94 protein-coding genes, 1 tRNA gene and 1 pseudogene (2 of these 96 cut by a window edge) are annotated in these 115343 nt (G+C 63.3%); 30 read left to right on the forward strand and 66 right to left on the reverse strand.

Annotated features, from left to right (window positions below):
- The 10 genes from MUN81_RS16320 to rhaT form a co-directional block, all read right to left on the reverse strand.
- A protein-coding gene (locus MUN81_RS16320) for a glycoside hydrolase family 2 TIM barrel-domain containing protein (RefSeq protein WP_245112275.1) crosses the window boundary here: on the reverse strand, positions 1-2713 show its 5' portion. The gene continues 155 nt to the left of window position 1, outside the view; 2713 of the gene's 2868 nt are visible here — the first part of the coding sequence; the start codon lies at positions 2711-2713; its stop codon lies off the left edge, out of view.
- 121 nt (positions 2714-2834) lie between these two features.
- Positions 2835-3068, reverse strand: coding sequence for a hypothetical protein (locus tag MUN81_RS16325; protein ID WP_245112276.1), 234 nt, complete (start codon positions 3066-3068; stop codon positions 2835-2837).
- Entirely contained in the window at positions 3041-4579 is a 1539-nt protein-coding gene (locus MUN81_RS16330; RefSeq protein ID WP_245112277.1) for a hypothetical protein, read from the reverse strand. The genes MUN81_RS16325 and MUN81_RS16330 overlap by 28 nt, the downstream gene beginning before the upstream one ends.
- Before the next feature lie 206 nt (positions 4580-4785).
- A complete protein-coding gene (locus MUN81_RS16335; RefSeq protein WP_245112278.1) occupies positions 4786-6072 on the reverse strand; it encodes a glycoside hydrolase family 28 protein in 1287 nt (428 codons plus the stop codon).
- 91 nt (positions 6073-6163) lie between these two features.
- Positions 6164-6982 carry a rhamnogalacturonan acetylesterase gene (locus MUN81_RS16340; protein ID WP_245112279.1) on the reverse strand — a complete coding sequence of 273 codons (819 nt, stop codon included), beginning with the start codon at positions 6980-6982 and terminating at the stop codon, positions 6164-6166.
- A gap of 46 nt (positions 6983-7028) precedes the next feature.
- The gene (locus tag MUN81_RS16345; RefSeq protein ID WP_245112280.1) at positions 7029-7832 is read right to left on the reverse strand and encodes a rhamnogalacturonan acetylesterase; all 804 of its coding nucleotides are present in this window, start codon (positions 7830-7832) and stop codon (positions 7029-7031) included.
- A 170-nt stretch (positions 7833-8002) separates the two neighbouring features.
- Complete coding sequence (locus tag MUN81_RS16350) at positions 8003-9949, reverse strand: rhamnogalacturonan lyase (RefSeq protein ID WP_245112281.1); 1947 nt, start codon at positions 9947-9949, stop codon at positions 8003-8005.
- 168 nt (positions 9950-10117) lie between these two features.
- A complete protein-coding gene (locus tag MUN81_RS16355) occupies positions 10118-11635 on the reverse strand; it encodes a RagB/SusD family nutrient uptake outer membrane protein (protein ID WP_245112282.1) in 1518 nt (505 codons plus the stop codon).
- 33 nt (positions 11636-11668) lie between these two features.
- A complete protein-coding gene (locus MUN81_RS16360; protein WP_245112283.1) occupies positions 11669-14800 on the reverse strand; it encodes a TonB-dependent receptor in 3132 nt (1043 codons plus the stop codon).
- A 420-nt stretch (positions 14801-15220) separates the two neighbouring features.
- Positions 15221-16306, reverse strand: coding sequence for an L-rhamnose/proton symporter RhaT (gene rhaT / locus MUN81_RS16365; protein ID WP_245112284.1), 1086 nt, complete (start codon positions 16304-16306; stop codon positions 15221-15223).
- Between the two features lie 243 nt (positions 16307-16549).
- Between rhaT and MUN81_RS16370 the strand changes: the two genes are divergently transcribed.
- The 7 genes from MUN81_RS16370 (at position 16550) to MUN81_RS16400 (ending at position 25877) form a co-directional block, all read left to right on the forward strand.
- Complete coding sequence (locus MUN81_RS16370; protein ID WP_245112285.1) at positions 16550-18658, forward strand: bifunctional aldolase/short-chain dehydrogenase; 2109 nt, start codon at positions 16550-16552, stop codon at positions 18656-18658.
- 301 nt (positions 18659-18959) lie between these two features.
- Positions 18960-19970, forward strand: a complete 1011-nt coding sequence (locus tag MUN81_RS16375; RefSeq protein ID WP_245112290.1) for a GntR family transcriptional regulator — start codon at positions 18960-18962, stop codon at positions 19968-19970.
- Positions 19971-20210: 240 nt separating this feature from the next.
- On the forward strand, positions 20211-21491 hold the full coding sequence (locus MUN81_RS16380; protein ID WP_245112291.1) for a TIM barrel protein: 1281 nt from the start codon (positions 20211-20213) through the stop codon (positions 21489-21491).
- Positions 21488-22870 (forward strand): FGGY family carbohydrate kinase, encoded by a 1383-nt coding sequence (locus tag MUN81_RS16385; RefSeq protein ID WP_245112293.1) that lies wholly within the window; start codon positions 21488-21490, stop codon positions 22868-22870. The genes MUN81_RS16380 and MUN81_RS16385 overlap by 4 nt, the downstream gene beginning before the upstream one ends.
- 163 nt (positions 22871-23033) lie before the next feature.
- A complete protein-coding gene (locus tag MUN81_RS16390) occupies positions 23034-23780 on the forward strand; it encodes a (Fe-S)-binding protein (protein WP_245112295.1) in 747 nt (248 codons plus the stop codon).
- A 136-nt stretch (positions 23781-23916) separates the two neighbouring features.
- Positions 23917-25314: a lactate utilization protein B gene (locus MUN81_RS16395; RefSeq protein ID WP_245112297.1), complete on the forward strand. Its 1398-nt coding sequence runs from the start codon at positions 23917-23919 to the stop codon at positions 25312-25314.
- Positions 25311-25877, forward strand: a complete 567-nt coding sequence (locus MUN81_RS16400) for an LUD domain-containing protein (RefSeq protein WP_245112299.1) — start codon at positions 25311-25313, stop codon at positions 25875-25877. The genes MUN81_RS16395 and MUN81_RS16400 overlap by 4 nt, the downstream gene beginning before the upstream one ends.
- 450 nt (positions 25878-26327) lie before the next feature.
- On the opposite strand, the gene rhaM is transcribed toward MUN81_RS16400, so the two are convergent.
- From rhaM to MUN81_RS16425, 5 genes are all read right to left on the reverse strand, one after another.
- Positions 26328-26642 (reverse strand): L-rhamnose mutarotase, encoded by a 315-nt coding sequence (rhaM, locus tag MUN81_RS16405; RefSeq protein WP_245112301.1) that lies wholly within the window; start codon positions 26640-26642, stop codon positions 26328-26330.
- Positions 26643-26650: 8 nt separating this feature from the next.
- Complete coding sequence (locus MUN81_RS16410; RefSeq protein WP_245112303.1) at positions 26651-29491, reverse strand: glycosyl hydrolase; 2841 nt, start codon at positions 29489-29491, stop codon at positions 26651-26653.
- A gap of 30 nt (positions 29492-29521) precedes the next feature.
- Positions 29522-30655 (reverse strand): glycoside hydrolase family 88 protein, encoded by a 1134-nt coding sequence (locus MUN81_RS16415; RefSeq protein ID WP_245112304.1) that lies wholly within the window; start codon positions 30653-30655, stop codon positions 29522-29524.
- A gap of 131 nt (positions 30656-30786) precedes the next feature.
- Positions 30787-32010: an oligogalacturonate lyase family protein gene (locus tag MUN81_RS16420; RefSeq protein ID WP_245112306.1), complete on the reverse strand. Its 1224-nt coding sequence runs from the start codon at positions 32008-32010 to the stop codon at positions 30787-30789.
- 30 nt (positions 32011-32040) lie between these two features.
- Positions 32041-32847, reverse strand: a complete 807-nt coding sequence (locus tag MUN81_RS16425; protein ID WP_245112314.1) for a polysaccharide deacetylase family protein — start codon at positions 32845-32847, stop codon at positions 32041-32043.
- A 271-nt stretch (positions 32848-33118) separates the two neighbouring features.
- Here MUN81_RS16425 and MUN81_RS16430 point away from each other — a divergent pair, with 271 nt between their 5' ends.
- Entirely contained in the window at positions 33119-33826 is a 708-nt protein-coding gene (locus tag MUN81_RS16430; protein WP_245112315.1) for a porin family protein, read from the forward strand.
- Between the two features lie 59 nt (positions 33827-33885).
- Here the strand turns inward: MUN81_RS16430 and MUN81_RS16435 are convergent, their stop codons facing one another.
- A complete protein-coding gene (locus tag MUN81_RS16435; RefSeq protein ID WP_245112324.1) occupies positions 33886-34743 on the reverse strand; it encodes a hypothetical protein in 858 nt (285 codons plus the stop codon).
- Positions 34744-34838: 95 nt separating this feature from the next.
- Between MUN81_RS16435 and MUN81_RS16440 the strand changes: the two genes are divergently transcribed.
- The gene (locus MUN81_RS16440; protein ID WP_245112330.1) at positions 34839-35285 is read left to right on the forward strand and encodes a DUF4174 domain-containing protein; all 447 of its coding nucleotides are present in this window, start codon (positions 34839-34841) and stop codon (positions 35283-35285) included.
- A 42-nt stretch (positions 35286-35327) separates the two neighbouring features.
- Here the strand turns inward: MUN81_RS16440 and MUN81_RS16445 are convergent, their stop codons facing one another.
- The 5 genes from MUN81_RS16445 to galK form a co-directional block, all read right to left on the reverse strand.
- Entirely contained in the window at positions 35328-37241 is a 1914-nt protein-coding gene (locus MUN81_RS16445; protein ID WP_245112332.1) for a DUF294 nucleotidyltransferase-like domain-containing protein, read from the reverse strand.
- 21 nt (positions 37242-37262) lie between these two features.
- Complete coding sequence (locus tag MUN81_RS16450) at positions 37263-37988, reverse strand: 3'-5' exonuclease (RefSeq protein WP_245112333.1); 726 nt, start codon at positions 37986-37988, stop codon at positions 37263-37265.
- A gap of 74 nt (positions 37989-38062) precedes the next feature.
- Entirely contained in the window at positions 38063-39097 is a 1035-nt protein-coding gene (locus tag MUN81_RS16455; RefSeq protein ID WP_245112335.1) for a LacI family DNA-binding transcriptional regulator, read from the reverse strand.
- 91 nt (positions 39098-39188) lie between these two features.
- Entirely contained in the window at positions 39189-40241 is a 1053-nt protein-coding gene (locus MUN81_RS16460) for a UDP-glucose--hexose-1-phosphate uridylyltransferase (RefSeq protein WP_245112337.1), read from the reverse strand.
- A gap of 170 nt (positions 40242-40411) precedes the next feature.
- Positions 40412-41578 carry a galactokinase gene (gene galK, locus MUN81_RS16465; RefSeq protein WP_245112339.1) on the reverse strand — a complete coding sequence of 389 codons (1167 nt, stop codon included), beginning with the start codon at positions 41576-41578 and terminating at the stop codon, positions 40412-40414.
- A gap of 198 nt (positions 41579-41776) precedes the next feature.
- Between galK and MUN81_RS16470 the strand changes: the two genes are divergently transcribed.
- The 3 genes from MUN81_RS16470 to MUN81_RS16480 all read left to right on the forward strand — a co-directional run bounded on the left by MUN81_RS16470 (position 41777) and on the right by MUN81_RS16480 (position 47416).
- The gene (locus MUN81_RS16470; protein WP_245112340.1) at positions 41777-44359 is read left to right on the forward strand and encodes a cellulase family glycosylhydrolase; all 2583 of its coding nucleotides are present in this window, start codon (positions 41777-41779) and stop codon (positions 44357-44359) included.
- Positions 44360-44485: 126 nt separating this feature from the next.
- Positions 44486-46231: a glycosyl hydrolase 53 family protein gene (locus MUN81_RS16475; protein ID WP_245112341.1), complete on the forward strand. Its 1746-nt coding sequence runs from the start codon at positions 44486-44488 to the stop codon at positions 46229-46231.
- Positions 46232-46303: 72 nt separating this feature from the next.
- The gene (locus MUN81_RS16480) at positions 46304-47416 is read left to right on the forward strand and encodes a T9SS type A sorting domain-containing protein (protein WP_245112355.1); all 1113 of its coding nucleotides are present in this window, start codon (positions 46304-46306) and stop codon (positions 47414-47416) included.
- Positions 47417-47487: 71 nt separating this feature from the next.
- On the opposite strand, the gene MUN81_RS16485 is transcribed toward MUN81_RS16480, so the two are convergent.
- The 6 genes from MUN81_RS16485 to MUN81_RS16510 form a co-directional block, all read right to left on the reverse strand.
- The gene (locus MUN81_RS16485) at positions 47488-47703 is read right to left on the reverse strand and encodes a heavy-metal-associated domain-containing protein (RefSeq protein ID WP_245112357.1); all 216 of its coding nucleotides are present in this window, start codon (positions 47701-47703) and stop codon (positions 47488-47490) included.
- A 148-nt stretch (positions 47704-47851) separates the two neighbouring features.
- Positions 47852-48076: a heavy metal-binding domain-containing protein gene (locus MUN81_RS16490; protein WP_245112359.1), complete on the reverse strand. Its 225-nt coding sequence runs from the start codon at positions 48074-48076 to the stop codon at positions 47852-47854.
- Positions 48077-48171: 95 nt separating this feature from the next.
- Complete coding sequence (locus MUN81_RS16495) at positions 48172-49287, reverse strand: cytochrome c peroxidase (protein WP_245112361.1); 1116 nt, start codon at positions 49285-49287, stop codon at positions 48172-48174.
- Positions 49288-49443: 156 nt separating this feature from the next.
- Entirely contained in the window at positions 49444-51813 is a 2370-nt protein-coding gene (locus tag MUN81_RS16500) for a PAS domain S-box protein (protein WP_245112362.1), read from the reverse strand.
- A gap of 207 nt (positions 51814-52020) precedes the next feature.
- Positions 52021-52422 (reverse strand): hypothetical protein, encoded by a 402-nt coding sequence (locus tag MUN81_RS16505; protein WP_245112363.1) that lies wholly within the window; start codon positions 52420-52422, stop codon positions 52021-52023.
- A 78-nt stretch (positions 52423-52500) separates the two neighbouring features.
- On the reverse strand, positions 52501-52920 hold the full coding sequence (locus tag MUN81_RS16510; protein ID WP_245112364.1) for a hypothetical protein: 420 nt from the start codon (positions 52918-52920) through the stop codon (positions 52501-52503).
- 223 nt (positions 52921-53143) lie between these two features.
- Between MUN81_RS16510 and MUN81_RS16515 the strand changes: the two genes are divergently transcribed.
- Positions 53144-53341, forward strand: a complete 198-nt coding sequence (locus MUN81_RS16515; protein WP_245112366.1) for a hypothetical protein — start codon at positions 53144-53146, stop codon at positions 53339-53341.
- 77 nt (positions 53342-53418) lie between these two features.
- Positions 53419-53625 carry a hypothetical protein gene (locus MUN81_RS16520; protein WP_190923288.1) on the forward strand — a complete coding sequence of 69 codons (207 nt, stop codon included), beginning with the start codon at positions 53419-53421 and terminating at the stop codon, positions 53623-53625.
- A gap of 7 nt (positions 53626-53632) precedes the next feature.
- Here the strand turns inward: MUN81_RS16520 and MUN81_RS16525 are convergent, their stop codons facing one another.
- Positions 53633-56671, reverse strand: a complete 3039-nt coding sequence (locus MUN81_RS16525) for a CheR family methyltransferase (RefSeq protein ID WP_245112367.1) — start codon at positions 56669-56671, stop codon at positions 53633-53635.
- A gap of 165 nt (positions 56672-56836) precedes the next feature.
- Here MUN81_RS16525 and MUN81_RS16530 point away from each other — a divergent pair, with 165 nt between their 5' ends.
- On the forward strand, positions 56837-57856 hold the full coding sequence (locus MUN81_RS16530) for a chemotaxis protein CheB (RefSeq protein ID WP_245112369.1): 1020 nt from the start codon (positions 56837-56839) through the stop codon (positions 57854-57856).
- A 42-nt stretch (positions 57857-57898) separates the two neighbouring features.
- Here MUN81_RS16530 and MUN81_RS16535 read toward each other — a convergent pair whose 3' ends face one another.
- Positions 57899-58165, reverse strand: coding sequence for an antitoxin VbhA family protein (locus MUN81_RS16535; protein WP_245112371.1), 267 nt, complete (start codon positions 58163-58165; stop codon positions 57899-57901).
- A gap of 42 nt (positions 58166-58207) precedes the next feature.
- Positions 58208-58570: a hypothetical protein gene (locus MUN81_RS16540; RefSeq protein WP_245112373.1), complete on the reverse strand. Its 363-nt coding sequence runs from the start codon at positions 58568-58570 to the stop codon at positions 58208-58210.
- Between the two features lie 351 nt (positions 58571-58921).
- Here MUN81_RS16540 and MUN81_RS16545 point away from each other — a divergent pair, with 351 nt between their 5' ends.
- Positions 58922-59293, forward strand: a complete 372-nt coding sequence (locus tag MUN81_RS16545; protein WP_245112375.1) for a DoxX family protein — start codon at positions 58922-58924, stop codon at positions 59291-59293.
- Positions 59294-59377: 84 nt separating this feature from the next.
- The gene (locus tag MUN81_RS16550; protein ID WP_245112377.1) at positions 59378-61168 is read left to right on the forward strand and encodes an ABC transporter ATP-binding protein; all 1791 of its coding nucleotides are present in this window, start codon (positions 59378-59380) and stop codon (positions 61166-61168) included.
- A 100-nt stretch (positions 61169-61268) separates the two neighbouring features.
- On the opposite strand, the gene MUN81_RS16555 is transcribed toward MUN81_RS16550, so the two are convergent.
- Together MUN81_RS16555 and MUN81_RS16560 are read right to left on the reverse strand one after the other, a co-directional pair.
- Complete coding sequence (locus MUN81_RS16555; RefSeq protein WP_245112379.1) at positions 61269-62099, reverse strand: polyphosphate kinase 2 family protein; 831 nt, start codon at positions 62097-62099, stop codon at positions 61269-61271.
- A gap of 115 nt (positions 62100-62214) precedes the next feature.
- Positions 62215-62946: a VIT1/CCC1 transporter family protein gene (locus MUN81_RS16560; protein ID WP_245112381.1), complete on the reverse strand. Its 732-nt coding sequence runs from the start codon at positions 62944-62946 to the stop codon at positions 62215-62217.
- Positions 62947-63063: 117 nt separating this feature from the next.
- Here MUN81_RS16560 and MUN81_RS16565 point away from each other — a divergent pair, with 117 nt between their 5' ends.
- Positions 63064-63732 carry a DNA starvation/stationary phase protection protein gene (locus tag MUN81_RS16565; protein ID WP_245112382.1) on the forward strand — a complete coding sequence of 223 codons (669 nt, stop codon included), beginning with the start codon at positions 63064-63066 and terminating at the stop codon, positions 63730-63732.
- 149 nt (positions 63733-63881) lie between these two features.
- Here MUN81_RS16565 and MUN81_RS16570 read toward each other — a convergent pair whose 3' ends face one another.
- Positions 63882-64301: a low affinity iron permease family protein gene (locus tag MUN81_RS16570; protein WP_245112384.1), complete on the reverse strand. Its 420-nt coding sequence runs from the start codon at positions 64299-64301 to the stop codon at positions 63882-63884.
- Positions 64302-64543: 242 nt separating this feature from the next.
- On the opposite strand from MUN81_RS16570, the gene MUN81_RS16575 reads away from it, so the two are divergent.
- Positions 64544-64625, forward strand: a tRNA-Leu gene (locus MUN81_RS16575).
- 115 nt (positions 64626-64740) lie between these two features.
- On the opposite strand, the gene MUN81_RS16580 is transcribed toward MUN81_RS16575, so the two are convergent.
- From MUN81_RS16580 to MUN81_RS16595, 4 genes are all read right to left on the reverse strand, one after another.
- Positions 64741-66354: an NFACT RNA binding domain-containing protein gene (locus MUN81_RS16580; protein WP_245112385.1), complete on the reverse strand. Its 1614-nt coding sequence runs from the start codon at positions 66352-66354 to the stop codon at positions 64741-64743.
- A gap of 78 nt (positions 66355-66432) precedes the next feature.
- Positions 66433-67200 carry an MBL fold metallo-hydrolase gene (locus MUN81_RS16585; protein ID WP_245112387.1) on the reverse strand — a complete coding sequence of 256 codons (768 nt, stop codon included), beginning with the start codon at positions 67198-67200 and terminating at the stop codon, positions 66433-66435.
- An 87-nt stretch (positions 67201-67287) separates the two neighbouring features.
- Positions 67288-67674, reverse strand: coding sequence for a response regulator (locus MUN81_RS16590; protein ID WP_245112388.1), 387 nt, complete (start codon positions 67672-67674; stop codon positions 67288-67290).
- A 55-nt stretch (positions 67675-67729) separates the two neighbouring features.
- Positions 67730-71419, reverse strand: coding sequence for a PAS domain S-box protein (locus tag MUN81_RS16595; RefSeq protein ID WP_245112389.1), 3690 nt, complete (start codon positions 71417-71419; stop codon positions 67730-67732).
- Between the two features lie 126 nt (positions 71420-71545).
- Between MUN81_RS16595 and MUN81_RS16600 the strand changes: the two genes are divergently transcribed.
- Complete coding sequence (locus MUN81_RS16600; RefSeq protein ID WP_245112391.1) at positions 71546-72685, forward strand: glycosyltransferase; 1140 nt, start codon at positions 71546-71548, stop codon at positions 72683-72685.
- A gap of 68 nt (positions 72686-72753) precedes the next feature.
- Here MUN81_RS16600 and MUN81_RS16605 read toward each other — a convergent pair whose 3' ends face one another.
- Positions 72754-73101: a hypothetical protein gene (locus tag MUN81_RS16605; RefSeq protein WP_245112393.1), complete on the reverse strand. Its 348-nt coding sequence runs from the start codon at positions 73099-73101 to the stop codon at positions 72754-72756.
- A 258-nt stretch (positions 73102-73359) separates the two neighbouring features.
- Here MUN81_RS16605 and MUN81_RS16610 point away from each other — a divergent pair, with 258 nt between their 5' ends.
- Both MUN81_RS16610 and miaA read left to right on the forward strand, forming a co-directional pair.
- Positions 73360-75042, forward strand: a complete 1683-nt coding sequence (locus tag MUN81_RS16610) for an amidase (protein ID WP_245112395.1) — start codon at positions 73360-73362, stop codon at positions 75040-75042.
- Complete coding sequence (gene miaA, locus MUN81_RS16615; protein WP_245112401.1) at positions 75043-75966, forward strand: tRNA (adenosine(37)-N6)-dimethylallyltransferase MiaA; 924 nt, start codon at positions 75043-75045, stop codon at positions 75964-75966.
- 88 nt (positions 75967-76054) lie between these two features.
- Here miaA and pfkA read toward each other — a convergent pair whose 3' ends face one another.
- Complete coding sequence (gene pfkA / locus MUN81_RS16620; protein WP_245112403.1) at positions 76055-77026, reverse strand: 6-phosphofructokinase; 972 nt, start codon at positions 77024-77026, stop codon at positions 76055-76057.
- 232 nt (positions 77027-77258) lie between these two features.
- Here pfkA and MUN81_RS16625 point away from each other — a divergent pair, with 232 nt between their 5' ends.
- A complete protein-coding gene (locus MUN81_RS16625; RefSeq protein ID WP_245112405.1) occupies positions 77259-77717 on the forward strand; it encodes a TerB family tellurite resistance protein in 459 nt (152 codons plus the stop codon).
- Between the two features lie 93 nt (positions 77718-77810).
- On the opposite strand, the gene MUN81_RS16630 is transcribed toward MUN81_RS16625, so the two are convergent.
- The 4 genes from MUN81_RS16630 to MUN81_RS16645 form a co-directional block, all read right to left on the reverse strand.
- Positions 77811-79007, reverse strand: a complete 1197-nt coding sequence (locus MUN81_RS16630; protein ID WP_245117407.1) for an aspartate aminotransferase family protein — start codon at positions 79005-79007, stop codon at positions 77811-77813.
- 245 nt (positions 79008-79252) lie between these two features.
- Positions 79253-79747 (reverse strand): hypothetical protein, encoded by a 495-nt coding sequence (locus tag MUN81_RS16635; RefSeq protein ID WP_245112407.1) that lies wholly within the window; start codon positions 79745-79747, stop codon positions 79253-79255.
- 14 nt (positions 79748-79761) lie between these two features.
- Positions 79762-80214 (reverse strand): hypothetical protein, encoded by a 453-nt coding sequence (locus MUN81_RS16640; protein WP_245112409.1) that lies wholly within the window; start codon positions 80212-80214, stop codon positions 79762-79764.
- A 66-nt stretch (positions 80215-80280) separates the two neighbouring features.
- Positions 80281-80829 carry a sigma-70 family RNA polymerase sigma factor gene (locus tag MUN81_RS16645; RefSeq protein ID WP_245112417.1) on the reverse strand — a complete coding sequence of 183 codons (549 nt, stop codon included), beginning with the start codon at positions 80827-80829 and terminating at the stop codon, positions 80281-80283.
- Between the two features lie 157 nt (positions 80830-80986).
- Here MUN81_RS16645 and MUN81_RS16650 point away from each other — a divergent pair, with 157 nt between their 5' ends.
- Positions 80987-81802 (forward strand): methyltransferase domain-containing protein, encoded by an 816-nt coding sequence (locus tag MUN81_RS16650; protein WP_245112418.1) that lies wholly within the window; start codon positions 80987-80989, stop codon positions 81800-81802.
- A 74-nt stretch (positions 81803-81876) separates the two neighbouring features.
- Here MUN81_RS16650 and MUN81_RS16655 read toward each other — a convergent pair whose 3' ends face one another.
- From MUN81_RS16655 to MUN81_RS16690, 8 genes and pseudogenes are all read right to left on the reverse strand, one after another.
- Positions 81877-82257: a hypothetical protein gene (locus tag MUN81_RS16655; protein WP_245112420.1), complete on the reverse strand. Its 381-nt coding sequence runs from the start codon at positions 82255-82257 to the stop codon at positions 81877-81879.
- A gap of 169 nt (positions 82258-82426) precedes the next feature.
- Positions 82427-83383, reverse strand: coding sequence for a transketolase C-terminal domain-containing protein (locus MUN81_RS16660; RefSeq protein WP_245112422.1), 957 nt, complete (start codon positions 83381-83383; stop codon positions 82427-82429).
- Positions 83384-83496: 113 nt separating this feature from the next.
- The gene (locus tag MUN81_RS16665; protein WP_245112424.1) at positions 83497-83859 is read right to left on the reverse strand and encodes an endonuclease domain-containing protein; all 363 of its coding nucleotides are present in this window, start codon (positions 83857-83859) and stop codon (positions 83497-83499) included.
- A 116-nt stretch (positions 83860-83975) separates the two neighbouring features.
- A complete protein-coding gene (locus tag MUN81_RS16670; protein WP_245112430.1) occupies positions 83976-85334 on the reverse strand; it encodes a VWA domain-containing protein in 1359 nt (452 codons plus the stop codon).
- Between the two features lie 151 nt (positions 85335-85485).
- Positions 85486-86372 (reverse strand): annotated as a pseudogene (locus tag MUN81_RS16675) (transketolase).
- A 158-nt stretch (positions 86373-86530) separates the two neighbouring features.
- Positions 86531-86977, reverse strand: a complete 447-nt coding sequence (gene bcp, locus MUN81_RS16680) for a thioredoxin-dependent thiol peroxidase (RefSeq protein ID WP_245112432.1) — start codon at positions 86975-86977, stop codon at positions 86531-86533.
- Positions 86978-87152: 175 nt separating this feature from the next.
- Positions 87153-89156: a peptidoglycan DD-metalloendopeptidase family protein gene (locus tag MUN81_RS16685; RefSeq protein ID WP_245112434.1), complete on the reverse strand. Its 2004-nt coding sequence runs from the start codon at positions 89154-89156 to the stop codon at positions 87153-87155.
- A gap of 143 nt (positions 89157-89299) precedes the next feature.
- Positions 89300-89914 carry a fumarylacetoacetate hydrolase family protein gene (locus MUN81_RS16690; RefSeq protein ID WP_245112436.1) on the reverse strand — a complete coding sequence of 205 codons (615 nt, stop codon included), beginning with the start codon at positions 89912-89914 and terminating at the stop codon, positions 89300-89302.
- Between the two features lie 221 nt (positions 89915-90135).
- On the opposite strand from MUN81_RS16690, the gene MUN81_RS16695 reads away from it, so the two are divergent.
- Positions 90136-90930: a M48 family metallopeptidase gene (locus tag MUN81_RS16695; protein ID WP_245112438.1), complete on the forward strand. Its 795-nt coding sequence runs from the start codon at positions 90136-90138 to the stop codon at positions 90928-90930.
- A gap of 66 nt (positions 90931-90996) precedes the next feature.
- Positions 90997-91557 (forward strand): hypothetical protein, encoded by a 561-nt coding sequence (locus MUN81_RS16700; protein WP_245112440.1) that lies wholly within the window; start codon positions 90997-90999, stop codon positions 91555-91557.
- Between the two features lie 138 nt (positions 91558-91695).
- Here MUN81_RS16700 and MUN81_RS16705 read toward each other — a convergent pair.
- The 3 genes from MUN81_RS16705 to MUN81_RS16715 all read right to left on the reverse strand — a co-directional run bounded on the left by MUN81_RS16705 (position 91696) and on the right by MUN81_RS16715 (position 94586).
- Positions 91696-92450 (reverse strand): IS5 family transposase gene (locus MUN81_RS16705; RefSeq protein ID WP_245110381.1). Its coding sequence is split into 2 segments (ribosomal slippage): positions 91696-92120 and positions 92120-92450, totalling 756 coding nucleotides; the frame shifts between segments, so codons are not numbered across the junction.
- Positions 92451-92481: 31 nt separating this feature from the next.
- The gene (locus tag MUN81_RS16710) at positions 92482-93189 is read right to left on the reverse strand and encodes an alpha/beta fold hydrolase (protein WP_245112442.1); all 708 of its coding nucleotides are present in this window, start codon (positions 93187-93189) and stop codon (positions 92482-92484) included.
- Complete coding sequence (locus MUN81_RS16715; RefSeq protein WP_280638207.1) at positions 93189-94586, reverse strand: Mur ligase family protein; 1398 nt, start codon at positions 94584-94586, stop codon at positions 93189-93191. The genes MUN81_RS16710 and MUN81_RS16715 overlap by 1 nt, the downstream gene beginning before the upstream one ends.
- 303 nt (positions 94587-94889) lie before the next feature.
- Here MUN81_RS16715 and dnaB point away from each other — a divergent pair, with 303 nt between their 5' ends.
- Positions 94890-97529, forward strand: coding sequence for a replicative DNA helicase (gene dnaB / locus MUN81_RS16720; protein ID WP_245112443.1), 2640 nt, complete (start codon positions 94890-94892; stop codon positions 97527-97529).
- Between the two features lie 169 nt (positions 97530-97698).
- Here dnaB and MUN81_RS16725 read toward each other — a convergent pair whose 3' ends face one another.
- The 5 genes from MUN81_RS16725 to MUN81_RS16745 form a co-directional block, all read right to left on the reverse strand.
- Positions 97699-98949, reverse strand: coding sequence for a 5-(carboxyamino)imidazole ribonucleotide synthase (locus MUN81_RS16725; RefSeq protein ID WP_245112457.1), 1251 nt, complete (start codon positions 98947-98949; stop codon positions 97699-97701).
- Positions 98946-99458 (reverse strand): 5-(carboxyamino)imidazole ribonucleotide mutase, encoded by a 513-nt coding sequence (gene purE, locus MUN81_RS16730; protein WP_245112459.1) that lies wholly within the window; start codon positions 99456-99458, stop codon positions 98946-98948. Before purE ends, MUN81_RS16725 begins: the two co-directional genes overlap by 4 nt.
- 152 nt (positions 99459-99610) lie before the next feature.
- Positions 99611-100888 carry a dihydroorotase gene (locus MUN81_RS16735; RefSeq protein WP_245112461.1) on the reverse strand — a complete coding sequence of 426 codons (1278 nt, stop codon included), beginning with the start codon at positions 100886-100888 and terminating at the stop codon, positions 99611-99613.
- 96 nt (positions 100889-100984) lie between these two features.
- A complete protein-coding gene (locus MUN81_RS16740; RefSeq protein ID WP_245112466.1) occupies positions 100985-101965 on the reverse strand; it encodes an aspartate carbamoyltransferase catalytic subunit in 981 nt (326 codons plus the stop codon).
- A 566-nt stretch (positions 101966-102531) separates the two neighbouring features.
- Entirely contained in the window at positions 102532-103569 is a 1038-nt protein-coding gene (locus tag MUN81_RS16745) for a quinone-dependent dihydroorotate dehydrogenase (protein ID WP_245112468.1), read from the reverse strand.
- 334 nt (positions 103570-103903) lie between these two features.
- Between MUN81_RS16745 and MUN81_RS16750 the strand changes: the two genes are divergently transcribed.
- Positions 103904-104674: a TSUP family transporter gene (locus MUN81_RS16750; protein ID WP_245112470.1), complete on the forward strand. Its 771-nt coding sequence runs from the start codon at positions 103904-103906 to the stop codon at positions 104672-104674.
- A gap of 77 nt (positions 104675-104751) precedes the next feature.
- Here the strand turns inward: MUN81_RS16750 and MUN81_RS16755 are convergent, their stop codons facing one another.
- The 3 genes from MUN81_RS16755 to MUN81_RS16765 form a co-directional block, all read right to left on the reverse strand.
- Positions 104752-106017, reverse strand: coding sequence for a PepSY-associated TM helix domain-containing protein (locus MUN81_RS16755; RefSeq protein WP_245112472.1), 1266 nt, complete (start codon positions 106015-106017; stop codon positions 104752-104754).
- A 20-nt stretch (positions 106018-106037) separates the two neighbouring features.
- Positions 106038-108539, reverse strand: coding sequence for a TonB-dependent receptor (locus MUN81_RS16760; protein ID WP_245112474.1), 2502 nt, complete (start codon positions 108537-108539; stop codon positions 106038-106040).
- A gap of 228 nt (positions 108540-108767) precedes the next feature.
- Positions 108768-109817 (reverse strand): LLM class flavin-dependent oxidoreductase, encoded by a 1050-nt coding sequence (locus tag MUN81_RS16765; RefSeq protein ID WP_245112475.1) that lies wholly within the window; start codon positions 109815-109817, stop codon positions 108768-108770.
- 132 nt (positions 109818-109949) lie between these two features.
- Between MUN81_RS16765 and MUN81_RS16770 the strand changes: the two genes are divergently transcribed.
- Positions 109950-110663 (forward strand): dienelactone hydrolase family protein, encoded by a 714-nt coding sequence (locus MUN81_RS16770; protein WP_245112477.1) that lies wholly within the window; start codon positions 109950-109952, stop codon positions 110661-110663.
- A gap of 234 nt (positions 110664-110897) precedes the next feature.
- On the opposite strand, the gene MUN81_RS16775 is transcribed toward MUN81_RS16770, so the two are convergent.
- Entirely contained in the window at positions 110898-111932 is a 1035-nt protein-coding gene (locus tag MUN81_RS16775; protein ID WP_245112479.1) for a bile acid:sodium symporter family protein, read from the reverse strand.
- Positions 111933-112072: 140 nt separating this feature from the next.
- Positions 112073-112594 carry a hypothetical protein gene (locus MUN81_RS16780; protein ID WP_245112481.1) on the reverse strand — a complete coding sequence of 174 codons (522 nt, stop codon included), beginning with the start codon at positions 112592-112594 and terminating at the stop codon, positions 112073-112075.
- Positions 112595-112782: 188 nt separating this feature from the next.
- Between MUN81_RS16780 and MUN81_RS16785 the strand changes: the two genes are divergently transcribed.
- A complete protein-coding gene (locus MUN81_RS16785) occupies positions 112783-113826 on the forward strand; it encodes an SDR family oxidoreductase (protein WP_245112482.1) in 1044 nt (347 codons plus the stop codon).
- An 81-nt stretch (positions 113827-113907) separates the two neighbouring features.
- Here MUN81_RS16785 and MUN81_RS16790 read toward each other — a convergent pair whose 3' ends face one another.
- Positions 113908-114147 carry a hypothetical protein gene (locus MUN81_RS16790; protein WP_245112484.1) on the reverse strand — a complete coding sequence of 80 codons (240 nt, stop codon included), beginning with the start codon at positions 114145-114147 and terminating at the stop codon, positions 113908-113910.
- A gap of 318 nt (positions 114148-114465) precedes the next feature.
- A protein-coding gene (locus MUN81_RS16795) for a radical SAM protein (protein ID WP_245112486.1) crosses the window boundary here: on the reverse strand, positions 114466-115343 show its 3' portion. 367 nt of this gene lie beyond the right edge of the window; only the last 878 of its 1245 coding nucleotides appear in the window; its start codon lies beyond the right edge, outside the window; the stop codon is at positions 114466-114468.

Here is a 115343-nt window from a genome sequence, read left to right on the forward strand (position 1 = left end):
TGTTGAGGCCGAGCTTGGTGCCGATGGGCGGAATGGCGTCGAGGAACGACAAGTCGCCGATGGGCAGGCCCGGCTGGGGCTTCACGCCCGAGAGGCCGTAGAAATTGAAGCGACGCACGAACAGGTCCTTGTCCGGACTGGCGATGAGAAATTTGCCTTCCACGGTGTTCATTTCCATCCAGGCAATGTCGGCAAAGTAGCCCTTGAACTCGGGGTAAATCCAGGGCGCGGCACCGGTTTGGGTGTTGTTGTTGGCGTTTTCCCACACGTTGAGCGTGGTGCCGGCCAGGCGGTTTTTCCAGGAGCGGTACGGGCCCTGGCCCAGCCACTTGGCCCCAATGACGAAGTTTTCGGGGTAGGTGAAGCTGATGCCGGCAAAGGGGTGGTCGCCGGTGAGGGCGTACTCGTACTCCATGCGCAGCCAGCCGTTGGCGTGCATTTTCCAGCGCACGGTTTTCAGGTCGCCGGTGTAGCGGGCTTCCACCACTTCGCCGTCGGGCTCGGTGCGGTGCGTGAGGCCGGCGAAGGCCGCCGTGCCGGCCACCAGCACGGGCCCGTTGGTGAAGGAAAGTTTGTCGCCATTGTTGCCCTTCACGCCGGTGAGGCGGCCGTTGGTTTTATTGAAGGTGACAGTGATGTTGCTAGCTTTCAGGGTGAGCGTGCTGTCGACGTCGGTGACTTCCACGGCGGCCTTCTCCTTGCTTTGAAGGCTGAGCACGCCGTCAAGCAGGCGGGCGTTGCCGCCGGTTTTCCAGGTCCATTTGTACACGAGGTTCTTCTGCGGGTCGAAGGCCGAGAGCACCAGCGCGTCGTAGCTCTGCCAGTCTTTGGGCAGTTCCAGTTTCAGCTTGCCGGTGGCCAGCGGGGCCACGGCGGGGCTTTTGAGGCGGCTTTTCTTCCCGCCGATGCTGCCCGCAAACGGGTCGTTGGGCTTGCGGTAGTTCACCAGCTCCCACTGAAAGAAGCACTGGCTGAGGTTGGTGAAATGGTAGCGGTTTTCGACATCCAGCGAGCCGTTGAACTTGGCGGGCAGCTCCTTCAGGCCGATTTTGATGGGCGAGAAAATCTCCCGGATGGCGTAAAAGCTGCCCTCCTTCTCGCGGTGCGGTCCCATGAGGCCGTCGGGCGCGTTCACGCCGTTCACGTCGATGATGTTGTGCTGGTCGGTGCGAGCTATGCCCTCGTCCACCATGGCCCAGAGGAAGCCGCCGCCCGAGCGCTGGGCTTTCCAGTGCAGCTCCCACATGTCGGCCAGGCCGGCGCCGCCGCCGCCGTCGTCCTGGCTGTGCAGGAATTCGGTGGGCATGTAAATGAGCGAATCGGCCAGGATGTCGCGGGTGCTGTAGTAGTTCTCGTAGTGGTTGCAGTCGATGCCGCTGGCCGCGTTGCCGGGGCGGTGGTGCGGGTGAATGACGGGCCGCTTGGTGAGGTCGTACTGGTAGAAAACGGCGTCCAGCTCCTTGTTGGTGCCGCCCTCGTTGCCGTTGTCCCAGAAGATGATGCTGGGGTGGTTCTGGTCTTTCTGCACCATGCTGCGCACCAGCGGCGTGCCGGCCCTGGTGCTGTAGAATTTCTGCCAGCCGGCCAGCTCGTCGAGCACGTACACGCCCAGCGAGTCGCAGAGGTGTAGAAACTCGGCGTCGGGCGGGTAGTGCGACATGCGCACGGCGTTCATGTTCATCTCCTTCAGCAGCTTCACGTCCATCAGGTGGATGCTGTCGTTGAGGGTGCGGCCGGTTTCGGGCCACCAGCTGTGGCGGTTGGTGCCCTTCATTTTCACCTGTGTGCCGTTCACGTAAATGCCCTTGCCGCGCCGCACCTCAATGGTGCGGAAGCCGAAGGATTCAGTGGTCTGGTACTGGGTTTCGGGGCCGCTGCGCAACGTGAGGCGGGCGCGGTAGAGGCTGGGCGTCTCGCTGGTCCACTGGCGCGGGGTTTTCACGGTGATGCTGAGGCGAGCTAGGGTGTCGCCGGCCGCCACGCTGGCGCTGGCGGTGCCCACGGTCTGGCCTTTCTGGTCGAGGATGTCGGCCTGCAGCTGGGCGGCCTGCTTCACGTTGCGCACATTGGCGCGGAGCGTGAAGGAGCCGTTGGCGCGGGCGTCGATGGCCACGTTTTCGGCGTACTGCTGCGGGTAGGACTGCAGGTACACCGGCCGGAAAATGCCGCCAAACACCCAGTAGTCGGCCAGCCGCTCGGCGTTGTTCACGCTGGGCTCGGCCGACATCTTGCTCACCTTCACTTCCAGCAAATTCGCTTCGCCAAACTTGAGCTTGTCGGTGAGGTCATACTTGAAACGGTAGAACGCGCCCTGGTGAATGGGCCCGGCCACCTGCCCGTTCACCTTCACTTCGGTGTCCGTCATCGAGCCTTCAAACACGATTTCGACGCGCCGCCCACGCCAGGCGGTGGGCACGTTGAAGCTGTGTTTATACAGCCCCTGCTCGTCGGCAAAGCGGAAGTTTTTGCCGTAGGTTTTGTAGTCGCGGCCGTAGTTGTAGAGGCCGAAGCCTTCCTGCTCCCAGCACGAAGGCACCGCAATGCGTGTCCAGTAGCCGCTTTTGCGCCCGCCGGTGCAGTAGAAATCCCACTGCACGGCGCGGCGGTTGTCGCGGCCCGAGAGGTACTGGATTTGGCGCTGGGTAGCGGGCGTTTGGGCGCGGTTGGGCTGAGCCAGCAGCAGGGTTAGGAGCAGGAGGCAGATGTATTTCATAGGCGGTATTTAGAACGTCATGCAGAGCGCAGCGAAGCATCTTGCCCGCCATCAGTAATTAGTTGAAGCACGCGAGATGCTTCGGCTGCGCTCAGCATGACGTTCTTTTTTTGGACATTCGTTAGTAATGCGTGTGGTTGACCACGGAATTCCGCAAGTACTCCAGGTCCTTCTTCGAGTCCTTGCCGCTGTGCGCGGCGCGGCGGCTGCCGAAGACACTCAGGCGGCCCTGATTTAGGGTGATGACTTCCTCGGCGCCCTGGCCGGTGAAATCGAACATGTGGAAGACGGTATCGGGGAAATACAGCTCGCCGGTGCCGGCGTCGTTTAGGCGGAATTTGTGCCAGAAGAGCAAGGTAGCGCCGTCGCCGCGCCAGTTGCCGCGCACGAAGTCGGGGTTGCCGTTGAGGGGTTACCGGGCCATTTCTTCACCAGGTTGCCGCCGTTATCGAACCAATAAAGCTGGCTGGACAGGCCGGGCTCGTCGGTGCCGCGGGTGCCGTAGGTGCGGCCGCCGATGACGACCTGCGGGCCGGCCACGCCTTTCAGGAAATTGCCCACGGCCAGCTGCTGGCTGTGCTCGGCCGTGTTTTGCCAGATGATGTTGCCCGTCATGCCGTCGTAGACGAACACGCCGGTTTCGCTGTTGGCGGTGGCGATGTCGAGCCGGCCGTCGCCGTTCAGGTCGCTGAATTTGTAGCTGTCGGCGTGGTCGTGGTTGTCGGGCAGCAGGTCGAAGCGGTTCCAGATTTGCTGGCCTTTGGTGTCGAGCAGCAGCGAGCCCACCAACACCTCATCCAAGCCGTCGGCGTTGAGGTCGACGGGGTACACGTAGTGGCCGAGGTTGTCTTTTTTGCGGTGCTCGGTGTGCTGCCAGAGCTGCTTGAGGTCGGCCGAGTAGGCCGTCACGTTTTGGGTGCCGCCCATGTCGGTGTAGGCCACCAAGTCGTTGGCCGGGCCGGCGTGCAGGTGCGCGATGGCCAGCCGGAAGTTGTTGTACACGTGCGGAAGCGGCTGGGTGGGCCAGGCCGTTTTGCGCAGGATTTTGCCGCTGCGGCCATCGGCCACCACCAGCCATTCCTGGCCCTCGATGAAGCGCCAGTGCACCACCTCGGCGCGGCCGTTGTGGTCGAAATCCCAGAGCACACCCGGCGCCTCAAATTCCGACCGTTCCTTCACGTACTCAGTCGGCGCTTTGTAGGCCCACAGCTCTTTGCCCGCGTTGTTGAACACGTGGGCTGAAAAGTCCGGCTCCAGCGCCATGAAATCGGTTCTGCCGTCGCCATCCACGTCGCCAAACTTCACGGCGTTTGACCGCGGAATGGTGTACTGTTTCAGGAGCTGCACGTCCTCCGGCAGCTGGTAGGGCCGCACATCCTCTTCCTTCAGGCTGGCGTTTTTGCTCAGCACCAGCACGTCCACGGCCGCGCTCATGTCGATGCGCGTCAGCTTCACGTACGCCGGGCCGGCAGGCAGCTCAAACGTACCGCCGACCTGCCAGCTCAGCGGGCCGCGGCCAAACGTTTCGGCCGTTACCTTGTCGTTGATGGCCACTTTGAAGCCGGTATTCTTCTCGCCCTGGCTGCGCACATACAGCGTGTAGCGGCCCGCTTCCGGCACCTGCACCCGCACCTGCATATTGGTCTTCGACTTCAGCACCAACGCCGTGTTGTTGAAAATCCACGGCGCTTTTAGGCCGCCGGCATCGGCAATAATGTTGCCCTTGGGGATTTCCTGAATGAAATCCGAAGCCGGCACAATGACCGTGGCCGGCAATGGCGCGGGCCTTGCGCCGGGCGTTTGGGCGCCAGCTGGTGGGCCCACAAAGCAGCGCAGCGCGACGGCCAGAACGGCAAGTTTTTTCATAGCAAGCGGCGCGGGGCCGAGCGGCGTGGGCAGGAATTGGCGCGGCTGGGCAGCCTGGCGCCGGGGCATCGAAGGAACTGCCTGCCCCGGCCGGAAGCCTCCTGTACCTTCCTGTGAAGCGGGGTCCCCCCAAGCTGTGCTTGGGCTCATTGCAGCGAAGGCCAAACGATTTCCGCCGGGCCGCAGCACAGCTGCGGGGTACGGGTCTACCGCACATCGTCCTTTTGCACCAGCGCCGGGCCGTCTTTCACCGTCATGTGCAGGCCCGACAAATCCACCTTGCGGGTGTGCTCCAGCGTGAGGCCGCGCTGGGCCCGCACTTCGCAGCGCCGGAATTTCACGTCGGTGATGGGGCTGCCTTCAAGGCCGTGGAAGTCGCCCACCACGGTAGTGGTGCCCGACACGTTGATGAGGCGCACGCGGCGCACCACGGGCAGCACGGCGGCGGGCGGCGCCAGCGGTGGCACCATGCGCCAAGCCAGGTTAAACTCGATGGCTTTGCCCGTGCCCACCAGCCTGATGTTGCGGTAGGTGATGCGCTCCACCACCCCGCCCCGACTGGGCTGCGACTTGAAGCGGATGGGCGCCCAGTTGCCCGCGTCCATCAGGCAGTTGCGCACCGTGACGCGGCGGATGCCACCCGACGTTTCGCTGCCCATGGCCACGCCGCCGTGTCCGTAGCCGAAGTGGCATTTCTCGATGAGGATGCGCTGGCTGGGCCGGTTCACGCGCAGGCCGTCGGCATCCTTGCCCGATTTGATGGAAATGCAGTCGTCGTTCACATCGATGCTGCAGCCCACGATGCGCACTTTCTCGCTGGAATCCACGTCGATGCCATCGGAGCTGGGGATGTTGTGGTCGGCGGTGATGGTGAGGTTGGCTACCGTCACGTCGCGGCAGTAGAGAATGTGCAGGCACCACACGGCCTGGTTGTGCAGGCGCAAGTCGGCCAGGCGCACCTTGCGGCAGTTTTGAATGCCGAGCAGGCGCGGCCGACCGCGGCGGGGCCCCGTTTCAGTTGCACCGCTCTCGCGTTGCAGTTGCGCGTTTTTCACCCACGCGTCACCCGAACCGTCGATGGTGCCAGTGCCCGAAATGCTGAAACCGCGCAGCCCGTCGGCATTAACCAAAGCCGCGGTAAACTCCCGCTCCACCCCTTCCCAACGGGTTTTTATCTGCGGATAATCGTCGGGATTGGCCGAGCCTTTCAGCACACCGTTTTGCTCGATGAGCAGGCTGACGTTGGGCTTCAAAAAAAGAGCGCCGCTGAGGAAGGTGCCAGCCGGCACCACCACCGTGCCGCCCCCAGCCGCCGCGCAGGCATCAATGGTGGCTTGAATGGCGGCGGTGTTCATGGTTTGGCCATCGCCTTTTGCGCCGTGCTCAGTGATGAGAAAGCGCGAAGGTGCAGCCGCGGCTGATAAACTGGCAAGAAGCAGAATCAGCAGGACAATCAGCAAAGGCTGGGCACGGTTGAAATCAGCCTTTTTCACTTGGAATGCTTTGGTGGAATCAGGTTGCTTTCAAGCATTACTTCGGCTCAATCACTGCCTGTCATGTTTCGGTACGCTCAGCATGACGAGGCTACTTTTTCCGCAGATACTTGCTCAAGGCCAGCCCCTTGGTGGCCTTGATGCCCTCGGCCACGGTAGCCGCATTGAGCTGCGCGCCGGCTTCGATGGTGTGGGTATGGTCTTTGGAAGTGAAGTAGACGGTGCCGACTTTGGCCTCGCCCTCGCGGTCGTATTTGTCGGCCACCAGCTTGTTGAGGTCGATGAAAAAGGCGCCGCCCTGCTTGGCGGCTTCGGCGGCCCACTGGGTGTAGCCGGTGGTGGCGCGGTTCACTTTGCCGTCTTTCCAGCCGTTGCGCGGCACTAGCGAGCACACGATGGGCGTGGCGCCTTTGGCCTTGGTTTCGGCAATGACCTGGCGCAGGTACCAGCCGTAGCTGTGCACCACTTCCTGCTGCTTGGTGAGGGGGTTGTACACCTCCTGGCTTTCCTCGCCGTTGCTTTTGAAGGTGCCGCGGGCGCGGGCGGTATCGGCCAGCGGGCCGTCGTCGTTGTGGCCGAATTGCATAATGACGAAGTCGCCGGGCTGCAGCTTGTTTTTCACCGCTTCCCAGAGGCCCTTGGTTTGGAAGGTGCGGCTGCTGGTGCCGCCCAGCGCGTCGTTTTCGATGCGGATGCGGGTGGTGTCGAAGTGCGCGGGCAGGTAGTTGCCCCAGCCCCAGAGGCCGCCGTCGCCTTTGCCCTTGCCGTTTTTCACGGTAGAGTCGCCGATGAGGTAGAGCGTGGGTTTGCGCTTGGGCGGGCGCGTGGTGAAGGCGGCCAGCAGCAGAGCCAAGGCGAACAGGCTGGCAGTGAGAGTGGTTTTGGTGGGTTTCATTAAGGTACTGTTCATTTGGAAAAGAACGTCATGCAGCGCGCAGCGAAGCATGACGTTCTTTTTACTTCTTCAGGTACTTATTCAGCGCCAGCTTTTTGTTGGCTTTGATGCCGTCCACGACGGATTCAGCGTTCAGGCGGGCGCCGGCTTCGTTGGTGTGGGTGTGGTCGCCGGGGAAGAACTTCTTCACTTCTTCGGGGCCCAGCTTCTCGTATTTTAGGGCAGTGATGTCGTTCAAATCGATGAACGCCACGCCCTCCTGCTGGGCTACTTCCTGTGCCCATTTGCCGAAGTCGTTGCTGGCCCGGATGACTTTGCCCTCCTTCCACTCGTTCCGCGGAATCATGGAGCACACGATGGGCGTGGCGCCTTTGGCCTTGGCTTCGCGGATGAATTTGCGCAGGTAGAAACCGTAGGTGTTCACGGTTTCGGGGTGGCCGTCGGGCCACACCAGGTTCTTGGTTTCTTCGCCGGTGCCGCGCAGCACGCCGCGGCGGCCGGCCTTGCTGGTGTCGGGCACGCTGCCTTCGTTGTGGCCAAACTGCATGATGAGAAAGTCACCGGGCTTTATGGCGTCGATGGTGGTTTTCCAGCGGCCTTCGGTGATGAAGGTGCGGGTGCTGCGGCCGGCCTTGGCATTGTTGCGCACCCGGATGCGCGTGGTGTCGAACTGCGCCGCAATGACGTTGCCCCAGCCCAGCTGCGGGGCGTTGGTGTTGTTCACCGTCGAGTCGCCGATGAGAAAGAGCGTGGGCCGCGGGCCGGGCTTATGGAAGCTGGCCAGCACCAGCAGCAAGGCCGCAAAGCCGCTGAGCAGCAGGGCCGACGAGGCAGCGCGGCGGGCCGCAGAAGATAGTTTATTCATAGTGTGAGGAAGTAGCAACGGCGCTGCGAAACCAGCGCGAAGGTTCTGTACTCAAAAGTTGGGCCTGATGCTGCGGGGCGTGTCCTGCACCCACCTGCGCCGCAGCGCGGACGCTGCGGGTCTGCGTCCGCATCGGCGGGCCATTTCCTGACGCGGACTGAAAGTCCGCGCTACAGATTTTTCATGCCTTCGCCAATGAAATAGCCGGGGTGAGGGGGCTGGTTATAGCCCACGTTTTCGCGGGCCACGCCGAGACGGTAGGCGCGGTCCTGCATCAGCGTGACGAGGCGGTGCTGGGTGGGGATGGTGGTGCTGAAGATGAGCAGCGCGGTATTATCAGCCGTGCGCCACACCACTTCTTCGCGCCAGTCGCCAAAAAGGTCGGCGCTGAGGCAGGGCGTGGCTTTGCTGCCGTTGCAGGAAGCGGCCCCGAAATCCTTGCCTTCGAGCAGCCTGGTGAGCTGGCCGGCCTGGTAGTCCCACTTCTCCACGCGGGTGTCGTTCAGCAGCTCGCGCAGCAGGTCGCCGTCCCACCACAGGCCGAAGTTGACGGAGCGGGGCGAGGGACCTATTTTTTCGCCTTGGCAGGTGAGCAGGCCCATTTCGGGGTTGCTCACCCACAACTCGGCGCCGTGGTGGCGCGGGTCGATGTCGGCGGCCATGCCGCGGCCCACGTCCTGGCCGGGCAGTTTGGAAACGAGGATTTTGCCCGTGCCAGCGGCGTAGAGCGCGGCGCCGGGGCCATTTTCGTGGCCGGCCACCTTCTCCTCGTTTTCGTGCACGCCCCAGGCTTCGAGGCCGGGCCGGCTGGGGTCGAAGTCCGACACGTGCAGGGCGTCGCCATGGCGCAGGCCGGTGCTGAACAGGCCCTGGCCGTTGTCGTCCACCACCATCGAGCCGTACACGATTTCGTCACGGCCGTCGCCGTCCACGTCGTTCACGCTCAGGCCGTGGTTGCCCATGCCGGAGAAGGGATTCCGGCCGTCTTTCGAGTCGAACACCCAGCGCGAGGTCAGTTGGCCGCCGCGCCAATCCCAGGCGGCCAGCACGGTGCGGCCGTAGTAGCCGCGGCACATCACCACGCTGGGTTTGGCACCGTCGAGGTAGGCCACGCAGGCCAGGAAACGGTCCACGCGGTTGCCGTAGCTGTCGTTGCCGCCGTTGCCGCCCAGGCCGCCCCAGCCGTTCAGCTCGCCGCGGGCGGGCAGGTAGGGCGTGCTGGCCAGCGCCGCGCCGGTGCGGCCGTCGAACACGGTGAAGTATTCCAGCCCCGCCAGGATGCGGCCGAATTTGCTGTCGCGCGGGCCGGGCACGCCCGGGCCGGCGTCGGTGGGCACGGTGAGGGTGCGGTAGTCTTTGCCGGCGTCGCCCAGGGTTTTGCCCGCGCCGTCCACGGTGCCGTCGGCGGTTTTGCAGGCCACTTCGGCGCGGCCGTCGCCGTCGAGGTCGTAGGCCATGAACTGCGTGTAGTGGGCGCCGGCGCGAATATTCTTGCCCAGATTGATGCGCCACAGGCGAGTGCCATCCAGCTTGTAGGCATCGAGAATAACCGGACCGGTGAGGCCGTTGGCGCTGTTGTCGCGGGCATTGGTGGTTTCCCACTTCAGCACGATTTCGTACTGGCCGTCACCGTCGAGGTCGGCGGGGCTGGCGTCGTTGGCGGTGTAGGTATAGGGGCTGGTTTCGGGGCCGCTGCTCACGGTGCCGCCGGGGGGCGGCTGCAACGGCAGGCGCAGGTAGCCGTCGGCCCAGACGCTGGCGGCGGCCGAAGGCCCCGGGTCCATTTTCCCGGCCACGATTTCCCGCACGGTGTAGGTGGCCGGCTGGCCCTTCACGGCCGTTTCATCCAACCAATTGGTGCCGCCTGTCAGCGGCTTGGGGGTCATCTTTTGCATCGTGGCGTTGCCTAGCCTCCGGTACACGTCGAAGGCCACTCCGGGCGCATCACCGGCCAGCAGGCGCCAGCTCACCAGCACCTTGCCGTCGGGCCGCGCAACGGCCACCACTCCCCTGCCCAGCCGTTCGGCCTGAGCCGGGGGGGCCGTGGGCGGCGCAGCCGATGGCCCCGCGCCCAACAGGCCAGCAGTGAAAAGCATGGAAATGAAGCGTGTTTTCATGGCGGAAAGGGGAAACTAGTATTGCATAAAAAAGAACGTCATGCTGAGCGCAGCCGAAGCATCTCTACCGTACCAGTAATCCGATTTACTCCTGCGGTAGAGATGCTTCGACTGCGCTCAGCATGACGTTCTCGGGTTTGCTACAACTCTGTTTAGCCCGCCAGGCCGTTAGTTGTAGCCAGGGTTCTGCTGCCAGAAGCCCGGGTTGATGCGCAGCTCCAGCAGCGGGATGGGGAACAGCAGGTCGTGGTCGTCGAGCTGGCGGAAGTTCACGTTGATGGTCTGGCGCTTGTAGGCGGTCATCACCGAGATGGCGTTGCCGGTGCGCACCAGGTCGAACCAGCGCAGGCCCTCGGCGGCAAACTCGTACTTACGCTCCTTCAGGATGGCCGCGACGAAGGCGGTGGCGTTGGCAGTTTCGGGCGAGGCAGCGGTGTAGGCCGCAATGCCCGAGCGGGTCCGAATCTGGTTCACCAGCTGCAGGGCCAGCGGCGTCACCGAGTTGCTTTCGTAGGTCAGCACTTCGGCGTACATCAGCATCACGTCCTCGAAGCGGATGATGGGGAAGTTGTTGGAGTAGTCGCGGTTGTTCTGAGGCGTGGTGGTGCCTTTTTCCAGAAACTTGGTGAACTGGGGCCGCGTCACGGTCACCACGTTGGTGGTGGGGTTCACGTACACGGTGTCGAGGGTGGCGCGGCGGCGCAGGTCGCGGATGGGCCAGTTCTTGCCCAGGAAATCGGGGCTGGGCGTAATGTCCGTCTGGCTGGGCGAAAACGGCGACCACCAGGCCGGAAACACGCTGCCCTGGTCCCACGGAATGGTGCTGCCCAGGCCCACGCCGCCCGAGGCGTACTGGATTTCAAACACCGCGTACTTGTTGTCGTTCACGGTCTTGAACAGGTCGGCGAAGTTGTTGGCCATCGAGAAAGTGGTGGGGCCGGCGGCGGCGTACACGTCCACGAGCTGCTGCTTGGCCAGGGCCAGGGCGCTGGCGTCGCGTAGCGGGTAGCCGTACATGGTGAGGTACACGCGGGCCAGCATGGCCTTGGCGGCCCACTTGGTGGCGCGGCCGCGGTCGGTGGTGCCGTAGGAAGCGGGCAGGTTGTCGGCGGCAAACTTCAGGTCGTCGACGATGAACTTGTACACGTCGGCCACGGGCGCCCGCGGAATCTGCTTCGACTCTTCAATGCCGAGCACGCGGTCGGCGATGGGCACGGCGCCCCAGTAGCGCACCAGGTCGAGGTAGGCATAAGCGCGCAGGAAGCGGGCCTCGCCCTTGAACTGGTTGACGCGCGCAAAGCCGAAGGGCTGAATTTTCTCCAGCAGGATATTGGCCCGGTACACCACCTCAAACAGGTCGGTCCAGGTGGTCTGGAGCTGGCCCAGCTGCGAGCTGGTGGTGTAGTTGGCAATGTCGCTGAAATCGCGCTGCACCGTCTGGATTTGCGCGTTGATGTTGTCGGAGCGAAACTCCGACATGTTCCAGTTCGAGCTTTGCGGCAACGAGAGGGCGCCGTTGTAGATGGCAATCACGCCCTGGTTCACCTGCGACTCGTCTTTGTAGAATTCGTCGGCCGTGTTGTTGGCCACGGGCGGAATGTAGAGGTCCTTCTCGTTGCAGGAAGTGGCCAGCAGCGCGCCCAGGCCCAGCGCGGCCGAGCACACGAAAAATTTAAGTGCTTTCATCGGAAATATCAGGTTGAAGGGGTGGGAAGGCACTTAAATCGACAGGTTGAAGCCGAACGTGTAGGTGCGGGCCTGCGGGTAGCTGCCGTTGTCGTAGCCGCCGGGCTGCAGGGCCTCGGGCGAGTAGCCGCCGGTGTAGTTGTGCCAGATGTAGGCGTTTTCGAGGGCGAAGTATACCCGGGCGCCGGAGTAGAAATGGCTCTTGGGCAGGGTGTAGCCCAGGGTCACGTTTTTGACGCGGATGTAGTCAGAACTATACAGCCAGCGCGAGTCGAAGTAGGCGCCGGTGGTGGCCCCGATGCTGGGCGTCTTGCCGTCGCCGGGGTCGGCTTCCGACTTCCAGCGGTTGTTCCAGTTGGCGGCGTGGTTGTAGAGGTAGCCCATGCCGGGCCGGTCGATGGAGCGGCCGATGAGCGAGTACAGGTCGCCGCCCTGCTGGGCGTTCACCAGCACGTTCAGGTCGAAGTTCTTGTAGCGGAAGCTGTTGGACAGGCCGAAGGTGAACTTGGGCTGGGGGTTGCCGATGACGGTGCGGTCGTCGTTGTTGATGATGCCGTCGCCGTTCACGTCGCGGTACTTGGCGTCGCCCACGCGGGTGCCGGCCATTTTGGGCCCCGCGTCCACTTCGGCCTGCGTCTTATACACGCCAATGGCGTCGTAGAGCAGGAAGGAGTTGATGGGCACGCCCACCTGCAGAATGCTGGTCAGGTTCTGGAAGCCGCCGGGCACGGGGGTGTCGTCGTAGCCCAGCTTGGTCACTTTGTTGTCGTTGTAAGAGGCGTTAAACGAAGTGCTCCACTCGAAAGCGCCCACCAGGTTGCGCGAATTCAGGCCCAGCTCCACGCCCACGTTGCGCACGTTGCCAATGTTTTGCAGGCTGCGCGTGAAGCCCGTGATGGACGACACCGGCACGGTGTAGAGCAGGTCGGAGGTGTTCTTGATGTAGTAGTCGGCCGTCACCGACAAGCGGTTGTTGAGCACGCTGAAGTCGAGGCCGTAGTTCCAGCTGGCCGTTTGCTCCCAGCCCAGCACGTCGTTCTGGAAGTTGGCGGGGCTGTAGCCGGTGGTGGGCGTCTGGCTGGTGCCCAGCGGGTAGTTGTTCACGCCCAGCACCGCAAACTGCGAGTTGCTCGGGATGCGGTTGTTGCCGGTCACGCCGTAGCTGGCCCGGAACTTCAGGTCGGAAATAGCCGACACGCCGGCCATGAAATTTTCGCCCGACACGCGCCAGCCCACGCTCACGGCCGGGAAGTAGCCGAAGGGGCGGTTGTTGCCGAACTTCGACGAGCCGTCGCGGCGCAGGCTCGCCGACAGCAGGTACTTCTGCTTGTAGTCGTACTGAGCGCGCGTAAAGTAGGACAGCAGCAGGTCCTTGGTGGGCACGGCGATGTTGTTCTGGTCGGTGGTGGAGTTCGAGCGGTCAAACACGTAGGTCCAGTCGTTGGGCAGCTGCGTGTTTTGCTGCTGCGACCGGTCTTCGCGGGTGCGCTCGGTCGAGTAGCCCAGAATGGCGTTCAGGTGGTGGTCGCCGAAGCTGCGCGTGTAGTTAAATACGCCCTGGAACAGGTAGCGCGTGTTGAAGGTCTGGTAGTAGCGCGAGCGGCTCAGGGCGCCTTCGTAAGGAGCGTTGTACCAGGTCACAACGGTGCTGGTGGGGAAAAACTGCTGGTCCTGGTAGTAGCCGTTGTCCAGCGCGCCCAGCAGCTGCAGCTGCAGGCCTTTGTAGATGTCTACGTTCAGGCCCATGTTGGCATTGAGGCGGGTGCGGGTGCCGTTCACGTCGCTGCGCTCCATCACGGCCACGGGGCTGATGTAGTTGCCCGAGTAGTTGTAGCTGCGGTAGGGCTGGGCGCCCACGTAGTTGCCGGCCTCCTTGGGGCCCACGGGGGGCATCTGGGCGGCGTTGAGGGCCTGGCCGCCGGTGCCGTCCACGCGGCCCAGGCTGGCCCATTCCATGCTGGGCGCCAGCGTCATAAACAGCTTGATGCCTTTCTTAATCTGGGCGTCGAAGTTGGCGCGCAGCGTGGCGCGCTTCAGGTTGGTGCCCACAATGATGCCGTTCTGGTCCAGGTACGAGCCGTTGATGTTGTAGGTCACGTTGTCGGAGCCGCCCGACACGCCCACCGTGTACTGCTGCATGGGCGCGCGCTGGAAAATGGCGTTCTGCCAGTCGGTGTAGGCCAGGCTGTCCTGGCCGTAAGCCCACTTGGGGTCGTAGGTGTAGCGAATGACGTTGGTCGTGCTTGGCGGCACGCCGTTCACGGTGAGGCGCTGCAGGCGGGTGGCGCGCGAGTCGGTGGGGCGGTTCAGGGCGGGGTTCTGGTTCACCCAATCAATGTCGATGCCTTCCTTGCGCATCTGAATCCACTCCTCGGCCGACTGCACCTTCAGCCGGCTTTCGGCCAGCTGCACGCCCGTGAAACCCGAGAAGTTGAGCTTGGCCGCGCCCTTTTTGCCGCGCTTGGTGGTCACGAGCACCACGCCGTTGGAGCCGCGCGAGCCGTAGATGGCCGCCGAAGCGGCGTCTTTCAGCACCTCAATGTTGGCCACGTCGGTGGGGTTGATGCCGCGCAGGTTGTCCACGGGCACGCCGTCCACCACGTACAGGGGCTCGTTGGAGGCGTTGATGGAGGCCGCGCCGCGCACCCGAATCTGCAAATCGGCGCCGGGCTCGCCGGAGGGCGTTTGCACGTACACGCCGGGCATCTGGCCCACCAGCGCGTTCTCGATGCGGTTCACGGGCCGCTCCTCAATGTCCTTGGCCGAAATGCCGGTCACGGCGCCGGTCACGTTGCCGGCCTTCTGGGTGCCGTAGCCCACCACCACCACTTCGTCGAGGCCCTTGGCGTCGACGGCCAGCACGGGGCTAACGGTGGTTTGGCCGTTCAGGGCAATTTCCTGGGTGGCATAGCCCACGAAGGAAAACACGAGGGTGCCGCCCTCCGCGGGCACCTGCAGGGTGTAGGTGCCGTCCACGCCGGTGCTGGCGCCGTTGGTGGTGCCTTTTAGCAGCACCGTCACGCCGGGCAGGGCTTCTTTGGTGTCGGCGGTGGTCACCTTGCCGCTCACGGTTCGGGTTGTGGCGCTCTGAGCCAGGGCGGCCGGGGCATACAGCCCCGCCAGCACCAGCAGCATCAGGCATGCCAGCCGGTATAGTTTGTTCATAACTCCTACTTGTAGTGTGGTGGGTTTGTGGAAGAGCCGGAAGACGCCTTGTCAGTAAGTAAGGGCTTCCTTAGCTGAGGTGAAATTAGAATTGGCCCTAGCCCTCACTTACCTGTGCTCACCTGAATTTGCCAAATTCTGTAGCATCTTTTCATTCTTGGTTCCTATCGCCGGGACAATGTGCCGGCAGCCGCCTGTTTACCCAATCTTGGCCATTCCCACGGGCGACCATCTGGCAAAGCTGCCCGAACCGGTTATTCGGGCGTAATGCTTCATGCTTCGCGTGGCCAGCGTATGAGTGGGAGCTGGGCCAACGCTAAATTCCCCGGCAACCAGGCACCCGAAAGCAGTCGTGCCCACCAACCGTTTCTCAACAGCTGGTGGGCACGAATTATTAATTCCCCAATAGAGCGGCTTCGCTTATTCGGTGGTCTGCACCGAGGCTGTCTCCTGCGCATCCTTGTGCGCGGGGTCGCCGAGGTAGTTGCCGTAGCCCACCACCACCGTAGACAGCACCACCGCAATAATGCCCAGCGTGACCGTGCGCATGGTGGTGCGGTTGGCGCCGCGCCACTCGTGCAGAATCAGGCCCCACATCGAGCTAAAGGCAATAATAAAGGCCATGTGTAGTGTCCAGCCCGAGAAGCGGTAGGCGCCCATTTGGCTGTCGCCCATGCCATAAAAGAAGAACTGGAAGTACCACGTAGTGCCCGCAAGCGCGCAAAACAGGATGTTGCGCAGGGCCGGGTACGAAGGATTGAGGTAATTGGTATAGGTCTTGTTTTTGACGTTGAGGTAGAGGCACCAGATGGCGTTGGTGGTGAGGCCACCCAGCAGGATGATGACCAGAATGGCGTTGTTGACGAACAGCGGGTTGGTGCCGTTTTTGGCGGCCAGTTCGGCAATGGGCTGCCCGGCCGTGAGCCCGAACGAGAAGCAGGCGCTCATCACGCCCGAAAACACGGCCACCAGCAGGCCCTTCTTCAGGTCGAACTCGGCAATGGATTCCTGCTTCTGCTCCTGCGTAAGGGTCTTTTCCTTGAGCAGGCCCGCCCGACCGCAAATCAGAATGCCCAGCACGCACACGCCCAGCCCCAGCAAAATGTAGCGGCCCGAAGCCGAGGCGGCCAGCTCGCCCATCTTGCCTTCGTAGATGGGCGGCACCAGCGTACCAAACACCGCGCACAGCCCCAGCGTGACGGCCATGCCCAGGCTCAGGCCCAGGTAGCGCATGGCCAGCCCAAACGTGAGCCCGCCCGTGCCCCAGAGAATGCCCCAGAAGTACGCCCAGAAAATGGTGGAACTGTCGGCTTGGTGCAGCACCTCAAACAGGTGCGGCACGGTGAGGTAGCCCAGAATCCAGGGGGCCAGCAGCCAGCTCACGATGCCGCCCACCAGCCAGTAGCTTTCCCAGGCCCAGCCGTTGATTTTCTTGTAGGGCAGGTAAAAACTGCCGGAGGCGAAGCCGCCCAGCGCATGAAGGATAACTCCCCAGATGACAGCCATAGTGTTTTCGGTTTTGGGCAAAGCTGCCCGGTAAGTGAGCACAAACCCTCCTGTGCTCTCCTGACCGCGAAATAACGGCACCCGGCGCGCCCCGCCCCGGCACGGCAGCTTGTACTTTAGCTCCGCCGTCAACATTTTTATTGCCGAGCAGGAGAGTGCAGGATGTTGGTAGCCAGCCCGGGCGGGCACCTTTGCACCAACCCAACCCTATCCCGATTTCTGTACCGCAACAGAAGCATCATCATGGAAAAAACCCTCACTTTCCAGCACGTGAGTTACCTCTGGGACGAAGCGAAAGCCGCCGAACTGGCCGGCGACGAAGTGGCCCTGTTCCTCTATCGTTCCAACCTGCTGGGCGCCGACCTGCGCCTGACCAACTACGCCGGCGGCAACACCTCCTGCAAAATCACCGAAACCAACCCCGTGACCGGCGAAGCCGCCGAAGTGATGTGGGTGAAGGGCTCGGGCGGCGACATCGGCACGCTCACCAAAGCCGGCTGCGCCAACCTCTACGTGGAGAAGCTGCACCAGCTCAAAAACCGCTACCGCGGGCTGGAATTTGAGGACGAGATGGTGGGCCTGTTCGAGTATTGCCTCTTCGACCCCAAGTGCGCCACGCCCAGCATCGACACGCCGCTGCACGGCCTGTTGCCCTTCAAGCACATCGACCACCTGCACCCCGACGCCCTGATTGCCATTGCGGCCAGCAAGGACGGTGAGCAGATTATGCACGAAATCTGGGGCGACAGCATGGGCTGGCTGCCTTGGCAGAAGCCGGGCTTCGACCTGGGCCTGCAGCTGGAGAAAATTGTGGCCGAAAACCCCGGCCTGCGCGGCGTCATCCTCGGCGGCCACGGCCTCTTCACCTGGGGCGACACCTCCTACGATTCCTACATCAACACTCTGGAGGTGATTGAGCAGGCCGCCAAGTACCTGGAGGCCAACTACGGCAAGAAAGGTCCCGTGTTCGGCGGCGTGAAGCGCGAGCAAACCCTCGACGCCGCCGGCCGCCGTGCCGCCGCCGCCGCCGTGATGCCCGTGCTGCGCGGCCTGGCCAGCAGCCAGCGCCGCATGCTGGGCCATTACACCGACGACGCCCGCGTGCTGGAGTTCGTGAACTCGAACGACCTGCCCCGCCTGGCCCAGAAAGGCACCTCCTGCCCCGACCACTTCCTGCGCACCAAAATCCGCCCGCTCGTGCTCGACGCCGACGTGATGCAGGGCGACGCCGCCAGCGTAAAAACCTACCTCGAAAGCCAGTTTGAGGCTTACCGCAAGGACTACGTGGCCTACTACGAGCGCAGCAAGCACGCCAACTCGCCGGCCGTGCGCGACGCCAACCCCGTCATCATCCTGTGGCCCGGCGTGGGCTTGTTCTCCTTCTCGAAAGACAAGCAGACCGCCCGCGTGGCCGCCGAGTTCTACACCAACGCCATCAACGTGATGAAGGGCGCCGAGGCGGTGAGCACCTACCAGGGCCTGCCCGAACAGGAAGCCTTCAACATTGAGTACTGGCTGCTGGAAGAAGCCAAGCTGCAGCGCATGGCCCCGCCCAAAGCCCTCTCGGGCAAGGTGGCCTACGTGACCGGCGGCACCGGCGGCATCGGCAAGGCCATCTGCGAGGAGCTGCTGAAGTTCGGCGCCTGCGTGGTGGCCGCCGACCGCGACCGCCTCGAAGAAACCCAGGCCGACCTGCGCAAGCAATTCGGCAAGGACAGCACCATCACCGCCCCCATCGAAGTAACCAGCGCCGAAAGCATTGCCGAGTCGCTGCGCGCCGGGGTGCTGCAGTTCGGCGGCGTCGACATCATCGTGAACTGCGCCGGCCTGAGCATCAGCAAGCCGCTGGCCGACACCACGCAGGCCGACTGGGACGTCCTGAACGACGTGCTGGTGAAAGGCCAGTTCCTGGTGAGCCAAGCTGCCGTCACCATTCTGCGCCAGCAGGGCCTGGGCGGCGACATCGTGAACATCGCCAGCAAAAACGGCCTCGTGGCCGGCCCCAACAACGTGGCCTACGGCACCGCTAAAGCGGCTCAGCTGCACATGAGCCGCCTGCTGGCTGCCGAGCTCGGCCCCGACAAAATCCGCGTGAATACCGTGAATCCCGACGCCGTGCTGCGCGGCTCCAAAATCTGGGAAGGCGAGTGGGCCGCCGGCCGCGCCAAGGCCTACGGCATCTCGGTGGAAGAGCTGCCGGCGCACTACGCCAAGCGCACGCTGCTGGGCGAGGAGCTGTTGTCGGAAGACATTGCCAAAGCCGTGCGCGTGTTCGTGGATGGCTCGCTGAGCAAATCGACCGGCAACGTGCTGAACGTGGACGGCGGCGTGGCCATGGCCTTCGTGCGCTAAGCGGCTGGCATGACGAACAATTAGAACGTCATGCAGAGCGCAGCGAAGCGTCTTTACCGCGGTAGTAACCAGATTTACTAAAGCGGTAAAGATGCTTCGCTATGCTCTGCATGACGTTCTTTTTGTGCAAAATAATGCCGGCTATCTATCGCCTTGCATGGCCGGATGGGCTACATTTGGGGCAGGGCCCAGGCCCGTCGTTTTGCTCCTTCTTTTCCTCGTGCAACTGAATTTCGCCGCCTCCCGCCGGGTTTCCCGGTGGAAAGCAGCCTGAATTCACCGCCCTTGCCCCCCACCCGGCATGTACCAACTCCAACTTAAGCCCCTCGATAAAACGCCGAAGTACAAGCAGATTGTGCAGTCGGTGATAATGGACATCGAGCGCGGCGTGCTCAAGAACGGCGACCACCTGCCCAGCATCAGCGAGCTGAGCGTGGAGCACTACCTGGCCCGCGACACCGTGGAAAAGGCCTACCGCGAGCTGCGCGAGCGGGGCTTCATCACTTCGGTGCAGGGCAAGGGCTACTACGTGGAAGCCAGCGATACCTCGAAGCTGAAGATTCTGCTGGTCTTCAACAAGCTGAGCTCCTACAAGAAAATCATCTACTACGCCTTCCTCGAAACCCTCGGCGACCGCGCCACCGTCGACCTGCAGATTCACCACTACAACGTGAACCTGTTTCAGGAAATCATCGAGAAGAACCTCGGCAAGTACAACTACTACGTGGTGATGCCGCACTTCACCCTCGATACCGACAAGGCGCTGTCGCGGGCCATTCTCAACACCATTCCCTCGCAGGAATTGGTGCTACTCGACAAAGACATTCCGGAGCTCCCGCACGACTGCCTGCGCGTGTTTCAGGACTTTGACAAGGACATTTTCGGGGCGCTGGAAAACGCCGAGGACCTGCTGGAAAAGTACACCCGCCTGGTGCTGGTGCTGCCCTCCGACGCCAACCACCCCGAGGAATTGCCCTGGGGTTTTCGCTCCTTCTGCCTGATGCGCAACAAGGAGTTTTCGGTGGTGGAAAACGCCATGAACGAGGTGATTATTCCCGGCACCGCCTACGTGGTCATTCGCGAAACCGACTTGGTGGAGCTGGTGAAAAAAATCCGCCAGACAAGCTACCTGCTGGGCCGCGAAGTGGGCATCATCTCCTTCAACGAAACGCCCCTGAAAGAGCTGCTGAATATGACGGTGATTACCACCGACTTTGAGGCCATGGGCAAGACAGCCGCCACCCTGTTACTGGAGAAGAAGCGGGTGAAGGTGAAGAACCCGTTTTACACCATCCGGCGCGGGTCGCTGTAGAGACTCCTCACCCCCGGCCCCTCTCCCAAGGGAGAGGGGAGTCACAGCGGCTGGAACATAACCTTTCGTCCGGAATCGTCAATCATTAGGCTCTCCTCTCCCTTGGGAGAGGGGCCGGGGGTGAGGCGCCCTACGTCAGGTTTCCGGCGCAAAACAGGAGAGCCCAGAACAGTTGCGGCGAAGGGAAACGGGTAATTTGTTGTACCCATCTGACACCGGACTTACTTCTTCAACGGCCTTATGTTCTCTGACCAACGCCTAGCCGAACTCAACCAGCCGCTGCTGGCCGAGCACCACACGCAATTTCAGCACCTTGCCGAGTCGCCGCGCCTGCGCCAGGCCGACGTTCAGGCCGTGGTGCAAAAGCTGATTGATTTTCAGGTCGCCATTCCGAGCTGGGCGCTGGGCACCGGCGGCACCCGATTCGGCCGCTTCGCGCTAGGCGGCGAGCCGAGCACGCTGGAGCAAAAAATCGGTGACGTGGGCATACTTCAAGCCCTGAACCGCTCGTCGAACTCCATCTCCCTGCACATTCCCTGGGACATTCCGCAGGACATCCCCGGCCTCAAGCAGCTGCTAAAAGAGCAGGGGCTGGTGATTGACTCGGTGAACTCCAACACCTTCCAGGACCAGAAAGACCAGGCCCAGACGTACAAATACGGCTCGCTGAGCAACACCGATAAGGCGGTGCGCGAGCAGGCCATTCAGCACAACATCGACTGCGTGCGCCACGGCCGCGACCTCGACGCCCGGACCCTGACCGTGTGGCTGGCCGACGGCTCCAACTTTCCGGGCCAGCAGCACCTGCGCCGCGCGTTTCTGCGCACCCAGGAGTCGCTGGCGGCCATCTACGAGGCCATGCCCAGCGACTGGACCATGCTGGTGGAGTACAAGCCCTACGAGCCCAACTTCTACTCGATGGTGATTCCGGACTGGGGCACCTCGCTGGCCTTGTGCCAGGCGCTGGGCCAGCAGGCACAGGTACTCGTGGACCTGGGCCACCACCTGCCCAACACCAACATCGAGCAGATTGTGGGCCGCCTACGCCAGTTTGGCCGCCTCGGGGGCTTCCACTTCAACGGCTCGATGTATGGCGACGACGACCTGACCACGGGCAGCATCAAGCCTTTCCAGCTCTTCCTGATTTTCAACGAGCTGGTGGACGCCGCCCAGGACCACTCGGTGCCCGCCGAAGCGGTGGCTTACATGATTGACGCCAGCCACAACGTGAAAGACCCGCTGGAAGACCTGCTACAATCGGTCGAGAACATTCTTTCGGCCTACGCCAAGGCCCTGCTCGTGGACCGCGACGCCCTGGCCGAGGCCCAGGAAGCCAACGACGTGGTGCGCGCCGAGGAAATCCTGCGCGACGCTTTCCTGACCGACGTGCGGCCCCTGGTGTCGGAGGCCTACCTGCGGGCCGGCGGCGCCATCAAACCCATTGCGGCCTACCGCGCCGCCGGCGTGCGCGAGCAGCTCATCAGCCAGCGCGGCAAGCACAGCGTATCGACGGGGCTATGAAAAAGAACATGAAAAAGTCGGTGTACGCCGTGTTCGACATCGGCAAGACCAACAAGAAGCTGATTCTTTTCGACGAGGACCAGCAGATTATTGACGAGGAGCTGCACGTGTGCACCGACGTGCTCGACGACGACGGCTTTGTGTGCGACCACCTGCCCCGCCTCACCGAGTGGGTGCTCGACCATTGGCGCCAGTTGCGCCAGCACCCGCACTACAGCGTGAAGGGCGTGAATTTCACGGCCTACGGGGCCAGCTTCGTGCACCTCGGCGCCGACGGTGAGCCTGTGCTGCCGCTCTACAACTACCTCAAGCCGATTCCGGCCGAGATTGAGGCACAATTTTACGCGCAGCTGGGCCAGTCGAAGGAAGAATTTGCGGCCGACACATGCTCGCCGCAGCTGGGCATGCTGAACTCCGGCCTGCAACTGTATTGGCTGAAATACGCCAAGCCGGAGCAGTACGCCAGAGTGCACACCTCGCTGCACCTGCCCAACTACCTTTCCTACCTGATTTCGGGCGAGAAATTCAGCGACTACACCTCCTTGGGCTGCCACACCAACCTGTGGGACTACCAGCGCAGCGACTATCACGAGTGGGTGCGCCGCGAGGGCATCGACGAGAAGCTGGCGCCGCTCACGCGCGACTCCATTGCTTCGGTGGTCGATGGCATATTGGTGGGCGTGGGCCTGCACGACAGCACTTCGGCCGTGATGCCCTATCTGGCGCAGAACGACGAGCCTTTCGTGCTGGTCTCGACGGGCACCTGGTCGGTCACCATCAACCCCTTCAACAGCCAGCCCCTGACGCCGGAGCTGCTGCGCCGCGACTGCCTCAGCTTCATGACGCCGCGCGGCGAGGCCACCCGCGCCGCCCGCGTGTTTCTGGGCCGCGAGCACGATTTTCAGGTAGAGCGCATTGCGGCCCACTTCCACGTGAAGCCGGATTTTTATCGCTCCATCGTGCTGGCCCGGCCCTACGACGAAACCTCCGCCGACTTCAAGCCCGGCTGCATGGCCGGCACCGGCCCTTTCCCCGACGAGCCCGCCGGCGAGTGGGACCTGAGCGGTTTCCGCACCGCGTCGGATGCCTACCAGCACCTCATGCACGGGCTGATTAACATCCTGCTCGAATCCATTCACCTGGTGTGGCAGGGTGAAAAAACCATCTTCGTGGATGGCGGCTTCGCCCGCAACCCGCTCTTCATGCAAACGCTGAGCTGGAACTTCCCCAAGGCCGAAATCCGCACGCTGGAAGTGCCGCAGGCCACGGCGCTGGGCGCCCTGGTGCACCTGGAACAAGGCGAGGCACTGAAGAAAACCCAGCCGCTGTTTACGGATGAGGACGAGCTGCCAATGGTGGTGCAGAGCCGGGCGAGCTAGATTGAATTAACGGCGTAAACGGGCGCCTCACCCTCGGCCCCTTTCCCAAGGAAGAGGGGAGCCTAACGCCTACGCATAACCGGTGCCCCCTCTCCCTTAGGAGAGGGGGTCAGGGGGTGAGGCGCCACGCCTGCACCCAACCGTACACGCTAGAAAAACAAGAATGAAAGTTGCCCTATTCGTCCCCTGCTACATCGACCAGTTCTACCCGCAGGTAGGCGTTGCGACGTTGCAGCTGCTTGAAAAGCTGGGCGTGCAGGCGCACTTCCCGGCCCAACAAACCTGCTGCGGCCAGCCGCTGGCCAACAGCGGCTGCGAGCGCGACGCCCTGCCCATCTACAAGCACTTCGTCAACACGTTTCAGGACTACGACTACGTGGTGGCGCCTTCGGGCAGCTGCGTGTACCACGTGCGCAAGCACTTCGACAAGCTCGACCAAACCGCCGAAGTGCAGCACGTGCGCGGCGCGGCCTACGACCTGATTGACTTCATCAGCACGGTACTGAAGGTGGACGCGCTGCCCGGCGCATTCCCCCACAAAGTGGGCCTGCACCTGAGCTGCCACGGCCAGCGCGGCCTGCACCAGGCCAACGAATCGGAAATGACCCCGGTGCGCGACGGCCAGCTCAGCCGTCTGCTCCGTTCTCTGGACGGCATCGAGCTAACCCAGCTCAACCGCAACGACGAGTGCTGCGGCTTCGGCGGCACGTTCTGCGTGAGCGAGGCGGGCATTTCGGCCCGCATGGGCCAGGACCGCGTGGCCGACCACGTGCGCAACGGCACGCAGGTGCTCACCGGCAGCGACATGTCGTGCCTGATGCACCTGGAAGGCATCGTGCGCCGTGCCAAAATGCCCATCAAGGTGATGCACGCCGCCGAGATTTTGAATGGCGTTTTGGCAAGTGTGTAAATAACCAGAACGGTCATGCTGAGCGCAGTCGAAGCATCTCTACCGCTTTGTTGAGACGACTGAATTGCTGCTGCAGTAGAGATGCTTCGACTGCGCTCAGCATGACGGCCTTTAGATTTCATTTTAACTCCACTCCATGTCCCACGCCATTCGCGCCGACAAGTTTTTGCTGGATGCCGACCGCACCACCTGGCACGACGAGACCCTGTGGTTTGTGCGCGAAAAGCGCGACCGGGCCGTGTACGCCGTGCCCGAATTTCAGGAACTGCGCGAGCTGGCCTCCCAAATCAAAAACCACACCCTGAGCCGGCTCGACCTGTATTTGCAGGAGTTTGAGGCGGCTGCGCAGGCCAATGGCGTGCACGTGCACTGGGCCGCCGATGCGGCCGAGCACAACGCCATTATCCTCGACATCATCAAGAAGCAAGGTGCCACGCGCGTGGTGAAAAGCAAATCGATGCTGACCGAGGAATGCCACCTCAACCCCTACCTTATCCAGCACGGCGTAGAAGTGGTGGACACTGACCTGGGCGAACGCATCATTCAGTTTCGCGACGAGGCGCCGAGCCACATCGTGCTGCCGGCCATCCACCTCAAAAAGGAGGACGTGGGCGACACCTTCCACACCCACCTGGGCACCGCCAAGGGCGAAAGCGACCCGCAACGCCTCACCGAGGCCGCGCGCCAGCACCTGCGCAGCAAGTTCGTTGCGGGCGAAGTGGCCATATCGGGCGTCAACTTCGCCATTGCCGAGACCGGCGCCGTGGTGGTGTGCACCAACGAGGGCAACGCCGACCTGGGCGTGAACCTGGCCCGGGTGCACATCGCGGCCATGGGCATCGAGAAGATTATCCCGCGGCTCACGGACCTGGGCGTGTTCACGCGCCTGCTGGCCCGCAGCGCTACCGGGCAGCCGGTGACGACCTACACCTCGCACTTCGCCAAGCCCGCGCCGGACAAGGAGATGCACATTGTCATCGTCGACAACGGCCGCACCCAGCAGCTGGGACGGCCCGATTTCCGGGCCTCGCTGAAGTGCATTCGCTGCGGCGCCTGCATGAACACCTGCCCGGTGTACCGGCGCAGCGGCGGCCACAGCTACGATTTCACCGTGCCGGGCCCGATTGGCGCCATTCTGTCGCCCAACATCGACATGAAAAAGCACGCCTCGCTGCCGTTTGCCAGCACGCTATGCGGCTCCTGCACCGACGTGTGCCCCGTGAAAATTGACATCCACACCCAGCTTTACAAATGGCGGCAGGTGTTGGGCGAAGCCAATGAAATCCCGGCTTCGAAAAAGTGGGGCATGAAGTTCATGGGCCGCGTGCTGGCCAGCACCCGCGTCTACGGCCTGGGCGGGCAGTTTGCGCGCCGCGCGCTGCGCCTGCTGCCGCACGGCCTCACCCACGCCCCTTCCTTCAACGCCTGGGCCGTGGCCCGCGAGCTGCCCGAGGCGCCCAAGCAAAGCTTCCGCGAGTGGTACGCCAAGCAGCCCCAGCCCGCCCCTCAACCCCAATCCCAGGTACCGGCATGAGTGCTTCCCGCGACCGAATTTTAGCCGCTGCCAAGGCCAACAAGCCCGAAGAGCTTCCGCTGCCCGAGGTGCCGCTGTTTGGCGGCGACGCTACGGCCGAGCGGTTTACCACGGTGCTGGCCGGCATTGGCGGCACGGTGGTGTGGCTCGATGGACTGGAGAGCCTGGCGCCCACGGTGCAGCAGCTCTTTCCAGAGGCCCAGAACACGGCCTCGGCCCTGTTCCGCGGCACGGTGCCCGTCGATGCGCAGACGCCCACCGGCATCCTGGCCGCCATTGATTTGGCCGTGCTCCAGGGCGAAATCGGCGTAGCCGAAAACGGGGCTATCTGGCTGCCCGAGGCCAACATGCTGCACCGGGCGCTGCCCACCATCACGCAGCACCTGGCGTTGGTGCTCGACCGCCGCCGCCTGGTGGCCACCATGCACCAAGCCTACGCCCAGCTGCCTGGCACCGGCGGCTACGGCAAGTTCGTGGCCGGCCCATCCAAGACAGCCGACATTGAGCAGTCGTTGGTGATTGGGGCGCACGGCGCACGCAGCCTCGTGGTGCTGCTGTATTAACCGAAAGTTGACGCAAAGACAAAAAAGAAGCGGCCCCCAGTGGAGGCCGCCTCTTCGTCGTTTATTGTTTCACTTAAACTCACTTTGTCTTTTAATCGGGAAAGGGCCAGGCCCCGTGTGCAGCCGATGCTGCGCTTCTTTCGCATTGCAGGGATGGCAACGCCGCGAGGGCGAAACCGCTCCAGCGGGCTTTGGTAGCTACTCCGGCGGTCTACCGGGTCGGAACGGCCGATGAAGCCGGTGAGGTGACAACCCTAACGTGGCGCGCGGCAGAGACAAAGCAAGAGGACTCCCACCCAATCTTTCTCCATCCTGCTGCGCGCCAGTCAGGTTGTAACTCACTTACCATACACAAAGCTGCATTTGTACCAGGTCGAAACCCTCCCGCACCCTCCTGCTATCCAAAAATTCTGGTGAGTAGACACTAACCAGTTCGTATCTACCGCTTGCCTAGTCCATGTGGAACACCCGCGCCAGCGGCTGCACCACCGGCGAATTATCGGGGTTGGTTTCCATCAAGTCGCCCATGTAGGCCCACCAGCGTTGCATGATTTCGGTAGCGGGCAGCTGGTCGGTGGCGTGGCCGGGCACGCGCTTCTGCACCGCAAATAGGGTCCCGCTGGCAGCCTCTAGGTAGATGGAATAGTCCCGAATGCCTGCCTCGTGCAGCAGCACCGTGAGCTCGGGCCAGATTTCGTCGTGGCGGCGCTCGTACTCGGCGGCCACGCCGGGCTTGAGCTTCATGGTGAAGGCTACTTCTTCCATTGTAACAGTTATTGAACCGGCGCGCCCACCGACGCCGGCGTGAGGGTAACCGGGCCGAGCAGGCCGGACTCCAGCGGCGCCCATTTCTCGGCGGTGAAGAGGCCGTCGGCACCGCGGTTTTCCTTGAGCTTGGCGGGCATGTTGGTGTTGTAGAAAATCTTCCAATCGACGTGGTTGCGGTCCATGTCGCTGATGCGGTTGGCCATGAGGTTGCTCACGGTCACGGTGAGCGTGTTGTTGGCTTTGAGCTGGTACTTGGGCAGGTACACCTGGTACACGGGGCCCAGTAGCGTGGCCACGGGCTGGCCGTTGAGCTGCACGCGGGCGCTTTGGGCCACGCGGCCCAGGTCGAGCAGCCAGCCGTCGGCGCTGCCCTGCGGCAGGACGAAGGTGGTGGTGTAGGCAGCCGTGCCCGAAAATTTCTTGCCCGCCTCGCCGGCCAGCGTGGTCCACGACGCCAGCTCGCGCACCTGTTGCTTGGCCGGTAGCTCAGGGCCGCCCGAGAGAAAGCTCAGCTCCCAGGGCGCCGAAAGCGGCTGGGGTGCGGCGGCCAGGGAAAGGTAGGGATAGGCCGGGCCGGTGGCGGCGCCCTCGTTGGTGTCCAGAATGCAGGTTTCGCCGGGCGCCAGCTGCATGTATACTTCGGCAACGCCCTGGGAGGAGGTGCGCAGCGAGGCCATGCCGGTTTGCTCGGTCATGGGGTTGTAGAGGGCGGCCGACTTGGCAGCGGTTTGCAGCGGTACCCACGTAGCCACGGGCTTCTCGCCCCAGTTGGCCAGGAAATAGGTGTGGCCCCCGGCGCGGCGGCGCCGAATGAACTGCAGGCCTTCGTCGACCAGGGTTTCGCGCTTCACGCCGGCCTGGGCCAGCAGCGCGTTCACATCGGCGCCCAGCAGCACGCGGCCCTTGCCCACGGTGGCCTGGCGCAGGCCGTCTTTGCCGTCCTTGAACTTGAACTGGGCCAGCAGCTTCTGGAAATTGGCGCGCCGGTTGTCGAGGTTGCCGAAGCCGGGCACGTCGGCCGGGGCCTGGTTCTGGAATAGGATGGTGGCGCCGTTGGTGGCCAGGCGCAGCAGCTGCTCCAGGGTGAGCAGCGGCATGAGGTGGGCATCGGGCACCAAAAGGGTCTGGTAGCTGGTGCCGCCGGTGGCCAGGGCGGCGCCTTCGTTTTTCAGGCCCAGCACCTGCTTGTCGGAAATAAAATCGTAGCCGTAGCCCTTGGCCAGCAGCAGTTCGCTGGTGGCGTCCACGGGCAGGCCCTTGAAGCCGTGCTCGATGCCGTCGAAGTGCTGCAGCAGCACCTTGCCGGGGCGGGTGTAGGCGTCGGACTGCGGCAGGTAGAGCAGCAGGTCGTTGTCGGGCTGGCCGGCCTGCAGGAAGCTCTGGCAGCGCGCCGTGTACTGGTTCAGCTTGCCAAAATCCGTCCAGAACGGGTTTTGCGGGTTGAACTCCACGGCGGCGTAGAACAGCCAGCCGGGCCATTTGGCAGAAGGCGGCGAGTAAGCCGTGCCGTGGTAAAACACGTGGTTGACGCCGCCAAGCAGCATGCGGTCGATGGCCTTTTTCACGTCCGAGAGCTTACTCAGGAAATGGTCATTCTCCCAGGTTGCGGTTTCGGCCGAGGTCAGCGGTTTGCCCGTGACGTGCGCGGCCGACGACGCAAACTTGATGCGCGTGAGGTTCTCCCCTTCCGTCTCCGGAATGTCGGTGGCGGCGTACAAATCCAGAATATTCGCCGGCGAGCCGTGGGCCTGGTTCCGAATCAGGGCATCGTGGGTTTTGGCCCAGGCGCCCCAGGTTTTGGTGTAGTTCTCGAGCAGCAGCTCCGAGATAGTTTCGCGGTAGTCGGTGAGCACGCGCTGGTTTTCGTCCTCCGTGGCTTTGCCGAAAAGCGCGGGCAGGTGCTGGCGCAAATCGTAGCCGCGCCGCCGGCTGAATTCCGAAAACATGAGCGGCGTCCAGTTGGCCTCGCCCTGCGCATCGTCGACCTCATACGAGTCGTTGAAAAACGCCCGAATCGGCTTCACGTCGTGGCCTTTGAATGCCTTGTCGAAATAAGCCAGGTAGTGGTCCGTCGCCGTCTTGGAAAGGTGGTCGATGACGTCGCCCTCGCCGCCCGGCCCGGCGCGCTCCACCTGCTTGCCGTGCCCGCCCTGAAACAAGGCATACAGCGTCCAGGTGGAGCCGGCCGGAGCCGTCCAGTTCAGCTTGCCCTTGGCGTCAACCTTGGTGGTGAGGTCTTCGGTGGCGCCTTTGTCGGAGTACGCAATCAGGGTTTGCAGCGGAATGAGCTTTTCGAAGCGCACCTGGTCGAGGGCCAGGGTTTGCAGGTTTTTATTGGTCGCGACGGGGTCGGAAAGCTGCTTGAGGTCCACCTTATGCCCTACGGCGTTGGCAATGGGCTTCTGCATGAACGTGACCGGCTCGGCCAGGCTGGCGCCGCCCTTCACCTCAAAGGTTTTGTAGGTGATGTACTTGGAGGCGTCAGCCGGCGTCACCCACGGTCCGCCGAAGGGCCAGCCCGACGCCTGCGCCATGTCGATGCCCAGGCCCAGGCGTTTGGCCTCGGTGAGGGTGTGGGAGAGCATGTCCATCCACTTCGGCGAGAGGAAGTCGATGAACTGGCTTTCGGCGCCTTTCACGCCGTAGATGGTCGTGATTTCCATGCCGCCGAGCCCCGCCTTCTGGTACTCGGTGAGCAGGTGGGTAAGGTCGGGCTTGTTCACGGCGCTACCCTCCCACCACCAGCGCGTCCAGGGCTTGGTTTGCTGGGTGATGGCGGGCCATTTGGGGGCCTGCGCGTGGGCGCCGAGCGAGGCCAGGAGAAGAAGGGCGAGGGAGCGTTTCATGGGGTGGTTGCTGTGGCGGGGCGCCAGTCGTTACTTCAGCTTGTAAACTTCGCTTCCGGCCAGCAGGAAGCAGCCGAGGCCGTAGTCCTCAAAGTCGGGCTTGCTGGTGTAGCTCACGGGCTGGCTGTCTTTGGGCTCCTTGCCGGTGCCCTGCACGTAGCCCAGGAAACCGTCTTTGTGAATGCAGTCCTTCACCATGCCCTGCCAGGCTTTGGCGATGATGGGCTCGTACTGCTTCTTGTCGAGCAGGCCGTTGTTGAGACCCCAGGCCATGCCGTAGGTGAAGAGGGCCGTGCCCGTCATCTCCTTGCCGCCGAAGTGCGTGGCGTCGTGCAGGCTCACGTTCCAGAAGCCGTCGGGGCGCTGCAGCGGCGGCAGGGCCTGCATCATGGCCAGGTACATCTGCTCGTATTCGGCGCGATGGGGGGCGTCTTTGGGCATCACGTCCAGCACGCGCACCAGGGCGGCCACCACCCAGCCGTTGCCGCGGCTCCAGTAGCAGTCTTCGCCGTTGGGCTCTTTGTAGGGGGGCACAAAGTCCTTGTCGCGCCACCACAGCTTGTCCTGCGGGTTGTAGAGGCCGTTGCCGCCCTCGCGGGTCTTCGAGTTGTTGTACATGGCGTACATCTTCTCGTAGTAGGCATTGTCCTTCGTAATGACGGCCAGCTTGGCAAACACCGGCATGGCCATCTGCAGGGCGTCAATCCAGTTCCAGTCGTCTACTTTGTCGCTGGCCACCATGTTGTCGACGGCCGCTTTGATGTCGTGCAGGCGCTCGGGCTTGGGGTCTATCTGGTACAGCTCCAGGTAGGTTTGACCGGCGCACTGGTTGTCGGCGTTGCGGTCCGTGATGCCGTTGCGGATGCCCCACTTATGGCTCTGGCCCCAGTCCACGGCGTATTCGTAGTAGCGCGGCTGCTTGTCGGTGCGGTACAGGGCCATCAGGCCTTCGTAGTACACGCCGCGCGTCCAGATGTGGCTGGGCCGGGTTTTGTTGGTCACGATTTCCTTGCCCGTGTCGGGCCACTTCGCCATGAAGTAGTCGTTGGTCAGGGTCATGGCCTTGAGCACAGCTTTCTTTTTAGGCAGCTTCTGGGCTGCGGCGGGCTGGGCCAGCAGCAGGGCAGCAGCGAGACAGGCGGTAAGGGTGGTTTTTAGGGACATTGATTTGGACATTTGCTCGTGACCGTGCGGCGGTCATGCAGAGCGCAGCGAAGCATCTCGCTCGGGGAAGTAATGCAATCGGATTAAGTGCGTTGCGCACGCAAGATGCTTCGCTGCGCTCTGCATGACCCTCAGGATGCCTTCTTCTCAATTTCCACGGCGTACACCTGCTCGCGGCCTTCAAAGTTGGCCCGGAAAACTATCCATTTGCCGTCGGGCGTGAAGTGAATGTTGGGCTCCAGCTTGTAGCCGTGGGCTTTCATGTTCACCAGGCGCTCGGTGCGGAACTTGTCGCCTTCGGGGCGGAACAGATTAAGCCACATGCCATCGGGGGCTTTGGCTACCTGGCCGGCGTCGCCGCCGTCGCCGGCGAAGAGCTTCTGGTCGGGCGAGATGTTGAAGTGGATGGACCAGTCGTTGCGCTCCATTTGGTAGGCGCGCTCCTGGCCGGTTTTCACGTCGGTGCCGCCCAGGTAGAAGGTCACGCTACGCGGCTTCTGCATGTCGTACCAAATGGTTTTGCCGTCGGGGCTGAAGAACTCGTGGCCCGCGATTTCGCCGTCCACCGTGCGCTTGTGCACCAGCTTCACGGCCTTGGTTTTGGTGTTGATGTGCCAGATGCGGTCCACCTTGCCCCAGGGGCCTTCGTGGCAAAACATCAGCAAATCGGGGTCGGTGGGCGAAAATTGCACGTGGTTCAGCCAGGCGTTATCAGTAAACAGCTTGGTGAGCTTGCCCCCGCCGTCGGTGCTCACCGTGAACAGCGTGCGTGGCAATTTGGCCTCGTACACGCGGTTGAAAAAGTCGCTCTTGGCCGGATACTGGCGAAATATCTCCTTCTCAGCATCGGAGCCCCAGGCGCCGCCCAGCTGGGTTTCGTCGGCATTCAGCGAGGTGATGTCCGCCTTGAAATCGGCCGGAAACACAAACACGCGCCGGGTCTTCTTGCTGTCGATGCTGGTGGCGTACACCGTGTCCTGCACCTGGTAGAAGACCTCGCGGCGCTTGCGGCCCACAATCTCGCCCTTCACCTGCCGGAAATAGCGCGTCAGCGGCTCGGTCTGGCGGGTTTTCAGGTTCACGAGGCGCAGCTGGTGGCCCTGGGGGTCGGTGTGGTATATCACCATCAGGTCCTCGCCGCCCCTGCCCTTTACAAACGGGTTGTTGTGGAAGTAGAAGCCTGCGTTGTCGCCGTCCGGCTGGGTGAGGCGCACCACTTTGTGGCCGGTGTCGGCGTCAATCCACTCGGCCGCGGGCATGGGCTTTTGCGAGCCCGTGACGAGCCTGGTTTGGGCCTGGCCGGCCAGGCTCAGCAGCAGGGCGCCCGCCAGGGGCAAATAACAGTTGGTTTTCATGGGTGGGAATTGGAAGGATAAGGACGGCGGTTATTTCAGGTGTTTGTAGCGCGGCGGCAGGGTGCGCAGGGCTTCGGGCACATTCACAAAACGGGCCAGGTCGCGCAGGGCGATGACCCGGTAGTGGTGGTCGTGCAGGTATTTCAGGTAGGCATCGAACAGCGCGGGCGGGGTCGTCACCCAGTCGTGGGCCACGTCGGGCACGCCGTGCACGGTCAGAATCACCACACGGCCGTCGTGCGCCTGCCGGATGGCGCTCAGCACCCTGGCCGTGTCGGGGCCCGAAATGCTGAAGCTGGGCAGCAGCATGGGGTGGTCGGTGGCGGGGTCGTAGGCGCGGGCCCCGCCGGCGCGGGCAAAGGCATAGCCGCGCTCGGGCAGCAGCGCCGTGGCCGTGGGGTGTGTGTCGTAGCCGGGGTAGGCGAAGGTGGTGGGCCGGGGAATGCCCCAGGTGCGGCAGCGCGCCTCGATGGAATCGAGCTCGGCACCCAGCTGCGCCCGGCTCATTTTGTTGACGTGCTGGTGGGTGAGCGTGTGGCTCGCCACTTCAAACCCTTGCCGGTGCAGGCCCTGGATTTGCGCCCAGGTCATGTATTTGGTTTTATCAGCAAACGGCGGCTCCCGGAATTCGCACACGAAAAACGTGCCCCCGAAGCCGTATTGCTTTAGCAGCGGGGCCACGTAGGTAGCGTGGCTCACGGCCGCATCGTCGAAGGTGAGGACCACCAGCTTGTCGGGCACGGGGCGGCGCAGCACCTGCGCTGCGGCGCACCCGGCAGCGCCCGGCCCCAGCAGGGCCAATAACAATACCAAGCGAAAGCCAGCCGAAGAAGCCACGAAGCGCGGTGGGAATTGATGAAAAGCACCGCAAGAAGCTGTGACCGCGAGGCCTAACCTTCCTGTACTCTTCGGTGCCCATGAGCTAGCGGCCTGCTGCCACTACGATGCCATGAAGGGCTTCGCTGGCCAGCCTGCCCAATAGCCAACATGTAGGCCGGCGTACCTACCTTACCGCACCCCTTTCATCAATTCTGCTCACCCGGTTTCTGCTTCTGCCATGCCTAAGTGCCAGCCGTTACGCTCTATCATCATTGCCGGGGCGTGCAGCTTGGCCACTGCCCCGGCCCAGAGCCAAACTAACGTAAGCATCGGCCCTACTATTGGCTTGAACGTTTCAACAGCACCCTATTCCGAGCGCCGAACCTACACCACCACGTATACAACGGGCCTTGAAGCGGGCGTGGTAGCTTCCATCAATCAGGGCCATTTCGCGCTGCAACCGGCGTTGCTCATTTCGCAAAAAGGGTTTGGCATCAACGATAATTACACCGACGACAGCTACGGCCAAGTCACCATCATTGCGACCAAGGCAACCTATCGGCTCAATTACCTCGCGCTGCCATTAAACCTGGCTTACACCCAGCTAGAGGATGGACAAGGCTTGCAGGCTTTTGTGGGGGCTTTCGCGGGACTGTTGTTGGGCGGCGATTATTCCTCTGGCACCAGCTACTCGGTCAGAACGCCGCACTCGGCCACGGGCGGCTACTCCAACGTTTCGGGCAACGTGGCCGGCGGCGATTATTTTTCCAATTCTGTCGGCGATAAAACGTACTATTCTCGACGCTACGATTTCGGTGTGCAGGGTGGCCTGGGCTATCGGCAAGGGCAATTACAGATGCAATTGGGCTACAGCCTGAGCCTGCGCAACCTAGGAGCCGACTACAAATTCGGGAATGGCAGCACGGCCCCCGGGCCGAGCTACCGGAACCGTGCCTTTAATCTCTCCCTGGCTTACCTGTTTGCTACGGCCCGATAATTAAACCTTGCCTGCGAGAAGGCTGGCGCCAATTATCCGATACTTGCGAAGCTTCCATGTTATCGGCGGGTGGCTTGGAACAAGCGACCTCTCTCGTTACTCACCAAAAAGGCTGAGTCGCTGAGAAACATCAGTCCCTCGGCTTGGCCCGTGCGGGGCAGTGCCCGAAAGCGCTTGAGCCCGTCGAACAGGCGGCGGCCCGGCCGATTTTCAAATAAAAACACCCCGCCGTAGGCCAGCAGCGCTACCGTGCGGCCATCGGGGCTGATGTCGGCGGCGGTGATGGGGCGGTTGAGGCGAATGCTGTCGCGTAGGGTGGCAACGTACCTGCCGGGACGGGCCGGCAGCACGTAGTGCTTGGTCCACTGGCGCAGGCTACGGTCTTTGCTGAACAGGTGCAGCGTGTCTTGGTACCAGTAAAAGGCTTCGCAGTCGAAGTTGCGGCGGCCCCGGCGCGGCGGAAACGCGTGCTGGTCGGGGTAGCGGAAAGAGATGGTATCGACCACCGGCTGGCCCACGCTTGCGCCCAGTCGGTAGATGGCCAGGTCGCGGCGCTGGTTGCGGTTGTTGCCGAAGTCGCCGATGTACAGGCGGCCGGCACCGTCGCGGGTCAGGTCCTCCCAATCGGTATTGGGCAGCGAGGCCAGGTTGAAGCTGCGGCGCAGGCTGCCGGGCAGTTCCAGCTGAAACAGCTTCGCGGGGGTGCCCGCATCGCCGTGGGTCCAGAACGCAGCGGCGGTGTCGGCGCGGGCCAGGCCGGAGCTTTCGCGCACGGCGCGGGGCAGGCGGCCGGCCTTGCGCACGGCGTAGTGAGCGCGCTCGAAACGGCCGCGCCCGTGGTTGGCCGGCGCCCCGACGAGCACGGCGTGCAGGAAAACCAGGACGGGAAAGAAGGTGTCGCGCAGCAGGTATAGCATAGACGAAACGAGAAAATTTCGCGTACTCCGGCTGTTACGAAAGCAGACAAAAGGCGACGACATTCTTCCCGCCGCTGCAAACTCCATCCTCCGACATGAAATACCTTCCGCAAGTACAGTTCATCACCATTTTGTTGCTTAGCGCGCTGCTTTCCTCCACACTACGTGCTCAGGCGCCCAAGCCCATGTCCCTGCAACAAACCCTGCGCGAAAGCCACTGGAAGAAACGCGTGCTTCTGCTAGCAGCGCCCAACGCGCAGCAAGCCGATTTCAAGCAACAGCAGGCGCTCTTGGCCTCACAGCAAGCTGCCCTGGCCGAGCGCGACTTCCTGGTGCTGCCGGTGCTGTATGAACAGCTTTCGGCCGCCGATACGCAGTTTTTGACGCGCGAAATTGGCATCAAGCTGCCGGCTTTTGCCGTCGTGCTCATCGGCAAAGACGGTGGCGTGAAAGAGCGCAGCAACCGGCCTATACAGCCGGAAAACCTCTTCGGCACCGTTGATAAAATGCCTATGCGCCGACAGGAGATGCTGAAGAAATAACCGTCTGTCATTGCCGCGCTGCGCTCGCAATGACGGTCCCTCCTACCCCAACGATTTGGTGAAACCAACCTTAATCTTGAGTTGGAAATCCGCAATTACTTTGAAAATCTCCTTCAGCGTCACCTGCTCCACTTTGGTCAGGGTTTTGGGGTCGAGGTAGTTGTCGGGGGCCACGTTGTCGCTGATGATTTGGGCGGCTTGCTTTTTCAGGCGCACGCCCATGAGGTAGTAGTAGGACTGCAGCAGCTCCTGGGTTTCGCGCTCCGTGAACACGCCTTCGGCGCGCAGGGCTTCGAGGCGCTCGCCGGTGTTGGTGGCGAAAATGCGGTGGCGCAGGGCGTACATGCGCACCAAATCGACGATGGGCGACATGGTGCGCTTGAGGTTGAACACTTGCTGGTCGCCGTGGGCGAAGGTGCGGATGTTGCGAAAAAACGTGAGCGGCGGCTCGTACTGCAGCGCATTCACGGCCATGTAGTGGAAAAACCGGTCGCGCGGCTTCTGCAGCTCGGTGGCCAAAAACTCGTGCAGTTCGTCCATGATTTCGGCATCGCCATAGAGGTAGCGGCAGTCGAACGAAGCGGCAAACTGCATGCCCGATTCCGGATTCGAGTCGGTCATCCACTCCACGTAGTTGCGCTTCCAGTGTGAGAGCGAGTGCGTCCACTTCGGGTTTTTGGCCATGAAGCCGCCCTCGCAGTAGCTGAAGCCGATGGCGTTGAGCTGGTCGCTCACCATCTCGGCAAATTTCAGGAAGTAGGCCCGCACTTCTTCGCGGTGCTCGTTGGCCTTGTCTTCGTAAATAATGGCGTTGTCCTGGTCCGTGAGCAGGGTTTGCTCCTTGCGGCCTTCGCTGCCCAGCACCATGTACACGAACTTGGCCGGCGGCGGGCCCAGCTCCGCAATGGCCCCCTCGATGAGCTTGAGGGCAATGGTGTCGGACACAGTGGTGATGACCTGGTTCACAATTTCAGGCTTCACGCCGCGGTTCAGGAGCTGGTACACCATTTCGGGCACCTGCTCCCAGCGGCGCTTCAGCTCGGGCACGGCCTGGGCCTGCTTCACGCTCTGAATGAAGATGAACGGCGACTGGTCCTGGTCGTCAGTCAGTAGCTTGTTGCGGCTCAGGAAGCCCACGTATTCGCCGTCGGTTTCCACCAGCAGGTAGCGCGTCTTGGTCCGGAACATCAGCAGAATAGCCTCATACACAAAGGCCCGCGAGCTAATGCTCACCACCGGTGCGTCCACAATGGTTTCGACGGGCAGGTTAGCGTCGAGCAGGCCGGCCACCACCTTGTCGCGCAGGGTAATGTCGGTGACGTAGCCGATGATGTGGCCGCCCACGTCGGCGTTGGTGATGAAGTAGCAGCTGGTGCGGGCGGCGGCCATGCGCCGGGCCACTTCGTGAATGGGCGTGTAGGCGGCGCACACGTCCAGGGGCCGCATTTCCAGCGTCTCGATGCGGCGCGAAAACAGCTGGTCGGAGGCCAGGTAGTTCTCGCCGGCGCTGCTGGCCGGCCGCACAAAGTGGGCGTACTCCTCGTTCAGCATGCGCTGCCCGTAGCGCGCCGTGAAGAAGTGGAAGAACTTCTCGTAGGCCTTGCACAGCGCGCGAAACTCGCGCCGGTGCAGGAAGTACACGCGGGTGTCTTTTTTGGCCCGCACGGTGCGCAAAGAGCGTTTTTTGTTCAGCAGCACCGAGATACCGCCGTAGCACTCGCCGGCCCGGCTGTGCTCAATCACGCGCTTGTTCTGCTGGCTGTCGTAGAAAAACGTCTCGTACTCGCCTTCCACAATGATGTCGATGCCGCGCAGCTTGGTCACGCCCTGGTAGTAGATGATGGCCTCGCGGGGGTGGCGCACTTCTTCCAGGCCCTCGGCCACTTCGGCCAGCACGTCGTCCGGCAGCAGGTCGAAGGGCTTCACGGTGCGCAGAAAATTGAGTTTTTCGGACATGGTATTGGGAATAATCTTCAATTAGCCAATCAGAAAGAAGGCCAGCAACAACAGCGCCACCGTGCCCAGCAGCAACCACGGCGCCACCCCAATGCGCAGGCGCTTGCGCCGCAGCGGTTGCGCCGGCCGCGGCTCGGGCACGGTCACGGGCGCTTGGCGGGCCACGGTTTCGTCGGTAATCAGCCCTTGGCGGCGCATCTCGAAATAGCAGCGGGCCGTGGCGCGCACGTCGACCAAGGCATCGTGGGCGTTTTCGAGGGGCTCGTGGAACAGGCGCTGATACAGTTCGCCCAAGCGCAGAAAGCCCTGCGTGGGGTGGCGCACCAGCGGGCTGGTGGCCCGCATGGTGCAGAAGGTGGGCAGGTTCAGCAGCGGGTTTTTCAGGCCGGCCCGGTGAAAGCCCACGCCCACCATGTGAAAATCGAGCTGCATGAAATGGGCCACCACCAGCGGCTGGTAGTGCAGCAGGTCGCGGTGCAGGCGCTGCATCACGGCGTGGCGGGGCCGGCCGTTAGCCCGCAGAAAATCCACGGTGAGGCCGTGCACGCGGCCCGACTCCGGGCTCATGTCGTAGTCGCTGGGCTGGATGTAGTGGTTCTCGGCCTTGATTTCGCGGCCGTCGGGCGTGCACACCACCCAGGCCAGCTGCACGATGTGCGGCCAGTTCTTGCGGCTGGCATAGGGCTTGGTCCAGTCGCGCGGAATGCCCGAAGTTTCGGTATCGACGAACAGCAGGTAGTCTTTCACGGCGCGGGCGGGCCCATCAGCAGGCAGCAGACAACAAAAATCCGGCGAATTCCTTCCCCGTCCTAACCGGCGCGCTACGCGTGCTGCCGCTTGCCCGACGACTCCCGCATCAACAGATGCGGCTCCAGCACGACCTTGCGGGGCGCCTGCCGGTGGCCGGTTTGCTGCACCATCTCCAGCAGCAGCCGCACGGCGGCGCCGCCCATCTCTTCGCACTGCTGGTCGATGGTGGTGAGCTGCGGCTCGGTGAGCGACGAAAACGTCTCGTTGCCGAAGCCGCTCAGGGCCACGTCCTGCGGCACCCGCAGCCCGTGCTCCTTGAGGGCCTGCAGGGCCCCCACGGCCGTAAAATCGCCGGCTGAGAAGATGGCATCGGGGCGCCGGGGCAGGGCCAGCAGCTGGCGCACGCTCACGTCGCCGTCGGCCAGCGACATGTCTTTCGAGAGCACCACCAGGTCCACTTCCACGGGTAGGCCGGCTTCGCGCAGGGCCTGGCAGTAGCCCTCGTACCGGTCTTTGTAGATGTTGAGGTGCTGCGGGCCGCCGAGGTGGGCAATGCGCCGCCGGCCCTGCTCCAGCAGGTGCTTGGTGGCCAGGTAGCCGCCGCGCTGGTCGTCCACCACCACGGCGCTCACATCGCTGCCGTCCAGAATGCGGTCGAAAAACACCAGCGGCACGTTGCGCTGCCGCACTTTCGCGAAATGCTCGAAATCGTGCGTGGTGCGCGCCAACGACACCAGAATGCCGTCGACCTGGGCATTTATCAGCGTTTCCACATTTTTAGCTTCGTGGGTGTGGTCTTCGTTGCTCTGGCACAGCATCACGTTGAAGCCGGCCTGGTTGGCCACGGCCTCGATGCCCTTCACTACCAAGGCAAAAAAGTGGCCGTCGATGTTCGGCACTATCACGCCGAGCGTATTGCTGCGGCCTTTGCGCAGGGCCGCGGCCAGGTGGTTGGGCTGGTAATTGAGCTGCCCGGCCAGCTCCCACACCCGCGCACGGGTGGCTTCGCTGATGCGCGAGTGGCCGCTCAACGCCCGCGACACGGTGGAAACGGCGAGGTTCAGCTCTTTCGCGATGTCCGAAATAGAAGCGTGTTTGAGAGCCAAAGCAAAAAAATGAGAAGCGAAAAGTGGGGTGGCGGGGCAAAAGTACGCCTCCGCCGGCCAGGACTTTCCCGGCCGTAGTCATGCCAACGCCTTAGCTGCCGGCTTCTTTGTAGTGCACTTCCGAGAGCTCGCGCAAGCGCCCGGCGCTGAATTCCGGCGTCACGTCGCGCTGGGGGTCGCCCAGCATCTCGTAGCCCACCATGAACTTGCGCACCGTGGCCGAGCGCAGCAACGGCGGGTAGAAATGCATGTGCAAGTGCCATTCGGGGTGCGCCTGCCCGTCGGTGGGCCGCTGGTGCAGGCCCGCCGAGTACGGGAAGCTGATGTTGAACAGGTTGTCGTAGCGAATGGTGAGGCGGCGCACGGCGTCGGCCAGGGCGTCGCGTTCTTCGGGCGTGAGCTGGGTGATGTCCTGCACGGCGCGGCGGCTCACCACCAGCGTCTCGTAGGGCCACACGGCCCAGTACGGCACCAGCACCACGAAATGCTCGTTTTCGAGTACTACCCGCTCCTTTTTTTCGAGCTCGATTTTGAGGTAGTCGCTCAACAGCGTGCGGCCGTGCTCCTGGAAGTAGGCCAGCTGCTGCACGCCCTCCTGAGCGGGCTCGCCGGGCACGGTGCGCTGGGCCCAAATCTGGCCGTGCGGGTGCGGGTTCGAGCAGCCCATCATCGGGCCCTTGTTCTCGAAAATCTGCACGTAGTTGATGTCGGGCCGCGCGCCCAGCGTCTGGAATTCCTCCACCCACAAGTCGACCACTTTCCGGATAGCCGGCACGGTCATCTGGGGCAGCGTGAGGTCGTGGCGCGGCGAGAAGCAGATGACGCGGCAGATGCCCGATTCGGCTTCGGCGCGCAGCAGGCCGCCCTCGTTCACGCCGCCGGTGGGCACGTCCACGGTCAGGGCGCCGAAGTCGTTGTTGAAGACGTAGGTCGACTCGTATTTGGGGTTCACCTCGCCGCCCACGCGGGCGTTGCCGGGGCACAGGTAGCAGGTGGGGTCGTAGGCGGGGCGCTGGTCCTGCTCGGTTTCTTCCTGCTGGCCCTGCCAGGGGCGCTTGGAGCGGTGCGGCGACACCAGCACCCACTCGCCCGAGAGGGCATTGAAGCGGCGGTGCGGGTGCTCGGTGGAATCGAAGGAAGGCATAGGCTTGGATGTTCTGGCGTGGCGCCTCACCCCCCGGCGCCCTCTCCTCAGGGAGAGGGGGAGCCACGGCGGCGCGGGCGTCTAATTGAATAATTTATTCGAGAAATGGCTGGCGCTCCCTCTCCCTACGGAGAGAGGGCCGGCCCCGACGGGGTCCCGTGAGGCGCCCGTTAGGCCGACGCCAGCCCCACCCCGTCCACTATCGTCGTCTGGTAGGTTTCCAGTTTCAGACCGAATTTCTCTTGGTAGGCTTTGCTCACGCTGGCGATGAATTCGTCCACTTTATCCGGCGCCACCAAGTTGATGGTGCAGCCGCCGAAGCCGCCGCCCATCATGCGGGCACCGAACACGCCGGGCGCGGCCTGAGCGGCTTCTACCAGCACGTCGAGCTCGGCGCAGCTCACTTCGTAGTCGTCGCGCAGGCCGGCGTGGCTGCCGTACATCTCCTGGCCAAAGGCAGCCAGGTCGCCGGCCAGCAGGTGGCGGCAGGCGGCTTCCACGCGGGCGTTTTCCTGCACTACGTAGGCGCAGCGGCGGTACACGGTGCCGCCCAGCTCGCTGCGGTGGGCGTCAAGCATTTCCATGGTGGCGTCGCGCAGGCTGGTTACTTCGGGGTGCTTCTGCTGGAGCACGCTCACGCCGCGCTCGCACTCCTGGCGGCGGGTGTTGTACTCGGAACTGGCCAAGCTGTGCTTCACGCCCGAGTTGCAGAGCACGATGCGGCAGGCCCGGGTATCGAAGGGGAAGTACTCGTACTGGAGTGAGCGGCAATCGAGGCGCACCACATGGGCATCGCGCCCAAACAGGCTGGCAAACTGGTCCATGATGCCGCACATCACGCCGGCGTAGGTATGCTCGGCCAGTTGCGCAATGCGGGCCAGTTCCATGGTGTCGAAACCGGCGCCCAGCAGGCGGTTGAGGGCGAAGGCCAGCCCGCACTCGATGGCCGCCGACGACGACATGCCCGCGCCCAGCGGCACGGTACCGGCAAACACGCAGTCGAAGCCCGGCACGGCCACTCCGCGCTGCTGAAACTGCGCCGCCACGCCCAGCAGGTAATTGGCCCAGTGCGTGTCGCTGGGGCTGATTTCGGCAGCGTTAGCCAGCTCCAGCGTCTCGTTCAGGTCGTGGGCCACCAGTCGGATTTGCTGGCCTTTGTTCAAGCCCACGGCAAACACGGCTTCCTTGTCGACGGCCGCGGGCAGCACGAAGCCGCCGTTGTAGTCGGTGTGCTCGCCGATGAGGTTGACGCGGCCGGGGGCCCGCACCAGCAGCGGCGCGTAGCCGAAATGTTGTTGAAAGTCAGCCGCAACGGCCTGGGCAAGTGACGCAGACATGTGGAAACCGGGTGGGGTGAAGGGAAACGGAAAATGCTGCTCCTGCGTACGCAAATCGGCCCGCCACGGCCAGCCAGCTGCATTAGAGGCCGAAAGTAACAGGTTGGCCGTACAAACGCGCAAACGTTTGCCGGCGCAAGCGGTTCCGGTACTTCTGTCGGCTTTCCTGCCGGCCGTTTTTCTCCCTTTTCCTGTCCCATGACGCAACGCCGTACGCTGCTGCTTTTCTTCCTTTTTTTCCTGGCTGTCACGGTGCCCTTGCTGGCGCAAAAAGCCCCCAAACAGCCCGATGGCGAGGTATTCGTGGATAAAAACGGCGTGCTGCGCTGGCAGAAAGGCCGGCAGGAAGTGGCCCTGTTTGGCGTGAACTACACCGCGCCCTTCGCCTATTCTTACCGGGCGCTGCAAAAGCTGGGCGTCAACCACGAGCAGGCCATTCGGCAGGACGTGTACCACCTGAGCCGGCTGGGCGTGGACGCTTTCCGGGTGCACGTGTGGGACGTGGAAATCACCGACACGGTGGGCAACCTGCTCGAAAACGAGCACCTGCGCCTGCTCGACTTTCTGGTGAATGAACTTAAGCAGCGCGGTATCCGCATCATCCTCACGCCCATTGCCTACTGGAACAACGGCTACCCCGAGCCGGACACCGGCACCGGCTTTTCCAGCATTTTCTCCAAGGGCGAGGCCTACACCAACCCGCGCGCCATTGCGGCGCAGGAGCGTTACCTCACGCAGTTTCTCAACCACCGCAACTCCTACACGAAAACCCTCAACCGCGAAGACGCCAACATTCTGGCCTTTGAGGTGTGCAACGAGCCGCGCTACCACAAGCCCGAAAGCGAAGTCACGAGCTTCGCTAACCGCATGGCCGCCGCCATTCGGGCCACGGGCTGCCGCAAGCCGGTGTTCTACAACGTGTCGGAAAACCCCGACGTGTACGAGGCCGTGCTCAACGCCAAAGTCGACGGGCTGACTTTTCAGTGGTACCCGCAGGGGCTGGTGGCCAACCACGCGCTGCGCGGCAACTTCCTGCCCTACGTCGACCAGTACCCTATTCCCTACCGCACGGACCCGCGCTTCACCAGCAAGGCCAGGATGGTGTATGAGTTCGAGTCGGCCGACATCATTCAGCCCGTGATGTACCCGATGATGGCCCGCAGCTTCCGCGAGGCCGGTTTTCAGTGGGCCACGCAGTTTGCCTACGACCCGCTGGCCATTGCCTACGCCAATACCGAGTACCAAACCCACTACCTGAACCTGGCCTACACGCCGGCCAAGGCCATCAGCCTGCTCATCGCTGGCCAGGCGTTCCGGACGGTGAAGCGTGGGCAGAGCTTCGGGCGCTACCCGCAGGATTCCGTGTTTGGCGACTTTCTGGTGAGCTACCGCCGCCAGCTGAGCCAGCTGAACACGCCCGAAGAGTTCTATTACACCGCCAGCACCGCTGCCGCCCCCAAGCAGCCCGGCAAGCTGCGCCACGTGGCTGGCGTGGGCTCCTCAACAGTGGTGCGCTACGGCGGGCTGGGCGCCTATTTCCTCGACCGCCTGGCGCCCGGCGTGTGGCGCTTGGAGGTGATGCCCGACGCCCTGCCCATCCGCGACCCGTTTGAAAAAGCCTCCCTGAGCAAAGCCGTGACGCAGATTCTGTGGAACGAGCAGCCCTTGCAAGTATCGCTGAGCGACCTGGGAAGTAGTTTCTCCCTCAAAGGCCTGAACGAGGGAAACACCGCGCAGGCTCAGGCCGCGGAGGGCCGCGTCAGCGTGCGCCCCGGCGTGTACCTGCTGGCCGCCGCGGGCAAGTCGACGGCGGCCTACACGGCCAAAACCGCATTCAATCATCTTCTGCTGGGCGAATTTGTTGCCCCTGCGCCCAGCACGCTGGGCGCGCAGGTGCGCCACACGCCGCCGGTGCAGGCCGCGGCCGGGCAGCCTTTGCGCCTGCGCGCCCTCATCAGCGGGGTGGGCCCCGCCGACAGCGTGCTGCTGGTGGCTCAGCACTACTACGGCCGCACCCGCACGCTGCCCACCAGCAGCCCCGCTTACGCCACCTACGAAGCCACCGTACCCGCCGACCTGCTCTACCCTGGCCAGCTGCGCTACTGGTTGGTGTTGAAAAAAGGTGCGCAAACGCTGACTTTTCCCGGCGGCTACGCTGGCCAGCCGCGCGACTGGGACTACGCCCACGCCGAGCATTGGGAAGTGCCCATTGTAGCCACAGGCACGCCGCTGCCGCTGTTTGTGGCCAGCCGCGACCAGGAGCAGGTTGAGGCCCGCGGCGTGGCCAACAACGCCTGGACCGACTACGTGACCACGCCGGCCGGCACGCTGGCGCTGCGCCTGGTGCAGGGGCCGCCCCGCGCCGGTCAGCCCGCTGCCATGGGCCCGGCCGCGAGCCTGCGGGCGTTTTTTGGTGATAAGCTGGCGGGGCGGCAGGCCGATTTGGCAGGCTTCACGGAGGTGGTGGTGCGGGCCCGCAGCAGCCAGCCCGGCGCCAGTGCCAAGGTGACGCTTACTACGAAAGATGCCGTGACGTACTCGGCCCCGCTGCCGCTGGGTGCGGAGCTACAGGACGTGCGCATTCCGCTCAGCGCCTTCCGGCCCGATGCGCTGCTGCTCATGCCCCGCCCCTACCCCGGTTTCAATGCGCTGCAATACCAGCCGGCTGCCGCACCGGCGTTCCGACTCGCCGATGCGGAAGTGCTGCAAGTAGTATGGGAGTCGGGGACGGCCCCAGCGGCGCCGCTACATCTGGATATTGAAACTGTCAGCTTGCGATAAATCACCGAACAAAGCAGCTTTCTTTGCAATAAGCACAATCTTTTGCACTAAAAATTCGTAAATTCAACTCCCTTTGCCCTCTTACCCTGTTAGTGGGCCACGCGGGCGCCTTTCACCCTTCCGGACATGACGAAACGAGTACGCTACTTCCTGCTCCTGGCCTTGCTGGCCGTTTGGAGCGGGACAATTCCGGCCGCCGAGGCGCAAACGCCGGCTCCCTTCGCCAAAGGCGCCGACATCAGCTGGGTGACGGAGATGGAGCGGGCCAACTACTTGTTCTACAACGAGGCCGGTGTGCAACAGGACTTATTCCGCCTGTTGCGCGACCACGACATGAACGCCATCCGGCTGCGCGTGTGGGTGAACCCGGCCGGCGGCTGGAACGGCAAAAACGACGTCATCGCCAAAGCCATTCGGGCCCGCAACCTGGGCTTTCGGCTCATGATTGACTTCCACTACAGCGACAGTTGGGCCGACCCCGGCCAGCAAACCAAGCCCGCGGCCTGGGCCGGCCACTCTTTCAGCCAGCTGCTGACCGACGTGTACAACCACACCTACGACGTGCTGGACTCGCTGAAGGACAACAACATCGTGCCCGAGTGGGTGCAGGTGGGCAACGAAACCAACGACGGCATGCTGTGGCCCGACGGCCGCCGCTCCCTCAACCCGCAGAACTTCGCCCAGATTATTGACCGGGGCTACGCCGCCGTGAAGGCCGTGAACCCCACGAGCAAGGTCATCGTGCACATTGCCAACGGCTTCAACAACGCCTACTTCCGCAACGTGTTCGACGACCTGGTGCTGAAAGGCGCGCGCTTCGACGTCATCGGCATGTCGCACTACCCTACCGACGTGAACTGGCCCACGCTTAATGCGCAGATTCAGACCAATATGAACGACATGGTGACGCGCTATCCCGGCAAAGAGGTGATGGTGGTGGAAACCGGCATGCCCGCCAACCGCCCCATCCCAACCCAGCAAATGCTGCTCGACCTGCTGGCCAAGGTGCGCGCCGTGCCGGGCGGCAAGGGCCTGGGCGTGCTCTACTGGGAGCCGCAGGCCTACAACTGGATGAACTACGGCCTGGGTATGTGGGCCAGCAGCGGCCGCCCCACCGTGGCACTCAGCTCGTTTCTGGATAATCCGCCGGCTCGCGGCCTCGTCTACAATCCTGGCTTCGAGTACACCGGCGCCACCCAAACCGTGCTGGGCTGGACCACCACCGGCGACGCCGACGCCGACCTGACGCAGTTTTACGGCTATTCCAGCTCCTACCAGCTGGGCCACCAGCGCGCCACGGCCTACCAGGTGCGCACCTCGCAGCTGCTCACCAACCTGCCCAACGGCACCTACACCCTGCGCGCCTGGGGCCAGAGCAGCGGCGGCCAAACCCAGTGCCAGCTCTACGCCAACGGCTTTGGCGGCAGCGAGCGGGCCACCACCCTGCCCGCCACCGGCAACTGGGAGCGCGTGGAAGTGCCGGGCATCGTGGTCACGAACGGGCAGTGCGAAATCGGCCTGCGCTCCGACGCCCACGCCAACGAAACGGCCAGCCTCGACGACGTGGAGTTTGTGGCCACGGCCGTGTCGGCGACCACGCCCGCGGCGGCCGCAGCCCGGGCGGTGGCGCAAGTGTACCCCAACCCCACCACCGGCGCGCGCACCATCCGCCTGGCCTTGGAAAAGGCCGAAACCGTGCAGCTGACGCTGTTCAGCCTTACGGGGCAGCTGCTGCGAGCCGAAGCCCCAAGGCGTCTGCCAGCCGGCGCCCAGGCAGTGCAGTGGGAGGCGCCCAACCTGCCCGCCGGCACCTATCTGTTGAAAATCTCACTGGGCAACCACACAGAGTTCCACAAAATCGTGCAGCTGTAAAAACCAACGCTCGGCTTTGTCACTTTTTACCTAACCCACATTCTATTTTTTCACTTTTACACCCAAATTCCCATGAAACCCTTACTTACTCTCCTTGCGATGGGTGCCCTCACGGCGGCCTCGCTCACCGCCAGCGCCCAGTTCACGGTCGACGGCGTGGCTTCGGCGGCTGAAATCGGCACGGGCGTGGGCAAATACCAGCTGGCCGGCTCCTACACCGGCACGCACCTCGACACCGACCGCGGTCTGAAATCCATGTACGTGGGCTACACCGCCACCACGCTCAACCTGATGCTGGTGGGCTCGGGCGAATCATCGACGGCGGGGGCCTACCGCTCGTTTATTCTCTACTTCAACACCCCGGCGCGCTCGGGCGTGCCGGCCGGCACTCAGCTGCCCGGCGGCCTCGACACGGGCTCGCCCCTGGCCCACCGCCCCACCCTCGACCTGCAGGTCGATTACGGCATCCGGTGCGTAGTGGGACCCAGCGCCGGCGACGTGTACTTCAGCGCCGTCTCGTACGTGACGGGCACGGGCACCTCGCCCGTGGGCACCGACCCCTACGTGGGCCAGGGCAACAAGAGCGGCACCGTGGTAACGGCCACCACGGCCGTGCTCACCGGCACGCGCTTCGCCTACACCAACACCGTGTCGCTGGCCGCCAACACCACCAACACGGGCGTAGAAATTGAGATTCCGCTGTCGGTGCTCAACAACGGCAGTACCACGCTGGGCGCCGGTAGCCGCCTCGACCTATTTGCGGCCTTCACCGACAGCAACGGCAACTTCGTCACCGCCGACGTGATTCCGCAAGTGGCGGGCCGCACCACGGCCTTCGGCAGCAACCCCGACTTCTCGGCCATTGCCGGCACGCAGGCGGTGGCGTTTGCGCTGGGCACGGGCGTGCTGGCCAACCGCAACGCCGTGGCCAGCGGGCTCGATTTCCAAGTGTACCCCAACCCGGCTTCGGCGGCGTCCTCCACGGTGGCCTACACCGTGCCGGCCGGCCGGCAGCCGGTGTCGCTGGCCGTGTACAACGCCCTGGGCCAGCGCGTGCGCTCCCTGGCCGCGGCCGAGCAGAGCGGCGCGCAGCAGTTTCCGCTGGGCAATCTGCCCGCCGGCGCCTACCTCGTGAAGCTGCAGGTGGGCGACCAGCTCACCAGCCGCAAAGTAGTGGTGCAATAGCCTCACAGAACAAACAAAAAAGGCGCTTCCGAATCGGAAGCGCCTTTTTTGTTTATTACCAGACACGGCGCTTACTGCGCCAAAGGCTGAATCTCAAACCCAGCGTCCTGCACGGCTTTCACCACCTGGCTGGCGGTGGCCTGTGCGGCGGTCACGGTGAGGATTTTATCGGGGTTGGCGGTGTCGACCTGCCAGTTATCGGCGCCTACTTCGCGATTGAGCGAGGGCGTCACGGCCTTTATGCAGCCGCCGCAGTTGATGGTGGTTTTGAAACGAAGCGTGGACATGACGAAGCAAATTGAAGGTGAACGCCGGCACGAAGCGGCCGGCCGCTGGAAGCATAACCCCAAACAGCGCCTCAAAATTACCCGCGGCTGACCTGGCCAGCACATACAATTGCGACCAAAACCTTCAGAATCCTGCCCAGCTGTATGTTTACGACTTTTTTTCCAGGTCCATGCCGCAGGTGGGGCACTTGCCGGGCTTGCTGCTTTGGCTGCCGGCGCAGCCCATCGGGCACTCGTAGCGGGCTTCGGCGGTGGCGGGCGTGGTGGTGGTCGCGGGCGCAGCAGTGGCGGGCTTCTGCTGCTCGCAGCTGCTCAGCAGCAGAGAGCTGGCCGACAAGCCCAAAAAGAAGATGGCGCGAAGGGAAAAACGCATAAGGCAAGCGGTGACAAAGCACACGGCATAATTGCCGACGGCCGCACCGAACCGCAAATTTACGCACCAAGCCCCGCGCGGGCGGGCGTCCTCGCCTAAGGCTTGGCGAAGCGCGGGTCCCGGATGAAGGTAGAATCGGTGAGGGTGCGCAGGAAGGCCACGATTTTGGCTTTCTCGGCCCTGGTCAGGTCCAGACGGGTGCCGCCCACGGTGTTGCTGGCCACCTGAATCTGCGGGTCGAGGTTGGGGGTGCCGAGGGCCACGTGCTCGTTGTAGTGGGCCATCACCGAGTCGAGGTTGGGGAAGCGGCCGTCGTGCATGTAGGGCGCCGTGAGGGCAATGTTGCGCAGCGACGGCACCCGGAACTTGCCGTTGTCGGAGGCCTGGCCGGTGATGGCGCCCAGGCCCAAATCCGTCAGCGCAGCGTCGAGGCCGTTGTTGCTGAAGGTGAGATTGGTTTGCAGCGGGCCGGAGTGGCAGTCGCCGCAGTTGCCGCCCCGAATGCGCTTCAGCGGGTCGGGGTGGGTGGTGAAGAGCACCAGGCCCTCCTGCTCGGTGGCCGTGAGGGCGGTGCGGTTGCCGTTCAGAAACTGGTCGTAGCGCGAGTTGCTCGACACCAGCGTGCGCTCAAACTGCGCCAGGGCCTTGAGGGTGTTGGCCTCGGTGATGGTGCTGCTGCCAAAAGCCTTGCGAAACAGGGCCGGGTAGGTGCTGGTGGCCTGCAGCCGGGCCACGCCGGCGCTCAGGCTCTGGTGCATTTCCAAGGGGTTTTCGATAGGCAGGCGGGCCTGGCTTTCGAGGCCGGTGGCCGAGCCATCCCACATCAGCTTAGGCTCCCAAGCCAGGTTGCTCAGGGCCATGGAGCTGCGCCGCGTCTGGGTGCCGGCCACGCCTACGGAGCGGGCCAGACCGTCGGTGAAGGCCAGCTCCTGGCGGTGGCAGCTGGCGCAGGCCACCTGGCTGTTCAGCGACAGTGCTTTCTCATAAAACAGCTGGCGGCCCAGGGCCACGCCTTCCTGCGTGAGGGGGTTGTCGGCGGGCTCGGCGGGCAGCGTGGGGAAGTAGCGGGGCACGTCGAGCACGTAGGCCGTGGGTTTCACCACGGGGCCTTCGGGGTCCACCAAGTCGGCGTCGTGTTTGCAGCCGGCTAGGCCCAGCAACACGGCGGCGCCCGCCGCCAGCATCCGAGAAGTAAACGTGTGTAACCGCATAAAACAACGCTAACTGTGTGGCTGGCAAAGCCGAACCATGTGCCTGCAAACGTACAACGGCGCCCGCGAATAGGTTCGCAAACATCGCCCGGCGCCGGGCTTTTGTCGCCGAAATTCCCGGGCCGCTAACGCCGCAAATATCAGTCCGAAAGCGCCTCACACGTTCAGCTCGAAGCTGACGATGGTGCCCTGGCCCAGCCGCGACTGAATGCTGAGCTCGCCGCCGAGCAGCGCCACCCGGTTGCGCACCCCCGAAAGGCCAATGCCCGCCAGCGGCTGGCTGGCCAGCGTGCTCGGGTCGAAGCCGCGGCCGTTGTCCTCCACGCTCACTTCGAGGCGGTGGCCTTCGCGCACCACGTGCACCACCGCCTCGGTGGCGTCGGCGTGCTTCATCACGTTGTTGAGCAACTCCTGCACCACCCGGTACACCGCAATTTCGACCGGCGCGGCCAGGCGCTGCTCCAGGCCCAGCAGGTGCAGGCGCACGGGCAGGCCGGTGGGCCCCATGCGTTTCACCAGCGCTTCCAGGGCGGTGTGCAGGCCAAAGTCTTCGAGCACGCCGGGGGTCAGCTCGAAGGAGATGGTGCGCGCGGCCCGAATGGCGTCGTCGAGGAGCTTGAGCGAAGCATCGGGCGCCGCGGGCCGGGCGGCCCGGTTTTCCAGGCTGAGCTTGGCGGCGTAGAGGAGCTGGCCCAAGCCGTTGTGCAGGGCCTCGGCAATGCGCTTGCGCTCGGTTTCCTGGGTGGCCAGAATGGCGGCCAGCACCTCCTGCTGCTGGCGCAGGCGCAGCTGGGTGGCTTCTTCGGCCAGGCGGTCGCGCTCGGTCACGTCGCGAATGATGGCCAGCACGCCGCTGGGTTCGGCCTCGCCGTTGTCTTTCAGGGGCACCAGGTAGGCGTCGAAGTGGCCGGGGCGCACGAGCAAGGGCTGGGCCAGGCAGGTCACCCGCTCGCCGGCCAGGGCCCGGCTCACGTCGAGGCAGGCGGTTTCGCTCAAGGAGGGCAGCACGTCGAACAGGGGGCGGCCCAGCACGGCGGCGGCTTCCAGCCCAAAATAGCGGGCCGCCTCGGCGTTCCAGGCCGTGATGCGGGCGTGGCGGTCGAGGGCCAGAATGCCATCGACGGAGTTGTCGAGCAGGCTTTCGGTGAAGTCTTTTTCCCGCCGCAGGGCGTTTTCGGCTTCGCGGCGGGGCGTCACGTCGTGCATGATGCCGATGAGGCGCAGCGGGTGGCCCCGCTCGTCGTGCACCACCTTGCCCAGCGCGGCCACGTAGCGCACCGTGCCGTCGGGCCACACAATGCGGTATTCCAAGTCGAAGGGGCGGTGCTCGGCCAGGGAGCGTTTGAGCCCCACTGCCATTTCTATCAGGTCCTGCGGGTGCACGGCGCTGCGCAGCACCTCAAACGACACCGGCGCGGGGTTGTATTCCAGTCCGAAGATGGCCTGCGCCCGGGCGTCCCAATACAGCTGGTGGCCCGCCAGCTCCCACACCCACACGCCACTTTCGGCCGCGGCCAGGGCCATTTGCAGGCGCTCCTGGCTCAGGCGCAGCTCTTCGCGGGAGGCGCGGGCGGCCGTCACGTCGCGCCACAAAATGTGCACCAAGGGCTGCAGCCCCCCCAGCTCAATGGGCGTGAGCACGGCCTCGACCCAGATTTCCTCGCCCGTTACCCTGGTCATCAGCGCTTCGCAGCGTTGCGAGCCCGTGCGAATGGCCGCCTCGGTGGTTTCGCGAAACAGGTCGATGGTGCGCTGGCCGCCGGGCTGGTGCTCCGGGGCGTGGGCCCAGGCGGGCCGGCCCACCAGTTGCTCTTTGGCGTGCGCACCCAGCAAGCGCAGGGCGGCCGCGTTGCAATCCACAAACTGGTGGCCCTGCAGCAGCACCACGGCGTCGTTGCTGTCGGCAAAAAGCTTGCGGAAGCTGGCCTCGCTGGCCGCCAGCTGCTGCGTGGCCGCGCGGCGGGCCGTTATGTCCAGCACGGCCAGGCGGCACTGCAGCTCGTCGGCGCGCTGGACCCGCAGGCCCTCGAGCTGGGCGTAGAAGGTGCTACCGTCTTCGCGCTGCAAAGAAAACTCGGCACTCTGGGTGCCCTCGTTGGCAAACACCCTGGCCAGAAACTGCCCGAATGCCATGCGCTCGGCCGGAGCCACAAACAGGGCAAAGCGCCGGCTCACCAGCTGCTGGCGCACCGAGCTCATCTGCTGGCTGGCAAACAGGTTGAGCTGCTCCACCTTGCCTGTTTGGCTGAGGGTGAAGTAGCCGATGGGGGCAAAATCGTAGAGGTCGTGGTACTCGGCCCGGGCGGCCTGGGCATCGGCCTGGGCCAGCAGCAGCTCTTCGTACTGCATCTCGAGCTCAATCTGATGCACCTGCAACTCCTGCAGCAGCCGCCGCACCTCCTCGGGCGTGTGCTGTTCAGCGGCTTGCGTCACGAGATAGCGCCGCTGCTCGGCGCGGGCGCGCAGGGCCGCATGAGGGTCAGCGGGGTCATTCCACGGAGTCGGAGGGGTGTGGTCGGAAGCCATGGCAGGCGGAAAGAGGACGGGAAAGATACGCAAAACATGCCCTTATCGCCTAAAAATGACCGTTTTACATCCAATAGACTACCTCTTTTACCTAAACCCTATTTCATTTTTTTCGCACGTGTCCAATCAGTTCCGCACGGGTTTTCTTGGCTGGCTACTGGCAGCCATTGCAATGCCCAAAGCCCGGTGCCGGGTGGGGCACAGCCCCTACTCCAACTGCCCCAGCAGCCAGGCCACTGCGGCGCCCTCGTCGGTGAAGGTGCGCAGGTCGAAGGCGTGGCCGGGGGCGTAGGCGGCTTCCATCACGGCGCGCAGGGCGGGGTCGTCGCGCAGGTTTTCGGCCCGCACGGGGGCCACCAGAAAGGCCACCCGCAGGCGCGCGGGGCTCAGCAGGGCGGCGGCGCGGGGCAGCCACTCCCCCGTGACCCAGCGAGCCGACTCCAGGGTGATGACGGGCCGGCGGCGCACATCAAGCAGCCAGTGCGGGGTGCCCAGGGCCTCAGGGGCTTGTAGTAGCAAGTCGTATTCGGCGCGCGTGGTGGCGGCCTGCGTCAGGCTGAGCCAACGGGCGGTGAAGAGGTCGAGGTCGGGCCGGTAAGCGAATTCCACAGGACAACAACTAAAAGGCAAGACGGCCACCACGGCCGGGGCCAAAGCTACACACGGCCCGGTGCCGGGCGCCGGCCCTCAGGCGCCAACGGGCGCCAGCAGCCACACCATGGCGGCGGCCTCGTCCTCGAACAGGCGCAGGCGGTAGGCGCCGGGCTGGCGCAGCATTTCTTCCACGCGGGCGTTGAGCGCGGGCGCGGCGCGGCGCAGCACCTCGCGCTGCGGCGGCAGCCAAAAGGCAATGCGCAGGTTGGGCGGCGCCACGCCTAGGAGGTGGGGCATCCAGGTGGTTTCCATCCAATCGGCCAGGCTCACGGGCAGGGCCGGGCGGCGGCGCAGGTCCAGCAGCCAGCGCTGGGCGCCGCAGTAGAGGCCTTCTTTCAGGAGGTCTTCGTAGTCCTGGCGCAGCTGTTCGGGGTCGGGGTCGAAGAGCCAGCGGCCGGTGAGCAGGTCGAGGTCGGGCCGGTAGTCGAGGTGCAGCGAGGGCGAGCCGGGCATGAGGAAGGGCGGGGTGCCAGGGGAAGGGAGCGGCAAGTTATTCGCCGGGGGCATCGGGTGTAGCCCGAAGGCCTGTTTTTTTGCCCGCCCACTGCGGCGCCGCCTGCTCACACTTTGGGTATTTACCCCTTTCAATATCCGTATTCGTCCCTTGGCAGGCGGGCAGTCCTCGTCGGAAATTTGTACGGCGCCCTGACTCCTTTCCCTTCACGGCGTTCTACTCATGCCCCTCGACCCCCGTTTCGGCCCCAACGCCCAGACGCCGCAGCAGCGCGCCAACGTGCTGCGCCAGCTGCAGCTCACCCATCCTCGGCTCAAAACCAAAGCCACGCCCTTCGCCCAGCAGCTCTACGACCGCTACGTGGCCGGCGAGCTTAGTTGGCCCGACGTGCGCCGCGCCCTCGACGAAGCCGCAACCTAAACGCGGGCCCCTCGTTTGGTAAGCATATCTGCTTATACCAATAAGGCGATTTTCTGCCCTTGCGTGGTATCCGGCTTATGCGTATTCCTCCCTTCTACTCGCCCCTGCGCGGTATCGCCCTCACCGACGTGTGGCACGACAACGACGAGTGCCCCGTGGCCCGCAGCATTGCCCCGGCCGACCGCGTGCCCGGCACGGGCCAGCCCCGCCCGCGCTGCCCCTACTGCGCCCTGCTCGACCGCCCGGTCACGGCGTTTTCGCCCGCGCATCGGGCCGGCCGGTAGCGGCCCGCTACTCTTCCTGCACCTCGCGCACGCCCAGCAGCAGGGGCCCCGTGCGCGCGCCGTGGCTCAGCAGGCTGCGGCCGTAGAGGCGCAACGCGCGCCGCCCGGCCCGCGGGAATTCGGCCGCGAAGGCAAAGTCCTCGAAGGGCGCGCCGGGGTGGGCCAGCGCCTCGTCGAGGCGGCGGCGCAGCACGGGCTGCTGCCACACGCCGCCGTCGAGCTCGCGCAGGGGCTGCCCTTTCACCGCCGCCGCGTCGAGGCCGAACAGCTCGGCAAATGCGCCGCTGACGGCCAGCACGCGCTGCTGGGCGTCGAGCACGAGCAGGGGCTCGCGCATGGTTTCCACGATGCTTTCGGCGAAGCGGGCGCTTTCCTGCAGCTGGGCCTCCAGAGTTTTGAGGCCGGTGATGTCGGTGAAGGTGATGACGGCCCCGCTGATGTAGTTGTCCAAGGTGCGGTAGGGCAGGATGCGCATGGCGTACCACTCGCCGCGGGTGGTCTGGATGTTGGCTTCCACGCTCACCAGGCGGTCGAGCACCTGCTGCACGTCCTTCTCCAGGCTTTGGTGGCGCAGGGTGCTGGCAAAGTGCGTGATGGGGCGGCCCACGTCGGCGGGCATCAGCGAGATGATGCGGTGCACCGGGGGCGTGAAGCGCTTTATCACCATGTCGTTGTCGAGGAAGATGGTGGCAATCTCCGTGGCGTCGAGCAGGTTCTTCATGTCGTTGGCGGCCTGGCTCAGCTCCTCGGTTTTGCTGAGGTACTGCATGTTCAGGGTCATCAGCTCCTCGTTGAGGCTCTGCATTTCCTCCTTGTTGGTCATGGCCTCCTCGTTGGTGCTTTGCAGCTCCTCGTTGGCGCTTTGCAGCTCTTCGTTGGTGCTCTTGAGCTCTTCCACGCTGCTTTCCATCTCCTCGATGGTGGTTTGGAGGCGGTGCTTGGTGTATTGCAGCTCCTTTTCCAAGGCCTGAATCTGGGCGTCGTGGCCGGGGTCAGAAGCAAGGCGGGCCTTGCCCAGGCGCACCTTCTGGGGCGTGGGCTGCTCCTCAAACACCACCAGCAGCAGGTTGGCTAGCTGCTCGCTTTCCTCCAGGGGCTTCACCGTGAGGCGCACCAGCTGCACGCCGGTTTCCTGGCGCAGCTTCACGTTGTCGGCCACCACGGGCTCGCGGGTGGCGGCGGCCTTGTGCACGGCCGCGCTCAGCTCGTAGTTGAGCTCCTCGCGGGCCATGTCGAAAATGTTCATGCCGCTGAGGCCGGGGGCCGGCTCGAGGTAGCGGCCGGTGCGGCCGTTCACGTACATGATTTCGCCCTTGCCGTTGATGACCACGGCGGGCGGGGTGTAGTGGCGCAGCAGCACGCGCTGCACCAGGGTGGCAAAGGTGCCTTCCTTGCGAACGGAATTCGGGTTCATGGAGCCGGAAGCGGATGCGGGCGCGGAAGGGGCTTGCTGCCGGGCCAGGGTGAAGGGAAACGCCGCGAGGCGCGTGACGGAGGAAGGCGTGTCGGTACGCCGCGAAATCTTCCACTTCACGTCCAGGCTCTGAAACAAGTCCTGGAAGCCGGTGAGGTTTTCGCTGGGCCCCAAAAACAGCAGCCCGTTGGGGTTGAGGGCGTAGTGAAACACGGGGATGAGGTTGCGCTGCAGCTCGGCGCTCAGGTAAATGAGCAGGTTGCGGCACACCAGCAGGTCGAGCTTGGTGAAGGGCGCGTCCTTGTTGAGGTCGTGCACGGCAAACACCACCGCGTCGCGCACGTCTTTCTTGATGCGGTAGCCTTCGTCGGTTTTGGTGAAGAAGCGGCGCAGGCGCTCGGGGCTCACGTCGGCCACGATGTTGTCGGGGTAGAGCCCGGCACGGGCAAACTCGATGCCGTCGGGGTTGATGTCAGTGGCAAAAATCTGCAGCTTGAGGTACTTCTGGCGGTCCACGCCGTCGAGACACTCGAGCAGCGTCATGGCCAGGGAGTAGGCCTCCTCGCCGGTGGAGCAGCCCGGCGCCCACGCGCGCACCACGCTGTCGGCGGGTTTCTGGCGCAGCAGCGGCAGCAGCCGCGCCTTGAGGATATCGTAGGCCTCGCGGTCGCGGAAAAACTTGGTCACCCCAATCAGCAATTCCTTGAACAAGGCCTCTACTTCGGCGGGGTTTTCCTGCAGGTAGCGCACGTAGAGGGTGAACTCCTTAATCTGGTGCGAATTCATGCGCCGCTCAATGCGCCGAAACACCGTGTTGCGCTTGTAGAAAGAAAAGTCGTGCCCGGTCTGGGCCCGAACGAGCAGGAAAATTTTCTGCAGGGCGTGGGCGGGCTTGCTCACGCTTTCGGGCTCGTCGCGGCGGGGGCGCGTGTCGGGGTGCCGCACGTAGTGCAGCAGCTTGGCCGGCAGCTGCTCGGCGGGCAGCACGGAGTCCACAAACTCGGTGGCCAGCGCCGAGCGCGGCATGGCGTCGTACTCGGCCGTGGCGGGGTCCTGCACCATCACCATCCCAAAGTTTTCCATCACCATCTTCAGGCCCAGGGTGCCGTCGGTGCCCAGGCCCGAGCACACCACGCACACGGCCCGCTCGCGGGCGTCCTTGGCCAGGCTCTGAAAAAAGAAGTCGATGGGCAGGCGGCGGCCCGGCGGCTGGGTGGGCGCAAACAGCAGCAGCGTGCCGTGCAGGATGCTCATGTCGCGGTTGGGCGGAATGACGTAGACGTGGTTGGGGCGCACGCGCAGGCCGTCCTCGGCTTCCAGCACCGGCATCGGGGTGAAGCGTTGCAGCACCTGCGGCAACTCCGACGGCTGGTCGGGCAACAGGTGCGTCACCACCACGAAGGCCATGCCGCTGTCGGGCGGCATGGCCCGAAAAAACTGCTCAAACGCGGCCAACGACCCCGCCGAGCCGCCGATGCCCACCAGCGGGAACTTGTCGCCCGCGGCTTCGTCGGGGCGGCTGGCTTCGCGCAGCAGCGCGGGCGGGCCGACGCCGTCGCGCGGCAACTCTTCGGGCGGCGTGACAACGATGCCAGGCTCGTCGGTGGAGGGCGTCAGGTCGTTGGGATTCATCGGGTAGAGGATGGACAGCAAGACCGGCCGCCGTAAAAAAACAAAAGCGAAACGGGGACCAGAGCGGGTTGGCTGCCTGCAACAAATTTACCGGAAAAACCTGCCTCCATTGCCCCTCTCGCACAATGTTGCGTATTACGCTAGCTCCGTTTCCTGCCCTGTCCCATGCCCGCTCCTTCCCACCTGATTGTAATCGGCACGTCGGCCGGCGGCATGCCGGCGCTCGTCCAGCTGGTGGCCCAGCTGCCGGCCACGCTGCCCGCCGCCGTGCTGGTGGTACAGCACTTTTCGGCCGATGCCGACGGCCAACACTTCGTCGAACGCCTGGCGCGTCATACCACCCTGGCCTGCCGCCTGCCCACCGATGGCGAACCCATTGAGGCCGGCACCCTCTACCTCGCGCCCCCCAACCGCCACCTACTGGCCAAAGACGGCCGCACGCCGCACCTGCTCGTGACCAAGGGCCCGCGCGAAAACCACTACCGCCCGGCCGCCGACGCCCTGTTTCGGTCGGCCGCCGTGGCCTTCGGGTCGCGCGTGGTGGGCGTGGTGCTCACCGGCATGTTGCACGACGGCGCCGCCGGCCTCGAATTCATCAAGCGCTGCGGCGGCCTCGCCGTGGTGCAAGACCCCCACGAGGCCGAATACCCCAGCATGCCCGAAACCGCCCTCCGCAACGTGGACGTCGATTACGTGGTGCCGCTGCATATGATGGGTGCGCTGCTGGAAGAGATAACCGCCCGCCCCCTGCCCGAACGCAAAGGAGAAGTACCCGAAGACCTGAAGCAGGAGGCCGCCATTGCGGAAAGAGTTGTGGGAACCACCGACGAGGTACTGAAAATTGCGCATCCCGTGCCCCTCACCTGCCCCGATTGCGGCGGCAGCTTGTTTGAGGTGAACAACGGCAAGCTGCTCCGCTACCGGTGCCACACCGGGCACGCCTTCACGGCCGATGGCCTGCTGCACAGCGCCCAGCAAACCCTGGAAGAAACCCTCTGGGTAGCCCTGCGCATGATGGAGGAACGCAAAAACCTGCTCAGCAGCATGGCCGCGCGCGGCGCGGGCCCCTACTCGGTGCAGCAGGAAGAACGCATCGAAGAAATCAAAAAGCACATCAACCGCCTGCGCGAGTTCTTGCTGAATGGCAACACGGGCAATGCCCCGAAGGGCACGTCCGCAGGCTGAGCGCCGCACGGGTTTCCGGAAAGCCCGCGGCCGAAGCGGTGCTTAAATGAGGTTGCGCCGGTTCAGAAACTGGCGGTAGCTCTGCTGCTCCTGCGCCATTTGCGCGCGCACCTGCGCAATGGCTTGGGCCAGCGTGATTTCGCCGCGCACGTAGCGTTGCAGCGACGCCACGGTTTCGGCGTTGGCGGCCGTGCCGGTCAGGGCCTGACTATCGAGGGCGTTGCGGGCCGTGAGCTGGCGGCGCTGCCAGTGGGCGCGCTGGTCGGCCGGCAGGTCATCCGGAATCGAACCAAAAGGTGCGGGTAACATAAAACGTATACTAAACAGCATAAGGCTAACAGACGCGACGGCTCAGGCGGCGTGGTTTTCGCGCGGCGAGGCCAATTGGCGGGCGGCGTCGAGCAGGGTGGGCACCATGCAGGGCGCCGGGCCCAGCTCGCGCTTCAGCAGGTCTTTTCGCACGCGCTCGGGCACGTGCACCAGCACCAACTGAGCGTGTTTTTCCTCCAGCTGGTGATGAGCGCCCCACAGCAGCTGGGCGGCTTCGTCGGAAAGGGTGTGCAGCATGCCGCAGTCGACCCACACGGCCGGCTTGCCGCTGCGCTGGGCACAGTGCAGCGAGTGGGCCAGGGCGGCTTCGGGTTCGTCGGAGCGGCTGGGGGCCAGAATGAGCAGGTAGCTCTCGGGCAGCAGTTCGTGATACACAACGGTCATAAAACGGAAAGGGAATAAGGACTCGGCAGCCTGAGAATCGGTAGCGTGGCGCCTGGCACAATATGTTCAGCGAGAGGGTGCTACCCCTAGCTTTACAAATTTCCGTAATCCTATATTGTAAAAACAGGGGATAAGTACGGGTTTGTGCCTGCGAAAAATACTGAAACTCAACCTCGGATAAATTCCATTTGACCCATTCCTGGCAGGCCCTGCCCTCTCTCACATCGCGCTTAAAACATTTCCGCCGGGCCTGCGTCTGCCGCAGGCAGTTGGCCGGAAACCGGTAATTTGGCCATCCACGGCGCGGTGCCCTGCCGCGCGGCTTGTTTCACCCTTTCTTCTTTTTCGTTTATGAGCCCAACGGTACGCAACGTCATTGCCTGGATTCTGCAGGCCCTGCTGGCCGCCATGTTCATCTATGGCGGCTTCTCGAAGCTAATGCAACTCGACGCCACCATGAAAATGTTTGGCAGTTTGGGCTTGCCGGGCTGGTTTGGCGGCTTCATTGGGGTAGCTGAGCTGCTGGGCGGCATCGGGCTGCTGGTGCCGCGCACGGTGCGGCCGGCGGCGCTTGGCCTCATCGTCATCATGCTGGGGGCGGTGTTTATGCACGCCACCAAGATTCCCGGCGGCCTGGCCAAGGGCGTGCCGGCCATTGTGGCGCTGGTGCTGCTGGTGGTGGTGCTGGTGCTGCGCAGCCGCCCCGTGCCCCGGGCACTGTAACTGCGCCGCCCTCTTTCCCAAACCATTGCCGCCCGGCCGGGTTGCTTGCCTTCTGGCCAGCCCGGCCGGGCTACTTGTGCTCACATGAAAATTCTCTATAGCTACCTGCGCCATTACTGGCCGCTGCTGGTGCTGGCCCTGGTGCTGGCCGCCGTCAACCAGGTCTTTTCGCTGCTCGACCCGTACTTTTTCCGCCAGCTCGTCGACCACTTCACGGCCAAATATCCTGACATCAGCGGGGTGCGGCTGGTGTCGTTCCGGCCTTTTTTCTGGGAAGCCATTCCGCTGGTGGGCCTCATGCTGGGCGTGGCCATGGTGTCGCGCATCGCCAAAAACTTTCAGGACTACTACGTCAACGTCATCACCCAGCGGCTGGGCGCCCGCATGTACTCCGACGGCCTGCGCCACTCGCTGGAGCTGCCCTACCAGGTGTTCGAGGACCAACGCTCGGGCGAGACGCTGGGCAAGCTCCAGAAAGTGCGCATCGACGTAGAGAAGCTCATTCAGAGCTTCGTGAACGTGCTGTTCACGGCCCTGGTGGGCATTGTGTTCGTGATGTGGTACGCCGTCACGGTGTACTGGCCCATTGCGCTGGGCTATTTTCTCACCATTCCGCTGCTGGGCATTCTGAGCTTTTTCCTGAGCAAGCGCATCAAGGTGATTCAGAAAACCATTGTGGCCGAAACCACGGCCCTGGCCGGCTCCACCACCGAAAGCCTGCGCAACATCGAGCTCATCAAGAGCCTGGGCCTGGCCCAGCAGGAAACCGAGCGCCTGAACGCCACCACCGACAAAATCCTGAAGCTGGAGCTGCGCAAGGTGCGCTACCTGCGCTCGCTCAGCTTCGTGCAGGGCACCTTTGTGAACCTGCTGCGCAACATCATCATCCTGCTGCTCTTGTACCTGCGGGTGCAAAACCACATCAGCCTGGGCGAGTTCTTCTCCTTCTTCATCTACTCGTTCTCCATCTTCGGGCCGCTGCAGGAGCTGGGCAACATCATCGGGGTATACCGCGAAACCGAGATTTCGCTGGGCAACTTCCAGACCATCCTCGACACGCCCAAGGACGTGAAGCCCGCGCACCCCAAGTCGGTGGCGCACATCAACGACCTGGCCTTCGAGCACGTCAGCTTCAAGCACCTCACGGCCAAGGGGCCGGCCCTGTCCGACATCTCCTTCAGCACCCGGCTGGGTGAAACCATTGCCTTCGTGGGCCCCTCGGGCTCGGGCAAAACCACGCTGGTGAAGCTGCTGGTGGGCCTCTACCCGCCCCTCTCGGGCCGCATTCTCTACAACGGCATTCCCGGCGCCGAAATCGACCTCGACGAGCTGCGCGAGCAAATCGGGTTCGTGACGCAGGACACGCAGCTCTTCAGCGGCACCATCCGCGAAAACCTACGCTTCGTGGCCCCGCAAGCCACCGACGAGGAATGCCTGCTGGCCCTGCGCCAGGCCGCGGCCGACAGCCTGCTGGCCCGCGCCCCCCTGGGCCTCGACAGCGTCATTGGCGAGGGCGGCGTGAAAGTATCGGGCGGCGAAAAGCAGCGCCTCAGCATTGCGCGGGCGCTGTTGCGCAAGCCCACGCTCATGGTGTTCGACGAAGCCACTTCGGCCCTCGACTCGCTCACCGAAGAAGAAATCGGCAAGACGGTGCGGGAGCTCTCGGGCTCACGCCAGCACATGACCATCCTCATTGCCCACCGCCTCAGCACCATTCTGCACGCCGACCGCATTTTCGTGCTTGAGCGCGGCACCGTGGCCGAGCAGGGCCGCCACGAAGAGCTGCTGGCGCAAAAAGGCCTTTACTACGCCATGTGGCGCCAGCAGATTGGCGAGCGCAAGGAAACCGCCGCTACCAGCGCGGTGGCCGTGTAGCTTCCCCGGCAAGCATAAAAAGAGCCCCGACGCCGGATGGCGTCGGGGCTCTTTTTTGCAAATGGCGTCCGCACATGCGCCATCAAGCTAGGTCCAGGCCTTACACAATTACCTGCTGCTTAGGGTCGAAATCGGGCTTCGGCGGCTGGGGGTTCATAGCTTCTAGGGCGGCCACCACTATTTCCGACATGGCCAGGTCGCGGGCCCATTTGTGGTTGGCGGGTATCACAAACCAGGGCGCGTCCTCCGACGAGCAGTGGCGCAGGGCATCTTCGTAGGCCTGCTGGTAGTCGTCCCAATAGGCGCGCTCCTTCAGGTCGTTGGGGTCAAATTTCCAGTTTTTGGCGGGGTCGTCGAGGCGGGCCTGCAGGCGCTGGGCCTGTTCCTCTTTCGAGATGTGCAGGAAGAACTTGAGCACCACCGTGCCGTTGCGGGTGAGCAGCTGCTCGAAGTGGTTGATGTCGTCGTAGCGCTCTTGGCAGGTTTTTTCGTCAATCAGGCCATGCACGCGCGTGATGAGCACGTCCTCGTAGTGCGAGCGGTTGAATACGCCGATGTGCCCGCGCTTGGGCGTCTGGGCGTGAATACGCCACAAAAAGTCGTGCTTCAACTCCTCGGTAGTAGGCGCTTTGAAGGTGGCCACCTGCACGCCGGCCGGGTTCACGCCCGTGAGCAGGTTCTCAATGGCGCCGTCTTTGCCGCCGGTGTCCATGGCCTGCAGCACAATGAGCAGGCTGCGGCGGTGCTCGGCGTAGAGCATCTCCTGCAGCTCGCTCAGGCGGCGGCGCAGCTCTAGCAGGCGCGGCGCCACGTCCGATTTCTCGTCGGGCCGGTTGGCAAAAGGCGTGATGTCGTTCGGGTCCACATCGGCCAGGCGGAAAGCCTTGCTCTTCACGTAGACGGCGGGCGTTTTGGGCAGCTTAAAATTCATGAGAAGGAAGAGGTTGTAAATAAGAGCAACGCCGCAGTCCACCCAAGCCGGACTTGGGTCTAGGCGGAATCGTTGGACCTTGTTCGCCAAAGCCCAAGCGCAGCTTGGGGTACGGCTAGCCGCCGCCCACCACCCGCGCAATGCCGAAGGCCGCCGCTGCCGCCAGCGCGCCCACCACGGCCATTTTGATGGCGCCCGCCACCGGCGGCTGCCCCGTCATGCGGCTTTTGAAGTAGCCAAACACCAGCAGGCACACCAGCGTGATGGCCGCCGACCATGCCAGCCCCTGCGTGGGCGAATCGGTAAGAAAATAGGCGCTGAGCGGTATCAGGCCACCCAACGCGTACGCCAGGCTGATGGTGACGGCACTTTTGGGCGCCTGTTTGGGGTCGGGTTCTTCGAGGCCCAGCTCGTACTTCATCATGAATTTCACCCACTGCTCGGAGTCGGCGGTGAGCTCGGCCACGGCCTGGCGCCGCGTGGCCTCCGACAGGCCCATGTCGGCCAGCAGCTCCTCTACCTCGGCGCGCTCCTTGTCAGGCACTTCGCGCACTTCGCGGTGCTCGCGGTCCAGCTCGGAGGCGTAGTGCTCCACTTCGGTGCGGCCGGCCAGGTAGCCGCCCAGGCCCATGGCAATGCTGCCGGCCACGATTTCGGCCAGCCCCGCCGTGATGACCAGCCCCGACGAGGCCACCGCCCCGCTCAGGCCCGCGGCCAGCGCAAACGGCACGGTCAGGCCGTCAGAAAGGCCAATAACGATGTCCTGCAGCATGGCCGAGCTGGTCATGTGCGTTTCCGGGTGCGGGTCTTCGGCCAGCGCGGCGGCCGTGGTACGGGGCTCAGTCATGGGACAAGTTTAAGCGCGGGCAACCTTAACCCCGCGGGGTGCTTTACGTACGCAGAAACAGAAATTTTCGCCACCGGCCCGGGCCGGTTTTCTTTCACCTCACTTCCTACTATCCTTATGGCATCCTCCGCCAAAACGGCTGCCCCCAAAGCCGCGGCCGCTAAAAAAGCTCCCGCCACCAAAGCCGGCGGCCAAAGCGCCCGCTCCAACGCTGCCGTCAACATTCAGCCCGTGCTGGGCCAGCAAAACAACGCCCCCGCGCCCACCCAGCGCTACGGCACCGTGAGCCAGCGCTTGCCCATCGGCCTCGACGAAAAAACCCGCCAGGAAAGCGTGACCGGCCTCAACCAGTTGCTGGCCGACACCATCACCCTGCGCGACATGTACAAGAAGCACCACTGGCAGGTGGTGGGCCCCACTTTCTACCAACTGCACCTGCTCTACGACAAGCACTACGAGGAGCAGTCGGTGCTGGTCGACGCCATTGCCGAGCGTATTCAGATTCTGGGCGGCGTGGCCGTGGCCATGGCCCACGACGTGGCCGAGCTCAGCAGCATTCCGCGCGTGCCGCGCGACCGCGAAGAGGCCCCCGTACAGGTGTCGCGCCTGCTCGACGCCCACCAGCGCCTGCTCAAAAACTGCCACGACTACGCCGACACCGCCGATGAAAACGGCGACGACGGCACCAACGACCTCATCGTGAGCCAGCTCATCCGCACCAACGAGATGCAGGTATGGTTCGTGTCGGAGCACGTAGTCGACTCGCCGCTGATTCAGGCGAAATAGAAGGTCAAAAAGCTCGAATAACGGTCATGCTGAGCGTAGCCGAAGCATCTCTACCGCGTTGCTAATCAATGTTAGTGCTGCGGTAGAGATGCTCCGGCTACGCTCAGCATGACCGTTTTGCTTTAAAATCAGCCAACTTCCCGCCCCACCTATTGCATGTGGGCGGCCAGCTTGTCGTTGTGGTTATCCTGGGCTTCTTCCACGGTATGGGTCTTGCCCAGGTCGTTGTCTTTTTTGGCCATCTCGGCCAGCGCGCAGTAGAAATCGTGCAGAAGCTTTATCTCCTCTTCCGAAAAGTCCTGCGCGTTGATGAGGCGGTTGCTAGCGCCCTTGTGGGCCGCAATAAGTTCGTTGAGCTTGAGATGCAGCACCAGCGAATCCTTGTTTTGAGCGCGCTGAATGAGAAAAACCATCAGGAAGGTAATGACGGTGGTGCCCGTGTTGATGACCAGCTGCCAGGTTTCGGAATAATCAAACAGCGGCCCCGTGAGGGCCCACACCAGCACCAGCCCGGCCGCGGTCACAAAGGCCGGCGTCGACCCGGAAAACTCGGTGATAGCGCTAGCCATTCGCCCGAAAAAGGAGGAAGGAGCGGGTTTTTCGGGAAAATTCATGGCGAAAGCTGGTCGAGGGTGAATGGTGAAAGGCGCAAAGCGCGAATTTTTGGCAAGGTAACTTCTTGAACCATGGAAGTTTGGTGAAAAAGCGCGGCGATGTTTGGTAAGTGCGGTTTTCGCCGGCTATCTTTGCACCCGCTTCGCCGCCTCAGCGAAGCCGGTTTCGGCCGAATTTCCCGGTTTAGTTGCCTTTTGCGCACGTGGTGAAACTGGTAGACACGCCATCTTGAGGGGGTGGTGCCTTCGGGTGTGGGAGTTCGAATCTCCCCGCGCGCACGCAAAACGAAAGCCCGCTGCAAGCATTTGCAGCGGGCTTTTTCGTTGCTGCTTTGCTGAAGAATTAACGTCATGCTTCAGCTGCGCTCAGCATGACACTTTTTATAGCCTAGCCCTACTCGCGCTCGAAGGGGTTGCCGGGCTTCACCAGCACCACCCGCTCTCGCTCCACCAGCACCTGCCCGGGCAAGGCGCCTTTGGGCTTGCGCACAAACTTTTTGGGCGTCACGGTCACGGGGCACAATGTATCGTGCTGCCGGCGCGAGTACCAGCCGGCCAGCTGCGCGGCGTGCTCTATCACGGGTTCGGGCACGGGCTGCCCGGCCCGATGCCGAATAACGACGTGCGAACCCGTTACGTCTTTGGCGTGCAGCCAGAGGTCGTCCTTGTGCGCGTATTTCTGGGTAAGTAAGTCGTTGTTGACGGCGTTGCGGCCCACCAAAATGGTAAAGCCCCGGTCTTCAAATACCTTAAAAGGAAGCTCCGTGGCGGCTTTAGCAGCGATGGGCGCGGGGTTGAGGCCGTGGAGCTTGCGCCAGGCACGCAGGCCGCGCAGCTCGGCCAGCGGCGGCTGGGTGTCCAGCTCCTCTAGTCGCTCCAGGGCCGTCAGGGCGTCGGCTTCGCGCCGGGCAATGCGCTCGATGAGCTGGCGCTCTTCGATTTGCTGGTTTTTGCCTTTGCGGTACAGGTTTTCGGCAGTCAGCTGGGGCTTTTCGTTGGGCTTGAGCTTAATGACCCTAGGCAGATTGGTGTAGAAGTCCAACACTTCAATCTGCTCGGCCCGCGCCGGAATCTCGTGCAGATGCGCCATAATCAGGTCGGCGGTGTGGCGGTAGCCGGCCTCGTGGGCCAGCGCATACAGACGCTGCCGGGCGTGAGCAGCGGCCGTGCTGGCTTCGTCGGCGCGGCGCTCCAGCAGCTGGCGCAGCTGCTTGGTTTCCATTTCCAACGCCCGCCGACCCAAAGCCATAGGCACGAAGCGGCGCAGGGCCGCAATGGGGTCGTCGCCGGGCAGCGTTTCGAGGATGTCGCCGAGTGGCAGCAAGCTCAGGCGCGTACGCCCATCCAGCTGAACGAAGTAGAAATGCGCGGGTTTTTCCAGCTGGGCCAGCACTTGGTTTACCAGCCGGGGACGGGCTTCGGGCGGCGCCTGGTCGTAGCCCTGGTCACGCAGGTAGCGCAGGGGCAAGTCGGCCAGCGGGGGCGGCAGCTTGACCGGCGTCTGAACCACGGATTCAGCGGATTTTTCGGATTGGTCGGATTGGTCGGATTGGTCGGATTTTGTGGATGGCGCTGGCGGCTGGGGCTTCAACTCGGCGTCGGCCACGAGCTTTTGCTGGAAAAGCTGAGCCGCTGCGTCCGGCGTCGTACGAAAAATGGCGTTGGGCCGCGGGCCGTACAGCTTAAACACCAGCCGTGCCCCGCTGCGGAAATTCACTTGCAGCACCCGGTCCTGCGGCCAGGCAGCCACGCTTTCCACCCGCTCGCCCAGCAGGTCAGGAAACAAGTCGACCGAATTGGCGCGGGCCCGCTGGAAGGTTTCGGGCAGGGCCAGGGCGGGAAAAGTGGCGCCCAATTGCGCCTTCAGCCAGAATTCCTTGCCGCCGTCCGTGAGGCCGATAACCAGCTCGTCCTTTTCCTGCGTGAAGCACACCGCCACGCGGTAGCCCCGCAGCCGCTCGGTGAGTGCCGGGGCCAGTTGGCGTAGGAAATAATAGTTGGTGTGCATGGATGAAGGAAGTTGACGCCCGCCAGGGTAAGTTCGGGCCCGACGTTATTCAACGGATAAACGCGCTGTGGTGCGTTCCTACACCTCCACCCGCAGCCCGTCATACGCCAGCCGAATCCAATCGGGCAGCTCAGCTTCCACCTCTTGGTGGCGGCCCAGCTGGTGGCTGATGTGCGTGAGAAATGCCCGCTTGGGCGCGGCCTCTTCCAGCACGGCCACGGCCTGGGCCAGCGTGAAGTGCGAAATATGCTCTTCGCGCCGCAAGGCGTTGAGCACGATGACGTCGGCATCGCGGAGCTGGGCGCGGGTTTCGGGGCCGATGTGGTTGGCGTCCGTCAGGTAGCAGAAGCCGCCGATGCGGAAGCCCAGCACCGGCAGGCGGTGGTGCATGGCCCGCAGGGGCTGCACGGGCACGCCCAGCACGTCAAACGGCGCGTCGTCGCGCTCAATGGGGTGCAGCGTCACGCGCGGCACGCCGGGGTACTTATTCTCGGCAAAAATGTAGGCAAACTCCTGTTGCAGCTGGCCCAGCACGCGGGGCTCGGCAAAAACCGGCATGTCGGTCTGCTGCCGGAAATTGAACGCCCGAATGTCGTCGAGGCCGGCGGTGTGGTCTTTGTGCTCGTGGGTGAACAGCAGCGCGTCGAGGTGCGTGATGCGGGCGCGCAGCATCTGCTGCCGGAAATCGGGGCCGGAGTCAATCACGAAGCTGCGGCCGGCCACTTCCACGTGCACCGACACGCGCAGGCGGTGGTCGCGGTGGTCGAGCGAGCGGCACACCGCGCAGGTGCACCCAATCATGGGCACGCCCGACGAGGTGCCCGTACCTAAGAACGTTACAACCATTTTAATGAGTGAATGGGTGAATGGGTGAAGGAGCAAATGGCCGCGTGCTCATTCACCCATTCACTCACTCACCCATTCACCAATTGATTAGCCCACGTATTGCTTCACCACGCGCACCAGGGCGTCGAAGTCGAGGGGCTTGGGCAGGTAATCGGTCACGCCGGCTTCGCGGAACTGGTCCATCGAGTAGTTGTTGGCGTTGCCGGTGATGGCGATGATGGGCAACTTGTTGATGGCCGGGTCGGCGTGGGCGCGGATTTCGCGGGTGCACTGCATGCCGTCCTTCACCGGGATGTTGATGTCCATGAGCACACAATCGACCGGCGTGGATTCGAGTTGCTTGAGGACTTCGCCTCCGTTTTTGGCCAGCACGATTTTGTACTTCTGCAACTCCAGAATTTTCCGGGTGAGGTTGAGAATCACCGAGCTGTCCTCAGCAATCAGAATGGTTTTGGATTGGGTATCGACGGACATGAGCGTTGGGGGTTGAATTGAATGGGGGGTAGAGAAATGGAAGAACGGGCCGATATTATTCGGCGGGGGTACTGATGGCTCGCTCAACGGCGCCGGGGTATTCGGCTACGAACTGTGCAAAGTAATATTCCAGAAGTTGAAATCCCGCCGCGCCTTCCTCCATGCGCCCGCCCTTGAGCTGGTGCTCGAGGTAGCGGGCCTGGGCCGCCAGGGCCACGCCGCCGAGCGTGGCGGCCGTGCCTTTTAACTGGTGCAACATGGGCAGCAGGTCGCGGTAGTTGCCTTCGGCGGCCGTGGGGGCGGCGTCGCGCAGCAGGTCGCCGGCCTCCTGCTCAAACTCCTGGTAAAGGTCGGACGTGAACTCGGTGCCGCCCAGCTCCACCAGCTGCCGCAGGATGGTTTCGTCGAGTGTGGGCTCCTTGGCCACCTCGGGCGCGGGCGTGGGCAAGGGCGGCGGCCCGCCGGCTACCGTAGCCGGCGCGGCCGGCGCCGTGGCCATGGCCGACCCTTCGCCCACGGGGCGGCCGGGGCGCGGGCGCAGCCAGCGGTGCAGCACTTCGTAGAGGTGGCGGCTTTTCACGGGCTTGCCCACGTAGTCGTCGAGGCCCTGGCGCATGAAGCGGCCGGCGTCTTCCTGCATGGAGTAAGCCGTCATGGCCACCACGGGCGGACAGCTTTCGCCCAGCAAGCGCCGGATTTCGGCCGTGGCCGCCACGCCGTCCATGTCGGGCATCTGGATGTCCATGAAGATGATGTTGAAGTCGGCCCCGGGGGCCGTCACCATGTCAATGGCTTCGGGGCCGCCGCCGGCCACGCTCACCTGGCAGCCCAGCTTGGTGAGCAGGCGCTGGCCCACCTTCTGGTTGATGGCGTTGTCGTCGACGAGGAGCACGCGCGGCGAGGCATCAAACGGCTGGAACACGGGCTCGCGCACCTGCGGCGCCACGGGCAGCTCGCTGCTCACGGCCTCGCGGGCGCTGATGGTGAACCAGAACACCGAGCCCTCGCCCTCGTCCGACAGCACGCCGATTTCGCCGCCCAAGAGCTCGGCCAGCTGCCGGCTGATGCTCAGGCCCAGGCCCGTGCCGCCGTAGGCCTTGCTGGGCGTGGTGTCGAGCTGGGTGAAGTTGGTGAAGAGCAGGCTGGCGTTGTCGTTGGAAATGCCGATGCCCGAGTCCTGCACCGCGAAGCGCAGGGTGTGGTGCTCGCCGTCGGTGCTCACGCTGCTCACCACAATGGCCACGGTGCCTTCGTTGGTGAACTTGATGGCGTTGGCCACGAGGTTGGACAAAATCTGGAGCAGGCGCACCTCGTCCGTTATCACGAAGCGCGGCGTGTGCGGCGTGATGTGGTAGGTGAAGCGGATGTGCTTCTGCTCGGCCCGGTAGATGAACAGGGCCCGGATGCGCTCCATCACGGCCTGCAACTCGATGGCCGTTTCGTGAATCTGCAGCTTGCCGGCCTGAATTTTCGACAGGTCGAGGATGTCGTTCAGGATGGTGAGCAGGGCATCGGAGCTCTTGCGCAGCGTGTCCACGTAGTCGAGCTGCTCTTCGGTTTCCACCGTTTGGTCGAGCAGGTCAATCATGCCAATGATGCCGTTCATGGGCGTGCGCAGCTCGTGGCTCATGTTGGCCAAGAACTGCGTTTTGGCTTCCAGCGCAGCTTCGGCGGCGTCCTTGGCCAGGCGCAGGTCGTCCTGCATCTGCCGGATTTCGGTCACGTCGCGGGCAATGCCTTCGGTGCCGAGTTGGCCGACGGGCTCCTCGCCTTCGGGCGGGGTGGTCAAGCGGGCGTTCACCAGCACACTCACCGGGTAGCCGTCCTTGTGCCACATCTGGGTTTCGAAGTTGCGCAGGCCGCGGCTGCGCTCGGTTTCCGAGTTGGCCCGGTCCATGTCGTCGGCGTCCACGAAGTAGTTGCGCACGGGCTGGCCCAGCACCTCCTCGGGCTCGTAGCCCAGCACCTCGCGCACCGAGGGGCTCACGATGGTGAGCAGGCCCTCGCCATCGGTGCGGTAATAGATGTCTTGGAACGACTCGAAGATGTTGCGGAACTTCTCCTCCTGCTCTTCCAGCGCCAGTTGGGCGCGCTTTTGCTCGGTGATGTCGTGCGCAATGGCCGAAATCTCCTCAAACGAGCCGTCGCCCAGGTAAATGGGGTTCAGGTGAATGTCGGTCCACACGTCGTAACCGCGGGCGTCGCGCAGGCGCATCTCAAAGCGCTGCGCCTGGCCCTTGGCGGCGGCGTCGTAATGGCGCACAAAAATGTCGCGCTCGTGCTCGGGCATGTGGGCCAGGTCGGCTTCCCACAGGTTGAGGCCGCGCACGGGGTAGGTGCCGTTGCGCCGCAGGAACAGGGCCGCGTAGTTGCGGTTGAAGTTCATGAGGTGGGCACGGGTGTTCACTGTCCACATCACGTGCGAGCCGCTTTCGAAAATGGCGTTGAGGCGGGCCGTCTGCTTGCCAATCTGCTCCTCGTTGCGCTTGCGCTCGATGGCCAGCGCCACCTGGTTCGAGATGAAGTGCAGCACGTCGAGGTCACCGGGCGTGTAGGCATCGGCGCGGGTGTAGTCCTGCACGGCCAGCACCCCAATGATGCGGTCGCCGATGCTGAGCGGCGAGGCCAGCATCACTTCGGGCACCAGGCCGTGGGCCGTGACGGTGCCGCTGCGCACCAGCTGCTGAAAATCGGTGTGCGTGAGGTAGCGGGGCTGCCCGCCGGCAATGATGTACTCCGACACGCCGTTGGAAAACGGCAAAGCGCCCAGCGGGCGGTGCTGCGGGTGCTGGTCGACGTGGTAGGCAAACTGCAATTGCGTGCGAGCGTCGTCGCAAAGCGCGATAAACAGGTTGCTGGTTTCGATAATCTTGCTCAGCTCGCGGTGAATGGCGCCGTAGAGGCTGGGCAAGTCTTTGGCCGAAATGGCCAGGTTGGCAATGCTGTAGTAGACCTTCTGCAGGCGCTCGGCCTTGATGCGGTCGGTGATGTCGTGCAGAATGGCGCGGCTGCTCACCGGCTGGCCTTCCTCGCGCACCACGCTCATGCTCCCAATGAGGTGCACGGGTTTGCCCTGATTGGTCAGAAACACGGTTTCGACCTTGTTCACGGGCTCGCCGTCGTACAAGTTGCGCAGCTGGTACAGCAGCTTGGCCTTGTAGTAGGGGTGCACCACATCGGCGAGTGTGCGGGTGGCCAGCTCGGCGTCGGAATAGCCCAGCTTTTCCTTCCAGGCCTTGTTCACGAACAGGAAGCCGTTGTCGGCGCTCAGGTGCTGCACCAAGTCCTGGGCGTTGTCGAGGAAGTCCTGCAAGTGGGTGCTGTCGCCGGTGAGGGCGGGGCTGGCCAGCAGCTGCTCGTTGGGCACTTCGCCCGCCATCCACACGCCCGTGATGATGCCGGCCACGTCGCGGGTGAAGCCCGCGCGCCAGTGCACCTGCCGCAGCTGGCCCGTACGTGTGAGCACGGGCCGCTCGCTGCTGGCGGCAATGGTTTCATGGGCAATGCTGTCGAGGTATTCCTGGCGCTGGGTGGGGCGCTCGGGCAACGGCGAAAACATCTCGTAACCGATGCGGCCCACCACCTGCTTGCGTGTGTAGCCCGTGAGCGCCAGGAAGGCTTCGTTCACGTCCATGACGGTGCCCACCACGTCGAGCAGCACGTACACTTGCCCCAGTTGGTCGAGCAGCGCTGTCAGCGGCGGCGCCACGGGGCGGGTCGAAGAAGCAGCCGGGAATGAAGCCATACAATAACGCGTCCTGCCTGTTGAAATTCCTGCTAATATAACCACCGTCGTGCCGGGCGGCGGCGTAAATTTGGCCAAAATAAAATAACTAACGCGGCCCCGGTTCCGAGGCGCCCGCTTCCGCTCTTGCCGCTTCCTTCCGCGCCGCGCCTGCTTTTCGCCGTTACCACCGACCTGTGCTTCGACCAGCGCATGCAGCGCATTTGCGGCAGCCTGGCCGCGGCCGGCTACCAGGTGCAGCTCGTGGGCTGGCAGCGGCCGGCCTCGCCCCCGCTCACGCCCCAGCCCTACCAACAGCACCGGCTGCGCGGTTGGTTTCAGAAGGGCAAGCTGTTTTACCTGGAATACAACCTGCGGCTGCTCATCTACTTACTGAGCCAACACGCCGCCGCCTGGTGCGCCTGCGACCTCGACACCGCCCTGCCCGTGTGGCTACGGGCGAGGTTAGGCGGGCAGCCGCTGGTATACGACGCCCACGAGTTGTTCACGGAGGTGCCCGAGGTGGTGGCCCGGCCGGCGGTGCAGCGCGTGTGGCGCTGGGTCGAAGGCTTCATTGTGCCGCGGGCGCGGCTGGCTTACACCGTAGGGCCGGCGTTGGCCGGAGTGTTTGAGCAACGCTACGGCCGGCCCTTTGGCGTGGTGCGCAACGTGAGTCGCCTACGCGAACAAGACGTATTGCCGCCCGCGCCCAGCGCCGCGCCGGCCGGCGGCTACATCCTGTACCAGGGGGCCCTGAACGTGGGCCGCGGCCTCGAAAACCTGCTCGATGCCATGCCGCAAGTGGCCGGCCGGCTGGTGATATGCGGCGAAGGCGACCTCTCGGCGGCCCTGCGCGCGCGCGCCGACCGGCTGGGCCTGCTGGAATCGGGCAAAGTGGAGTTTCGCGGCTTCGTGCTGCCCGAGACGCTCCGTGAGGTGACGCGCCACGCCGCCGTGGGCATTATGCTGCTCGAAAACATCGGGCTGAGCTATTACTATTCGCTGGCCAACAAGTTCTTCGACTACGTGCATGCCGGCATCCCGCAGGTGCTCATCGATTTTCCCGAATACCGCACCCTCAACGACGAGTTCGACGTGGCCGAGCTGGTGACCGACCTCGCGCCCGCTACCCTGGCCCGCGCCCTCAACCGCCTGCTGCGCGACGAGCCCGCCCGCTACCAGCACCTGGCCGCCAACTGCCGCCGCGCCGCGCCCGAGCTCAGCTGGCAGCACGAGGAGCGGGCGCTGCGGCAGTATTGGGCACAAGTAGTGCCGCTGGCTGAATAGCCCGCGGAAAAAGCTTGGCTTCCTGACTTGGTTATGCCGGTTGCCGAAGCAATTGACGGCCTGCGGCTTCAGAGCCGCCCCTCACCCAGCACGGCCCGGCAAACCGCCGCGCAAGGCAAGGCCACCGGGAACACGGCCAGCAGGCCGGCGACGCGGGGCAAGGCCACGCCCAGCAGGTTTTGCCCGTAGAGCGGCGCAGCATTGAACAGAAAGCTTAGGTCCGAGACGTGGGCCGTCACGCCGAGTTGCCCCAGCCGCAGGTAGGCTCCTACCACGGGCAGCAGCAGCCCGGCACTCAGCCAATACCCGGCCCGAAAATCCCGGCGCGGCGCCCGGCGCCAGCGGTCAACGCAGTGCAGCAATGCGGCCGCGGTGAGGCCGACCAGGAGCACAAGGGATAGAAGCTGGGGGAGCATGCTGGGGAAAACGAGGAGGCGCTGCGGGGAGAACGACAAATGGGGAAGGCCTTTTGCGCAAAGAAACGGCCGGACAACGAATTGAAAAGGCGGCACTGACGAATCCTTGTCTTGTTCAAAAGCTGCCGCCACGTATTACTGCTAACGTGAATTTCACCTGTGGCTGGATGCCCGGCCAAGCGGCGGGCCGCCTAACTTCGTACGGACGTTTTTATTCGGCCTGCGGCCTCTCCTGTCCGGACTCCCAATCCTTTTGCTTTGAAAAAACGACTCCCTGCCCTGCTCCTTGGCACGGCCTGTTTCGCCGCTGGCGTCCTGGTGGCGCGGCCCTCGGCCCCGGAAGAAATCACGGTGCCCATGCTGCGCGCTGCCCAGCAGCTCATGGGGCTGAGCTTCTCCGACGCCCAGCTCGATTCGACGCGCCGCAACCTGAGCGGCTACCGCGACAGCTACGAGGCCCTGCGCAAGCTGGACATGCCCAACAGCGTGGCGCCCTCGGTGGTGTTCGACCCGCGCCCCCTGCGGCTGCGGCAGGCCGCTCTGACGGCAGCCACCGTCAACCCCGGCAAGCTGCCGGAAATGGCCAAGGTAAAGCTGCCCGCCACCCGCGACGACCTCGCTTTCTACACCGTGCGCCAGCTGGGCGAGCTGCTGCGCACCAAGCAGATTTCTTCTGAAGAGTTGACCACATTCTTTCTGGCCCGCCTTAAGAAGTACGACCCCAAGCTGCACTGCGTCATCACCCTCACCGAGGACCTGGCTCTGCAGCAGGCCCGGCAGGCCGACCAAGAAATCAGGGCCGGTAAGTACCGTGGGCCGCTGCACGGCATCCCCTACGGCGCCAAGGACTTGTTCAGCGCCAAGGGCTACAAAACCACCTGGGGCTCGGTGCCCTACAAAGACCAAACCCTAGACGAAGACGCGGCCGTGGTAGAGCGCCTGCGCGCCGCCGGCGCTGTGCTCTGCGCCAAGCTCACGCTGGGCGAGCTGGCCCAGGGCGACGTGTGGTTTGGTGAGAAAACCCGCACGCCCTGGGACGTCACCAAGGGTTCCAGCGGCTCGTCGGCGGGTTCGGCGTCGGCGGTGGCGGCGGGGCTGCTGCCGTTTGCCATCGGCACCGAAACGCTGGGCTCCATCATCAGCCCCAGCACGGCGTGCGGCACCACCGGCCTGCGCCCCACCTACGGCCGCGTGAGCCGCGCCGGCGCCATGGCCCTGAGCTGGACCATGGACAAAGCCGGCCCGCTGGCCCGTTCGGCTGAAGATTGCGCCCTGGTGCTGGCTGCCCTCACCGCCGCCGGCCCCGATGCCCGCGACCCCGCCACCCTGCTGGCGCCCAACGCTTTCCGCTACGCCTTCGGCACAAACTTGAAAAAGCTGCGCGTGGGCTACATCAAAAAGGCTTTCGACCAGGACTACCCCACCAAGGCCAACGACCAGGCCGTGCTCGACGTGCTGCGCAAGCTAGGCGTGGAGCTGGTGCCGCTGGAGATGCCCGCGCTGTCGGGCAATATCCTGCGCTTTGTACTTACGGCCGAAGGCGCGGCGGCGTTCGATGGCCTCACCCGCTCGGGCCGCGATGGGCAGATGGTGCTGCAAAACCGCTTTGCCTGGCCCAATACCTTCCGCTCGTCGCGCTTCATTCCGGCCGTGGAGTACCTGCAGGCCCAGCGCGCCCGCAGCCTGCTCATCGAGCAGATGGATGCCCAACTCAAGGGCTTCGACGCGTACATCACGCCCTCCTTCAGCGCCAGCCTTGTGGTCACCAACCTGACTGGTCACCCCGCCATAGCCCTGCCCAACGGCTTCACACCCCAGGGCCTGCCTACCACCATCACCTTCATCGGCCAGCTCTACGAAGAAGGCACTTTGCTTGCTTTGGCCAAGGCCTACCAGGACGCCACGGAGTTTGACGAGAAACATCCCCCTCTGAACTTCTAAATGGCAGACCTGCTTCCCCCTGCTATCCTGACCCAACTGGCGCCCACGGCCGCCGACCCGCGTCCGGTGCTGCTCACCATTGCTGGCCCTACGGCTGTGGGCAAAACCGCCCTGTGCGTGCAGTTGGCCCAGCAATTCAACACCGAAATCGTGTCGGCCGACTCGCGCCAGTTCTTTCGCGAGCTGAGCATCGGCACGGCCAAGCCCACGCCCGAGGAAATGCAGGGCGTGGCGCATCACTTCATCGACAGCCACAGCATCAGCGAGGACTACAGCGCCGGTCGCTTTGCCGCTGATGCCTTGGCCGTGCTCGAAAAGCTATTCAAACAGCATCCCCTGGTCATCCTCACCGGCGGCTCGGGGCTCTACGTGCAGGCCGTCACCGATGGGCTTGATGAGCTGCCCAGCGTGCCGCCCGAAGTGCGCGCCCAGCTCCACACCGAACTGGCCACCCACGGCCTGCCCCACCTCGTGGCCGAGCTCGCCCAAACCGACCCCGTGGCCCACGCCCGCATCGACCAGCAAAACCCCCAGCGCATCGTGCGCGCCCTGGAAATCACGCGCGCCACGGGCCGGCCATTTTCCAGCTTCCACTCCGACGGCCCACCGCCCGAAAACCCGCTCTTCCGCAACGTAAAAGTGGCCCTAACGCGCGAGCGGGAAATGCTGTATGAGCGCATCAACCTGCGCGTGGAGCACATGCTGGCCGCCGGCCTGCTCGAAGAGGTGCAATCGGTACTCCCCTACCGCCACCACCACGCCCTGCAAACCGTGGGCTACCAGGAAATATTCGGCTACCTCGACGGCGAATACGACTGGGCCGAGGCCGTGCGCCTGCTTCAGCGCAACACTCGCCGCTACGCCAAGCGCCAGCTCACCTGGCTGCGCCGCGACCCGGCGTATCAGTGGGTAGAATTAGGGTAAGAGGGTGTGGGGGTAAGAAGGCAAGAGTTGTCATGTGCGGACATAATTCCTACCCTCCTGCCCCACACCCTCTTACCCTAAAAAAACCCTACACGCTCAGAATCTCCACCATCCGCATAAAGCTCTGGTTGATAAGTTTTTTCTTGTTGATGGTATCAATGAATGGCGTGTAAACCAGCTTCTTGTCGATGATGCCGGCCATGACGTTGCGCATGCCGTTCATCAGGCCCTCCACGGCTGCGATGCCAAGTTGCGAGCCCAGCAGGCGGTCGGCGGCCGTGGGCGAGCCGCCCCGCTGAATATGGCCGATAACCGTGACGCGCGTATCGAGCTGCGGAATGGCTTCTTTCACGCGGGCTGCCACCTGGGTGGCGTTGCCCTCCTCGTCGCCCTCGGCCACGATGACGATGAACGAGGTTTTGGAGCGGTGCCAGCCGGCCTGCAGGGTTTCCACGGCCACGTCGGTGCTCATCTGGGTTTCCGGAATCATCACGATTTCGGCCCCGCCGCCGATGGCGCAGGGAATGGCGATGTAGCCCGAGTCGCGGCCCATCACCTCCACAAAGAAGCACCGGTCGTGCGAGTCGGCCGTGTCGCGGATTTTGTCGATGCAGTCCAGGGCGGTATTCACGGCCGTGTCGTAGCCGATGGTATAATCGGTGCCGTACAGGTCGTTGTCGATGGTGCCGGGCGCGCCCACCGTTGGGATGCCGAACTCCTCCTCAAAAATCATGGCGCCCGTGAAGGTGCCATTGCCGCCGATGGCCACGAGGCCCTCGATGCCGTGATTTACCAACTGGTCGAATGCCTGCTGCCGGCCTTCCTTGGTCATGAACTTCAGGCTGCGGGCCGATTTCAGGATGGTGCCGCCCTTCTGCACCGTGTTGGACACCGACGCCGAATCGAGCCGCACGAACTCGCCCTTAATCATGCCGCTGTAGCCGCGCATAATGCCATACACCTCAATGCCATGGTAGGTGGCGGTGCGCACCACCGCCCGGATGGCGGCGTTCATGCCCGGCGAGTCGCCGCCGCTGGTAAATACTGCTATTCTCTTCATCAACTTGTTCTTAAATCACGCGGGCAGGCCAATGGCGCCCAAACCCCGCAAAGTTGGCGAAACGATTGCATATCCGCGGCAGGCTACCCCAAAATACCCGCCAACGGGGCGTCATCTTTTTTTAGCGCTTTTCGTAACAATGGCAGAAATCGGCCGGTTTTTTTACTACATTGACTCGACAATCGGTCCGATTGCTGTAAAATCATCTTCCACCTCTTAATTCCCACGTTTTATGTTCGGTTTTTTTGAAAATGAGCAAGCCAAAAAAATTAAGGGTCACTTGCTGAACCTGGCGGCCCTGGCCAAGGCGGACGGCCACATCGACGCGCGGGAGATGAACTTCATCCTGGCCGTGGGCAAGAAGAACGGGCTGAGCTCGTCGGAAGTGCAAGCGCTGGTTTCGGGCGCCAAAGGCACCAGCAACGACCTGCCCACCAACGACTCTGAGCGGTTCGACCAGATTTTTGACCTGGTAGACATGATGCTGGCCGACGGCATTGTGGACGAGACGGAAATGGAATTCTGCATCATGATGGCCGAAAAGCTGGGCTTCCGCAAAGCCATTGTGGGCGTGCTGGTCCGTAAAATTTCGCAGGGCGTGAAAGACGGCCTGCCGCGCGAGCGCATCAAAGAGGAAAGCAATGCCTTTTTGAACTACAACGAGTTGCCCCGGCCCCAGGTAGTGCTGTAGGCCTATGGCATAACTGTACTACGGCCTTTCGTTGCCGGCCCGCCGCCTTCCGTTACCGGACTTGCGGCGGGCCGGCCTGCGTTTGGGGCCGGCTCAGGCCGAGCCCGTGACGTGCGAAATGGCCCGCAGCAAGGCCGCGCAGGCCTCGTCAATCTCGGCGTCGGTAATGATGAGCGGGGGAGCTAGCCGCAGAGAATTGTCGCAGAACAAGAACCAATCGGTGAGAATGCCTTCGTGCTCCAGCGCATGGTCGATGATGGGCTTGAGCAACTCAAACGAATCAAATTCCACGGCCATCAGCAGGCCGCAGCCGCGCACGGCCCGGATGGCCGGGTGCCGCAGCTGCGCCCGAAAGCGGGCCGCCTTGGCCGCCACGCCCTCGGCCAGCCGCTCGTCCTGAATGACCTGCAGAGTGGCCAGGGCCGCTGCGCAGCTCACCGGGTGCCCGCCGAAGGTGGTGCAGTGCCCTAGAATGGGGTTGGTTTTGAAGCCCGACATGATTTCGGTGCTCGAAATGAAGGCCCCGATGGGCATGCCACCGCCCATGCCCTTGGCGCACACCAGAATGTCGGGCTCGATGCCGAACTGCTCGAAGGCCCACATGCTGCCCGTGCGCCCGTAGCCGCACTGAATTTCATCCAGAATGAGCAACGCGCCCACTTCGGTGCAGCGGGCGCGCAGGGCCGGCAGGTACTCGGGGCTGGGCACGCGCACGCCGGCTTCGCCCTGCACGGTTTCGATGACCACAGCGGCAGTGCGCTCGGTGATGAAGGCCAGGTCGGCCAGCTCGTTGTGGCGAATGTGGCGCACATCGGGCAGCAGCGGGCGGAAGCTGTTCTTGAAGCCTTCGGAACCGGTGATGGACAACGCGCCGTGCGTGGAGCCGTGGTAGGCGTTGCGGCAGGAAATGAGCTCGGTGCGGCCGGTGTGGCGCTTGGCCAGCTTCAGGGCGCCCTCAATGGCCTCGGTGCCGGAGTTGGTGAAATACACCGAATCGAGCTGCGCGGGCAGGGTTTTGTGGATGGCCTCGGCCAGCTGGGCGGGCACGGCCTGCACCAGCTCGCCGTACACCATCAGGTGCAGGTACTTATCGAGCTGGGCCTGAATGCCGGCCAGCACGCGCGGGTGGCGGTGGCCCACGTTGCTCACGCCAATGCCTGAAATCAGGTCGAGGTAGCGGCGGCCGTCGGGGCCGTACATGTAGATGCCCTCGGCCCGCTCAATTTCCAGCAGCAGCGGAAAATCGGAGGTTTGGGCCTGGTGGCGCAGGAATAATTGGCGGGGGGTCAGGACCACGGACTTTTCGGATTTAAGCGTATAATCGGATTTTGTATATAGCCGTTTGTCATCCTGAGCGCAGCGAAGGACCTTATCACGTCTGAGCCAGATTGGTTATAATGTGATAAGGTCCTTCGCTGCGCTCAGGATGACAAACAACTTTCAAAACCAGCGAAAAATGATTTCGATTATTCTGCAAAAATAAAGAGGCCGCTGCGGGGGCAGCGGCCTCTGGGCATAGCTCAGAAAGAAGGGGCTCAATTGGTGTCGCCAGCGGCCGGGCCGCCCGCGCCGGCCACGCGCTTGATGACTTCCTTGGTAAAGTCGCGCTCGGCCTGAAACAGCTGGGCCACCTGGCGCAGCGAAATCACCTTCTGAAACTTGTCGAAGTACTCCTTCTCCAGGTTCAGCTCCTGCTGGCGCATGGTGAAAGCCTGGTTGAAATTGTCGCGAATCTGCTGGTCGGTCATGCCGTCCGTCACGTCGCGGCGCAGGAGGCGGCCACTGCGGTTGAGTTCGCGGCGCTTGGCTGAAAACTCGTTGTAGAGCGGCCAGAACTTCTGGGCTTGCTCCTGCGTGAGCGACACGCGGTTGGTAATGAAGGCGATTTTGGCGTTTTCGAGCTGACCAAGGCGCTGGCCTTTGCGGCCGCCCCCGAAGCCCTGGCCGCCCTGGGCGTGGGCCGCCGGGGCCAGGGTCAGCAGCAACGCTGCCAGGCTAACTAATCGAAAGACAGATGAAATAGAAAACATAAGCGGGAAAGGAATTACAAATACGTCAGGTCTTCGGAAGGCTGGTCGTCGAGGGCCTGGGTGAGTTCCTCTTCCGAGGCGTGCAGAAAGCCTTTGGCGATGTTGGGGTGGGCGGCCGTGAGCACGGCCAGGTCAGAATTCTCGACGCGGGCGCCGCTGGTGAGCAGGTAGCCCACCAGCTCAGTGCGCGGCACGGCGTCGAGCGTGGTCGCGGCCACGGGGGCTTGCGGGGCCGGCCCACTCAGAAAAAACGAGGCTGCAAAGCCGCCCAGCACGGCCACCGAGGCCAAGCTGGTGCGCAGCGCCGGCGTAAGCCAGGCCAGCCAGCCGGGCGCCGCGGCGTGGGCCTCGGCCTGGGGCAGCCGCGCCATGATTTGCATGGGCAGCTTATCGAAATAGCCAGCGGGCGGCTCGCTCAGCGGGCGGGGCCGCCGGGGGTGCGCGTCTAGCTTAAAAGGAGTTTTCATGGCGGTTGGATGAAGAACGGGGGGCGGCGTTTAACTCCGCAAGTAAAAATTTGTCTTTTGGCCGAATTAGTCGTCGGTGGTGCGGGTCACGTATTCCTCCACTTTTTTCACGGCGTGGTGGTAGCTGGCTTTCAACGCGCCCACGCTGGTGCCCGTTACTTCGGCCATTTGCTCGTAGGGCATCTCGTCGTAGTAGCGCAGGTTGAACACGAGGCGCTGCTTGTCGGGCAGGCGCAGGATGGCTTTTTGTAGCTTCAGCTCAATCTCGTCGCCGGCCACGGCGGGGTCGGCTTCGATTTTGGCGGCCAACTCGGCGCCCACGTCGGTGAGGGGCAGCAGGAACTTGCGCCGCTTGCTGCTCAAAAAATTCAGGCACTCGTTGGTGGCAATGCGGTATATCCAGGTGAAGAGGGCGGCGTCTTGCCGGAAGTTCTCCAGGTGCTTCCACACTTTCACGAACACGTCCTGGGTGAGGTCGTCGGCGTCGTCGTGGTCAATCACCATCTTGCGCACGTGCCAGTACACCTTGCTCTGGTACTTGCGCACGAGCTGGTTGAACGCCAGGTTGCGCGAGGCCGGGTCTTGAAACTTGAGGAGAATTTCGTGGTCTTCCAAACGGAGAGGCCGGGATTGTGGCGGAGAACGGACGCGGGTTGGATGGCCGCTGCGCCGGCAAGTTTAACGGCTCAGCTCAACAATGCTGCTGGCCACCAAGTATATTATTTTTTAATATATATATTTACCAAAACCCATTATCTTCCTTTGTTTCACCATGATAAACCCCAACAAAGCCCTCTGGGAAAAAGGCGATTTCACGCAAATTGCCCAAACCATGCGCCAAAGTGGCGAGGAATTAGTGGCCAAGCTTGGCATCACCACAGGCATGCGGGTGCTGGACCTGGGGTGCGGCGACGGCACCACGGCCATCCCCGAAGCGCAGCACGGCGCCGAGGTGCTTGGCGTCGACATTGCCAGCAACCTGGTGGCGGCCGCCAGCAAGCGGGTGGCCGCAGCCGGCTTGGCTAACTGCCGCTTTCAGGAAGGCGACGCCTGCAACCTGAGCGACCTGCCCGACCATTCCTTCGACCGGGTGGTGAGCATTTTCGGGGCCATGTTTGCGCCCAAGCCCTTCGACGTGGCTAAGGAAATGGTGCGCGTGACCAAGCCGGGCGGCAAAATCGTGATGGGCAACTGGATTCCCGGCGACCCCACCCTGGTGGCGCAAATCCTGAAAATCAGCTCGGCCTACACCCCGCCCCCACCCGAAGGTTTCATCAGCCCGATGACCTGGGGCATTGAGGCCAACGTGCTGGAACGCTTCGGCCAGGCCGGCATCCCGCCGGAGCACATCGCCTGCGAGAAGGACACGTTCACCTTCGTGGCTCCTTTCGCGCCCAGCGAGTTTGTACGGCTGTTTAAGAACTTCTACGGCCCGACGATGAACGCCTTCGAGGCGGCCGAGCGCAACGGCAAAGCGGCCGAGCTGGAACGGGAGCTAACAGAACTGTTCGTCAGCCAGAACAAGGCCGCCTCGCCGGACAGCACGCTAATCCCAGCTGCCTACCTGCGCGTGACCGTGAGCTGCTAACACGCGGGGCAAGCACGGGCCTGCCGCCACGGCAGAGGGTTTGCAGAACAGTATACCTACCAATGCAAGCGCCGCTATTTGCCGACGTAACCGCAGGTCCAGCGGTTGTCGGGGATGGTCGGAAAAACCAGAAAAAATTTATCGGGACGGTCTATTTTTTCAGCCTTCCCTTTGTCGAAATATCCCCCGGCAAATAGCAGGTTGCCGTCCTTGTCGACGCTGAATTTTCCTTTGCTGGGTTTTTCAAAGCCCGAGTAGAAATAGGTGCCGTCGGGGTTGATGGTGAACGAGCCCCGGGGGATGTACTCCACCATGCCGCCGCGGTATTTGCTGGCCGTGCAGCCGTATTTGCCGTATTTGAGGGGCGCTTTGGGTGCAGCCTGCGCCCAGCTGCCAGCCGGGGCCAGCGTGAGAAATGCACTGCCAATGGTGGCGAGTAGTAGGCGTTTTTTCATCGCAAAGAAGCACTGATTGAGTGGTTGCAGGCGCTAATCAACTACAACTTCTACAAACTAAAAAGCGCGTCACTGCCCGCAGGTGAAAGCCCGGGTGAGAAACGTGACCAAAACGCAGAAAGCCCCGCGGCCAATAGACCACGGGGCTTTCTGCAGAACCATTGCTTACCTACTTCTTCCTCTTCATCACGGCTTCCACGGCGGCCACGATGGCGGCTTCGTTGAGGTGGTATTTCTCCATCAGCTGGTCGGGGGTGCCGCTTTCGCCGAAGCTGTCGTGCACGGCCACCATTTCCAGGGGCAGGGGCTCCTCGCGGGCCAGCAGCTGGGCGATGCTGTCGCCGAGGCCGCCGTTCATCTGGTGCTCTTCGGCCGTCACCACGCAGCGGGTTTTGCGGGCCGAGGCCAGGATGGCCTGCGCATCCAGCGGCTTGATGGTGTGGATGTTGATGATTTCGGCGTTGATGCCTTTTTCAGCCAGCAGCTTGCCGGCCAGCACGGCCTTCCACACGAGGTGACCGGTGGCGAAGATGCTCACATCGGTGCCTTCGTTCAGCATCCAGGCTTTGCCGATTTCAAACTTCTGGTCGGCGGGCGTGAAGTTGGGCACCACGGGGCGGCCGAAGCGCAGGTACACGGGGCCTTCGTGGTCGGCAATGGCGATGGTGGCGGCTTTGGTCTGGTTGTAGTCGCAGGGGTTGATGACGGTCATGCCGGGCAGCATTTTCATCATGCCCAGGTCTTCCAGAATCTGGTGGGTGGCGCCGTCTTCGCCCAGCGTGAGGCCGGCGTGGGAGGCGCAGATTTTCACGTTCTTGCCCGAGTAGGCAATGCTCTGGCGAATCTGGTCGTACACGCGGCCGGTGCTGAAGTTGGCGAAGGTGCCCGTGAAGGGGATTTTGCCGCCAATGGTCATGCCGGCGGCCACGCCCATCATGTTGGCCTCGGCGATGCCGACCTGGAAAAACCGGTCGGGGTTTTCCTTTTTGAAGGCGTCCATTTTGAGCGAGCCGGTGAGGTCGGCGCAGAGGGCTACCACGTTGGGATTGGTTTTGCCCAGCTCGGCCAGGCCCGCGCCGAAGCCGCTGCGGGTGTCTTTCGATTCGGTGTAGGGGAAGTCTTTCATGGGGAGGTAAGGGAGGTTGAGACGGTTAAACTCCCCTCCTTTTTTAAGGAGGGGACATTTTCACGAAGTGAAAATTGGGGTGGTTAAGCCGTTGAACGACTTACCCCAGAGAATCAAGCAGTATGAAATTTATTTCTGATGGACTGCAACACGCTTTCCAGCGCAGACCAAATCAATTTATTCTCAAAGCGGATTACCTGAATACCGAGCGTATTGAGATAATGGGTGCGGGTGGTATCGTGAGCATTGCCGGCCACTGTGTAGTGGCCGGCGCCGTCAAGTTCCACGGCTAATCGTTCTTCGGGACAGTAGAAGTCCAGCACATAACTACCAACACTGTGCTGGCGGCGGAACTTGCGGCCGGCAAGTTGGCCGCCTTTCAAGGACTTCCACAACGTGGCTTCAGCCGGCGTAAGCGCACTGCGCAAGGTGCGCCGGTCATCTTTTTTCTGCGGAAGGTTGTGGTAGCTGTCCATGATGGAGTGTTGTTCTTTTTTCTTCTAGGCGGGTCGTTCAACGACTTAACCACCCCAGTTTCAGCTTCGCTGAAACATCCCCTCCTTAAAAAAGGAGGGGAGCTTGTCGTTCTGTTTCATTTTCCAAAAATGGCCACCGACGTCGTTTGCCCGCTGCGGATGGTGAAGTTGCGCACGTCGGTAAACTTGCTGGCGGTGCTGGTGGTGGTGCGGAACACCAGACGGTAAGCGCCCGGCTGCATGGGCAGGTTCACTTTGCTGCTGCCGCCGTAGGGCAGGTCATAAATCCAGGTCTGCGACTCGTCGTCGTTGAGCTGGTAGATGCTGCCGTAGCCTTTTAAGTCGGACGTGATGTTGAGCGTGCCCGGCGAGTCATAAGTGAACGTGTATTCCTGGCCTTGCTTGATGGTGATGCGGCGCACGGTGCGCGGCAAGGTCAGAGCCTCTACCTCGTAGTTGCCGGCCAGCAGCTTCTGGCGGGTGCCGAAGTTACCGGCCGTGACGGTGGCGCCCGCCTGGCTGCGCACCAGCGCCCGCACGGTGCCGTAGGGGTTGGGCGTGAGCGGCGGGTTTTGCAGCCACAGCGTGCCCTGCGGTGTTTTGAAGGTGAAGACGTTGGCCTTACCAGGCTTAATGGGCAGGTTGGCCTGGCGCACGGGCGGCACCGTGTTTATCACCAAGTCGTAGCTCTGCAGGGCGTCGATGTCGAGCACATCGGGCTTACCCTGGGCGTCGCGGTAGTGCACGTAGTTGTACTCCGGCTGCTCGGTCACGTTGTTCACGAAGGTCATGTTCACGTTCGTTTCCACGGGGCGGCCGTTGGCGTCGGTCAGGTTGACGGAGACGGTAGTTTTGCTCAGCGTTTGGGCAATGACGTCGTCCATCACCGTGCGGAAGGTTTTCACCTCAGCGGCGTTGTAGTACTGGCCCAGGCATTCGAGCTGCTTGCCAAAATCCCGCTCGGCCCCGATGCCGATGACAAAGGGCTTGAGGAACACGTGCTTGCGCTGCAAGGCAATGGAAGCCGCGCAGGGGTCGCGGTTACACGATTCGAGGCCGTCGGTAATAAGCAACAACACGTTGCGCGACGACTTATCCGTCGGAAAGTCGTTGGCCGACTGCTCCAGCGAGTACGTGATGGGCGTGTTGCCCTGCGCCTTCAGCGTGGTTAGCTTGTCCTTGATAGCCTTGGCGTTGCGCGGCGCAAACGGCACTTCCAGCTTGGAGTCCTGGCAGTTTTTGTCGGCGTTCGGAAACTGATGGCCGTACACGCGCAGGCCCAACTCCAGGTTGGGGTAGGCGTTGAGCGAGTCGACCATTTTACTCAGCATGCGTTTGGCCACGGCCCAGCGCGGCTGGCCTTCCCAGGGCGCCATCATCGAACCCGAAGCATCGAGCAGGAAAAGAATGCGCGTGACTTTGGGCTTCTCGGGCGCAGCGTTTTGGGCGTGGGCGGTGAAGCTCAGAAGAAGCAACAGTACCGTCCAGACGCGACGCCTCACCCCCGGCCCCTCTCCCCAGGGAGAGGGGAGCCGCACGATTTCCGTCAGGAGCATAACCGGTGCCCCCTCTCCTGTTGGAGAGGGGGTCAGGGGGTGAGGCGCCACGTCCGAACGGTACCACATATTAGTAGTCGCCTTCGGTGCCCACTTTCAGCTGGTCGAGGGCTTCGGCCAGCTGCTTGTCGTTCGGGGCCACGCCGTGCCACTTGTGGCCGTCCATCATGAAATCGACGCCGAAGCCCATTTTCGTGTCCATGATGAACATGATGGGGCGGGCTTTGCCGGTGGCGGCCACGCAGTTTTCCAGCGTGGGCAGCAAGGCGTCGAAGTGGTTGCCGTCGCCTTCAATCACGTGCCAGCCAAAGGCTTCAAACTTGCGGCGCAGGTCGCCCAGGCCCCCGATTTCGTCGGTCGAACCGTCAATCTGCTGGCCGTTGCGGTCCACGATGGCAATCAGGTTGTCGATTTTGTGGTGAGCAGCGTACATGGCCGCTTCCCAGTTCTGGCCTTCTTCCAGTTCGCCGTCGCCCATCAGCACAAACACGCGCTGCTTGTCGCCGTTCAGCTTTTTGGCCTGGGCGGCGCCGCAGGCCACGCTCAGGCCCTGGCCCAGCGAGCCCGAAGCTACCCGGATGCCGGGCAGGCCTTCGTGGGTGGTGGGTGGCCCTGCAGGCGCGAGTCGAGCTTGCGGAAGGTGCTCAGCTCGCTCACCGGGAAATAGCCCGAGCGCGCCAGGCACGAATACATGGTGGCCGAGGTGTGGCCGTTGGACAGGAAAAACAGGTCCTGGTCCTTGCCGTCCATGTCGAAGGGCTCGGGGTGGTGCTTCATCACCTTGAAGTAGAGCGCCACCAGCAAATCGGTGATGCCGAGCGAGCCGCCGGGGTGGCCCGAGTTCACGGCGTGCACCATGCGCACGATGTCGCGGCGCACCTGGGTGGCTATTTCCTTGAGCTCCTCGATGGATTTTTCGGGTTTTTCGACGGTTTTGGCGGTGGTGGTATCGGCCATGAGTATGGAGAAAATGGAGTTCAGTGGGGTAAAGGTAGTGAACGGTATAATGGCCGGACGGCCGCGTTTCACGGCTTGCCTATTGCAATCGGTCCCGATAGAAGCCTTAAGAAAGTCACTTACGGGCTCGTGGTAAGCGCCAGCGAAGCGGTAGCACCTTACAGCAGCTGCGCCGTGTGCTCCTTGGTATCTACCTTCTTGATAACCTTCTCAATTACGCCATTTTCGTCAATCAGAAACGTGGTGCGCACGGTACCCATGTATGTTTTGCCGTAATTTTTCTTTTCCTGCCACACGCCGTAGTCCTGCACAATTTTCTTCTCCGTATCGACCAGCAGCGGGAAGGGCAGGTCGTACTTGAGGGCGAATTTCTTGTGGGCGGCCTCGCCGTCGATGCTCACGCCGATGACCTGAATGTTCTGGGCTTCGAGCTCTTCCTGGTGGTCGCGCAGGTTGCAGGCCTGGGCGGTGCAGCCGGGCGTGTCATCTTTGGGATAGAAATAGAGGGCCACTTTCTGGCCGCGGTAATCGTGCAGGCTGACGGTGTTGCCGTCCTGGTCCTGGGCGGTGAAATCGGGAGCGGGTTGGCCGGGTTCGAGGGGCATTTTGGGTTGGGGGTATAGGTTTAGGAATTGCGCGGCCGTCATGCAGAGCGCAGCGAAGCATCTTTACCGCGCAAGTAATCCATTTCGCAGGGATTTAGTTACGCGGTAAAGATGCTTCGCTGCGCTCTGCATGACGTTCCATTAACTCATCTCCCTCCCCCCATACCCTCCTGCCCTACAAGCTCAGCGGAATCACTCGCTCGTTGCCGGCCTGGTCGGTGAGGCGCAGCTCGGCGGGGCCATGCAGGCGCGGGCCCAAGGTGTCGGAAGCCACGGTGAAGAGCAGGGCCTTCTTGTGCTCGTAGCGCAGCATCCGGAACTTGCCGCCGATGAGCAAACGGTAGCTGGCCAGGCCCGACATGTCGTCGCCCACCGAAAACGAGAGCTGCCCGCCCGCGCGCCCAATCAGGCTGCCGCGCGGCGCAGTGGTGTCGCGCAGAATGCGGTAAGAGGCAAACTGACGGATTTGGGCCGTAATCTGGCCCCGGTCGTCCCATTTGCCGCCCACGTAGGCCTTGCCGCCTTTGGCCGTGGCCGCGTAGATAGCCGTGCGCGCCGGGTCGGCGGGCGGGGTGGCGGGCTTGAGGGTGAGGGTAGCCGTGTGGTAGAGGGGCTGCAGCGGCGAGCCCACCGTCCAGAAGCCGCTGCCGGTGGGCTCGGGCTTGAAGGACGTGCTCAGGTAAAGGTTGCCAAACAGCGTTTCGGGGCCGAACACGAGGGTGAGGGCATTGGTGGCGTAGCTGGTTTCCTTGCCCGCCGGAATCATCACCTGGCGGTCGAATTTCTTGGTAATGTTGCCGAAGCGAATGGAATCGGGCAGGCCGGCGCGCAGGTCGTAGAGGTACACGTTTTCGCTGTTCTGCGTGTAGCTGGGCCGGATTTCGAGGCGGCGGTTGCCGCGCAGCAACGTCAGGTTGGCGGCCACGGAATCGGCGCTGGGGTCGGCCACCACGGCCTTCAGCAGGTTGCGCGTCACTTCAAAGCGCAGGGCCGTTTTCTTCACGGCTGCCGAGCGAGTTTTGAAGTATTCGGGCTGCTCGCCGCGCACTACCAGATGCACGGGCGTCTGGTTGTTGTAGGAGTCAGCCAGCGTGATGTCGATGTTGTAGAGCTTGCCAGCTTCTACGTTCAGGCGGCCCTTGCTGGGGCCGGTGGTGTACATGGCCAGGTCGTTGCCGTCGTCCACCCACAGCTTTTGCAGGGTGCGGCCCTGGGTGTTTTGGTATAGGAAATCGACGAAGTTGCCCACCTGCCGCGTGCCCGTCGGGAAGGGCACGGCGTCGATGTTGTGCTCGTAGAAGGGCTGCCCGTTCACCGTCATGGTCACGCGCTGAATGCCGTTCTTGTTCCAGGCATTGTCGAACCTATCGAAGCCCTGCACCAGCAGCCCCACCGTGCCAAAGGCGCTGATGGTATCGGCCCAGGTGGTGGCCACGCCGGGCCCAGGCAGCACTTTGGGCACAAACACGGCCTTGGCAAACACCTTCTTCACCCGCGCCTCAATGCCCAGCGGCTCCAGCGCAAAGGCTTGGAGCTGAGGCGCCACGTGGTCCTGAATTTCGGGGAAGCCGCCCCACTGCAAGGGGTTATATTGCCGGTCCTGGGCGTCGCGCACTTCCCAGTGCAGGTGCGGGCCCGCCGAGCCGCCCGTGTTGCCGCTCAGGGCCACCAGCTCGCCCCGCTTCACGGGGTATTTGTCCTTTTCAAAAAAGGCTTCCAGCTCGTAGCTCTGCTTATCATATTGGCGGCGCAGCAGCTCAGCCGCAAAGGCGCCCTTAAACTCATTCAGGTGCCCGTACACGGTGGTCGTGCCATTTGGGTGCGTGATGTAGAGCACGTTGCCGTAGCCAAACGACGACTGTTTCAGGCGCGACACGTAGCCATCGGCGGCGGCGTACACGGGCTGGTTCACCCCGCCGCCGGTCTTGATGTCGAGGCCGCCGTGGAAGTGGTTGGGCCGCAGCTCGCCCATGCTGCCGGCCAAAAAATTGGGCTTGCCCGGCGCAATGGGAAACATAAAATAGCCCGGCGCCACGGTGGGCCGGCCGGCTTTCAGCAGTTCGCTCACGGTGCTGCGGCTACGCTCGGCGGTGTCGGCTTCCTGCCCTCCTACCCGGCCGGCCATGCCAGCCGCAAGGGCCAGCGCCACACCGGTTATCAACTTCGCTTTATTCTTCAACTTGTAATCTATCAAAAAGGCCGTCATGCAGAGCGCAGCGCAGCATCTTGCTTGCCGCAAGTAATTAATACTGCCTCAACGAAGCGGTAAAGATGCTTCGCTGCGCTCTGCATAACGTTCTGTTTATTCAATCAAAAACGCCCCTACCGCACGTTCAGCTCCAGCAGCTTCTCCCCATCCAGGTAGCCGGTCAGCTGGTCGCCCATCTTTACGGCGGCCACGCCGGCGGGGGTGCCGGTAAAAATCAAGTCGCCCATTTTCAGCGAGATATATTTCGACACGAAGCTGATGATTTTGGCAAACGGGTGCAGCATCAGGCTCGAATTGCCGGTTTGGCGGGTTTCGCCGTTCACTTCGAGGTGGAAGTTGATGTTGGCCAGGTCGGCGAACTCGCTCACGGGCTTGAAGGTGGGCGAAATCGGGGCCGAGCCGTCGAAGGCTTTGGCCAGCTCCCAGGGCAGGCCCTTTTTCTTGAGCTCGCTCTGCAGGTCGCGGGCCGTGAAGTCAATGCCGAGGCCGATGGCGTCGAAATACGTGTGCGCAAACTGCTCCTCGATGTGGCGGCCGTTTTTGCTCACGCGCAGCACCAGCTCCAGCTCGTGGTGAATGTCCTGCGAGAACTCGGGCAAGAAAAACGGCTGGCCACGCTGAAGCAGCGCCGTTTCGGGCTTGAGGAAAATGACGGGCGCGCTGGGCACTTCGTTGTGCAGCTCGGCGATGTGGTCGGCGTAGTTGCGGCCGATGCAAATGATTTTCATGGAAGGAACGGGGGCAACGCGGAAGGAAGTCAAAACTACGCCCCCGGGCGGCCTTGCGACAACCCGGCGGCCGGTTTTTGTGACCTCCGCTGCGCGGCAGCCACAACATTTACCCGCCCTGCTGCCGTATAGGCCGCAACCGCGGGCGCCGCCGCCGGGCAGGCCCGCCGGCCACAACGGCCGCGGCTCTCCGGTTATTATTTCCCTCTTTCCTCCGTACCATGCTCAAAAAACTCACCCTCGTTGCCAGCCTGGCCTTCGTGGCCGCCTGCTCCACGGTGCCCATCACGGGACGCCGCCAGCTCAGCCTCGTGAGCGACACCGAAATCAACACCCTGGCCGCCCAGCAATACCGCGAGGTGATTGCCAAAGGCCCGCTGTCCACCAACTCGCAGGACGTGGCGCTGGTGCGCCGCGTGGGCCAGCGCATTCAGAGCGCCGTGGAAACCTACTTCCGCCAGCAAAACGCCTCCGACCAGCTGGCCGGCTACCAGTGGGAATTCAACGTGATTCAGGACAAGCAGGAAAATGCCTGGTGTATGCCCGGCGGCAAAGTGGCCGTGTACACCGGCATTCTGCCCATCACGCAGGACGAAAACGGCCTGGCCGTGGTGATGGCGCACGAAATTGCGCACGCCGTGGCCAAGCACGGCTCCGAGCGCATGAGCCAGGGCTTGGTGCAGCAATTGGGCGGACAGGCCCTGTCGGCGGCCCTCTCTACCAACGCCCCGGCCACCCAGCAGCTTGCGCTGCAGGCATTTGGCGTGGGCTCGCAGATTGGCCTGTTGAAATATGGCCGCAACCAGGAGTCGGAAGCCGACCACCTGGGCCTGATTTTCATGGCCATGGCCGGCTACAATCCCGACGGCGCCATCACCTTCTGGCAGCGCATGGATGCCCGCGAAAACGCCGCTTCGCCGCCCGAATTCCTTTCCACTCACCCCTCCAACGGCACCCGCATCGCCGACATCCAACGCGAATTGCCGGAAGCCCGTAAGTACTACGCAGCCCGCTAGTGCGTTGCCAGAAAGCCAGAATTATCGGGTGATAATTCTGGCTTTTTCCGCTTTTCCTTTCCCGCTATGAAATTGCTTCCGCGTCTGCTTGGCTTGGGTTTGTTAGGCCTGCTGCTGGCTTTGGTCACCATGTCCTGCGAAAGCAGCAAGACGGCCACCAACGAATTTGGCAGCCCCAACCGCATCAAAGGCGAGGTGATTGCCAAGCCCGAGAGCCGGCAAATCGTGCACTTCACCGACTCCAGCACCGAGTACAAAACGCCCCGCAGCGAGCTGGCCAAAGCCTTTATCCGCCAGTTCAACGACGGCACCGTGGTCGACAAAATCCAGGTGCGCAAGGCCCCCGTCGATTCCGGGACCGTGGCCACGTACTATCTCATCGGCATGGGCCTGCGAGCGGGCACGTTCCGGGCCATGGCCCTGCCCCTCACCAGCGGCGGCGACAACACCTTCTACCTGCGCCCTTCGGCCGAGCGCTACACCCTGAGCAGCACCGGCTGCCCGGCCTGCTTTTTCAACTTCGAGAACGGCCGCATCGTGAGCACCAGCTGCTCCGAAAGCTCGCCCGGCAGCCACTGCGACCTCAAGATTGAACCCAACAACGAGCTGTTTGCCAACGCCCGATGACCACGCGCAACAAATGGCTGCTCCGCGCTGCCCTCGCCGCCCTGGCCCTGCTCATCACCACCGACAAGAAGCCCCCCAAAACACCAAAAAAGCCCGCCGAATAGCGGGCTTTTTTTTTTATGAAGTGACTAGGAAGTGTTAACAGTCGCGTAGCCACAGGACGGTTGCAGCGAGGTGAATAAAGGCCAAAAAATGCGCATCGAGTTTGTCATACCGGGTGGCCACGCGGCGAAACTGCTTGAGGCGGCTGAAAAGGCGCTCAATGGGGTGACGTTGGGCGTAACGCGCCGCGTCGTAGCCCCGCGGGTAGCGGCGCTTGCACCGGGGCGGAATCACGGCACAGGTGCCGCGGGCAGCCAGGGTGGCCACGAGCGGGTCGGAATCGTAGCCCCGGTCGGCCACGAGGTAGGCCGGGGCCAGCCCGTCGAGCAGCGGCAGCGCTTGCGGGGCGTCGTGGCGCTGGCCGGCTGTCAGGCTGCCGCGCACGAACCGGCCCCCAGCGTCGGCCACCGCGTGCAGCTTGGTGGTCAATCCGCCGCGGCTACGCCCCAGGGCTTGCGGCCCGTTTTTTTGCGTGCCCCGCTCGCGTGTTGGTGCACCCGCACGGTGGTCGAGTCGACCAGCAGCGTGTGCAGCGCGTCGTCCTCTTGCACGGCGGCCAGCACCCGGGCCCACACGCCCGAGGCGGTCCAGCGCTGGAAGCGCGTGTATGTTGTGTGCCAGTTGCCCCACGCGGCCGGCAAGGCACGCCAGCGGCAGCCGTTGCGCAACAACCACAGCACCGCTTCTACAAAACGGCGGTTGTCCTGGCCCCGGCCACCTTTCGTGCCTTCCCGACCCGGCAGCAGCGGCGCGATGCGGGCCCACTGCGCGTCTGTGAGCAAATAATCCATACCCCAAATTAATACCTACTGTTAACACTTCCTAGTGGGAATGAGCCGATGCGAAGCGGTGAATGCGTTTTGCCAAGTCTGGAAGGTCAGCTTTTTCGATGGGGTGCGGCGTGTTGGGCAGCACGGCATACTGCACCTGCGGAAGCTGCCCGGCCACCATCCTGCTGGCCTCTCCTTGGTTGGCCGTCAGGTCGCCGTCGCCCACCAGCACCTGCACGGGCACCCTAATGGCGGCAAAGTCGGCAGCGGCCAGCGGCGGGGCGGCACCGGCGGTCTCCATCAGGCGGGCCGTGGCGCGCACCACTTCGGCCCAGTCGGCGGGCGCGTGGCGCCGGCGCAGCACCTCCGCGAAGGCCGGCACTTTGGCCTGCATCTTCTCAGGGTCGAGGAATCTGGTTTCGGCCGCGGCGCTTTCCGGCGACCAGTCCAGCTTGGTGCCCAGCGTGGTGATGCTGGCAAACCGGGCTGGCTCCCGGCGGGCTGCCAGCAGCGCCGCGTAGCCGCCCATGCTGTAGCCAAACACGTGGGCCGGAGCAGTTTCATGCCCCCGGAGGAATGCCAGCACTTCCTCAGCAAAATGCGGCAGCGTGAAGTTTTCAAAGCTCACCTCGCTCCCACCGTGGCCGGAAAATGCAAACGATTTCACCGTAAAGTCAGCCACCAGCAGCTCGGCCAGCGGCGCCAACGTGGCGGGGCTGCCCAGGGCACCGTGCAGAAGCAGAAGCGTCGGCCGTTCCATCAGCCCGTGATTTCAGTAGCCAGCGCCGTCAAGTTCAACCCGTCAAACGTGCCAGAGGACATGAGCAGCAGGTTGGCGTTGGACCACTGCTGGGCGCGCAGGAAGGCGGCCAGCTCGGCGCTGTCGGTAATGACTTTGATGTCGGGGCGCTGAAAAGCCTCGGCCACAGTGGCGGCGGCCAGCGGCGGCAGGCGCTTGTGCTCCAGCACGTGGGGATTAAAATACACCACGGCCACGTCGGGCGCATCGAAGCAGTGCGCGTACTGCGGCAGGAAATCGGGGTTGAGGCTGCTGAAGGTGTGCAGCTCCAGGCAGGCCACCAAGCGGCGCTGCGGAAACTGTTTTTTCAGGGCCGTGGCGGTGGCTTTGAGCTTACTGGGCGCATGGGCAAAGTCCTTGTACACCACCGACGTTGCGCCTTCCTTCACCAGCTCCAGCCGCCGCGCCGCGCCGGGGAACGAGGCCACCGACTTGAAGAAATCCTTGCCCTTGATGCCCAGCTGCTTGCAGACCTCCTTGGCCGCCGAGATGTTGCGCAGGTTGTGCTCGCCAAATACCTGGATGGGCACTTCCTCGTCTTTCTTGTTGATGAGGAAGGTTTTGCCGTTGCGAATGACGTGCTCGTGCGGGCCATAGCCGATGTAGGTCACGTCGGGATTGGTGGGCACGCTCACCAGCTGCACCTGCTCGTCGTCGCGGTCGTAGATGAGCACGCCGGCCTTGGGCGTCATGTCGGCGAAGATGCGGAACTGTTCGCGGTAGATTTCCTCGGTCGGAAACACGTTGATGTGGTCCCAGCTGATGCCCGAAATCACGCCAATGTGATGCTGGTAGAGGTGAAACTTGGGCCGCCGGTCCACCGGCGAGGACAGATATTCGTCGCCTTCGATGATGATGATGGGCGCGTCGGTCAGCTGCACCATGAGGTCGAACCCCGCCAGCTGGGCGCCCACGGCGTAGTCGAACTGCCGGCCGTGGTAGCGCAGCACGTGCAGAATGCAGGCCGTGATGCTGGTTTTGCCGTGCGAGCCGCCAATGACGATGCGCTGCTTGTCGCGGCTGGCCTCGTAGATGTACTCGGGGAAGGAATACACCTTCAGGCCCAGTTCCTGGGCGCGCTGCAGCTCGGGGTTGTCGGGGCGGGCGTGCATGCCCACAATCACGGCGTCGAGGTCGGGGGTGATGCTGGCGGCGTCCCAGCCTTCCCGGGCGGGCAGCAGGCCGGCGGCGGCGAGGCGGCCGCGGGCGGGCTCAAAAATTTCGTCGTCGGAGCCCGTCACGCGGGCGCCCTGGCGGTGCAGGGCCAGCGCCAGGTTGTGCATGATGCTGCCGCCCACGGCGATGAGGTGGACGCGCTGCGGCGCAGCGGATTGCGGAAGAAGAATATCGGAAGCCAAATCAGTTGGTGGTTAGTTGTCGGTTGCTCGTTGTCAGCCAGGAAGCGCCGCGGGCTACGCGCACCACCGCCGTCGTGGGTGCCCAAACTGACAACGGACAACGAACAACTGACAACTCAAAAGCAAGGCCGCGAAAGTACAAACGCCCGGCCGCCGGGGCCATTCCATAGCCAAAAGAATCGAATTTTCCACCTGCACATTTTCCCCGCCTCGCGGGTTAGCTTTGTATACGAGGCGTGCCCGCTGCATTTTTTTAAGCGGGCCGCCCGTTTTCCCTTCCCGCTCTAATTCCCATACCCACCGATGCAAGACCGGATGGACGACCGCCTGAAACAATCCGCCGCCCGCGCTAAAGCTGCGCTGGCCAGCCGCGGAACGTCGGGTGTGGTCCCGTTTAATGCCAGCGCCGCTGGCAAGCTGCCGCCCCAGGCCCCCGAGCTCGAAATGGCCGTGCTCGGCGCCCTGATGCTGGAAAAAGACGCCCTCACCTCGGTGATTGACCTGCTCAAGCCCGAGAGCTTTTATAAGGACGCGCACCAACGCATCTACCGCGCTGTGATTCGCTTGTTTGATAAATCCGAGCCCATCGACCAGCTCACCGTGGTGCACGAGCTGCGCGAGATGGGCGAGCTCGAAGCCTGCGGCGGCCCCTTCTACGTGGCCAACCTCACGCTGAAAGTGAACTCGGCGGCCAATGTGGAATACCACGCCCGCATCATCACCGAAACCGCCATCAAGCGCGAGTTGATTCGGATTTCGAGCGAGATTCAAAAGGACGCCTTCGAGGACACCACCGACGTGTTCAAGCTGTTGGACGACACCGAATCGGCCCTGTTTGAGGTGTCCGAGTCGAACATCCGTAAGAACTTCGACGACATGCGGAGCTTGATGGGCAAGGCCATCAAAGAGCTGGAAGAAAAGAAGAACCAGAGCGACGGCCTCACGGGTGTGCCTACCGGATTTACCGCCCTGGACCGCGTCACGAGCGGCTGGCAACCGTCTGACCTGGTGATTATTGCCGCTCGCCCTGGCATGGGCAAGTGCTTGGGCAAAGGCACGAAGGTGCTGATGTACGACGGCGATCTGCGCAACGTGGAAGACGTGCTGCCCGGCGACCTGCTGATGGGCGACGACTCGACCCCACGCCGGGTGCTGAGCATTGCCCGCGGCCGCGAAAACATGTACTGGGTGCGCCAGAACAAGGGCGACGACTACCGCGTGAACGAAAGCCACATTCTCTCGCTGAAACGCTCGCGCAACGAAGGGCCGCACCGCCACGGCGAGGTGCTGAACATTACCGTGAAGGACTGGCTAGCCAAAGGTCCCAAGTTTCGCTCGAATTACAAGGGCTATAAAGTGCCCGTGGAGTTTGAAGCGCAGGAGCTGCCCGTCGACCCGTATTTCCTGGGCGTGTGGCTGGGCGACGGCGCCAGTAGCAACTGTCGCATCACTGGCCAGAACCCCGAAATCATTGACTACCTGCACGAATACGCCGCTGCTCTGAATATGCAGGTGACGGTGGGCGTGGTGGAAAACCGCTGCAACAGCTACGGCATCACCCGGGGCCGGCAGGGCGGCAACATTGCCGAATACTCCTTACAGGACGAGTTGCGGCAGTTGGGCGTTCTCGATAACAAGCACATCCCGCGCGCCTACGCCATCAACTCGACCGAAAACCGCCTGCGCCTGCTGGCCGGTTTGATTGACAGCGACGGTCACCTCGACCCGGTGTCCAACGGCTACGAAATCACCCAGAAAAACCACCGCCTGGCCCGCCAAATCAAATTTTTGGGCGACTCGCTGGGCTTCCGCACCTCGCTCACGAAGAAGCGCGCCACCATCTCCAGCATCGGCTACGAGAGCGAAGTGTGGCGCGTGCGCCTCTACGGCGACATTAACCGTGTGCCGGTGCGCGTGGCCCGCAAAAAAGCGCAGCCCTGGGCCTCGCCCGTCGATTGGCGCCAGACCGGCATCACCGTCGAGTTCGACAAAGTTGATGACTACTACGGCTTCGAGATTGACGGCAACCGTCTGTTCCTTCTGCAAGACATGACGGTGACGCATAACACGGCGTTCGTAGTATCGGCCATGCGCAACGCGGCGGTCGATTTCAAGAAAGCCGTAGCCATCTTCTCGCTGGAAATGTCTTCGCTGCAGCTCGTCAACCGCCTGATTTCGGCCGAGGCGGAGCTGGACTCGGAGAAAATTAAAAAGGGCAGCCTCGCCGACCACGAGTGGCAGCAGCTCAACCACAAAATCACAGCCCTTTCGGCCGCGCCGATTTACATTGATGACACGCCCGGCCTAAGCATTCGCGAACTACGCACCAAGTGCCGCCGCCTGCGCTCGCAGAAGGACGTGCAGATGATTATCGTCGACTACCTGCAGCTGATGAGCGGTAACACCGACGGCCGCGGCGGCAACCGCGAACAGGAAATTGCCAGCATCTCGCGGGCCCTCAAGGGCATTGCCAAGGAGCTGAACGTGCCCGTGCTGGCCCTCTCGCAGCTTTCGCGCTCGGTGGAAACCCGCGGCGGCGACAAGAAGCCGCAGCTGAGTGACCTTCGCGAATCGGGCTCCATCGAGCAGGACGCCGACATGGTAATCTTCCTTTACCGCCCCGAGTATTACGGCCTCGACCAGGATGCTGAAGGCAACTCAACCCAGGGCGTGGGTGAAGTCATCATTGCCAAGCACCGAAACGGCTCCCTCGAAACCGTGCAGCTCAAGTTCATCGGCAAGTACACCAAGTTTGCTGACCTCGACGGCATGGGCGGCTTCGACCCCAGCGGCTACCAGCCCATGGGCCTGCCCGCCAGCAACTTCGACAGCGAGCCCAGCTCCTTCGCGCCGAACACCATTCGCCTGGGCTCCAAGATTAACGAGTCGCCGGTGCCCTTCCCCAAGAGCAACTTCAACGCTCATGAAGACCCGCCTTTTTAATTGATAGTGTCAGGCGTTGTCCTAGTTTTTGAAGCTTCTAAACTGCTGCTTGGTTCGGGCGTTGCCGTACTGATTTTTGCTCTTGTTCAGCCCGGTTGCCAGAAGGATATTGGCCCAGGGTTGGGCGGAGCCACCTGTTTGATGAGCTTTTTTGTAAGAAAGCCCGCTTTTAACCAACGTCCAGCCCCGGCAAGCCGAGCAATCCAGCGACTCGCTGCGCCACGCCCTTGACACTGGCCACGTCCGGGCCGGTGACGGTCAGGTGGCCCATCTTGCGGCCTGCCCGGGCGTCCAGCTTTCCGTAGAGGTGCAGGTGGGTGCCTGGTAGGCTCAGCACGGCGGTCCAGTCCGGCTCCCGCCGCTGGCCGCTGGCGTCAAGCCACACCTCGCCCAGCAGGTTGAGCATGATGGCAGGGGAATGCTGGCGCGGCTGCGGCAAGGGCAAGCCCGCCATGGCGTGAACCTGCAGGTCGAACTGCGACGCGTCGCAGGCGTCGAGGGTGTAGTGGCCGCTGTTGTGCGGGCGGGGGGCCATCTCGTTCACCACCAGGCCGCCGTGCGCGCTGCCGTCGTCCACCACAAAAAATTCCACGCACAGCACCCCAACGTAGCCAAGGTGTTGCGCAATGGAAACGGCCGCCTCGCGGGCCCTCGTGGCCAGGGCAGCCGGCATGTTTCCTTCGTACGCGTGGGTCACAGCCAAAATGCCGTCGACGTGCACGTTGAGCTGCGGGGCGAAGCTCACAACCTGCCCATCCCAGCCGCGCGCCACCAGCACCGAACATTCGGCGGTGAGCGGCAGCATCTTTTCCAGCACGCAGGCCACGCTGCCCAGCTCTGCCCAGGCCGCAACCAGCTCAGCGGCGGTTTTCACGCGGACCTGACCCTTGCCGTCGTAGCCCATTCGGGCGGTTTTCAGGATGCCGGGCAGCAAGTAGGCCCTTTCATTCAGCACGGCCTGCAGCTGGGCCGGCGTTTCAATTACCGCGTAGGGCGCGCAGGTCACGCCCGACACGGTCGCGCAGGCCACGAAGTGAGCTTTTTCTTCGATGCGGTTTTGGGCGATGCCCACCACGGCCGCGCCCGGCGCCACGGGGCGGGTCTGCGCCAGCGTTTGCAGGGCCTGGGCGGGCACATTTTCAAACTCGGTGGTGATGGCCTGGCACAAGTTGGCCAGCTCGGCCAGCCCGGCCGGGTCATTGTAATCAGTCTGGATGTGGTGATGGCTCACCTGCCCGGCCGGACTTTGCGCGTCGGGCTCCAGCACGGCAGTGAAGTAGCCCAGGCGCTGGGCAGCGTGCACAAACATGCGGCCCAGCTGGCCGCCGCCCAGTACCCCCAGCGTGGCCGGCTGGCCCGCGGCATCTACGCTGCCTGGCAAAACGGGGGTCATGGCCGCTACGTGAGCAATGGCACTCATACCGGCAATGTCATGGCGCGGGCCGCCTCGGTTTGTTCGACGCGAAACGCCTGCAGCTTAGTCGCCAGGCCAGGGTCGTGCAGGGCCAGCATGCTCACAGCAAACAGCGCGGCATTCGCCGCCCCGGCCGTGCCGATGGCAAACGTAGCCACGGGCACTCCTTTGGGCATTTGCACGATGCTGTGCAGCGAATCGACGCCCTGCAAATGGCGGCTGGCCACCGGCACTCCCAGCACGGGCACCGTGGTTTTAGCGGCCATCATGCCCGGCAAGTGGGCTGCCCCGCCCGCGCCGGCAATGATGGCCTGCAGGCCGCGCGGGCCGGCTTGTTCGGCGTAGGCAAACAAGTCGTCGGGCATGCGGTGGGCCGACACCACGCGTGCTTCGTGCGCCACGCCAAACTGCGTGAGTATCTGCACGGCGTGCTGCATGGTGTCCCAGTCGCTGCTGGAACCCATGACCACGCCGATGAGGGGCTGGGGGGAGGAGGAAGAGGAGGTAGTGCTCATTGAAATTATTTGGTGGTCATGCCGAGCAAAGCCGAAGCATCTCGCGTGTAGCAGTAATCCAATCGTCTAACGATGTTGATTAGTTATAGCACTCGAGATGCTTCGGCTGCGCTCAGCATGACGTTCTGTTTTGTGCCTGTCTTCGTCCCCAATTAACGCTCCAGCAGTACCTCCGTGCCCAGCACCACCAGGTCTACGCTGCCTTTCAGGGTCTGGTCGATGAAGGGCGTGTTCTGGGATTTCGATTTCATGAAGTCCTTCGTGAACGTCGTTTCCGCATCGGTATCGAACAAGACGCAATCGGCGGGCTGGCCGACTTCGATGGCGGCTACCGGCAGGCCCATCAGGCGGCGGGGCTCGGCCGAGTAGCGCTTCACCACCAGGTCCCAGCCAAATTTGCCGGGCGCCACAAAGTGGTGATAGAGCGAAACCAGGGCCGTATCGAGGCCGGTGATGCCGTTGGGCGCACTGATGAAATCCTGGGCTTTCTCGAACGGTGTGTGCGGCGCGTGGTCGGTGGCAATGAGGTCGAGCACGCCTTCCTTGAGCCCTTCGAGCAGCGCGTCGCAATCGGCCTGCGTGCGCAGCGGCGGGTTCATCTTATAGTTCGTATCGTAGTCGCCGATGTGCTCGTCGGTGAAGAGCAAGTGGTGCGGGGCCACTTCGGCCGTCACTTTCACGTCGCCGCGCGATTTCCACCAGCGGATGGTTTCCATGCCGAGCTTGCTCGACACGTGCTGGATGTGCACATGGGCGCCCGCCGCCCGGGCCAGGCGAATGTCGCGGTCGATGATGATTTCCTCGGCGCAGGCCGGCGAGCCCTTGATGCCGAGCCGGTAGCTCATCACGCCTTCGTTGAGGGCGCGCGGCCCGGCCAGCTCCGGCACCTCGCAGTGGCTGGCGAAAAACATCCCGAACTCGGTGGCATACTGCATGGCCCGCAGCAGCACCGCCGGGTCGGCCGTGGTGTCGCCGTCGTCGGTCAGCATTTTCACGCCGAGCTCGCGCATGCCTTCAATTTCGGCCAACTCCTTGCCCTCGCGGTTCTTGGTCACGCAGCCGGACGTATACACCGGAATGCGGGCCCGGTCGCGGGCATTTTCCAGCACGGTGGCTACAGCGGTGGCCGAGTCGAGGGCCGGGCGGGTGTTGGGCATCATCACTACGCCGGTTATGCCGCCGTTGATGGCGGCTTCGCTGCCCGTGGTAATGGTTTCCTTGTTCTCAAAACCCGGCGCACGGAAATGTACGTGGGCATCAAACATGCCCGGCATCAGAATTCGGCCGCGCGCGTCAATGACACGGGCGCCCTCAGGAATGGCTAGGTTGCTGCCGATGGCCTGAATTTTTCCTTCGACAATCAGGACATCGCTCTCGAGCAGGACGGGTGAATTTTCGGAGGCAATGCGGGCGTTTTGAAGGAGAAGCATGAATGGATGAGGGGTGTAAATCGGCAAAGGGTGTGGGAATATTCTGGCTGTTGAAGAAGGAAATACACGGGCGGAACCAGCCGAAGCAGTTGCCGCTTAGGGCATAATCACCGTCGAGCCGGCTCGCGGCTGAGCCGCATACGCCTCCTGCTTCGGGAAGTCGCCGCCCGGCGTGAGCCAGTCGAGCACGGCCATGCGCACGGAGATGCCGTTTTCGACCTGGTTGGTAATCAGGCTGCGCTCGTAGTCCATCACGGCGTCGCACAGCTCAACGCCCCGGTTCACCGGGCCAGGGTGCATGATGTAGAGGCCCTTGTCGCTGATTTCCGCCAGCCGGGTATTGGTGATGCCGTAGACGCGGTGGTATTCGCGGACGCTGGGGAAAAACTGCACGTCCTGGCGCTCCAGCTGCACCCGGAGCAGGTACACCACGTCGGGCGCCCAGGCCATGGCCGCCTCGTAGTCGGTGAAGCGCGGAATACTGGCCGGCACGTACTTGGGCACCAGCGAGCCCGGGCCGAGGTAGGCTACTTCGATGCCCAGCTTCTGCAGCAGCGTGCTGGTGGAGCGCGCCACGCGGGAATGCAGAATATCACCGATGATGAGGACCTTTTTGCCCCGGGGGTCGGGGAATTTCTCCTTGATGGTGAAGGCGTCCAGCAGGGCCTGAGTGGGGTGCTCGTGGGCCCCGTCGCCGGCATTGATGACCGACGCGGTGGTTTGGCGGGCAATCATGCCGGGCAGGCCGGAATGGCTGTGGCGCACCACGATGTAATCGGTGCGCATGGCCTGCAGCGTCTCGATGGTTTCGCGCACCGACTCGCCCTTGGTGATGGAGGAATGGTCGACGTTGAAGTTCGTGACTTCGGCCGAGAGGCGCTTGGCCGCGACCTCAAAGGAGGAGTGCGTGCGCGTGCTGGCCTCGTAGAAGAGCATGAGCACGGATTTACCTTCGAGGGCAGGGATTTTTTTCACCGAGCGGGTGAACAGTTTTTTGAAGGACGTGGATTGGTCGAGCAGGAACTCGATTTCCTCACGGTGAAGGGATGCGATGTCGAGCAGGTCTTTACGTGCCATACCGAAGTGGAGAAAACAAGTAGTGGTCAGAAGGAAGAACGTGTAAGACTAGCTGCTTTCGAGGCGCTTACATCGCATGCGAGCTGTGATGAATGCCGGAGCTGCAGGGCAGTCAACGAACTCATCGGACATAAAAAAACCGTTTCGGAATCCGAAACGGTAACGGGGCAACAGGCAGAAAAACCAACGGAAATAGCAGTGGCCAAATCGGGAGAACCGATGGCGGCGAAGGCCTTCCGGCCTTCCCGCGGTTCCCGGCCGAGCAGGGTTCCGCGCTTCATCAACGGATGGTTTGGTTGAAGCATGGTGCAAAACTACGGAATTGTTAAGCCCGGTAATTCATTGGAAACGTTAAGTTTTTTTTGTGCTGTTTTTCTCACCTTTTATTTCCTCGCTAACGGTCTAAACCACGCTCTTTTTGTCAGTCTTTTCGCCGTCAAAAAAAATTATGGCGTGCGTAGCCAATTGCCTGGCAAGCGTCGTCCGGCCTAACTTTAGCTCTTTATTCCGCCCGCCTCAGCTGGCAGCCTATCCTGAGCGGCGACCTTCAGGCGAAAGCCAACGCGCTACTTCCCCCGCGCCAACGCCTTGTTAATTCGGCTCACCAGCGCCGGGCCCTCGTACACAAAGCCCGTGTACAGTTGAATGAGCGACGCCCCGGCGGCCAGCTTTTCCTGGGCATCGGCGGCCGAGTGAATGCCGCCGGCGCCGATGATGGGCAGCTCGCCCTGGCTGCGCTGGTGCAGGTAGCGAATGACCTCGGTGGCCCGCGCCCGCAGCGGCCGGCCGCTCAGGCCCCCCGCTCCCAGCGCCGCCACCTTGCCGGCATCGGTGGCCAGGCCTTCCCGACTGATGGTGGTATTGGTTGAGACCAGGCCGCTGAGCTTGGTTTCGCGGGCAATGTCGAGAATGTCGTCCAGCTGCGAATTGGTCAGGTCCGGGGCAATTTTCAGCAGCAGGGGGCGCGGTTGGGCGCGGCGCAGGTTGCGTTCCTGCACCTGCTGCAGCAAGTCTATTAGGGGTTCTTTTTCCTGCAGCTGGCGCAGGTTGGGCGTGTTGGGCGAGCTCACGTTCACCACAAAGTAGTCGACCTGTTCGGCCAGTGCTTCAAAACAGGCCACGTAGTCTTCGGCGGCGCGCTCGTTGGGCGTGTCCTTATTCTTGCCGATGTTGCCGCCGATGATAAGCTGCCTGTTGCGGCGCCGCGCGAGCCGCGCGGCCACGGCGGCGGCACCGTCGTTGTTGAAACCCATGCGGTTGACCAGGGCCTCGTCTTGCGGCAGGCGGAACAGGCGCGGCTGCGGGTTGCCGGCCTGCGGGCGGGGCGTCACGGTCCCGATTTCTATAAATCCAAAGCCCAGCGTGGCCAGCTCATCAGTTAGCGCCGCGTTCTTATCAAACCCCGCCGCCAGCCCCACCGGGTTCGGAAACTTCAGCCCGAACACCTCGCGGGCCAAACTCGGGTGCTGAAAATTGTACAGGCCCTGGAGGAGGGCCTTGGCGCCCGGCACCCGGGCCACCCGCCGCAGGTTGTCGAAAACCAAGTGGTGGGCGCGCTCAGCGTCGAGGTTAAACAGTGCGGGTTTGACGAGGGCCTTGTACATGTGTGATGGTTAGCCGGCCCCGCCTCGCGGTTGAGCCTATGGGGTTGGTTGCCTTCGGCCAGGCGGAGGGGTTGCGGCACCAAAGTACGGCCCCCGCAACCGCGCGCGCAACGCCGGGGCCCGCTAGCAGGCCCCGGCGGCGCCCCCGTCTTCCATGGCGCTGTGTCGGAGCTTGCACCAACATTGAGGCACTCTGCATAGCCAATGGCAAGAAAAATAAGCGGTGCGTCGCGCGAGCTATGCCATTGATTTTGATGCCGAACCCCGTGCCTCCGCCCAGCATTGCCCACACTGAATATTCCCGTTGGGCCGGGCTCGCCGCTACCTTCGCGCCATGACGGCTTCGCTGCTACTGCTTTACTTTTTTGCCTTTCTGGCCGGGTTTATTGATGCGCAGGTGGGCGGCGGCGGACTGATTCAGCTGCCGGCCATGCTGCTGCTGCTGCCGGGCGTGCCCTATTCCACGGTGCTGGGCACGGGCAAGGTGGCCAGTTTGGCGGGCACGGCCGCGGCGCTGCGCCGCTACCTGGGCGGGCCCGATGCCGTGCCGTTGCGTTGGCGCACGGTGGCCATCACAGCACTAGTGGCGGGTGGTTTTGCGCTGCTGGGGGCGCGGGCGGCCAGCAGCCTGCACAAGGAAGCGGTGCGGCCGCTGGTGTTGGCGTTGCTCTCGGCCATGGCCGTGTACACGTTCTGGCGCAAGGATTTTGGCAGCATCCACGCCCCGCGCCTGCAGGGCAAGCGCGAAATCATCACGGGCATCGTGCTGGGCTCGGCCATCGGGTTTTACGACGGCTTTTTTGGGCCCGGCACGGGCAGCTTGCTGCTGTTTGTCTTCGTGGGATTGTTTGGCTATGATTTTCTGGCCGCTTCGGCTTCGGCCAAGTTCGTGAACGTGGCCACCAACATTGCCGGGCTCATCTTCTTTATCTCGACCGGGCAAGTGCTGTATAAGGTGGCCGTGCCCATGGCCATTTGCAACATGCTGGGCTCTACGCTGGGGGCACGCATGGCCCTGCGGCGCGGCAGCAGCTTTGTACGGGCACTTTTTCTGGTGGTGGTCGGCGCGTTTATTCTGCGGCTGAGCTGGGACACGTTTGCGTAGTCCCCCCAAGCTGTGCCTGTGCTCGGCAGCATACCTTGGCCGTCGTTCAACTAAACCCAAGCGCAGCTTGGGGGTACTTAAACGGCCTGCAGCTGCGGCTGCTTCTTGCCCTTTTTGCGGATGCGGTTCAGCCACATAACAGTGCCCGTGACGGGGAACGTGGCGCCCAGCAGTGCAATAACAAAAGCCAGCACCTTGGTGGACAGGCCCCCAATGGCGCCCGTGTGCACCGGCTTGAACAGCCCGCGAATGCGCTGGCCCACGGGCCGCTGGGCATACGTCTGCCCGCTGATGACCTGGCCGGAATATTGGTCCAGGTACACCTCGTCGGTGGCGTTTTCGGTAATGGCGCCGGGGCGCAGCACGGCCACGCGGATGCTGCCGGTGGCCTCTTTTGGCAGCTGCACCGAGTAAAACTCCGCATCCGGAGCCTGCTGGCGGGCCAGGGTCAGCACGGCATCGGCACCGACTTTGGCGACGGGTTCGGCGGCCGCGGCGGGTACCACGGATACCGGCGGCTCGGGCCGCTTCAGGGGCGAATGGGTGAGCTTGTTGATGCCCGCGCCCACCCAATCGAAGGACATGCCCACGCCGGTAAGCGCCATCACGAACAGAAAGAGCGAAGCATAAAAGCCCAGCACAATGTGAAAATCGTGGTTGAGGCGCTTCCAGCCGCTGCCCCACTTCACCGTGAGGCGGGGCGTGAGAGCCTTGCGCGCCGCGGGCCACCACAGCACCAGGCCCGTGCCCAGAATGAACAGGAAAATCGAGGCGCTCACGCCCATCACCAGCTTGCCGATTTTGCCGGCCACCAGCCCGCGGTGCAGCTGCTCCACGGTGTGGAAAAACGTTTCGCGCGGGTTGATTTCGCCCAGGATAGCGCCCGTGTAGGGGTTTACGTAGATGCGGGGGCCTCCCCCGTCGCCTTTGCCCTTGCCTTTGCCGGGGCCGCCCTCGCCAGGCTTGGCAGTGGCGGGACCGGCGCCTTCCGCGCGGGCTTTGCCATCGCCGGAGCGTGGGCCTTTGGCGCCTTCGCCACCCTTGCCGCCGGGGCCACCGGCCAGGCTCACCTCCATGCTGCGGGCGGGGTCGGCGTATACCTTAAAGCCGCCGATTTTGGCCTTGGGCTTGTAGGCCTGCACGGCGGTAGTTAGCTGAGCCAGCGACAGCGCGGACGTAGTAGCCGGAGCCACAGTGTACCGCTCCGGGTGCCAGGCTTGCTCTATCTCTTTTTCAAAAACCAGGATGCTGCCCGTGAGGCACACGAACACAATCACCAGGCCCGAGGCCAAGCCGAGGTAGAGGTGAATGTTGCGAATGAAGCGTTTGAACGGGCTTTTCATGGCGGGCAAATTACGGCTGATTACAGCTTATAGCTCAGCGTGGCCGAGAAGGTGCGGGGCGCAATGGGATTGATGCTGTTGTCGTCGTGCAGGTTGTAGCTCAGCTCGTTGAGCAGGTTCGCCATCTTGAAGCGCAACGAGAACCGGTCGTAGGAATAGCCCAGCGAAGCATCGAACAGGAAATAGTCGGGCACCGAAATCAATTGGAAAGCGTCACTGCCCGAAGCCCAGGGACGGCCGGTGCTAGGGTCGAGCAGGCGGGTGTTGCGGCCGCCCACCCGGTCGCCCACGTAGTAGGCCGTGAAGCCGGCGTTCAGGCCGCGCAGGGTGGCGTTGTTGGCAAACACGTTGGCGAAGCTGTAGAACAGGCTCGCGTTGGCCGTGTGGGCGGGGTTGTAGCGCAGGCGGCTGCCGTTTTCGTAAATGTTGCTCTTGGTGTAGGTGGTGGTGTTGTAGCTGTAGCCGGCAATGAGCGAAATGCCGTTGAGCGGGCGGCTCTGCACGTCCACTTCCACGCCCTGGCTCGTCACTTCGCCGGCCAGCTCCTGGGGCGCCGCCACGCGGCTGGTGGCAAAGCGCGGGTCGGTGGGCAGAATGGCCTGGGCCTGGTTGCTGTTCACGATGCGGTAGCCGGTCACGTTGGCCGACAGCGCGCCTTTGAACAGCTCGTTTTTCATGCCCACTTCGTACTGGTCGATAAGCGACGGCGCCAGCGCCCCGCCCTGCTCGTCGAAGCCGGAGTTGGGCGTGAAGGAATTGGAGTAAGACGCAAACAGCGAGGTGGTTTTGATGGGCTGGTACACCAGGCCCAGGCGCGGCGAAAATGCGTTGTCGTAGCGGCGGTTTTCGGCCACGGTGGCGGCGTTGGTGGCGGGCAGCGCCAGGCCGGGGTAGGTGTACACGTCGGTGGGGGTTTCCTGGTAGCTCCAGCGCAGGCCGGCCAGTACCTTCACGTGGTCGAACAGGCTGATGAGGTCCTGGGCGTAGAAACCGGCGCGGCGGGTGTTGCCCAGCGTGCGGGTGTTGTAGCGCATGGCGTCGTAGCCGCTCACGGCGCCTTTGGGGCGGCCCAAGGCGCGGCTGGGGTCCAGAATATTGAGCGAGTCGTAGGCCTGCGCGATGAAGGACAGCGCGTTGGTGTTGTACTGGTCGGCGTCGGCGCCCACCAGCACCGTGTGCCCAATGCGGCCCGTGCGCAGGGTGCCGGTCAGGTCAATTTGGGCCAAGTAGTAGTTTTCGGCCGTCTGGGTGCGTTGCAGGTTGCGCTGCCAGTTGCCGTAGTTGCGGCCGGGCTTGATGACGTTGGCCGTGGGCCGGGCGGCGCTGCGCAGCTCATTATCATAGCGCTGGAAACCGGCCACGGCGCGCACCTGCCAGGTGTCGCTGAGGCGGCTGGTGAGGGTGGCCGTGGCGCTGCTCTGGTTGGTGGCGTTGGTGGCGTCGGCCGTGTTCAGGAAGCGGGTGCGCGAGTCAAAAATCTGGTAGTTGATGGCCCCGATGCCGTAATCAGGCGTGCGGTTGTCGCGCAGGTAGTCGCCTTCGATGACGAGGTCCGTCTTGGGCGTGAGTTTCAAAAGCAGCGAGGGATTCACGTACACGCGGTTGCTTTTCACGCCATCGCGGAAGCTGTCGCCGCGCTCATAGGTGCCGTTCAGGCGGAAGGCCACTTTCTGGCTCTGGCCCACGGCGCCGTACACGTCGAACTGCGGCTTCACGAAACCGAAGCTGCCCACGCGCAGCCCCACCGAGCCGCCGCGCTCAAACTGCGGCTTCTTGGTCACCAAGTTCAGGATGCCGCCGGCGGCCACGTTGCCGTACAGAATAGCGGCGCTGCCTTTCAGCACTTCCATGCGCTCCAGCGAGCTCACCTCCGGCATAATACCGTTGTTGAAGCGCACCCCGTTTTTGAAGGTGTTGGCGCTGCTGTAGGCAAAGCCGCGGCTGGCAATTTCTTCCTGGGTGCCGCCGGTAGCGCCCATCACATACACGCCGCTCACGTTGGCCAGCACGTCGCTCAGGCGCAGGGCCTGCTGCTGCTCCAGCACCTCGCGCTCGATGGTGACGGTGCTCTGGGGGTTGTCGAGGGGCGCGATGGGCATTTTGCCCACGCTCGGCGTGCGCTGGTTCAGGCTTTTGGCGCCCCGCACGGTCACTTCCTGCAGCTGCTGCTCGCCGGGCGCCAGGCGCACGGGCAGGGCGGCCACGGTCTGGCCGGGCTTCACTTCCACGGTCACTTCCTGCGGCGTGCAGCCCAGGCACGTCACCGTGAGCACCTGCCAGCCGGCCGGCGCCTGCAGGCGGAACGTGCCATCCGCGGCTGAATTAACGCCCAGCGAAGTGCCCTTCACGCGGATGGAAACTTGCTCAGCCGCCTGACCGTCGGCCAACTCAATGCGGCCGGTTACTTCCCCCGTCTGGTCATGGCGCTTGGCATGGCGATGGTGCGGGGCGTCGGACTGAGCAACACTAACCAACGGCAGCAGGCTACCAACAACGAGCAGGGGAAAAACAACTGAGCGCATAGCTTATTTAGACAGATTCAAAATACGGTGCAAAGGTGCAGCCTATTTAGAATTGTTCCAAATAAAGAAGTCGGGAAATTTGCTCATCCCTCCCACACTTCCAGCATCCATCAGCAATTTCATCAACCAAACAATTGACTACCAATAAAAAAGGCCAGCTATAAAGCTGACCTTTTCCTAAAGTACTTGCACAGCCGTTGGCGGAGCCGCTGCCGATGGCTGGCTGGTTCAAGCTGCCTCGGCCTCCTGCAAGGCGTTGGTGGGAGTCAGATGAAAGGCTTCGGCCAGCAGCTCGTAAGAGCGGCGGCGGTCCTCAAAATCGGCAGTGATGGTGACGGCGGTTATCTCGTCCACCTCATATTCGGCGGCCAGTTGGATGAATTGGGCATGCACTTGGTCGGGCGTGCCGCTCACCACGCGGTTGTGGTTGTGACGCAGGTGGGCCTGGTCTTCGGCCGTGAACTGGTAGGCGCGCACTTCCTCAGCCGACGGGAACGTGCGGAACTCACCGCGGTTGAAGCGGATGAGCTGCATGTCCATGGCCTTACGCAGTTCGTTGGCCTTTTCCTCCGTGTCGGCGCACAGCGTGAACACAGCCATGTTGGCCAGCGGCGTGGCCAGCTCCGGCGAAGGGCGGAAGCGCTGGCGGTACTGGCGCACGGCCTCGGGGCCGCCGTTGCCGTTGATGAATTGCGCGAAGGAAAAGGCCATGCCCAAGTGCGCCGCAAACAGGCCGCTCTGGCCGCTGGAGCTCAATATCCAGAGCTCCGGCGCGGTGGGCGACTGCGGAATGGCCATCACCCGCTCGTGAATGGTGTCGGGCACTTTCTCATCGCGCAGGTAGGCTTGCAGGTCCATGAGCTGCTCCACGAAGTCCTTCTCGTTGAACTGGTTATTGGGGTTGAGGGCATAGGCCGTGAGGCGGTCGGCGCCGGGGGCGCGGCCCATGCCCAGGTCGATGCGGCCCGGAAACAGGCTTTCGAGCATGCGGAAGTTCTCAGCCACTTTCAGGGCGCTGTAGTGCGGCAGCATGATGCCGCCCGAGCCCAGGCGAATGCGTTGGGTGTGGTTGCCGAGGTGGGCAATGAGGACTTCGGGCGTCGAGCCGGCCAGGGTGTTGGTGTTGTGGTGCTCGCTCACCCAGAAGCGGGTATAGCCGAGGCGGTCGGCCAGCTGGGCCAGCTCCACGGTTTCGAGCAGGGCCTGGCGGGGCGTAGCGCCCGGCCGGATGGGCGACTGGTCGAGGACGTTGAGGCGGATATTGGAGGGGGTGGTCATTTTCAGAGAGAGGAATAAGTATACAGAACCGCTGAAGGGCCCGTCCGGTTCGCCGGAGCCCGGGCCGGCCCTGGCATGAACAATTGCCGGCTCAGTTGTTACCCACCCGAACTCTCATCCATTCCTTCTTTAATGAGCGACCAGAACAACGTACTCATAACCGTGGCCGATGGCACCGAAATGCACGCCTACGCGGCATTCCCAAGCAACACCGGCCCGGTGCCGGGCATCATTCTCCTGCAGGAAGCTTTCGGCGTGAACCACCACATTCGCAGCGTGGCCGACCGGCTGGCGGCGGCTGGCTACGCCGTGGTGGCGCCCGAGCTGTTTCACCGCACCGCCGCGCCGGGGCTGGAAATTGCCTATACCGATTTCAACACCGTAGCCGCGCCGCACTTCCAGGCCATCACGGTGGAGGGCCTGACGGCCGACCTGCAGGCGGCGCACGCCTGGCTCAGCGGCCAAGTCTTGGTGATGGCCGATAAAATCGGAAGCGTGGGCTTCTGCCTGGGGGGTCGGGTGTCGTTCTTGGCCAATGCTGTGCTGCCGCTGGCGGCCGCCGTGTCGTACTACGGCGGGGGCACCCACCTGCTGAAGGACCGCGCCGCCGAGCTGCACGCCCCGCACCTTTTCTTCTGGGGAGGGCTCGATGCACACATCAAAAAAGAGCATATTGCCGAAGTAACAGATGCCGTGGATGCCGCCGGCAAGCCCTACATCAACACCGTCATTTCCTACGCCGACCACGGCTTCAACTGCGACGAGCGGCCCAGCTACCACCCGCAAGCCGCCGCCGAGGCCTGGGCTCTGACGCTGGCTTTCTTCAGGGAGAAGCTGGGGGCGTAAGGTTTAGTCTTTGTTATTGGGGCGTCATGCTGAGCGCAGTTGAAGCAGGACGTGTGTTTCGCCTGTCATCCTGAGCGCAGCGAAGGACTTTCTCATAGCGGAACGACTTGTTCGGCCGTGAGAAGGGCCTTCGCTGCGCTCAGGATGACAGGCGATTTTGATTACTGCCTTAAGTGAGATGCCTCAAGTGCACTCGGTCGGCAGCCTTTTTGCGCACAAAAGGCTTGCGCTTACTTAGACTGCCGCCACCGGCTCCCTCACAACTTGCCGGCCCAGATACTGCGCCATGCTGCTGGCCAGAATAATTTGCAGGGCATGATACAGCATCAGCGGCAGGAGAATAAGGCCCGTGGCCGCGCTGGCCGGAAACAGCAGGCTCGCCATTACGCTACCGTGCACCAGCGACTTTTTCGACCCGCAGAACACGGCCACAATCTGGTCGGCGCGTGGGAAGCGCAGGGCGCGGCTCAGGCCCCAGATTAGGGCAAACACCACCAGGTAGAGCAGCACCATGCCCGCGCCGAGCTTCACGATATCAGCCAAGCGGTAGCGGGTGAAAATGCCCTCGGCAAACGAATCGCAGAAGGCCGTGAAGACGATGAGCAGGATGGTGACCTGGTCGAACACACGCAAGCTAGCCTTGTGGCGCTCGGCAAAGGCGTGGAAGCGGGAATTGAGCAGCACCCCCGCCCCTACCGGCAGCACCACCTGCCAGAGCAGCTGCACCGCCAGGCCCCACAGCTGCCCGCCGCCCGTGCCGGTGTGCAGCACCACGCTGGTGAGCAGTGGCGTGAGCGCAATGCCCAACAGGCTGGAAATGCTGGCGTTGAAAATGGCCGCAGGCAGGTTGCCGCCGGCAATGCTCACCATCACCACCGACGTGGACACGGTGCTGGGCAAAGCACACAGAAAGAAGATACTTTGCCAAAGCAGGTCGCCGCTCTCACTGCCGAAAAACGGCCGAATGAGCAGCGCCAGGGCCGGAAACAGCGCAAATGTGGCCAGCTGCACCAGCAGGTGCAGGCGCCAGTTGCGCATGCCGGCCCGCAGCTTTTCCAAGCTCAGCTTCAGGCCATAGAAGAAAAACACCAGACCCACGCCCAGGGTGGTAATGGCTTTCCAAGGCACCGGGCTGGCCTTGCTGCCCAGGCCGGGCTGGAAATAGGCCAGCGCCACCACGCCAATAAGCGCGAGCAGAAACCAGTCGAGCCCGGCGCGGGACAACAGGGCGATGAAACGATTCGGGGCTGGGGCAAGGGGCTGCGTCATGCGCAAGAATACGCAAGCAGCCGCCTTTGGTGGTCCGTAGCTGTCATCCTGAGCAGCGCGAAGGACCTTCTCACGCCAGCACAATTGAGGCAAACGTGAGAAGGTCCTTCGCGGCGCTCAGGATGACGGACAATGTTGAGCTATTGGTCGCCGGGGCCACTGCCGAGGCCGGGCGGCGGGGTGCCTTGCACGCCCTGCACGTTGGGCACGCCCATTTTTTCTTCGCGCTTGCGCTGGTATTTGGCAAACTGCTGGGGCGTGAGCACGTCTTTGATGGCCGCGAGGCGGGAGCTGCCCACGGTTTCAACCACGCCGGCCAGCTTGCGCGGGTCGGCTTTGTAGCGCAGGCGGGCCGACTCCACGGCGTCGACGCTGCGGCGGTTGATGGCGCGCACTTTCTCGGTTTGCTGGGGCGTGAGGCCGAGGTTTTGCTGCATGTTGGTGGTGAGGCCGTTGCTGATGGCGTCGACCTTGGCGGCGTCGGCCACGGGCATGGGCTCTTCGGGGGCCGGCGCGGCCACCTTGGTTTTGGTTTTCACGCTAGCCTGGCCCACCGGCTTGGTCTTGGTTTTGACGGTGGTGACGGACTTGGCCGGTGCCTGGGCCAGCACGGCCGGCCCGGCGGCCACGGCCAGCAGCGAGGAGAGCAACAGAACTTTCATAAAATGCGGAGGGGGAAGCGCTATCACAGAAAAACGGGTGGCTGCGACGGGGTAAATATCGGCCGAAAACGCCGCTCTTTCAGCCCCTAACGCCTCGCCAACCACGTTTCGTGCCAGCCTGTGCCGAAAATCCGGCTTCCGAACCTCCTCCGTGCAACCTTTCGGGCCGGTTTGGCATACAACCTCCCATGAAAAACGACAAGCGCACTTCCAAGAACTGGCTGCTGGCCGCCGGCCTCGGCGCGGCGGCCCTGGCCGCCACGATGTGGGGCAACCGCCGCGGCTCCTACGACCTCACCCGGCGCGTCGTGCTCATTACCGGCGGCTCGCGCGGCCTGGGCCTTGTGCTGGCCCGCCAGGCCGTGGCCGAGGGCGCCCGCGTGGCCATCTGCGCCCGCGACGAGGCCGAACTGGCCCGCGCCCGCCAGGACCTGCTGAACGCCGGCGCCGCCGAGTCCGACGTGCTGACCCTGGCCCGCGACATCACCAACGAGGTGGAAGTGCGCACCATGGTGGCCGAAGTCGAGAACCGCCTCGGCCCCATCGACGTGCTCATCAACAACGCCGGCATCATCCTGGGTGGCCCGCTCGACAACATGGATTCACGCGACTACGAGGATTCCATGGCCATTCACTTCTGGGCGCCGCTGCACGCCATGCAGGCCGTGCTGCCCAGCATGCGCCGCCGGGGCGAAGGCCGCATTGTCAACATCTCTTCGCTGGGCGGCAAGGTAGCGCTCCCTCATATGGCCCCCTATAGCGCCAGCAAATTTGCCCTGGTGGGCTTGTCCGAAGGTTTCCGGGCCGAGCTGCAGCAGCACGGCATCACCGTGACGACGGTGTGTCCCGGCCTGCTGCGCACCGGCAGCCCCGACCACGCGCTGGTAAAAGGTCAGCAGAAAAAGGAATTTGCCTGGTTCAGCATCGCCGACTCGCTGCCCGGCATCACGATGAACGCCGAGCAGGCCGCCCGCCAAATCTGGAACGCCTGCCGCCGCGGCGATGGCGAAATCATTCTTTCGCTGCCGGCGAAGCTACTGGCCGCCTTCCACGGCCTGCTGCCCGGCACTACTACCGACATCCTGAGCTGGCTCAACCGCGCCCTACCGGCCACCGGCGAAAGCCCGGCCGCCAATGTGCGTCGCACGGGTTTCGAGAGTGAAACCGAGCTTACCCGCTCGCCAGTCACCACGCTCACGCGCAAGGCAGCGGTGAAAAACAACGAAGTATAAGTCCCCCAAGCTGTGCCTGGGCCCGTGAGCTCTGTTTTAATGCCGCTCTACAGGACCCAAGCGCAGCTTGGGGGTACTGGCTTACAGGGTACCGCGGCGCTTACTGCCCACTTTGGCGCCCGAAATCTTGGTTTGGCGCTTGCTGTGGATGCCCAGGAATCCATTGTGGAACAGGCCGTGGTGGCCGTAGCGGCGGTAGATAGGACGGTGATTGCCGGGCGCAATCTTGCGGGTGGGGCGGCGGGTGGCGGTGGCAGCCGAAGCTTCGGCGGTGGCAAACAGGCCTAACAAAAGGGCGACTACAAAGAGGTTGCGGAACATCGTCGAATCGAATTAAAAGTGGTAATTCAATAGCTGGCAACGCGCCGCTGCAGCAGCTCGCTTCCGAGTTGTTAACCCCGGCCGCGCCGGAATTATTGCAGCTTCACCCCTGCCATTCGACTATTTGTCGCCTTTAATCGACCAAACCACCCTCCTTCCGCTTGCCTCATTTCAATGCCGAGCCAAGCCGTAACCCATTTATTGCCAGCCAGCTTTCGACTGTTCAGCTTTGCGCGATGAGCACCAACGCGCCGCCGACGAAAAAATTTGAAAAAAGTTGTGCACCGCCCGCTTTTTCTGAGTTAGTGCCGCCCTTTTTCACATGCTGGCCGGGGCAAATGGGTGGCAGCCGCGGGTCTTAAGCGAAGCCAACGCGGCATCCACCGAGCCGCCTTTGGAGCCGCACAGGGCGCTGCCGCTTTTCTTCTGGCAGAAAGGGCAAGCGTGCAGGTCGCCGTCGGTGTCGACGTACAGGAACCGGTCGGCCGCACCGCCGCAGCCCATGCGGCGCTGGTGGTAGCCGTAGTAGTGCACCAGGGGCCAGTCGAGGTAGTCGGGTCCGTAGTTCATGTCTAGGTAAAATTCCTCCAGCAAGGCCACCTGGGCGTGGGTCAGGTCCACGGCCTGGCCGGCGTAGTGGCCCACGGCGCGCGGCTCCAGTATCTGAATGAATGTGACGCCCAGCTGCCGGGCCAGACGGGCGTAGGCCAGGAGGTTGGCCGGGGTGGTGAAGTCCTGCGTGACGCACAGCGAGAGGTTCACCACCAGGCCGGCTGCGTGGGCGTGAGCCGCAGCCTGCACGGCGTTGGCGTAGGCATCGGGCGAGCCACGGAAGGCGTTGTGCCGGGCGGGCTCGTGGTGGTCGAGGCTGATGCTGACGCCCGTGAAGCCGGCGCGCTTCAGGCGCTGGGCGTTGTCGCGGGTGAAGTTGAAGCCCGAGGTAAATACCCAGAAATCGGTGCCGGGCCGGGCAGCTTCCACCACAGCCACCAAGTCGTTGACGCGCAGCATGGGCTCGCCGCCGCTGAAGAAAATCTGCGTCACGTGCCGGGCCTGAAACTGGGCCACCATGTCCTGAATGTCGGCCCGCGAAAGCACTTCTTTCTGGTTGAGCGCATCCCATTCGAAGCAGTGCTCGCAGGCCAGCGGGCACTTTTTGGTGATGGCCAGAAACACCAGATTCAGCGTGTCGGCGT

The sequence above is a fragment of the Hymenobacter sp. 5317J-9 genome, assembly GCF_022921075.1.
Lineage (GTDB): Bacteria > Bacteroidota > Bacteroidia > Cytophagales > Hymenobacteraceae > Hymenobacter.

Coding starts and splice junctions, on each gene's coding strand:
- MUN81_RS16330 (WP_245112277.1), bottom strand. CDS start 4,579: ATGAAAAAACTTGCCGTTCTGGCCGTCGCGCTGCGCTGCTTTGTGGGC.
- MUN81_RS16340 (WP_245112279.1), bottom strand. CDS start 6,982: ATGAACAGTACCTTAATGAAACCCACCAAAACCACTCTCACTGCCAGC.
- MUN81_RS16345 (WP_245112280.1), bottom strand. CDS start 7,832: ATGAATAAACTATCTTCTGCGGCCCGCCGCGCTGCCTCGTCGGCCCTG.
- MUN81_RS16350 (WP_245112281.1), bottom strand. CDS start 9,949: ATGAAAACACGCTTCATTTCCATGCTTTTCACTGCTGGCCTGTTGGGC.
- MUN81_RS16355 (WP_245112282.1), bottom strand. CDS start 11,635: ATGAAAGCACTTAAATTTTTCGTGTGCTCGGCCGCGCTGGGCCTGGGC.
- MUN81_RS16360 (WP_245112283.1), bottom strand. CDS start 14,800: ATGAACAAACTATACCGGCTGGCATGCCTGATGCTGCTGGTGCTGGCG.
- rhaT (WP_245112284.1), bottom strand. CDS start 16,306: ATGGCTGTCATCTGGGGAGTTATCCTTCATGCGCTGGGCGGCTTCGCC.
- MUN81_RS16370 (WP_245112285.1), top strand. CDS start 16,550: ATGGAAAAAACCCTCACTTTCCAGCACGTGAGTTACCTCTGGGACGAA.
- MUN81_RS16375 (WP_245112290.1), top strand. CDS start 18,960: ATGTACCAACTCCAACTTAAGCCCCTCGATAAAACGCCGAAGTACAAG.
- MUN81_RS16380 (WP_245112291.1), top strand. CDS start 20,211: ATGTTCTCTGACCAACGCCTAGCCGAACTCAACCAGCCGCTGCTGGCC.
- MUN81_RS16385 (WP_245112293.1), top strand. CDS start 21,488: ATGAAAAAGAACATGAAAAAGTCGGTGTACGCCGTGTTCGACATCGGC.
- MUN81_RS16390 (WP_245112295.1), top strand. CDS start 23,034: ATGAAAGTTGCCCTATTCGTCCCCTGCTACATCGACCAGTTCTACCCG.
- MUN81_RS16395 (WP_245112297.1), top strand. CDS start 23,917: ATGTCCCACGCCATTCGCGCCGACAAGTTTTTGCTGGATGCCGACCGC.
- MUN81_RS16400 (WP_245112299.1), top strand. CDS start 25,311: ATGAGTGCTTCCCGCGACCGAATTTTAGCCGCTGCCAAGGCCAACAAG.
- rhaM (WP_245112301.1), bottom strand. CDS start 26,642: ATGGAAGAAGTAGCCTTCACCATGAAGCTCAAGCCCGGCGTGGCCGCC.
- MUN81_RS16410 (WP_245112303.1), bottom strand. CDS start 29,491: ATGAAACGCTCCCTCGCCCTTCTTCTCCTGGCCTCGCTCGGCGCCCAC.
- MUN81_RS16415 (WP_245112304.1), bottom strand. CDS start 30,655: ATGTCCCTAAAAACCACCCTTACCGCCTGTCTCGCTGCTGCCCTGCTG.
- MUN81_RS16420 (WP_245112306.1), bottom strand. CDS start 32,010: ATGAAAACCAACTGTTATTTGCCCCTGGCGGGCGCCCTGCTGCTGAGC.
- MUN81_RS16435 (WP_245112324.1), bottom strand. CDS start 34,743: ATGCTATACCTGCTGCGCGACACCTTCTTTCCCGTCCTGGTTTTCCTG.
- MUN81_RS16440 (WP_245112330.1), top strand. CDS start 34,839: ATGAAATACCTTCCGCAAGTACAGTTCATCACCATTTTGTTGCTTAGC.
- MUN81_RS16445 (WP_245112332.1), bottom strand. CDS start 37,241: ATGTCCGAAAAACTCAATTTTCTGCGCACCGTGAAGCCCTTCGACCTG.
- MUN81_RS16460 (WP_245112337.1), bottom strand. CDS start 40,241: ATGCCTTCCTTCGATTCCACCGAGCACCCGCACCGCCGCTTCAATGCC.
- galK (WP_245112339.1), bottom strand. CDS start 41,578: ATGTCTGCGTCACTTGCCCAGGCCGTTGCGGCTGACTTTCAACAACAT.
- MUN81_RS16470 (WP_245112340.1), top strand. CDS start 41,777: ATGACGCAACGCCGTACGCTGCTGCTTTTCTTCCTTTTTTTCCTGGCT.
- MUN81_RS16475 (WP_245112341.1), top strand. CDS start 44,486: ATGACGAAACGAGTACGCTACTTCCTGCTCCTGGCCTTGCTGGCCGTT.
- MUN81_RS16480 (WP_245112355.1), top strand. CDS start 46,304: ATGAAACCCTTACTTACTCTCCTTGCGATGGGTGCCCTCACGGCGGCC.
- MUN81_RS16485 (WP_245112357.1), bottom strand. CDS start 47,703: ATGTCCACGCTTCGTTTCAAAACCACCATCAACTGCGGCGGCTGCATA.
- MUN81_RS16490 (WP_245112359.1), bottom strand. CDS start 48,076: ATGCGTTTTTCCCTTCGCGCCATCTTCTTTTTGGGCTTGTCGGCCAGC.
- MUN81_RS16495 (WP_245112361.1), bottom strand. CDS start 49,287: ATGCGGTTACACACGTTTACTTCTCGGATGCTGGCGGCGGGCGCCGCC.
- MUN81_RS16500 (WP_245112362.1), bottom strand. CDS start 51,813: ATGGCTTCCGACCACACCCCTCCGACTCCGTGGAATGACCCCGCTGAC.
- MUN81_RS16510 (WP_245112364.1), bottom strand. CDS start 52,920: ATGCCCGGCTCGCCCTCGCTGCACCTCGACTACCGGCCCGACCTCGAC.
- MUN81_RS16515 (WP_245112366.1), top strand. CDS start 53,144: ATGCCCCTCGACCCCCGTTTCGGCCCCAACGCCCAGACGCCGCAGCAG.
- MUN81_RS16520 (WP_190923288.1), top strand. CDS start 53,419: ATGCGTATTCCTCCCTTCTACTCGCCCCTGCGCGGTATCGCCCTCACC.
- MUN81_RS16525 (WP_245112367.1), bottom strand. CDS start 56,671: ATGAATCCCAACGACCTGACGCCCTCCACCGACGAGCCTGGCATCGTT.
- MUN81_RS16530 (WP_245112369.1), top strand. CDS start 56,837: ATGCCCGCTCCTTCCCACCTGATTGTAATCGGCACGTCGGCCGGCGGC.
- MUN81_RS16535 (WP_245112371.1), bottom strand. CDS start 58,165: ATGTTACCCGCACCTTTTGGTTCGATTCCGGATGACCTGCCGGCCGAC.
- MUN81_RS16540 (WP_245112373.1), bottom strand. CDS start 58,570: ATGACCGTTGTGTATCACGAACTGCTGCCCGAGAGCTACCTGCTCATT.
- MUN81_RS16545 (WP_245112375.1), top strand. CDS start 58,922: ATGAGCCCAACGGTACGCAACGTCATTGCCTGGATTCTGCAGGCCCTG.
- MUN81_RS16550 (WP_245112377.1), top strand. CDS start 59,378: ATGAAAATTCTCTATAGCTACCTGCGCCATTACTGGCCGCTGCTGGTG.
- MUN81_RS16555 (WP_245112379.1), bottom strand. CDS start 62,099: ATGAATTTTAAGCTGCCCAAAACGCCCGCCGTCTACGTGAAGAGCAAG.
- MUN81_RS16560 (WP_245112381.1), bottom strand. CDS start 62,946: ATGACTGAGCCCCGTACCACGGCCGCCGCGCTGGCCGAAGACCCGCAC.
- MUN81_RS16565 (WP_245112382.1), top strand. CDS start 63,064: ATGGCATCCTCCGCCAAAACGGCTGCCCCCAAAGCCGCGGCCGCTAAA.
- MUN81_RS16570 (WP_245112384.1), bottom strand. CDS start 64,301: ATGGCTAGCGCTATCACCGAGTTTTCCGGGTCGACGCCGGCCTTTGTG.
- MUN81_RS16580 (WP_245112385.1), bottom strand. CDS start 66,354: ATGCACACCAACTATTATTTCCTACGCCAACTGGCCCCGGCACTCACC.
- MUN81_RS16585 (WP_245112387.1), bottom strand. CDS start 67,200: ATGGTTGTAACGTTCTTAGGTACGGGCACCTCGTCGGGCGTGCCCATG.
- MUN81_RS16590 (WP_245112388.1), bottom strand. CDS start 67,674: ATGTCCGTCGATACCCAATCCAAAACCATTCTGATTGCTGAGGACAGC.
- MUN81_RS16595 (WP_245112389.1), bottom strand. CDS start 71,419: ATGGCTTCATTCCCGGCTGCTTCTTCGACCCGCCCCGTGGCGCCGCCG.
- MUN81_RS16605 (WP_245112393.1), bottom strand. CDS start 73,101: ATGCTCCCCCAGCTTCTATCCCTTGTGCTCCTGGTCGGCCTCACCGCG.
- miaA (WP_245112401.1), top strand. CDS start 75,043: ATGGCAGACCTGCTTCCCCCTGCTATCCTGACCCAACTGGCGCCCACG.
- pfkA (WP_245112403.1), bottom strand. CDS start 77,026: ATGAAGAGAATAGCAGTATTTACCAGCGGCGGCGACTCGCCGGGCATG.
- MUN81_RS16625 (WP_245112405.1), top strand. CDS start 77,259: ATGTTCGGTTTTTTTGAAAATGAGCAAGCCAAAAAAATTAAGGGTCAC.
- MUN81_RS16635 (WP_245112407.1), bottom strand. CDS start 79,747: ATGTTTTCTATTTCATCTGTCTTTCGATTAGTTAGCCTGGCAGCGTTG.
- MUN81_RS16640 (WP_245112409.1), bottom strand. CDS start 80,214: ATGAAAACTCCTTTTAAGCTAGACGCGCACCCCCGGCGGCCCCGCCCG.
- MUN81_RS16650 (WP_245112418.1), top strand. CDS start 80,987: ATGATAAACCCCAACAAAGCCCTCTGGGAAAAAGGCGATTTCACGCAA.
- MUN81_RS16655 (WP_245112420.1), bottom strand. CDS start 82,257: ATGAAAAAACGCCTACTACTCGCCACCATTGGCAGTGCATTTCTCACG.
- MUN81_RS16660 (WP_245112422.1), bottom strand. CDS start 83,383: ATGAAAGACTTCCCCTACACCGAATCGAAAGACACCCGCAGCGGCTTC.
- MUN81_RS16665 (WP_245112424.1), bottom strand. CDS start 83,859: ATGGACAGCTACCACAACCTTCCGCAGAAAAAAGATGACCGGCGCACC.
- bcp (WP_245112432.1), bottom strand. CDS start 86,977: ATGCCCCTCGAACCCGGCCAACCCGCTCCCGATTTCACCGCCCAGGAC.
- MUN81_RS16690 (WP_245112436.1), bottom strand. CDS start 89,914: ATGAAAATCATTTGCATCGGCCGCAACTACGCCGACCACATCGCCGAG.
- MUN81_RS16695 (WP_245112438.1), top strand. CDS start 90,136: ATGCTCAAAAAACTCACCCTCGTTGCCAGCCTGGCCTTCGTGGCCGCC.
- MUN81_RS16700 (WP_245112440.1), top strand. CDS start 90,997: ATGAAATTGCTTCCGCGTCTGCTTGGCTTGGGTTTGTTAGGCCTGCTG.
- MUN81_RS16710 (WP_245112442.1), bottom strand. CDS start 93,189: ATGGAACGGCCGACGCTTCTGCTTCTGCACGGTGCCCTGGGCAGCCCC.
- dnaB (WP_245112443.1), top strand. CDS start 94,890: ATGCAAGACCGGATGGACGACCGCCTGAAACAATCCGCCGCCCGCGCT.
- MUN81_RS16725 (WP_245112457.1), bottom strand. CDS start 98,949: ATGAGTGCCATTGCTCACGTAGCGGCCATGACCCCCGTTTTGCCAGGC.
- purE (WP_245112459.1), bottom strand. CDS start 99,458: ATGAGCACTACCTCCTCTTCCTCCTCCCCCCAGCCCCTCATCGGCGTG.
- MUN81_RS16735 (WP_245112461.1), bottom strand. CDS start 100,888: ATGCTTCTCCTTCAAAACGCCCGCATTGCCTCCGAAAATTCACCCGTC.
- MUN81_RS16740 (WP_245112466.1), bottom strand. CDS start 101,965: ATGGCACGTAAAGACCTGCTCGACATCGCATCCCTTCACCGTGAGGAA.
- MUN81_RS16745 (WP_245112468.1), bottom strand. CDS start 103,569: ATGTACAAGGCCCTCGTCAAACCCGCACTGTTTAACCTCGACGCTGAG.
- MUN81_RS16750 (WP_245112470.1), top strand. CDS start 103,904: ATGACGGCTTCGCTGCTACTGCTTTACTTTTTTGCCTTTCTGGCCGGG.
- MUN81_RS16755 (WP_245112472.1), bottom strand. CDS start 106,017: ATGAAAAGCCCGTTCAAACGCTTCATTCGCAACATTCACCTCTACCTC.
- MUN81_RS16760 (WP_245112474.1), bottom strand. CDS start 108,539: ATGCGCTCAGTTGTTTTTCCCCTGCTCGTTGTTGGTAGCCTGCTGCCG.
- MUN81_RS16765 (WP_245112475.1), bottom strand. CDS start 109,817: ATGACCACCCCCTCCAATATCCGCCTCAACGTCCTCGACCAGTCGCCC.
- MUN81_RS16770 (WP_245112477.1), top strand. CDS start 109,950: ATGAGCGACCAGAACAACGTACTCATAACCGTGGCCGATGGCACCGAA.
- MUN81_RS16775 (WP_245112479.1), bottom strand. CDS start 111,932: ATGACGCAGCCCCTTGCCCCAGCCCCGAATCGTTTCATCGCCCTGTTG.
- MUN81_RS16780 (WP_245112481.1), bottom strand. CDS start 112,594: ATGAAAGTTCTGTTGCTCTCCTCGCTGCTGGCCGTGGCCGCCGGGCCG.
- MUN81_RS16785 (WP_245112482.1), top strand. CDS start 112,783: ATGAAAAACGACAAGCGCACTTCCAAGAACTGGCTGCTGGCCGCCGGC.
- MUN81_RS16790 (WP_245112484.1), bottom strand. CDS start 114,147: ATGTTCCGCAACCTCTTTGTAGTCGCCCTTTTGTTAGGCCTGTTTGCC.